The sequence below is a fragment of the Marinobacter sp. MBR-105 genome (assembly GCF_053628895.1).
The window spans coordinates 115,344-229,737 of record NZ_JBRJHG010000005.1 but is presented as its reverse complement, the minus strand read 5'-3'; the positions used below and the strand labels follow the sequence as shown (position 1 = coordinate 229,737).

Annotated in this window: 120 protein-coding genes and 2 pseudogenes (1 of these 122 running past the window's edge); 101 read left to right on the top strand and 21 right to left on the bottom strand. The window is 54.2% G+C overall.

All coding sequences use genetic code 11. The features are described 5' to 3' along the window. Together ACSSVV_RS08375 and ACSSVV_RS08370 are read left to right on the top strand one after the other, a co-directional pair. Positions 1-1,400, top strand: the end of a protein-coding gene (locus ACSSVV_RS08375) for a DEAD/DEAH box helicase (protein WP_454106063.1). 2,080 nt of this gene lie to the left of the window's left edge; the window shows 1,400 of its 3,480 coding nt (coding positions 2,081-3,480); the start codon falls outside the window, past its left edge; it ends in the stop codon at positions 1,398-1,400. 93 nt (positions 1,401-1,493) lie between these two features. Continuing rightward, entirely contained in the window at positions 1,494-2,180 is a 687-nt protein-coding gene (locus tag ACSSVV_RS08370; RefSeq protein WP_454106062.1) for a hypothetical protein, read from the top strand. Here ACSSVV_RS08370 and dnaG read toward each other — a convergent pair whose 3' ends face one another. Beyond that, positions 2,181-3,941 carry a DNA primase gene (gene dnaG / locus ACSSVV_RS08365; protein ID WP_454106061.1) on the bottom strand — a complete coding sequence of 587 codons (1,761 nt, stop codon included), beginning with the start codon at positions 3,939-3,941 and terminating at the stop codon, positions 2,181-2,183. Positions 3,942-4,020: 79 nt separating this feature from the next. Here dnaG and ACSSVV_RS08360 point away from each other — a divergent pair, with 79 nt between their 5' ends. The 7 genes from ACSSVV_RS08360 to ACSSVV_RS08330 all read left to right on the top strand — a co-directional run bounded on the left by ACSSVV_RS08360 (position 4,021) and on the right by ACSSVV_RS08330 (position 13,057). Next, a complete protein-coding gene (locus tag ACSSVV_RS08360) occupies positions 4,021-6,141 on the top strand; it encodes an ATP-dependent helicase (RefSeq protein WP_454106060.1) in 2,121 nt (706 codons plus the stop codon). Positions 6,142-6,197: 56 nt separating this feature from the next. Beyond that, positions 6,198-7,112, top strand: coding sequence for a recombination-associated protein RdgC (rdgC, locus tag ACSSVV_RS08355; protein ID WP_454106059.1), 915 nt, complete (start codon positions 6,198-6,200; stop codon positions 7,110-7,112). A 23-nt stretch (positions 7,113-7,135) separates the two neighbouring features. Continuing rightward, positions 7,136-10,222 (top strand): type IV secretion protein IcmB, encoded by a 3,087-nt coding sequence (locus ACSSVV_RS08350; protein WP_454106058.1) that lies wholly within the window; start codon positions 7,136-7,138, stop codon positions 10,220-10,222. A gap of 240 nt (positions 10,223-10,462) precedes the next feature. Further along, the gene (locus tag ACSSVV_RS08345) at positions 10,463-10,855 is read left to right on the top strand and encodes a hypothetical protein (RefSeq protein WP_454106057.1); all 393 of its coding nucleotides are present in this window, start codon (positions 10,463-10,465) and stop codon (positions 10,853-10,855) included. Between the two features lie 33 nt (positions 10,856-10,888). Further along, positions 10,889-11,230 carry a hypothetical protein gene (locus ACSSVV_RS08340; RefSeq protein WP_454106056.1) on the top strand — a complete coding sequence of 114 codons (342 nt, stop codon included), beginning with the start codon at positions 10,889-10,891 and terminating at the stop codon, positions 11,228-11,230. A 432-nt stretch (positions 11,231-11,662) separates the two neighbouring features. Continuing rightward, positions 11,663-12,352 carry a hypothetical protein gene (locus ACSSVV_RS08335; RefSeq protein ID WP_454106055.1) on the top strand — a complete coding sequence of 230 codons (690 nt, stop codon included), beginning with the start codon at positions 11,663-11,665 and terminating at the stop codon, positions 12,350-12,352. Between the two features lie 132 nt (positions 12,353-12,484). Beyond that, positions 12,485-13,057, top strand: coding sequence for a hypothetical protein (locus ACSSVV_RS08330; RefSeq protein WP_454106054.1), 573 nt, complete (start codon positions 12,485-12,487; stop codon positions 13,055-13,057). A 15-nt stretch (positions 13,058-13,072) separates the two neighbouring features. Here ACSSVV_RS08330 and ACSSVV_RS08325 read toward each other — a convergent pair whose 3' ends face one another. Next, on the bottom strand, positions 13,073-13,543 hold the full coding sequence (locus ACSSVV_RS08325) for a hypothetical protein (protein WP_454106053.1): 471 nt from the start codon (positions 13,541-13,543) through the stop codon (positions 13,073-13,075). Positions 13,544-13,804: 261 nt separating this feature from the next. On the opposite strand from ACSSVV_RS08325, the gene ACSSVV_RS08320 reads away from it, so the two are divergent. The 8 genes from ACSSVV_RS08320 (at position 13,805) to ACSSVV_RS08285 (ending at position 30,722) form a co-directional block, all read left to right on the top strand. After that, complete coding sequence (locus ACSSVV_RS08320) at positions 13,805-15,160, top strand: hypothetical protein (RefSeq protein WP_454106052.1); 1,356 nt, start codon at positions 13,805-13,807, stop codon at positions 15,158-15,160. Positions 15,161-15,237: 77 nt separating this feature from the next. After that, positions 15,238-23,355 carry a helicase-related protein gene (locus ACSSVV_RS08315; protein WP_454106051.1) on the top strand — a complete coding sequence of 2,706 codons (8,118 nt, stop codon included), beginning with the start codon at positions 15,238-15,240 and terminating at the stop codon, positions 23,353-23,355. 71 nt (positions 23,356-23,426) lie between these two features. After that, positions 23,427-24,122 (top strand): hypothetical protein, encoded by a 696-nt coding sequence (locus ACSSVV_RS08310; protein ID WP_454106050.1) that lies wholly within the window; start codon positions 23,427-23,429, stop codon positions 24,120-24,122. 5 nt (positions 24,123-24,127) lie between these two features. Further along, positions 24,128-25,123: a hypothetical protein gene (locus ACSSVV_RS08305; RefSeq protein WP_454106049.1), complete on the top strand. Its 996-nt coding sequence runs from the start codon at positions 24,128-24,130 to the stop codon at positions 25,121-25,123. A gap of 110 nt (positions 25,124-25,233) precedes the next feature. Continuing rightward, positions 25,234-25,716 carry a lytic transglycosylase domain-containing protein gene (locus ACSSVV_RS08300; protein ID WP_454106048.1) on the top strand — a complete coding sequence of 161 codons (483 nt, stop codon included), beginning with the start codon at positions 25,234-25,236 and terminating at the stop codon, positions 25,714-25,716. Between the two features lie 2 nt (positions 25,717-25,718). Beyond that, positions 25,719-27,089, top strand: a complete 1,371-nt coding sequence (locus ACSSVV_RS08295; RefSeq protein WP_454106047.1) for a secretion/conjugation apparatus DotM-related subunit — start codon at positions 25,719-25,721, stop codon at positions 27,087-27,089. Next, entirely contained in the window at positions 27,086-28,045 is a 960-nt protein-coding gene (locus ACSSVV_RS08290; protein ID WP_454106046.1) for a hypothetical protein, read from the top strand. Before ACSSVV_RS08295 ends, ACSSVV_RS08290 begins: the two co-directional genes overlap by 4 nt. Positions 28,046-28,049: 4 nt before the next feature. Next, positions 28,050-30,722 (top strand): hypothetical protein, encoded by a 2,673-nt coding sequence (locus ACSSVV_RS08285; RefSeq protein WP_454106045.1) that lies wholly within the window; start codon positions 28,050-28,052, stop codon positions 30,720-30,722. Between the two features lie 48 nt (positions 30,723-30,770). On the opposite strand, the gene ACSSVV_RS08280 is transcribed toward ACSSVV_RS08285, so the two are convergent. Further along, entirely contained in the window at positions 30,771-31,103 is a 333-nt protein-coding gene (locus ACSSVV_RS08280) for a hypothetical protein (protein ID WP_454106044.1), read from the bottom strand. A 220-nt stretch (positions 31,104-31,323) separates the two neighbouring features. Next, positions 31,324-33,621, bottom strand: coding sequence for an SF1B family DNA helicase RecD2 (gene recD2 / locus ACSSVV_RS08275; protein ID WP_454106042.1), 2,298 nt, complete (start codon positions 33,619-33,621; stop codon positions 31,324-31,326). 138 nt (positions 33,622-33,759) lie between these two features. Here recD2 and ACSSVV_RS08270 point away from each other — a divergent pair, with 138 nt between their 5' ends. The 3 genes from ACSSVV_RS08270 (at position 33,760) to ACSSVV_RS08260 (ending at position 36,292) form a co-directional block, all read left to right on the top strand. Beyond that, on the top strand, positions 33,760-35,205 hold the full coding sequence (locus tag ACSSVV_RS08270; RefSeq protein WP_454106041.1) for a YqaJ viral recombinase family protein: 1,446 nt from the start codon (positions 33,760-33,762) through the stop codon (positions 35,203-35,205). A 115-nt stretch (positions 35,206-35,320) separates the two neighbouring features. After that, positions 35,321-35,668 carry a hypothetical protein gene (locus ACSSVV_RS08265; protein WP_454106039.1) on the top strand — a complete coding sequence of 116 codons (348 nt, stop codon included), beginning with the start codon at positions 35,321-35,323 and terminating at the stop codon, positions 35,666-35,668. Positions 35,669-35,680: 12 nt separating this feature from the next. Then, the gene (locus tag ACSSVV_RS08260) at positions 35,681-36,292 is read left to right on the top strand and encodes a hypothetical protein (protein WP_454106038.1); all 612 of its coding nucleotides are present in this window, start codon (positions 35,681-35,683) and stop codon (positions 36,290-36,292) included. Between the two features lie 66 nt (positions 36,293-36,358). Here the strand turns inward: ACSSVV_RS08260 and ACSSVV_RS08255 are convergent, their stop codons facing one another. The 6 genes from ACSSVV_RS08255 to ACSSVV_RS08230 form a co-directional block, all read right to left on the bottom strand. After that, a complete protein-coding gene (locus tag ACSSVV_RS08255) occupies positions 36,359-37,261 on the bottom strand; it encodes a hypothetical protein (RefSeq protein ID WP_454106036.1) in 903 nt (300 codons plus the stop codon). A gap of 37 nt (positions 37,262-37,298) precedes the next feature. Continuing rightward, complete coding sequence (locus ACSSVV_RS08250; protein WP_454106035.1) at positions 37,299-37,694, bottom strand: hypothetical protein; 396 nt, start codon at positions 37,692-37,694, stop codon at positions 37,299-37,301. Positions 37,695-37,773: 79 nt separating this feature from the next. Further along, positions 37,774-39,090 carry a hypothetical protein gene (locus ACSSVV_RS08245; RefSeq protein ID WP_454106034.1) on the bottom strand — a complete coding sequence of 439 codons (1,317 nt, stop codon included), beginning with the start codon at positions 39,088-39,090 and terminating at the stop codon, positions 37,774-37,776. A 4-nt stretch (positions 39,091-39,094) separates the two neighbouring features. Then, positions 39,095-40,210 carry a hypothetical protein gene (locus ACSSVV_RS08240; RefSeq protein ID WP_454106033.1) on the bottom strand — a complete coding sequence of 372 codons (1,116 nt, stop codon included), beginning with the start codon at positions 40,208-40,210 and terminating at the stop codon, positions 39,095-39,097. Between the two features lie 14 nt (positions 40,211-40,224). Next, entirely contained in the window at positions 40,225-40,839 is a 615-nt protein-coding gene (locus ACSSVV_RS08235) for a hypothetical protein (RefSeq protein WP_454106032.1), read from the bottom strand. A 2-nt stretch (positions 40,840-40,841) separates the two neighbouring features. After that, positions 40,842-41,381 (bottom strand): type IVB secretion system protein IcmW, encoded by a 540-nt coding sequence (locus ACSSVV_RS08230; RefSeq protein ID WP_454106030.1) that lies wholly within the window; start codon positions 41,379-41,381, stop codon positions 40,842-40,844. 110 nt (positions 41,382-41,491) lie between these two features. Between ACSSVV_RS08230 and ACSSVV_RS08225 the strand changes: the two genes are divergently transcribed. The 3 genes from ACSSVV_RS08225 (at position 41,492) to ACSSVV_RS08215 (ending at position 45,483) form a co-directional block, all read left to right on the top strand. Beyond that, positions 41,492-42,022, top strand: a complete 531-nt coding sequence (locus ACSSVV_RS08225; RefSeq protein WP_454106028.1) for a hypothetical protein — start codon at positions 41,492-41,494, stop codon at positions 42,020-42,022. After that, on the top strand, positions 42,019-44,640 hold the full coding sequence (locus tag ACSSVV_RS08220) for a DotA/TraY family protein (RefSeq protein WP_454106026.1): 2,622 nt from the start codon (positions 42,019-42,021) through the stop codon (positions 44,638-44,640). Before ACSSVV_RS08225 ends, ACSSVV_RS08220 begins: the two co-directional genes overlap by 4 nt. Before the next feature lie 75 nt (positions 44,641-44,715). Continuing rightward, entirely contained in the window at positions 44,716-45,483 is a 768-nt protein-coding gene (locus ACSSVV_RS08215; RefSeq protein ID WP_454106024.1) for a hypothetical protein, read from the top strand. A gap of 175 nt (positions 45,484-45,658) precedes the next feature. Here ACSSVV_RS08215 and ACSSVV_RS08210 read toward each other — a convergent pair whose 3' ends face one another. From ACSSVV_RS08210 to ACSSVV_RS08185, 6 genes are read right to left on the bottom strand one after another with little or no spacing between them, the layout of a single operon-like run. Further along, positions 45,659-46,177 (bottom strand): hypothetical protein, encoded by a 519-nt coding sequence (locus ACSSVV_RS08210; protein ID WP_454106022.1) that lies wholly within the window; start codon positions 46,175-46,177, stop codon positions 45,659-45,661. Between the two features lie 33 nt (positions 46,178-46,210). Next, the gene (gene parM / locus ACSSVV_RS08205; protein ID WP_454106021.1) at positions 46,211-47,269 is read right to left on the bottom strand and encodes a plasmid segregation protein ParM domain-containing protein; all 1,059 of its coding nucleotides are present in this window, start codon (positions 47,267-47,269) and stop codon (positions 46,211-46,213) included. A gap of 17 nt (positions 47,270-47,286) precedes the next feature. Continuing rightward, complete coding sequence (locus ACSSVV_RS08200) at positions 47,287-47,616, bottom strand: hypothetical protein (protein ID WP_454106020.1); 330 nt, start codon at positions 47,614-47,616, stop codon at positions 47,287-47,289. Next, positions 47,613-48,758, bottom strand: a complete 1,146-nt coding sequence (locus tag ACSSVV_RS08195) for a type IV pilus twitching motility protein PilT (RefSeq protein WP_454106019.1) — start codon at positions 48,756-48,758, stop codon at positions 47,613-47,615. The genes ACSSVV_RS08200 and ACSSVV_RS08195 overlap by 4 nt, the downstream gene beginning before the upstream one ends. A 9-nt stretch (positions 48,759-48,767) precedes the next feature. Beyond that, the gene (locus ACSSVV_RS08190; protein ID WP_454106017.1) at positions 48,768-49,670 is read right to left on the bottom strand and encodes a type IV secretory system conjugative DNA transfer family protein; all 903 of its coding nucleotides are present in this window, start codon (positions 49,668-49,670) and stop codon (positions 48,768-48,770) included. Positions 49,671-49,690: 20 nt separating this feature from the next. Beyond that, complete coding sequence (locus tag ACSSVV_RS08185; RefSeq protein ID WP_454106016.1) at positions 49,691-50,185, bottom strand: DotD/TraH family lipoprotein; 495 nt, start codon at positions 50,183-50,185, stop codon at positions 49,691-49,693. Between the two features lie 594 nt (positions 50,186-50,779). Here ACSSVV_RS08185 and ACSSVV_RS08180 point away from each other — a divergent pair. Further along, the gene (locus tag ACSSVV_RS08180) at positions 50,780-51,793 is read left to right on the top strand and encodes a hypothetical protein (protein ID WP_454106015.1); all 1,014 of its coding nucleotides are present in this window, start codon (positions 50,780-50,782) and stop codon (positions 51,791-51,793) included. A 373-nt stretch (positions 51,794-52,166) separates the two neighbouring features. Then, a complete protein-coding gene (locus tag ACSSVV_RS08175; protein ID WP_454106014.1) occupies positions 52,167-52,904 on the top strand; it encodes a hypothetical protein in 738 nt (245 codons plus the stop codon). An 11-nt stretch (positions 52,905-52,915) separates the two neighbouring features. Here the strand turns inward: ACSSVV_RS08175 and ACSSVV_RS08170 are convergent, their stop codons facing one another. Further along, a complete protein-coding gene (locus ACSSVV_RS08170) occupies positions 52,916-53,266 on the bottom strand; it encodes a hypothetical protein (protein ID WP_454106012.1) in 351 nt (116 codons plus the stop codon). Then, complete coding sequence (locus ACSSVV_RS08165) at positions 53,266-53,955, bottom strand: helix-hairpin-helix domain-containing protein (RefSeq protein ID WP_454106011.1); 690 nt, start codon at positions 53,953-53,955, stop codon at positions 53,266-53,268. Before ACSSVV_RS08165 ends, ACSSVV_RS08170 begins: the two co-directional genes overlap by 1 nt. Positions 53,956-54,295: 340 nt before the next feature. On the opposite strand from ACSSVV_RS08165, the gene ACSSVV_RS08160 reads away from it, so the two are divergent. The 55 genes and pseudogenes from ACSSVV_RS08160 to ACSSVV_RS07890 all read left to right on the top strand — a co-directional run bounded on the left by ACSSVV_RS08160 (position 54,296) and on the right by ACSSVV_RS07890 (position 96,380). Further along, positions 54,296-56,104, top strand: a complete 1,809-nt coding sequence (locus ACSSVV_RS08160; RefSeq protein ID WP_454106009.1) for a single-stranded-DNA-specific exonuclease RecJ — start codon at positions 54,296-54,298, stop codon at positions 56,102-56,104. Between the two features lie 281 nt (positions 56,105-56,385). After that, positions 56,386-56,685 (top strand): helix-turn-helix domain-containing protein, encoded by a 300-nt coding sequence (locus tag ACSSVV_RS08155; protein WP_454106008.1) that lies wholly within the window; start codon positions 56,386-56,388, stop codon positions 56,683-56,685. After that, positions 56,682-56,999 (top strand): HipA N-terminal domain-containing protein, encoded by a 318-nt coding sequence (locus ACSSVV_RS08150; protein WP_454106006.1) that lies wholly within the window; start codon positions 56,682-56,684, stop codon positions 56,997-56,999. The genes ACSSVV_RS08155 and ACSSVV_RS08150 overlap by 4 nt, the downstream gene beginning before the upstream one ends. Before the next feature lie 115 nt (positions 57,000-57,114). Further along, positions 57,115-57,972 (top strand): type II toxin-antitoxin system HipA family toxin, encoded by an 858-nt coding sequence (locus ACSSVV_RS08145; RefSeq protein ID WP_454106004.1) that lies wholly within the window; start codon positions 57,115-57,117, stop codon positions 57,970-57,972. 156 nt (positions 57,973-58,128) lie between these two features. Then, positions 58,129-58,497 (top strand): hypothetical protein, encoded by a 369-nt coding sequence (locus tag ACSSVV_RS08140; protein ID WP_454106003.1) that lies wholly within the window; start codon positions 58,129-58,131, stop codon positions 58,495-58,497. A 318-nt stretch (positions 58,498-58,815) separates the two neighbouring features. Further along, entirely contained in the window at positions 58,816-59,742 is a 927-nt protein-coding gene (locus ACSSVV_RS08135) for an SPFH domain-containing protein (protein ID WP_454106002.1), read from the top strand. Positions 59,743-59,803: 61 nt separating this feature from the next. Then, on the top strand, positions 59,804-60,214 hold the full coding sequence (locus ACSSVV_RS08130) for a hypothetical protein (RefSeq protein WP_454106000.1): 411 nt from the start codon (positions 59,804-59,806) through the stop codon (positions 60,212-60,214). Between the two features lie 15 nt (positions 60,215-60,229). Next, complete coding sequence (locus ACSSVV_RS08125) at positions 60,230-60,880, top strand: hypothetical protein (RefSeq protein ID WP_454105999.1); 651 nt, start codon at positions 60,230-60,232, stop codon at positions 60,878-60,880. A gap of 117 nt (positions 60,881-60,997) precedes the next feature. Next, positions 60,998-61,498, top strand: coding sequence for an antirestriction protein (locus ACSSVV_RS08120; protein WP_454105998.1), 501 nt, complete (start codon positions 60,998-61,000; stop codon positions 61,496-61,498). A gap of 66 nt (positions 61,499-61,564) precedes the next feature. Then, the gene (locus ACSSVV_RS08115) at positions 61,565-62,572 is read left to right on the top strand and encodes a hypothetical protein (RefSeq protein WP_454105996.1); all 1,008 of its coding nucleotides are present in this window, start codon (positions 61,565-61,567) and stop codon (positions 62,570-62,572) included. Between the two features lie 123 nt (positions 62,573-62,695). Further along, complete coding sequence (locus ACSSVV_RS08110; protein ID WP_454105995.1) at positions 62,696-63,043, top strand: hypothetical protein; 348 nt, start codon at positions 62,696-62,698, stop codon at positions 63,041-63,043. A gap of 72 nt (positions 63,044-63,115) precedes the next feature. Next, positions 63,116-63,319, top strand: a complete 204-nt coding sequence (locus ACSSVV_RS08105) for a hypothetical protein (RefSeq protein WP_454105993.1) — start codon at positions 63,116-63,118, stop codon at positions 63,317-63,319. Positions 63,320-63,503: 184 nt separating this feature from the next. Further along, the gene (locus ACSSVV_RS08100) at positions 63,504-63,743 is read left to right on the top strand and encodes a hypothetical protein (RefSeq protein WP_454105991.1); all 240 of its coding nucleotides are present in this window, start codon (positions 63,504-63,506) and stop codon (positions 63,741-63,743) included. Between the two features lie 69 nt (positions 63,744-63,812). Continuing rightward, complete coding sequence (locus ACSSVV_RS08095) at positions 63,813-64,241, top strand: hypothetical protein (RefSeq protein ID WP_454105990.1); 429 nt, start codon at positions 63,813-63,815, stop codon at positions 64,239-64,241. A 201-nt stretch (positions 64,242-64,442) separates the two neighbouring features. Next, on the top strand, positions 64,443-64,964 hold the full coding sequence (locus ACSSVV_RS08090; protein WP_454105988.1) for a hypothetical protein: 522 nt from the start codon (positions 64,443-64,445) through the stop codon (positions 64,962-64,964). A gap of 92 nt (positions 64,965-65,056) precedes the next feature. After that, positions 65,057-65,527, top strand: a complete 471-nt coding sequence (locus ACSSVV_RS08085) for a hypothetical protein (protein WP_454105987.1) — start codon at positions 65,057-65,059, stop codon at positions 65,525-65,527. 72 nt (positions 65,528-65,599) lie between these two features. Beyond that, complete coding sequence (locus ACSSVV_RS08080; protein ID WP_454105986.1) at positions 65,600-66,322, top strand: hypothetical protein; 723 nt, start codon at positions 65,600-65,602, stop codon at positions 66,320-66,322. A 55-nt stretch (positions 66,323-66,377) separates the two neighbouring features. Continuing rightward, positions 66,378-66,557 (top strand): DUF7167 family protein, encoded by a 180-nt coding sequence (locus tag ACSSVV_RS08075; RefSeq protein WP_454105984.1) that lies wholly within the window; start codon positions 66,378-66,380, stop codon positions 66,555-66,557. Positions 66,558-66,671: 114 nt separating this feature from the next. After that, positions 66,672-66,845, top strand: a complete 174-nt coding sequence (locus ACSSVV_RS08070; RefSeq protein ID WP_454105982.1) for a hypothetical protein — start codon at positions 66,672-66,674, stop codon at positions 66,843-66,845. Between the two features lie 20 nt (positions 66,846-66,865). After that, the gene (locus ACSSVV_RS08065) at positions 66,866-67,216 is read left to right on the top strand and encodes a DUF5983 family protein (RefSeq protein WP_454105981.1); all 351 of its coding nucleotides are present in this window, start codon (positions 66,866-66,868) and stop codon (positions 67,214-67,216) included. Positions 67,217-67,446: 230 nt separating this feature from the next. Beyond that, complete coding sequence (locus ACSSVV_RS08060; protein WP_454105980.1) at positions 67,447-67,680, top strand: hypothetical protein; 234 nt, start codon at positions 67,447-67,449, stop codon at positions 67,678-67,680. 67 nt (positions 67,681-67,747) lie between these two features. Further along, positions 67,748-68,017 carry a hypothetical protein gene (locus ACSSVV_RS08055; protein WP_454105978.1) on the top strand — a complete coding sequence of 90 codons (270 nt, stop codon included), beginning with the start codon at positions 67,748-67,750 and terminating at the stop codon, positions 68,015-68,017. Beyond that, positions 68,014-68,250 (top strand): hypothetical protein, encoded by a 237-nt coding sequence (locus ACSSVV_RS08050; protein ID WP_454105977.1) that lies wholly within the window; start codon positions 68,014-68,016, stop codon positions 68,248-68,250. The genes ACSSVV_RS08055 and ACSSVV_RS08050 overlap by 4 nt, the downstream gene beginning before the upstream one ends. A gap of 10 nt (positions 68,251-68,260) precedes the next feature. Next, positions 68,261-69,121, top strand: coding sequence for a class I SAM-dependent methyltransferase (locus tag ACSSVV_RS08045; RefSeq protein ID WP_454105976.1), 861 nt, complete (start codon positions 68,261-68,263; stop codon positions 69,119-69,121). 23 nt (positions 69,122-69,144) lie between these two features. After that, positions 69,145-69,351 (top strand): hypothetical protein, encoded by a 207-nt coding sequence (locus ACSSVV_RS08040; protein WP_454105975.1) that lies wholly within the window; start codon positions 69,145-69,147, stop codon positions 69,349-69,351. Further along, a complete protein-coding gene (locus tag ACSSVV_RS08035) occupies positions 69,351-70,034 on the top strand; it encodes a hypothetical protein (protein ID WP_454105973.1) in 684 nt (227 codons plus the stop codon). Before ACSSVV_RS08040 ends, ACSSVV_RS08035 begins: the two co-directional genes overlap by 1 nt. A gap of 416 nt (positions 70,035-70,450) precedes the next feature. Next, positions 70,451-70,762 (top strand): type II toxin-antitoxin system TacA family antitoxin, encoded by a 312-nt coding sequence (locus ACSSVV_RS08030; protein ID WP_454105971.1) that lies wholly within the window; start codon positions 70,451-70,453, stop codon positions 70,760-70,762. After that, positions 70,734-71,282, top strand: coding sequence for a GNAT family N-acetyltransferase (locus ACSSVV_RS08025; RefSeq protein ID WP_454105969.1), 549 nt, complete (start codon positions 70,734-70,736; stop codon positions 71,280-71,282). The genes ACSSVV_RS08030 and ACSSVV_RS08025 overlap by 29 nt, the downstream gene beginning before the upstream one ends. Before the next feature lie 299 nt (positions 71,283-71,581). Beyond that, positions 71,582-72,592: a hypothetical protein gene (locus ACSSVV_RS08020; RefSeq protein ID WP_454105968.1), complete on the top strand. Its 1,011-nt coding sequence runs from the start codon at positions 71,582-71,584 to the stop codon at positions 72,590-72,592. Positions 72,593-72,607: 15 nt separating this feature from the next. Further along, on the top strand, positions 72,608-73,180 hold the full coding sequence (locus tag ACSSVV_RS08015) for a LemA family protein (protein WP_454105967.1): 573 nt from the start codon (positions 72,608-72,610) through the stop codon (positions 73,178-73,180). 25 nt (positions 73,181-73,205) lie between these two features. Further along, positions 73,206-73,364, top strand: coding sequence for a hypothetical protein (locus tag ACSSVV_RS08010; protein ID WP_454105965.1), 159 nt, complete (start codon positions 73,206-73,208; stop codon positions 73,362-73,364). 56 nt (positions 73,365-73,420) lie between these two features. Further along, positions 73,421-73,996 (top strand): hypothetical protein, encoded by a 576-nt coding sequence (locus ACSSVV_RS08005; RefSeq protein WP_454105964.1) that lies wholly within the window; start codon positions 73,421-73,423, stop codon positions 73,994-73,996. Then, complete coding sequence (locus ACSSVV_RS08000; RefSeq protein ID WP_454105963.1) at positions 73,977-74,618, top strand: hypothetical protein; 642 nt, start codon at positions 73,977-73,979, stop codon at positions 74,616-74,618. Before ACSSVV_RS08005 ends, ACSSVV_RS08000 begins: the two co-directional genes overlap by 20 nt. Positions 74,619-74,642: 24 nt before the next feature. Then, complete coding sequence (locus ACSSVV_RS07995) at positions 74,643-74,903, top strand: hypothetical protein (protein ID WP_454105962.1); 261 nt, start codon at positions 74,643-74,645, stop codon at positions 74,901-74,903. 77 nt (positions 74,904-74,980) lie between these two features. Beyond that, complete coding sequence (locus ACSSVV_RS07990; protein WP_454105961.1) at positions 74,981-75,250, top strand: hypothetical protein; 270 nt, start codon at positions 74,981-74,983, stop codon at positions 75,248-75,250. A gap of 6 nt (positions 75,251-75,256) precedes the next feature. Continuing rightward, positions 75,257-75,514, top strand: coding sequence for a hypothetical protein (locus tag ACSSVV_RS07985; RefSeq protein WP_454105960.1), 258 nt, complete (start codon positions 75,257-75,259; stop codon positions 75,512-75,514). Between the two features lie 154 nt (positions 75,515-75,668). Then, a complete protein-coding gene (locus tag ACSSVV_RS07980; protein ID WP_454105958.1) occupies positions 75,669-76,073 on the top strand; it encodes an MbcA/ParS/Xre antitoxin family protein in 405 nt (134 codons plus the stop codon). Next, positions 76,073-77,416: a DNA cytosine methyltransferase gene (locus ACSSVV_RS07975; RefSeq protein ID WP_454105956.1), complete on the top strand. Its 1,344-nt coding sequence runs from the start codon at positions 76,073-76,075 to the stop codon at positions 77,414-77,416. Before ACSSVV_RS07980 ends, ACSSVV_RS07975 begins: the two co-directional genes overlap by 1 nt. 106 nt (positions 77,417-77,522) lie before the next feature. Then, positions 77,523-78,221: an RES family NAD+ phosphorylase gene (locus ACSSVV_RS07970; protein WP_454105954.1), complete on the top strand. Its 699-nt coding sequence runs from the start codon at positions 77,523-77,525 to the stop codon at positions 78,219-78,221. A gap of 136 nt (positions 78,222-78,357) precedes the next feature. Next, on the top strand, positions 78,358-79,497 hold the full coding sequence (locus tag ACSSVV_RS07965; protein WP_454105953.1) for a DNA methyltransferase: 1,140 nt from the start codon (positions 78,358-78,360) through the stop codon (positions 79,495-79,497). Positions 79,498-79,530: 33 nt separating this feature from the next. Then, positions 79,531-80,361 (top strand): RNA-guided endonuclease InsQ/TnpB family protein, encoded by an 831-nt coding sequence (locus ACSSVV_RS07960; RefSeq protein ID WP_454105952.1) that lies wholly within the window; start codon positions 79,531-79,533, stop codon positions 80,359-80,361. A gap of 103 nt (positions 80,362-80,464) precedes the next feature. After that, on the top strand, positions 80,465-81,922 hold the full coding sequence (gene gmtY / locus ACSSVV_RS07955) for a gamma-mobile-trio recombinase GmtY (protein ID WP_454105951.1): 1,458 nt from the start codon (positions 80,465-80,467) through the stop codon (positions 81,920-81,922). Positions 81,923-81,924: 2 nt separating this feature from the next. After that, entirely contained in the window at positions 81,925-84,561 is a 2,637-nt protein-coding gene (gene gmtZ / locus ACSSVV_RS07950; RefSeq protein ID WP_454105950.1) for a gamma-mobile-trio integrase GmtZ, read from the top strand. Beyond that, positions 84,561-85,241 (top strand): gamma-mobile-trio protein GmtX, encoded by a 681-nt coding sequence (gene gmtX, locus ACSSVV_RS07945; RefSeq protein WP_454105949.1) that lies wholly within the window; start codon positions 84,561-84,563, stop codon positions 85,239-85,241. Before gmtZ ends, gmtX begins: the two co-directional genes overlap by 1 nt. After that, positions 85,234-85,653 (top strand): hypothetical protein, encoded by a 420-nt coding sequence (locus tag ACSSVV_RS07940; protein WP_454105948.1) that lies wholly within the window; start codon positions 85,234-85,236, stop codon positions 85,651-85,653. Before gmtX ends, ACSSVV_RS07940 begins: the two co-directional genes overlap by 8 nt. Continuing rightward, complete coding sequence (locus ACSSVV_RS07935; protein ID WP_454105947.1) at positions 85,650-87,845, top strand: AAA family ATPase; 2,196 nt, start codon at positions 85,650-85,652, stop codon at positions 87,843-87,845. Before ACSSVV_RS07940 ends, ACSSVV_RS07935 begins: the two co-directional genes overlap by 4 nt. A 301-nt stretch (positions 87,846-88,146) precedes the next feature. Next, positions 88,147-88,566, top strand: a pseudogene (locus tag ACSSVV_RS07930) (RNA-guided endonuclease InsQ/TnpB family protein); the annotation flags it as partial. Positions 88,567-88,788: 222 nt separating this feature from the next. Further along, positions 88,789-90,156 carry a DUF6035 family protein gene (locus tag ACSSVV_RS07925; RefSeq protein ID WP_454105945.1) on the top strand — a complete coding sequence of 456 codons (1,368 nt, stop codon included), beginning with the start codon at positions 88,789-88,791 and terminating at the stop codon, positions 90,154-90,156. A 659-nt stretch (positions 90,157-90,815) separates the two neighbouring features. After that, positions 90,816-91,352 carry a type IV toxin-antitoxin system AbiEi family antitoxin gene (gene abiEi / locus ACSSVV_RS07920; protein WP_454105944.1) on the top strand — a complete coding sequence of 179 codons (537 nt, stop codon included), beginning with the start codon at positions 90,816-90,818 and terminating at the stop codon, positions 91,350-91,352. Then, a complete protein-coding gene (locus ACSSVV_RS07915) occupies positions 91,342-92,265 on the top strand; it encodes a nucleotidyl transferase AbiEii/AbiGii toxin family protein (RefSeq protein ID WP_454105943.1) in 924 nt (307 codons plus the stop codon). The genes abiEi and ACSSVV_RS07915 overlap by 11 nt, the downstream gene beginning before the upstream one ends. Positions 92,266-92,532: 267 nt before the next feature. Next, positions 92,533-92,811: a hypothetical protein gene (locus ACSSVV_RS07910; RefSeq protein WP_454105942.1), complete on the top strand. Its 279-nt coding sequence runs from the start codon at positions 92,533-92,535 to the stop codon at positions 92,809-92,811. Positions 92,812-92,911: 100 nt separating this feature from the next. Beyond that, positions 92,912-94,726, top strand: coding sequence for a phosphoadenosine phosphosulfate reductase domain-containing protein (locus ACSSVV_RS07905; protein WP_454105941.1), 1,815 nt, complete (start codon positions 92,912-92,914; stop codon positions 94,724-94,726). A 98-nt stretch (positions 94,727-94,824) separates the two neighbouring features. Beyond that, positions 94,825-95,097: a hypothetical protein gene (locus ACSSVV_RS07900; protein ID WP_454105940.1), complete on the top strand. Its 273-nt coding sequence runs from the start codon at positions 94,825-94,827 to the stop codon at positions 95,095-95,097. Positions 95,098-95,110: 13 nt separating this feature from the next. Then, positions 95,111-95,827, top strand: coding sequence for a hypothetical protein (locus tag ACSSVV_RS07895; RefSeq protein ID WP_454105939.1), 717 nt, complete (start codon positions 95,111-95,113; stop codon positions 95,825-95,827). A 304-nt stretch (positions 95,828-96,131) separates the two neighbouring features. Continuing rightward, a complete protein-coding gene (locus tag ACSSVV_RS07890) occupies positions 96,132-96,380 on the top strand; it encodes a hypothetical protein (RefSeq protein WP_454105938.1) in 249 nt (82 codons plus the stop codon). A 581-nt stretch (positions 96,381-96,961) separates the two neighbouring features. On the opposite strand, the gene ACSSVV_RS07885 is transcribed toward ACSSVV_RS07890, so the two are convergent. Beyond that, complete coding sequence (locus ACSSVV_RS07885; RefSeq protein ID WP_454105937.1) at positions 96,962-97,282, bottom strand: hypothetical protein; 321 nt, start codon at positions 97,280-97,282, stop codon at positions 96,962-96,964. A gap of 428 nt (positions 97,283-97,710) precedes the next feature. Beyond that, positions 97,711-98,040, bottom strand: coding sequence for a hypothetical protein (locus ACSSVV_RS07880; protein WP_454105936.1), 330 nt, complete (start codon positions 98,038-98,040; stop codon positions 97,711-97,713). A 360-nt stretch (positions 98,041-98,400) separates the two neighbouring features. On the opposite strand from ACSSVV_RS07880, the gene ACSSVV_RS07875 reads away from it, so the two are divergent. The 11 genes and pseudogenes from ACSSVV_RS07875 (at position 98,401) to ACSSVV_RS07825 (ending at position 108,678) form a co-directional block, all read left to right on the top strand. After that, on the top strand, positions 98,401-98,745 hold the full coding sequence (locus ACSSVV_RS07875; protein ID WP_454105935.1) for a helix-turn-helix domain-containing protein: 345 nt from the start codon (positions 98,401-98,403) through the stop codon (positions 98,743-98,745). Beyond that, positions 98,723-99,043: pseudogene (locus tag ACSSVV_RS07870) on the top strand (HipA N-terminal domain-containing protein); the annotation flags it as partial. The gene ACSSVV_RS07875 and the pseudogene ACSSVV_RS07870, both read left to right, overlap by 23 nt. A gap of 87 nt (positions 99,044-99,130) precedes the next feature. After that, positions 99,131-99,955, top strand: coding sequence for a type II toxin-antitoxin system HipA family toxin (locus tag ACSSVV_RS07865; protein ID WP_454106091.1), 825 nt, complete (start codon positions 99,131-99,133; stop codon positions 99,953-99,955). 96 nt (positions 99,956-100,051) lie between these two features. Beyond that, positions 100,052-100,789 (top strand): hypothetical protein, encoded by a 738-nt coding sequence (locus tag ACSSVV_RS07860; RefSeq protein WP_454105934.1) that lies wholly within the window; start codon positions 100,052-100,054, stop codon positions 100,787-100,789. A 9-nt stretch (positions 100,790-100,798) separates the two neighbouring features. Beyond that, on the top strand, positions 100,799-101,509 hold the full coding sequence (locus ACSSVV_RS07855) for a hypothetical protein (protein WP_454105933.1): 711 nt from the start codon (positions 100,799-100,801) through the stop codon (positions 101,507-101,509). Between the two features lie 66 nt (positions 101,510-101,575). Beyond that, a complete protein-coding gene (locus tag ACSSVV_RS07850; protein ID WP_454105932.1) occupies positions 101,576-103,633 on the top strand; it encodes a hypothetical protein in 2,058 nt (685 codons plus the stop codon). A gap of 149 nt (positions 103,634-103,782) precedes the next feature. Further along, positions 103,783-104,331, top strand: a complete 549-nt coding sequence (locus tag ACSSVV_RS07845; protein ID WP_454105931.1) for a hypothetical protein — start codon at positions 103,783-103,785, stop codon at positions 104,329-104,331. 78 nt (positions 104,332-104,409) lie between these two features. Continuing rightward, complete coding sequence (locus ACSSVV_RS07840) at positions 104,410-104,970, top strand: hypothetical protein (protein WP_454105930.1); 561 nt, start codon at positions 104,410-104,412, stop codon at positions 104,968-104,970. 480 nt (positions 104,971-105,450) lie between these two features. Then, entirely contained in the window at positions 105,451-106,818 is a 1,368-nt protein-coding gene (gene ltrA, locus ACSSVV_RS07835; protein WP_454105929.1) for a group II intron reverse transcriptase/maturase, read from the top strand. 183 nt (positions 106,819-107,001) lie between these two features. Further along, on the top strand, positions 107,002-107,799 hold the full coding sequence (locus tag ACSSVV_RS07830) for a hypothetical protein (protein WP_454105928.1): 798 nt from the start codon (positions 107,002-107,004) through the stop codon (positions 107,797-107,799). A gap of 225 nt (positions 107,800-108,024) precedes the next feature. Next, the gene (locus tag ACSSVV_RS07825) at positions 108,025-108,678 is read left to right on the top strand and encodes a hypothetical protein (RefSeq protein ID WP_454105927.1); all 654 of its coding nucleotides are present in this window, start codon (positions 108,025-108,027) and stop codon (positions 108,676-108,678) included. On the opposite strand, the gene ACSSVV_RS07820 is transcribed toward ACSSVV_RS07825, so the two are convergent. Continuing rightward, positions 108,666-109,151 (bottom strand): hypothetical protein, encoded by a 486-nt coding sequence (locus ACSSVV_RS07820; protein ID WP_454105926.1) that lies wholly within the window; start codon positions 109,149-109,151, stop codon positions 108,666-108,668. The genes ACSSVV_RS07825 and ACSSVV_RS07820 overlap by 13 nt on opposite strands. A gap of 118 nt (positions 109,152-109,269) precedes the next feature. Between ACSSVV_RS07820 and ACSSVV_RS07815 the strand changes: the two genes are divergently transcribed. From ACSSVV_RS07815 to ACSSVV_RS07770, 10 genes are all read left to right on the top strand, one after another. Next, positions 109,270-109,479: a hypothetical protein gene (locus tag ACSSVV_RS07815; RefSeq protein WP_454105925.1), complete on the top strand. Its 210-nt coding sequence runs from the start codon at positions 109,270-109,272 to the stop codon at positions 109,477-109,479. A 7-nt stretch (positions 109,480-109,486) separates the two neighbouring features. Beyond that, on the top strand, positions 109,487-109,753 hold the full coding sequence (locus tag ACSSVV_RS07810; protein ID WP_454105924.1) for a hypothetical protein: 267 nt from the start codon (positions 109,487-109,489) through the stop codon (positions 109,751-109,753). After that, positions 109,731-110,294, top strand: coding sequence for a hypothetical protein (locus tag ACSSVV_RS07805; RefSeq protein ID WP_454105923.1), 564 nt, complete (start codon positions 109,731-109,733; stop codon positions 110,292-110,294). Before ACSSVV_RS07810 ends, ACSSVV_RS07805 begins: the two co-directional genes overlap by 23 nt. Before the next feature lie 24 nt (positions 110,295-110,318). Continuing rightward, positions 110,319-110,612 carry a hypothetical protein gene (locus ACSSVV_RS07800; protein WP_454105922.1) on the top strand — a complete coding sequence of 98 codons (294 nt, stop codon included), beginning with the start codon at positions 110,319-110,321 and terminating at the stop codon, positions 110,610-110,612. Positions 110,613-110,702: 90 nt separating this feature from the next. Then, positions 110,703-111,164, top strand: a complete 462-nt coding sequence (locus ACSSVV_RS07795; protein WP_454105921.1) for a hypothetical protein — start codon at positions 110,703-110,705, stop codon at positions 111,162-111,164. Continuing rightward, positions 111,155-111,886 (top strand): DNA-directed RNA polymerase subunit alpha C-terminal domain-containing protein, encoded by a 732-nt coding sequence (locus ACSSVV_RS07790; RefSeq protein ID WP_454105920.1) that lies wholly within the window; start codon positions 111,155-111,157, stop codon positions 111,884-111,886. Before ACSSVV_RS07795 ends, ACSSVV_RS07790 begins: the two co-directional genes overlap by 10 nt. Continuing rightward, complete coding sequence (locus ACSSVV_RS07785) at positions 111,883-112,188, top strand: hypothetical protein (RefSeq protein ID WP_454105919.1); 306 nt, start codon at positions 111,883-111,885, stop codon at positions 112,186-112,188. Before ACSSVV_RS07790 ends, ACSSVV_RS07785 begins: the two co-directional genes overlap by 4 nt. A 103-nt stretch (positions 112,189-112,291) precedes the next feature. After that, positions 112,292-112,621 (top strand): hypothetical protein, encoded by a 330-nt coding sequence (locus tag ACSSVV_RS07780; protein ID WP_454105918.1) that lies wholly within the window; start codon positions 112,292-112,294, stop codon positions 112,619-112,621. A 15-nt stretch (positions 112,622-112,636) separates the two neighbouring features. Beyond that, positions 112,637-113,338 carry a hypothetical protein gene (locus ACSSVV_RS07775; protein WP_454105917.1) on the top strand — a complete coding sequence of 234 codons (702 nt, stop codon included), beginning with the start codon at positions 112,637-112,639 and terminating at the stop codon, positions 113,336-113,338. Between the two features lie 17 nt (positions 113,339-113,355). Continuing rightward, positions 113,356-114,237 (top strand): 3'-5' exonuclease, encoded by an 882-nt coding sequence (locus ACSSVV_RS07770; protein WP_454105916.1) that lies wholly within the window; start codon positions 113,356-113,358, stop codon positions 114,235-114,237. The last annotated feature ends 157 nt before the right edge of the window (positions 114,238-114,394 follow it).

Genomic DNA, 114,394 nt, shown 5'->3' with positions numbered 1-114,394 from the left:
GGCTTATAAACGATGAGGCCGGCCAATGTGCGCCCGAGGTTGCCGGTGCGACGCTCGCATTGGCCAAACGCCTTATTGCGGTAGGCGACTGCTGGCAGATAGAACCAATATGGAACATCGAGCCTCATGTCGATATGGGCAACCTGGTGTCCGCAGAGATCGTTACCGCCGATGAATTGGAACACCAACTGGATGCCTTGGAGTTTACTGGGCGACTTGCCTCGTCAGGCAGCACTATGAAAATGGCACAAGCCGCCACCCGCTTCGGGACGCCGGGGGCTGGCCAGCCCGGGCTGACACTTACCTCTCACAGAAGATGCCTACCCGATATTATCCAGTATTGTAACGAGCTCTGTTATGAGGGTGTATTGAGACCCCTGAGGCAAGACGCGAAGACAACCCCACTCCCGGCAATGGGTTATCTGCACGTTCCTGGCGTAGCGGAGCGTGTTCGTGGTTCACGGAGTAACGCCATTGAAGCGTCCATTATTGCCGGCTGGATCAATGAACATAGTGAAATGCTGCAGGACCACTACGAGAGCCGGGCACTTGGGGATATTGTTGCGATTATCACCCCCTTCAAAGAGCAAGCACGGACGATTCGAGACCGGCTGCAGCTCCGACTCGGTTCGGGTGCGGATGATATAACAGTAGGCACGATTCACGCGTTGCAGGGTGCTGAAAGACCGATTGTAATTTTCTCCCCCACCTATTCAAGTCATCAGTCCGCATCACTGTTTTTTGACGCAAGCCCGATGATGCTGAATGTTGCAGTATCGAGAGCAAAAGACTCGTTCCTGGTAATTGGTGATCTCGACGTTCTTAAAAATGGGCAAAAACCCTCTCGCTTGCTTTACGATCACCTCACCTTCACGGGGCGCCCCGTAGACTGGAACTGGGATCCCACAGATGTAGTTGACGATGCCAGGCATGCATGGGGCGAGGATATTATCAAGAGCCTGAAGGGACACGATGAACATCAACAAGCTCTACAAGCGATTCTGAGTCGCGGGGATGTGCGACAGTTAACACTGGTTTCGCCATTGATCAGCATGGATGGTCTTCGACGGTATGCAGATGACTTAGTGAAAGCTGCCCGCGCCGGCCGAAGGGTTCAAATTGTCGTCAGCAAGCGATCAAATACCCATGGCGACCAGGGAGCTATGTTTGGGAAAGCCTGCGAGCTACTGGAGCAGCAGGGCGTCACGATCGTTACTGCAGAGCACCTCACATGGAGCGCCATGTTCGCCGACGATCAAGCCTTCGCTTATGGGCAGGGCAGCTGGCTCGGAGAAAACGGAGACGTGGAACAGGAATGTCGATCATGGTTGATTTATGGCGACGCTTCAGCTTCCGAATGGAAGCGTTGCTTGGGCGCGTCGGGTATCGATCTGGAGTAAAGTGCGAGTAATCGAACAAGCCGGTCGGGGTTGATAGCACAGGTTGTCGCATTGCATATACTATGCAACAACTATTATGTGAGGATATCCGCCATGACTGTTAGTGTTGTTCGTCAAACTGTAGTTGAAGAGTCTCTGGACATTGACCTTTCTCCCGAGCAGCAAGCTCAGTTCGACAAACTGACCTCGTTGGAGGACAAGGCCGCCTATTTGGATTCATTGCTCGCAGATGATCAGGCGGCGGTTTCGGTTGCCAGTCGGAGCGAAATGAGCGCAGTGACTCAGGTTCAGGACGAGAACAATGTGATGGCACCAGCCGCTCCGGAACATTACACCGAATACCTGAGCCAGAAGCGCAAAGAATCCATGCCGCTCAAGGAGCACAGCGTTCGGTATGTCGGTATCAATGAAGATGGTTCGATGGGCGTCAAATCCCAGAAGATCGAAGCACCGACATACATGGAGGCCATTGTTGAGCTGTTCAAAAACGCGGTTCAGAACGGTGAGATGATCGATCGAGTGATGCCGGCCCCCTCAGGAGAGGTGGTTCCAGCGCTCGTGCAGCTCGATGACCGGGTATTCGATCTGACGCCAATGGCGGACGAACAGGGCGCGACCTTGATGGTGGGTGCGATTGCCATGAACCTGAAGCGGATGGGTAACGATATTTCGCTGTCCGTGGAACACCAACACAGTGGCGAAGAGCTGGATTGCCTGACTATCAGTGACGAAGACTACCTGAAAGGCCTAGAGCCAGAGAGCGGCCCGCGGCTCAGCTGATTAATCCACGCCACCTGTCATAACGATCAACCGGCCATGAACAGCACAGAATTCTGCGATGGCCGGTAATTGATCCAAAATATCCGCAACGTGTGGCACGCTTCGACTCGGCGCCCCTGCAATCCTCCCCCAGACGATCAGAGCTTCAGGAGGGACGCCCTGAGCCAGTAACACCCCACATACACTGTACCAGTCGGATGCCTCGGGGAGTTGAGAAATAACGTGTGCGACCGACACGAATTCATGGATCCCAGGGTAAGGGCTAAATGCTGGATGACAATGTGCGACGTGCGAAAGGCTGTCGCTGATATCCGCCCGCCCCAAGAGTTCACCAGGCGCATTACAGCAAGCCTTAATGGCTAACCAAACCCATGGGTGAACATCACCAGGATTGAGCTTCGGCTCTCCTGCCTGCTCGACAATTCGCCGGAACTCCACTTCAAACAATTCCCGAGTGATGGTAGCTGCACTCCCCAGCAATTCCAGGGTTTCATGCATGGATTGGATGGCTCGCACGCGACCTTCAATGGAGTCCAGATCAACCGTTTGCAGGAGTCCATTTATCCAGTAACTCATTAAAGGCTCAGAAGGTAGATCATGCCAACCCTCTGCTGTGACTCCCGCCCGGATCATTTCGTCGGGATCCCGATCCGCGGGTAATCTTTGAATGAGGAACTGGTCACCATCTTTGTAGTGGGACAGCAGCATGCGGGCTGTCCGCAGCGCTGCAGCTTCGCCAGCGCGGTCGCCATCAAAGCAAAACACGATGCTGCCATCGCTGGTTCGCTGGCGGAGCTGCTGTAAATGCGACTCTGTGAATGAAGTGCCCATGGCGGCCACGGCCCAAATGCCGAGGGTCGAGAGGGCAATGACATCGGTGTAGCCTTCAACCACGATCGCGGTACCGGATCTGGCACGCAGCGCCCACTCCGCAGCATGTTTTTTATCAAGGCCACAGAACGCCTGCATTCCGTAAAGCAGTTGGGATTTGTTGAAATAGGGAGTTTCAGGTGAATTCAGGTACTTTGGCCCGGGATCTTCATCATTCACTTTCCTACCAGCAAAGCCAACGATGTTGCCGGCCCGGTCGGCGACAGGAAACATGATTCGGTTCCGAAAGAAAGGCGCTCCGACGCTTTTCTTCCAGAGCCCTACCCGCTCCAGGCTGTTCAAAAGCTCCGGACTCTCAGGGCGGCATTGGACCGCTTCGGCGAGATACTTGAGAAACGCGGCTGAATCGTTTGGAGCGTATCCGAGAAGAAATGCCGACTGAGAAGTAGTTGTGATATGGCGTGACGCGACAAACTGAGCAAATTCCTTGCTGCATCTCCCCTGCTCGATGAAAAAGCTGGCCGCATGGACGAGCAGGGATTTCTCGTGGTCCGCATTCAGCGTTTTCTGCTGGCGGCTCTTGGGGCCCTGCGCTCTTTGAGCAGCAGTCCTGGGCGCTGAGGGCAAGTCGACGCCTACGTGTCTTGCCAGCCATTTGATCGCGTCACCGTCCGATGTTCCTTGCATCCTGGCGACGAAGCGAATGATGTCGCCCCCTGGCGTGCATCCGGCCCGGCACAGGTAGACCCCCTTGACGGGGTTGATATAGAACGACGGACTTTTTTCATCGTGGAAAGGGCATAGGCAAACATATTCGGTGCCAGCCTTCCGCAAGGTTAGCCCGAATACATCGCGAGCGATGTGCAGGAAGTTTGCTCGCTCTTTAATGGACTCAATAGCGCGTTTCCGGTCACCTGAATGTTCGGACAATCGAACTTTCCTCTGCTTACTTTAATTACCACATAGACTATCATTATTTGAACGTCATTATGGCCATTGAACGAGCGTTATGAGCGAGAAGAAACCCGTAGTCCTTACCCCAGATCAATACAAGGTTGCCACTCATATCGACGGGCCGCTTATCGTTCTGGCTGGCGCCGGAAGTGGTAAGACAGCCACAATGGTTGAGAGAACCGACCACCTGATACAACAGAACATCCCTCCTACAACGATTCTTCTCGTTACATTCTCCCGGAAGGCAGCTACGGAACTTGGTAACCGTATTTCTGCACGCTCGGGGTGGGAAGGCGAAGGCGTAGTTGTCGATACCTTCCACAGCTTTGGTTATCGGTTTCTGCGGAACAATAAGGAGCTATTCGGACTCAGTGAGGACCAGCATTGGGCAATCCTGGGAGAGAATGATCAGCGCCGCATGCTCAATGAACTGGCGAAACCGTTACTGGATGAGCAGAACATTGACGCGCGGAAGTTCCGGAAATACCTGTTACAGAAGTTCAGCGACTGGTCACTATTGAAACAGGATGGGAAGCGCCCCGGTAATCGGCATGACACCATGAAGGCGCTGGCGGAGGTTCACCAAAAGAAGACCGGTGATCATCAAATTAAGCTTCAACCGTGGGATCACATCGTCGCGGAGGTGCTTCAGGCGTACGAACAGGAGAAGCACAAAGGCGCCTACCTCGATTACGACGATCTGCTATTGCATACACTGCAAGCATTGGTGAAGTATCCGGCCGTTGCCGAATCCTTGGCCCAGCAATTCCGATACATCATGGTCGATGAGTCGCAGGATACCAACCTTGTGCAGTACATGATTATTCGGCAAATCGGTAAGCACCATAAAAACGTTGTGATGGTCGGTGATGATGACCAATCTATCTATCGTTGGCGGGGTGCCCGGGTTGCCAATTTGCGGCGATTCATAAAGGACTTCGGTGCGAGGACAACCCGCCTCGAAGAGAACTTCCGATCCTATTCCGGGATTGTTGAGGGGGCGAAGCGCCTGATCGCGCATAATCAGGCGCGACTCCCGAAGAATCCCTATTCAAAAATCGCAACCGGAGACCGCCCGGAATTGCGTGCGTTCTACACTGATCGAGAAATGGCCAATGACATTGTGGAACAGGTCAAGCGAAAGCATGACGCGGGTGTGCCACTGAAGGACATGGCAGTTCTCTATCGCACAAACCGAATGACGCAAATCCTGGAGCCCGCGCTCAAGCGTGCTGGTATCCCCTACTCTGTTGTTGGTGGCATGAGCTTCTACGAGCGGGCCGAGATTCAGGCAGTCCAAGCGTGCGCCAGAATTGCCTGGAAGCATGATGACTGGCAAGCATTGAAAAATCTTGAACCCTACATCGATGGAGTTGGCAAGAAGGGGCTGAGCGATGCTATTGAAAAACTGAAAGACGATGGGATGAATCTCCTGGAATTCATGCTTCATGAATCCCCGCAACAATATGGTAAAGCCGGCATCCGCCTGAGAGAGTTTGTCGAAGGCGTGATCTTGAACAGCCTCGCAAAATACGGGCTTGAGGGATTCACCCAGGCGGATATTGCTGAGCATCTGATCCAGTGGATGAAGGATGGTCCGATGAAGATTCTGGATCGGGAGAAAGATGACGTGCTTCGGGAGCGAAGGGAGCAGAATCTGGAGCAGTTACTGCATGAGATCGCTCAAGCCAAGCCGGAGAATTTCTTTCTCTACATGATGGAAGCCCCACTCTCTGATTACGTCGCATCAAAGGATGATCAGGACCACCTGACACTCTCAACCATTCATCGAAGCAAAGGTCTTGAGTGGCCGCATGTCCTGATTGCAGGGTTTTCGGACGGACTCATGCCGTTTGAGCCTGAAAAACTGCGCTCCGGCGTACCAGGGTCATCCACACAGGCCGAGGATGACTCGGAAGATGGTGGGCGCCCGGAAGAAGAGCGGAGCCTGTGCTACGTGGCGATGACCAGGGCAATGGAGAACGTCTCTTTTTATCACGCAAACTACTACAGCTTTCCTGGCTCCGAGCCCGCAGCGCTGGAACTCTCTCGCTACAGTGATGAAATAGGCCTGGATATTTCACCGCAGGCCGCAGAAGTATTGAGTGCGTACGATGAACCAGCGGACGACGCGAGTGTGTCAACGTCCCTTTTTGGCAGACTGGGTATGGCATAATTTGGGCATCTTTGTTTCATATCGTATAACCGATGTGATCATTAGAGGATGCATGAATGCTTTTCAAAAATGTCCGCGTCTACAAGCTTAAACCCGAGTTTTCGCTCTCGCTTAGCGATCTTGAAGAAGCGGTGGCCAAGAAGCCGGCCCGGGAGTGCCAGAATCTTGAGATGGAGTATCTCGGGTTTGACTACGTTTTCACCGGATCTCGTCTGCGAGTGTTACCGGTTGAAAACGAGCGGGTATTCTATCTTCGGCTGTGCCTTTCTCAGCGGATATGTCCCAATTCGGTGATCAACAAGGAGCTTGGTAAGCGAGTCCGGAAGATTGAGAAAGATCGTGGAGAGCCGGTAAGAAAGAAGGAAAAGAAGGAGCTCAAAGAACAGGTAAAAGCGGAATTGATCGTCAAAGCCTACCAGAAGGAGTCATTCCTGCAGGTGATCATCGATTTTGATCGACACCAGGTATGGGTTGACCAAGCATCCAATAAGAAAGCCGAGGCGCCGCTATCCCTACTGCGTAAGGTTCTGGGCTCCTTCCCGGTAACGCCACTATCGGCCGACGGCTCACTTGCCCCCTTTATGAAATCCTGGGTGCTTGATGAAGGCACGCTCCCTGACAATTGGGCCCTTGGCACTGATGCGAAGTTGGTAGACGAAGCTGAAGAGAAGGCTTCCGTTACGGTTAAGTTTGAAGACCTCACCGATCAGGACATACTCGCACTCCTGGCGCATCGCTCCGTTGTCGAGCTGGCCCTGTGCAACAACGATACAGTGAACTTCAAGCTTCACGAAGACGGCACAATCAAGAGTATCAAGCCGCTCGTTAAGCCTGAACCGACTGACTCGAATAACCGAGCAGATCTGTTTGATGCGGAGCTCTACTACACATTAGCCGAGCTCAGACAAATCATAGGAAAGATCGCCCCCCTATTAAGCGCTGACGACGATACACAATCGTCCGGCGCCTGACATTTTGAAGAAAAGGAATCCCTGTGAGCACTACGCGATTTGTTGACAGAATCGTTGATAATCTGGACGCGATTCTCGCCTATGCCCATGGCGCAGTATTCAAAACTAACCCCAAAGAAATGCTGGACCTGTTTACGACGGATGACGATCATACGTTCGTCACAAAGGATGGTTCGTTGATTTCTGTGATCCGCGTGCGGGGCATTACATCGACTATGTATGCCGAAGAATTGCAATCTGCGATCACAGAGATTTCTGAAGTTATGGGCAAAGGCATGCTGACCGGGGGGGAACACTCGATCAATATCTCTTTCGAGTTTGACCCCGATGCTGCCTACGACTACGCCAAGAGAGCGCTGGGCCCAACCCGAAAAACCGCCCACCGGTTACGCCTTGGCAGCCTCATGGACGCTGTGTTTGAAGAAAAAGCACAGAAAATGGCGGAATACTGTCAGGTTGAGAATTGCTACCTGGCGCTGATTACTACCCCGGCCGGCATTCACAAAAGCGACCGCAAGAGTGAGGTTAAGGCCCGATCAGAAGCCATGCGAACCTGGCCTGAAACCGCAGAAGCGATGCTGAATGATTTTGCCTATCCCATGTTGCGGACGAAGCACCGAACCATGGTGCATACCTTCATTAGCTCCATGAAACGGCTCACCTCCCTGAAGGATGTGGGACTGTTGATGGAGCTGATTTCGGTCAAAGCATACCTGAGAGAAGTTAAGCGGGCAGTTGAACCGGAAACCCATCCTCAGTGGGAGCCCAGAATTGCAGCAGACGTATTCCAGGACATTCGGGTACCCGTAAGTCCTAAGGAACAAAAGCCTCACCTGTTTGATTCAGTAATGCCGCCGGCTCTCGGAGATCAGATCTTCAGTCGGACCCCTCAAACCGTGGGCCTGCGGTATGCCATCCTGGGTAATCGGGTTTACTACCCGGTAGCCCTTTCAATTGGTCCAAAGGATCCGGAAACGTTTGATCGTTTGATTCAGCAGGCATCGGACCTTCGATTACCCTTCAGGATAAGTTTTGGCTTGAAGGCTGGCGGTACTGCCTTTGGATTTCTCAACAGTATGTTGGCCAAAGTATTCTTCTGGACCAGTAACGCCAACAACCAGATCAAGAATGCGTATAACGGACTGAAAGACTACGAGGATAAGGCGGAAGGGTGTGTGCCAGCGATGTACGTTACGGCATGCACCTGGGCCCCGCTGCGAAGTGCCTACAATCAGAAGAAGAACGAAGTCATCTATGATCTTAATGAGATCAATGACCGGGCCTCAAAGCTTAATCGTTCTCTCCAGGCATGGGGCGGGTGCCAAACGACCGACACCTTTAACGCGCCTCTTGAGGGTGTAATGGCCACGCAAGCAGCCATGTTTGATCGGCCGCTGGGTGGCGTGATGGCTCCGCCGATGGCGCATGCTGTCGGCATGTCCCCCCTCTTCCGTCCAACCACTTCGTGGACACAGTCCGATGGAAATGTACTTCTGCGCTCTGATGACGGCCGGTATATTCACTATCAGCAGACCAGCTCAAAACAGAATGCCTGGGTAACCTTGGTGGTCGGCCCTATGGGCTTTTCTAAATCCACCACGCTGAACACGCTTAACTTGATGTATCTGCTGAATCCCAGTCCGGAGCCCGAAATTCCCTACCTGCGCTGCATGGACATTGGCCCGTCGTCGCGCTCAATCGTCGATCTCGTTCAGGCTTCGTTGCGCCCGGGTGAAGAGTATATTGCGCAGTACATCCGTATCCAGAATGCGAAGGATTACCAAGTCAACGTATTCGATACGCAGCTTGGGTGTGAGTTCCCCTTACCGAACCACGCAAACTTTCTGGTGAATTTCATTTCCACCATTTGCTATTCCATGGAAGCAGACGCCAGCACCGCGGCGCGCCTGCCCGGGCTCGTCTCCGTGTTGGTCAAAAAGCTTTACAAGGATTATGCATCCAGAGCGAACGGTGGTGACCGTGCCCGCCTTTACTACGTGGGGGGAAACAGTCTCGTCGACCAGAAAATCGATCAACACGGTATCGAATTTGACGAGCTGACAAGCTGGCATGAAATCCGAGACGCATTATTTGATGCCGGCGAAGTGCGCGCGGCACTTATCGCTCACCGTAAGGCGATGCCTGTGCTTGGCGATTTGATCGGTGTAGCAGCGACAGATGAGATCCGTAGTGACTACCCGGATATGGTTAACGGGGTGTCGTTGATCGACCTATTTATCCGATCCATTCGGGAGGCTATGGAGCTTTATCCCATTATGCAGGGTGAAACTCGCTTTGAGCTTGGCGAAGCCCGGGTGATTGCCCTGGACATGGAAGATCTTGTGCCCCGGGAACAAACCGATCGCGCTTTTTGGCAAGCATCAATCGCCTTTTTCATCGGCTACGATATGCTTACCAAAGATTTCTTCTTCCATCGCGATTATCTGAAGTACATCCCGAAGCGCTTCTACAAGTATCACGCTCGACGGGTCAAGAACCTGGAGACAGCTCGTAAGCGGTTCTCGATGGATGAGCGACAGCGATTCGCAAATATTCGGGCTGCACAGCAGCAGGTAGACTCGCTGATCGCTGAAGGCCGGAAGAACTTCATTGACATCCAGGTGGCCAGCCAGCTGTTTGAACACCACACTGAACAAAGCATCAAACTGGCGACGACCATCGTGATGCTCGGTGCTGGCAACATGGACGAAGCCGAGATCAAAATGGTGAAGACCCGGTTTTCTCTGACGGATACCCAGATGGGTGTTCTGAACAAGATCCGGCCGCCAACACAGAAAGGCGCCGAAGCCTTGTTTGTGTTCCGGACGCGGGAAGGTAACCAGGTGCATCACGTTCTTCTGACGGAAGGCCCTATTTACCTCTGGCTGATTGCAACCGAAGCGGTAGACCGTTCGATTCGGGCAATCATGTACGAGCGTTTCCCCAAAGGGGAAGCCTTGATGCGCCTGGCCAAACGCTTTCCAGGAGGCAGCATAAAGAAGGAGTTGGAAGCTGTGCAGGCTGATGAGTTGGATCGGGATGATGATGTCAACGAAGACCTCATCAAAGCCTTCGCGGATGAATGCAGTGAACAGGCGTTCACTCCTTAATTTAAAATCGCCAGGTTTTACAAGTTGTAATTTGCAAACGATTGCAAAATATTGCGGCTTGTGTCGCAAGATCAACAAAAAATTGGCGGCTAATGGAGTATATTGGCGCCATTAAAAATACGGCATACACGAATCATCCTGATGGGCGTATAGAGCAAAGGAAGTTGACTGGAGCGTTCGGCACGCTTTACCCAAAAAATAGCAGCATGAAGACTGCGCTGTTCTGGAGTATAAAACCGCATGTTGATTGTGGATTGTGTAATAGGAACCAAACTCGCTGCGAACCGAGACAGTAATCGCATTGAGGACATTATTTTTAACGTTCAGCCTCTAACTGAGCCTGACGAACAGCTGGCGGAAGCGTGCTTTGTGGGAAGTCAGCTGAAGAAGGGAACCGTTGAGATCGTTCTGGCGTCTGAATCGGGTGAAGAGTTCGCACTGACGCTGAAGCTTGCGACCCCAGAGGAAGAGCAAATGCTCCGTGACTATCTGGCCACCTGTAATAACGTCAAGGTTTGCTACCTTGAGGGTGACAAGCTTGCCAGCGGCTATCCTGAGCGGTTTGATGTCCCGCTCACTTTCTTTGAGACAGAGAAGGATATGATGGCCGCCGCGATGGAAATGCGGGCGTGATTCAGGTCGAGACTATTAGAAAGAGAGCCATCTATGACCCCCATTGATTCCTCCCGAGAGGGATATTTTGAGAAGCTGGCTGCAGAAGGTTATGTGCTCAGCATTCATGGCCCAAAGTCCGGTGCGGTATCCATTACCAATGATGGGACCGCTAACCTGGTCGAGCAGTATGGGCTCTCACAAAGCGCGATTGATTCGGCACTGAATAATGGCGCCGCCGATCGCCGGCTCTCGCTGGCGGAGGTTCTGCGCAACTATCAGAGCGCATCGGGCGGCCCGCGAGAGCTGCTGAGCCAGGCACGGGATCACCTTGCGGTGATTGATGGTCAGCTGCAGGCGACTGAGGATGACAAGCCTATCGGCCCGACCAACTGACTGAGCAAGCCAACAGCCTGATTTAAAAGAGAGCCCTGCTCTCTTTTTTTTTCGGCTGTAGTTTCACTTTCTGCACTTCCTGACAATCCGCCAGCTCCGGTTCTGCCCATGGCAGAGCTGGAGCACTGAACGGTCAGGCTTTGCCTGGCCGTGAAGAAAGGCCGCAGGCCGCGGCAAGGGCCAAAGGCCCGCATGAGGCTGTCGCCGAACTCGGCTGAGCATTACCGTGGAATGACCTACACCAGTACACGATTTCCCCTCTCGCTACAGAGCAGGGCCGCGCGTTCCTAACACCCACAGTGTACGTTCCCCCATAAAAGAGATATGGGCTCTAGCCCGCAACCCCTCTGCCTTACCAAAACAAGTTGACAGTTTTATGACTATGGTTAAGCATATACGATGCGATAACGCGTTATTTCAAGGAGCTGTAATATGAAATTTGGTAATCCTTTCAACAAGGTAGCCCTTACAACGGGCACCTTTGTGGTTGCCTTGATGACTGGTTTGGGCACCGTAAATGCGGGAGACCAGTTCACCACAGAGGTAGAACAGCAGGCTGTGCGAACCAAGGATGTCCTGTTTAACCAGGTTGGAGCTGACACCCCAGAAAGCGTAAGGCCAACGGGGAACCAGGCTATGAATACCGTGAATTCAGTGACGGATGCTGCAGGCGGAGCGACAGACGTGGTTAGCATCACCGCCCAGCAAGTGAAGGCTCAAGCTGATGCTAAAATTGCTGACTTAGAGAGAAAGCTCGCAAACGCGGGCGCCGGGGAGATCACGGTCAAAACCGAGAATCGCAAGATTCGTTCGGAAAACATGTATACGAACAAACAATTCGTAATTGTGGACTGGGTCCAAACGTATAGTTGTGGCGGTAAGAACGGCGGCCCATGTGGTTATGTGAACCTTTATCCCAAGAAAAGTTACGTATGCACCGGGGATTTGATGGGTGTCTATAAGGTTACATATCAAGGTTCGAAAGAGATTACCTCGGATCTCCAGCGTACCTATTACACAAAGACCAATTTGCGTACCTACTATAAGGACGATTCAAAATGGCTGTATCAGAAAAAAGGATTTAAGCATACGACAACAGGTCTCGGAGCTGTATGCAAATAGAAATGGTGAAGAGCAGCCGCCACCCTCAATTTCGTGTTTGAGGTACATGCAAAGTAAAATTCACCAGACTGAAACATTCCAGAAGTTATACAATGCGATAATCAAGGCATCTTAACTACCCGGAGACCCAAGATGCCCAAAAGAACGATCGCCCTGGCCACCCTGCTCGTCAGCGTGGCCATCCTCCCCTCCGCATTCGCGGATAGCCGCTTTACCACAGAAGCTGACACGAAAGCCCGAATAGAGCAGGCGTTGTTCAATTCTGTGGGTCAGACTGCTCCAAAGAGCGTTAAGCCGTCCGTAAATGGTACGGTATCGGTGACCAACTCAACGATGGATGTTGGCGCCTCGGCAGCTAATGCTGTCAACATTAGCGCTCAGCAGGCAATGCAAGCCACCCAGCTTAATCAGGGAAAGATTGCTTCGTTGGAGCAAAAGTTGGCGGTATCGTCCACTGGGGGGAATGTAACCTCGAAATCTGTAAAGAAAGAACTCTATTTCTGGATTGATGAGAGCGGAACAGACGACGATCGTTGGATTCATAAGATTGCAATGATTCTTCAGATCTATGTGGATGGACGAAAGACCTCAGAATCACTAGCAAGCTGCAATCGTACAACGGGCTATCGGAATCCTCCACATGGCGCGCATTACGTAAAGATTCGGGATGAACGTGGCGAATATGCCCTTTATCCCGGCTGTTAAGAGCTTTCAGGTCATTTAGGCATCGCTCAACAATAGAGCAAGCATTTGAATGCGATCCTTGTTGTCTGAATGAGATTCAAGGAAGACCAGAAACTGATCAGAAAGCCTGATCAAATCACTTCGGTTGTCCGGAATAACGTGTTGTCGCAAAAGACGTTTGACATCCCGGACAGCCGTTTCCTTTTTGCTCAGCCGTCCTGTCATATCCACCATCATTCCGCGTCCGGTTTTGAGCCATTGTAGGTTCACTCCGGTGATTTCAGCTGCCTCATGAACAAATCGGGGTTGCTCTACCCTACCGTTAACGGCATCGTAAACGGAGGTTCGCGAAACCTTTATTGGGTATTCCTTGTTGAGTCGGCGATATAAACCTGCTGGGGACAACCTGGCATGAATAAGGGCGCCACTTAGTCGTGCACCGAATGCCAGCGCTTTGGTTGAAGGTTGCTTTGTCTTGTCCTGGGAATCCAGTGTTATATTGCTCATGCTTGCCTCGAAAGTACGGAAAACTGAACACCTATACAGGTTGCCCGAGTCTCATATTTTGGTCTTCCTGAATACCGTTTCAGTCCGCCAGCCCTTGATATAAGCGTACCACGCGATAACCCACGGTTTACTTGCTGTTCACGGTTGTTCGATACCTCGAACATGGGGGCATTCCCTTCAGTTTGCACAGGCTTCCCCTTAGTTATCACATTGTCTATTGTGTTCACACATGGTCAACGTTAACACGAAAGAGGAAATCCCATGAGCCTGTTCGAGCAAGTCAAAAAAGATATGGCAGCGCTGCGCAAACCGCAGACCACCGTTGTGAAAGTCAAGGGGTATGAGCTGAATTCCGACGTTCCGGGTAAATCCTTCATTGTTGCCGAGGATCTGCTCAACAAAGATGACGCCGGCAATCCCAAGCAGGTTCGGGTCTTCATTAATGATCCGAGCGGCAAACTTCGAGGCGTGAACCACTTTGCCAACAAGAGCAATACCGTTCACACCGAAGTGGGTGGACTGATTCGCCTGGACCGCTTCATTAAGAAAGGTGATGACTACGTGTGTCGTCACATGCAGCGAATCGCGCAGGATGCATCCATGACACGTATGGATGATCGGAACGTGACGTACAAGATTGGATTCGATGAAGCCTGGGTCAAGGTCGTTCCCCATATGAGCAATGGCGAACCCATTACCTATAAGGTGCGGAATAACGGGCAGATTCAACGAGGTTCTGTAAACGTGATTCCGAAAGCGGCTCAGGCAGTTGAGGTGATTCCAGGAGACGGTAAATTGCTGGACCAGCTGACCGCGGTTGCCAGCAAAGCGATCGATGCTGCGCCCGAAAAGACAGCAGCTTTGTTGCTGTTGCGTGCACCAGATTCGGCTGAGGTTATCGAAATCACCATCCCGAGTGTGATCGAAGAAGCGGAAAACAAGTACCGGCCGCGAACCAAAGAAGAACAAATGGCCGTCCTTCCAGAACTTGATGGCATTCAAATGCTGTTGAAGAACGAAGAGGCGATGAAAGGCAGCGTTATTGAGGCTCTGCCGGGTTACCGCATGAAAGTATTTGGTAGCGTGCTGGATGAGGCTGGTAATCCGGTGGAAGGTCGCGTTCGTGAGATGGCGAGAGAGACCTGCCGAATGTTCTCGAAGCCCGTTGAAGGTAAAGCGGAACCTGACCTGATTCCCGGTGGCCAAGAGTATGCGTTGGCATTGATTTCCTATGAGATTCCACAGAAGGAAAACTCCAATAACGCAAACCTGGTGACTCTGGGTCGCGTGCCGGGTGTGACTGCATCCCCGAACGCCGGCCGTGATATTACTCCGAACCCGTTCTACGCCAACAACCAGACACAAACGGTAACCACCCAAGCCGCACCGGCTGCTGCCGCGGCGGCGAAAGCTCCGGCTCAGGAAGCCTCAGCAGCTTCTCCAGCGGCTGCCCCGGCAGCCAAGCCGGCCCCAGCTGCCGCCTCGGGTCAGCCGGAAGAACCTCCCATGCCAACCGACGCAGAGCTGGATATGCTGCTCGACCAAAGCGAAGGTATGGATGACCTGGACTTTGATATGGACGACATCGAGCGTCAGCTGGGCGCAACACCGGCATAACCGGCAACCAGGCCCGGGGGTGAACCCCGGGCTTTTCTGCGTCAGAAGTACCCTGCCCGATTTACAGAGAGAATTACATGGCTGCCTCAAACGATTCCGTAGTAACCCGCCCCTGGATTGACCTGTCCCAGCACGGTTTTCGTGTGCTGCATACCAAAGATGGCAAGAACCGTCATATGGTGATGCTGGCGCCCCTGATACCGGATGAGGAACTCCAAACTACTCGGAATCGCCTGGCTGAATATGCCGGCAGCCTCAAGTCCATGACCGGAACGCCAGAACATCCGGTTAAGGGTACCCTTTATAAAGACAAATATTGGATTCTGACCGGTTCCGGGTTGTCCACCTTCAAAGGGATCTGGTCAACCATTAAAAAAGGCTTTCCGGAAGCTCGCTTGCAGCAAGCAGTACCGGTCCACTTCATTAACCTGCCTCGATACCTTCAGTATACGGCTGCTCAAGCTGCTTTGAAGGACAGTCAGAACACTAAACAACAGGTGTCCGATACGGTACGTCCGGTTGACCTGGATGATGCTGAACGAGCCCTCATCAGTCTTCGGGAAGACATCAACCAGGTACAGGCCGCCCTTGATCAACAAGGGATGGTGACCGATGCACGCCTGGAAAATCGCCTGATTGAATTGAAAGAGAAAGCCAGTGATTTGCGTGAGCAGGCCTTATTTGATTTTGAGGCATCCCTCAAAGGGCTTTCAAAAGGTGAGCTCAGAGAGATTGTCGCCACCCTCGATCGGCGGGATCAGGAAACCTTGGATATTCGAGGACCGCTGAACAGTGACAAATTGGCTATCGCTGTATTTGCGATGAACACGGTGGATGCGGATCTGGGCCAAGGGGACACTGGCCGGGGGAACGTACAAGAGGGCGATTCGTCAAGACAAGAGCGGGCGGCAATGGGGATTCGTTCCGCCTTTTCCCGCCTTGATGGTTATCAGATGAAGACGTGGCGCGGGCTGACCGTGGAGCTGGACGGCGTTGAACGGCCGGTGCTGGCCTGCAAGAAGCAGATGAACCGTAATGGCGGCCACTCTCCGCTTCATCTCATTGCGTTGGATACCGGTCGTTTGACAGCCGGCGCACCAGAAAGCTTGCTGGCGCGTCACTTTAAGCTGAATGTCGACAATAGCTTGACTGAAGAAGCGGTTTACGAGCCTGATGAGACGCTGATGCGTTATTGGAAGGAACAACGACTGCCGGTACCGGCGATTCCCTCTCAGGAAGCCCTCGAAGACGAGGGTGAAGATCCCGAATTACTGGCCGATCATCTGGTTGAACTGAACCAGGGCCTGCCCCCAGGCTATGAGATTCGTCAGGACTCACCCGAAACCCTTGGACTGTACCGATACGGCCGCCTGATTCCGTCCTCACTGGAGCAACGGGCACGCACGCTTGAAGCTGCCGATCGGCTGTTCGAGGTCGCCTTCGACCAGTATCTGGGCTACTTGAAGGATATGCCGGTGGAAGTCCTGCAGTCTCGCAAACGCTCCCTGCTTCAAAGTCTCCGGGATCCTGACACTAACAAGGCCGCGGTTCGCCTCGAGATGAAGCACATCAACGATGTTCTCAACGGTGAACAAACGAAGCCGGGAGTTGTTACGGCCGACAATGCAGAGGCGGACGCTTCAGCTTCTGTCCGCCGTGTCCGTGTCGTCTCCAATGATCTCATTGCCTATGCGTTGAAAGAGATCGATGACGAACTTGCCGAACTGGCGGCGAGGATCAATGACGCCGGAGCCTTGAGCGGTGACTCCGACACGCTCCAGTACCAGACCGACTACGATCAGCTGACATTGACGAAGCAGGACATTCAGGCCGGCCAGTACCTGTCTCTGATAGAGAATGGATTTAACGAGCTGGATGCGGACACGCGGAGCCAAATTTCACAAATGGCACTGACGTATCCGGAGCTGGCAACCGCCATTAGTCAGGTTACCGGTGAACGAAACTATCCTGCCGCACTCCAGTTGCTGAACATCCAGCGCACCACCTACGCGGACAATGCGCCGGCCTTACAGAAACTGAGTAATCGAGTCCGCGAACTGGCCGCTGCCACGCCCGTTAACCATGCGACGACGACATTAGCTCTGGATACCGTAGCCACACGTCTCGATATTGACCTGGAATACGCGCCGGCCGACCCCGCATTCTTTATCCGCCAGCAAGAGGTCGTACAAGATGGAAGTGTGTTCAACCAGGAAAATGAGGGTGGAAACCGTGGTACGCTGACATCGGACAATGATCAGCACGCCGGAGGGCCAAGCCATGGCGACAATGCCTCAGACTTCATCCCATCAAACGATGACGATGATCGAACACTTCTGGAATCAGGAGATGGACAGCCCGGATTGGATGGCCGCCAACATGCCGATCCTGCCGGATCGGAAAGCGCTGGCGAAGGCAATGGCCGAACCGGACAATACACCGGCCCGGCAACGACTGCTGGCGTCGCTGGCGGAGTTCGCGGATCTGATGGATCGGACCGAAGAGCCGACAACCCCCGAGAACAATTCACCGGTACCGGTAACGAAGCTGGATCGGTCAACTCAGGATCTGCTGCTGCAGATGACCAGGCAGGCGTTCGCATCGGTGGGACTGGGTCAGTTCGCGATGGCGATGTTGGAGGGTCTGCTGGAGGATCATCCGAAGTCCGTGATCAAGCTGATCCAGCATCCGGAGCATCCCCACAAGATCCAGTTCAATCGACTGCTGAAGAAGCTGGAACGGCTGAATCAGGAGATCGAACTGCGGTACGAGCGGGAGCTGACACTACTCAATCAGAAGTGGGTGGATCCGGTGCGCCAGGAGAACAACCCGATGCTGGCGATCCAGAGGGCAACCCAGGCGCAAGCGACGGCGATGGAACGAATGATGGGCGAACTTCAGTCCCGACTGGAGAGCAGCAACCCCCTGCCCTGAACCGCTTTACCTATCCCCAGGGGCATGACCATCAAGGCAAGTCCCGTGCCCGCCGTGTAGAAGACAACCTCGATGCCATGCGCCTCCTGTTCGAGTTGAACGAGCAGGAGCGCGATGCTACTGATGAAGAAAAAGCGGTGCTGGCGGAGTATTCCGGCTGGGGCAGCATTCATCCAAACCTCTTTGCGGGCTATTGGGGTGGCCAGCAACAACCGGACTATGTGATTCGGGCGCGCGACCAAATCAATGACTGGTTGAGCAAGGGCAAACTCACCACAACGGAACATCGGCTGCTGACGGGTACCATCCTGAATGCACACTTCACTCACTCCGGGGTAATTCGCCCTATGTGGGAAGGTATCGCTCAGCTTGGCGTGCCAAGACGGCGAGTTCTGGAGCCCTCTTGTGGCATCCTGAACTTCAAGGGCCATGCTCCCGAGGCCCTGACTCATGAATCTGTGTTTACCGGTGTAGAGCTGGATCCTATCACCGCTCGCATCGCTCAGGCTGTGCACTCGGACGCCAAGGTGCATACCGTGGGCTTTGAAGAAGCCCCAATCGCCGACAACTTCTTTGATGTGGCTATCTCCAATGTGCCGTTTGGCGAATACCCGGTCTTTGACCGTGAAAATCCGTCCTGGAACTATCGAATTCACAATTACTTCTTCCTGAAGAGCCTTCAGAAACTGAAGCCGGGTGGCGTTTCGGCGTTCGTGACTTCCGCCTACACCATGGATGCACAGGACACTGATGTTCGCCAGGCAATCATGGACGAAGCGCATGTTATTGGCGCTTTCCGCCTACCAACGGGCACCTTCTCCGCAAACACGCAGACCGAAGTGATGACCGACATCATCTTCCTGCAGAAAAAAGGCAACTTCACGCCAAACTACAGCCCCATCGATATCCGGGAAACAGGCGATATTGAGGCACCTCTGGTGACTGCATCCGCAGTTGAAATCAATGGACGTATCATCCAGCCAGGTGAAACTGTCTCCGCCCTATCCATGAATCAATATTTCATTGATCACCCAGAGCATGTTCTCGGCAACCTCGGTGTCGTGACCACGCAACACGGACCCGCCCTGCGAGTGCTGGGCAACGACAGCATCCCGGAGCTGGAAGCAAAACTCAGTCGAGTGATCAAAGAGGCCCTTCCCAAAAACATTAACCTACCGGTCGCTGAAATAAACCTGGACGCAGATCTTGATCGCATTCGAGAAACGCAGAAGGCCGCTAAAACCGGGGGCTCACTGGACGACCTGATTCCCGGGGCAATTTACTTTGACGAAGACAAGCAGGCGTTCCATACGCTGGTTGTGAACGCCTATGGCGACAAGCTGGCCTCTGATAAGCCGGTCAAGGTAGCAAAGAAGAACATTGACCGAATGCACAAGCTCTTGTCGCTGATGGATGTCAGCCGTGAGCTCCTAATTCTCCAGTCGGAGCCCGAAAGCCCAACGGTGGAGAACCGAATTGTCACACTGCGCGAAGAACTGAATCAGCAGTATGATCAGTTTGTTGCGCAATATGGCCCGGTTTCTTCAGAGCAGAACGAAAAACTCTACCGCAAGGATACCCGGGCGCCCTTCCTTTATGGTCTTGAATCGCTCGACGAAAAGACCGGAGAAGCGACCAAAACAGCGATCTTTGAGAGACGAGTTGTCTCCCCAACGATCGAGCCTCCGAAACAGGCTGCAACCGCCAGCGATGCTCTGGCGATCAGTCTTGCGTATACCGGTACCATTTCCCTGCCCTATATGCGGCAGCTGCTGCAGACAGAGGTATTCCAGCCAACAGAACAGGATGTCCTGGACGCATTACTTGACCAGGAGCTGGTGTTCGTCAACCCGGAAACCGACAAGCCTGAAACCCGGGACGAATACCTCTCCGGCAACCTCGGCCCCAAGATCATTGCCGCCGAAAAAGCTGCAGCCAGCGATCCGGCGTTTCAGCGGAACCTGGATGAGCTGAAGGCGCACCTGCCAGAGCCGTTGAAGCCAAGCCAGATCAAAGTCGGCATGGACGCATTCTGGCTGCCAAAGGATGTGATTGAGAGCTTCCTGAGTGAAGCGCTTGAGCTGGACACCAGTGGTACCTCAGGTGTCGAAGTAGTCTTCGATGAGGTAAACCGGTACTGGCGGATTCAGCCGCTGAAATCCAAGTCTCTGAATCAAATCGCCCGCGAGCAAGATCATCGAGCTCATTCCAGGTGGGGTACCGAGCGCGCCCATGTATTCCGGTTACTGGATAACGCATTCACCAACACGGTACCGGTCATCCGGGACAAGGTTGAAGACAATCCGCCCAGGTATGAGATCAATCATGCTGAAACGCTCAAGGCGCAAGGCAAGTATGAAGAGCTGATCGATGCGTTCAACCGGTGGATCTATAAAGATCCGCAGCGGGCTCGACGCCTGGCCGACATATACAACGAACGCTTCAATACGTGGCGGCTCGTGGAGCCTGACGGAAGCCACATGGTTTATCCGGGCATGGCCCCAAACTGGACGCCACGGGAACACCAGAACAACTTCATCTGGCGGGCCATCTCTGGAAAAAACTCATTGACCGCCCATGTGGTTGGCGCCGGCAAAACCATGCAGCTTATCGGTACCGCGGTTCGTGGCAAGCAGCTAAATCGTTGGCAAAAACCCATGTTGGTGGTACCCAACCACATGTTGCGTCAGTTTGCCGGAGATGCTCAGACGATTTACCCCTCAGCCCGCATCTTGGTACTGGATAAAGAGGATATTACGCCGTCTCGACGCGCTGAATTTGTCGCCCGGGCTGCGATGGGCGATTGGGATCTGGTCGTGTGTACTCACTCGTCGTTTTCCCGTATTGGTGTGCCTACTCATTTCGAGGCCCAGATGCTTGAGAATGAGCTGGTCAGCCTCAGGGACGCCCTGATGGTTGAGCAAAAGGCCAACGGGAAAGGTGCACGCTCGCCCAGCCAACGAGACATTGAGCGCAAGATCAAGGCCATGGAGGCCAAGCTCAAAAAAATGAATCACGCTATTTCTGAGAACAAAGACGACGTTCTGAACCTCGAAGAAATGGGCGTGGACTTTATCGGGGTGGATGAAGCGCACTATTACAAGAACCTTGCAGTAGACTCCGCCCGCTCTATTCCAGGTGTGTCCAACAGCGAGTCTGTTCGGGCCTGGGATATGTTTGTCAAATGCCGCTACCTTCAAGATCTCCACAATGGTCCTTATGGCGTCATGATGGCCACCGGCACCCCCATCAGCAACTCAGTTGTGGAGTGCTACACATTTACCCGCATGATGCGCCCCGACCTGCTTAAAGGCGCCGGCATTCATAACTTCAATGACTGGATGAGTTTGTTCGGGGAAATCCGCCACAACATGGAGATCAAACCCGAGGGTGGCGGTTACCAGGTGAAATCTCGACTGAGCCGGTTCAAGAATTTGCCTGAGCTGGTGAAGATGATTCGCGAGTTCATTGACTTTAAGACCAGGGAAGACCTAAATCTCCCCACGCCGAAGATTCATACCGAAACCGTTGTTGCTCCGCAGACTGAGCTGATGAGCAACTTTATGAAGTACATCGAAGCCCGGGCTCGCGTTGTCCGCAATGGCAAGAATGGAAGTAGTTCGTTGGCGGAGGACATTGCCAAGGTACTTCGTGAAGGTCTGTACGGAGAGAATGACAAAACCCGCCTCGATGAACATGGGAACGTCGACCCAGATAAGGTTGAGAAGCAACTCTCCCAGGACATTCTGCTGTCTATTGCCACGGATGGACGCAAAGCCAGTCTGGACCCACGGTTAATTCACCCGCAATTCCCGGATGACCCAAACAGCAAGGTGAACCTTTGCATTGCAAAGGCCCTGGAGCTGTACCGGAAATACGACGATGACAAAGCAGCTCAGCTCATTTTCTGCGATTTTTCCTCGCCGACAGGGAAAGGCATCTTCAATGTTTACGATGACATTAAGCAAAAGCTGATCAAGCAAGGCGTTCCGGAAAACGAAATCGCCTTTATCCACGATGCGGTGACCGATGACGACAAGGAAGAATTGTTCGCAAAAGTACGCTCGGGAGAAGTCCGGTTCCTGCTGGGCTCCACGAACAAAATGGGCGTGGGCACCAACGTACAAGAGCGCCTGATTGCGTTGCACCAACTGGACCCCCCATGGAAACCAGCTGATATCGAACAACGCCTCGGTCGCGTTGATCGTCAGGGCAACATGTTTGAGGAAGCTTTCAACTTCATCTACACGACGGAAGATTCTTTCGACCTGTTTATGTGGGAAACCCTCAACCGGAAGCTCGCCATGATCAAACAAGCTATGCGGAACCCGGAAGATTGCGAGCGAGAAATGGACGAAGACGTGAGCATGGGTTACGAGGATATCCTTGCGGTCACCACGGGTAACCCCAAGATCAAAGAGTTCATTGATAGCCGCTTGCAGCTAGACAAGCTCAAGCGCCTGGAAAGCTCGCACCTGGATGAGCAATCCGATCTTGCGGCCAAGATTGCTCATTACGAGAGCCGCATCAAATCGTACGATGCTCGCCTGGAGCTGATGAAAGAGGAAGCCGCCCTTGTTGAAGCCAATCGCCCGTTACACCTGATGATTCAGGGGCCGCAGCCTGGAATGCAGGACGGAGACACCTGCCACATTGGTGGACTGAAAGGACTGGCTGCAGCCCTCGGTGGTCAACTGGATCTCGTACGCCCCTATACAACGAGAACAATTGGGACGTTTGGCGGACTGAATGTCGTTATCAGCCGCATGAAGAACGTGCCACAGCTTGGGATCATGCGTCACGATGGCCAAACAGATTGGCTCTGTCCTCTGACCAAAGAGACGGACATCGAGGATATGCTCGTTGATGCGGAGAAGGAGGTTGACCCTCTCTACAAAGCTGCCCGGAAACTAGCAAACACGGTTCACAAAATCGGCACCGACAACGGTATTGCCGGCACCGAGCTTAACCGAACCAACCTCGAACGAAGCCTTTTTGCTGCCAGGGAAGATTTGAACAAACCCTTTGACCGCGCAGAAGAATTGGAAGCAGTCCGCCAGCGGTACCAGGAGTTGTCGGAAGAGCTTGGCGATGTCATGGCTGAAGGGGCAGCAATGAACCCATCTCCGTTGATTGATTTTACAAAATTGATCCTGAACGAAACCAACGCGCCCGTGAATCGGGAGAAGATTCGGGAGCTACTTGGGATCGAAGTCGACAGCGAAGATGAAGAATTAGCTGACGGCCCACAAATGGCGTAAGCCCCGAATTTGGGCCCTAAAAGCCGGTATCATGGAAGGATGCCGGCAACCCGCACAGAGGACACAAATCGATGCACGCAACCGCGTTTGTAAATGGATTCCCCATGAGCCTAAAAGGGTATCAGAACCCTATGGAAATCATTGAGAACACGCTGTTCATGCGGGCTTGCCAGCACGGAATACTCCAGGTGGAGCTGTTTGACGTTGGGTTGACCTGTCAACGAGCACTCAAAGCTGACGCATTGCTTCCCGTGCTGACGGATTACATCACGCACAGCTTCAGCCGCACGCTGCAATGGAACTTCCAGACCGGACTCGAGGACAAGATTATGCTTGAGTTCCTGGAAAACCATACCGGTGAACAATCAATCGCAGACTTGTTGCAAGAGGTCGCCAAAAAGGTGAACCGGCCGGCAATTTACAATCAGGCCTATGCGAAGGGTTTGTTGGATGCGCGAACCGAGCTTCGAGAAACGGCCGGCATACCGCTCTCGGTAACCTTGCTCATGCTGGATCTGGGGTTGGAGGCCTCAATTGAAATGAGCAGAGCCTATCAACTCGAAATGACAGGTGACACCATGCCGGAAACGCTCGACCTTACACCTGTTGTTCGTTTGCTCCAACACATGGAAGTCCAGCCACGGGTTGAGGTGCCCCAGGACCTGGCCCAGCGCATTGATGATGCTCCAACAATCTCGCTGAACCTTGCTGATGAGATTATGAATGCAACCCACAACGCCCAAAGCCAGATCCAAGATAAAGGGTAAAGCGCATGGACTACGTATTTAACGCACGCCGCGAAACACCACGAAAGCCAGATGCCAATCCGGAATTGCCGCCCACACCATCTAAGCCGCAGGCAATGACCTCTCAGGACAATACGAAAGCCAGCACTGGGGGATTCTTCTCGGCGATCAACAATCAGATTCAAGAGAAGAAGATTGCAGACAAGGCGGCTTACAGTTCGCTTTCTGCCTTGAAAATCATTGGTCACGTCCTTGGCGGTTTACTACATCATTCGGCCAACATGACAGAAGACCAGATTGAGCAGCAAAGCCAACGGATGCTGAAGCACTACGCCAACCAATCGAAGGCGCTGCTGGAAAAGCTGAAACTGCCCGACGAGCGGTTTGTCTATGAATCCATTACCGGGTCGATGTCCAAGATTATCAGCCAGCATTACCGAATCGCAGGCGATAAAGCCCTTGAAACCGACTGGGCCAAACTTCTGAATGATGCTGCCGAACTGGACGGTGTCTGGGCCGAACCCAAGCAGTCGGACTCTTATGGATCTCCCGAGGTCCGACGCTCCATGATGATGATGAATGCGCTGGCGCCCCTGGTATCAGCCTACCAGAAATGGAATTATCTCCATAATGATCCAAAGCCGGTATTGGAGCGCATGGGCGACCTCCTGTGGAGTAGCGTTGATGAAGCTATCAGTTCCAGCGACATCATCCAAAAAATGTCTGCCGCCGAGCAAGAAATGCTCCGAAAGAACCTCCTGTTGCGGGCCGGCGACCTCTTGGCCGATAGCTGGAACAGCCTAACGCGAGAGACATTGATTGAATTGCGCGAAATGGCGACCGATGAGCGGCGCTATATCTCCGCCAATGGCTACCCACTGGATAAGATCGAGAACACCTTCCTGAGTCAGTTCCATTTACTGAGGCAAACCCTCAGCATCAGCTTGGCGGTCCACAGTGGCATGAAGGATTCGGGCTTGAGTCCAGATGAACCCTCCGCTTCCTCCCCCGCACTTGGATAGCATCACCAAATGCCACCTCGCAAGACTGTGAACGCGGCTTTTAGCCGCGTTTTTTCCGATATAATCATGACACCTACATTTAGAACAGTGTATATGATTCGATACTTGTGATGGACGCACTTCCTCCCCCACCCACTGTAAGCCCTGCCGCGCCTATCGAGCTGGTTCAAAGACTTGAGCGCGAAACGCCGCTTACGGATGTATGCCTCCAACGCGTCATTGATCGCTACCAGGTACACCCACTGGTGCTTACGCTCATCGCGACTGTTGAGGGTGGCTGGGCCGGCGCCAAAATTAAGAACTCCGATGGCTCTTACGATCTCGGGCTAATGCAGATCAACACCATCCACCTTCCCGAGCTGGCCCAGTTCGGATTGACCGAAAAGATGCTTCAGAACAATGAGTGCATCAATCTGGGCGTTGCAGCATGGTACGTTCGCCGGGTTACTCATCAGATCACACTCGAAGAACCTCGTGATTACTTTCGGGCAATCGCGCGCTATCACAACAAGCAAGAACCGCACATCTCGGTCTACACAGGAAAGCTGATGAAGGCCTATGAAAACCTGATTGCTGAACATGGGAGTCTTTGAAGATGGCCGCACAACCCAGACCCGGTGACAGCTCCGGGAGCATGGATGGATTGATCTTCATCGTTGCGTGCATTGGAACGATCGCTCTGATGGTCTGGATGATCTGGTCCATGAACAAAGTTGCAATCATAAAAGGCCTGTTTTTCCTGGTTGGCTGGATCTCGAAAGCAGCCCAACATGCACCCTTTCTGTATCCATCGGAGTGGGCGCAAAACTTTACCGCCTGGTCTCACCAGCTTTTCCATACCGATCCGACTCGTTATGGATGGCCTGCCGCCAAAATGATGATTGGCGTTATCACTCATACGATGGCCCTAGTCTTCGTCCCAATGGTCATTTTGCGTATCTGGACAATCCGGAAGGCCCATATCGTCAACCGCTTTGTTCGACGTTTTAACCTCGACATGCTGGTGAAGTTAAACGCGAAGCACTATGCGGCCGTTGCATCTGTGGCTCACGAAAACCTGCTTGCCATGCCACTCCACGAGGGTCCATGGGCCATGCCCCGATCTCCCATTGACTGGGCACTGGAACACGAACTGATCTACGCGGAAAAGAAGTCCACTGGCGGCGCCACTCTGAAGAAACTGCTTGGGCTGTCGGCCACCGAAGGCAAGAACACCAAGCGTGCCTATATCAAAGGGTGGAATGAAAAAAAGATGACCTGGTCTGTTCCGGAACGTCGAAAGGTGCTTCCCGAGCCTCGCCTGTGCCGCCTGGATATCCAGAAGACCGATGCAGCCCTTGTCAAGCAGCTGGGGGATCGCTGGTCAGGTCACGACGATCTGACCATTTTCGAGCAGTGTGTCCTGGCCATTTTGTTGGTAGCAATCTGCAAGGGCCTTCCTGATGCCCGAAAGCTGGCCCTTAGGCTGGCTAACTCTTTCCGGCGCTGCGATAAGAAAGGACGGCATAAGCCCATGATCGATGGAAAAGGGATCGCCGCTATAAATGCTCGCTACATCCGCAACCCCAAAGTCAAAGAAATCATCAAACGGCACGCTTTCAAAACCACTGTATTCATGGCGTTGCTTGAAGCGACTTGGGACCGGGGCGTTTTTATTTCCGCTGAGTTTCTATGGCTGCGTCCAGTCCATCCAATCCTGTTCAACAGTCTTAATCAGATGGGCGGAGATCGCCCATTTACCCAAGGCACTGCAGCTTGGGCGCATTATATGGTCGAAAAAGAGTGTGGGTACGCGGTGAACGTTCCTTGCATTGAAGGCGGCACCGAATCCATTCGTTCCATGCTCTTTGATGAAGAATGGATAGGCTCCGACGAGGGCCTGGCCAGTGACATAGAAGAGCGGCGATCTAAAGAAGGTGCGCTTAGCACTGATGATGCCTCACCAACCGCGAGGGCTGAAGCATGAAGTACAGCTATTTCATTCAGAAAACCCGAGGGCCAGGCGGCAAGACAACTCATACCTTCATGATGCTGCCGAGCGGCAATGAACAGCGTGCTGGCGAGCAATCCAAACTGCAGCGTCTCATCACCTCCCACAATATGCATACGTGCGTAAACATCCCCCTGGAAGGTACACGCCTGAAATTCAAAGGTAGCTACGCAAAACTGGAAAAGGACTATCATCCAGCGCTTGTGATCATCTCATCAAGAGATGGATCTTTCCGCTTACCCTTCGCTGCCGGCGACGAAGGCTTGGCCGAACTACAAAAGGTTTACGCCGGAATCGTAATCGCCTTCCGTCAGTTCGAGAACGCATCTCTCGCACGCGTCGGAAGCCAGAACTACGGCAACCGCATTGCCTATAACGGCGCTCACCCGGAACCCACAAATGATCGTCCGGTAAGTCCGCAAGCCCGTCAAACTCGTTCGGGCGCAGCGCAGGCGCAACGTCAAAATGTCGTGTACCTGAGAGGGGTAGCCCCAGCGAACGATATGCGCAGGGAACCTGCGCCTTCCCAAACGCCCCCAGGGCCACAAAAGCCCCAAAGTGGTAAGAAGCCCAGCAAACCTTCCGTGGGGGCACGTAAAACCGGAACATCGGCAGGTACTGTCCGGTTCATGAAATGGGTCGCCGTGGGTGCAACCATTTCTGTTCTCGTGACAGGCCTGTTGGCTGCCAGCCACGCACGAGCTGGAGAATCCGATAGCACCACCATTCAGGTTAAGCTCGAAAATGAGTTACTTGGGGCCGCTTCAAGTGATGATGGGTTTGCCGGCTTCCCTGTCCCCCTGCTTCACGACAACCAGCCCGTAGTTGCCGCGCCTGCAACAGCGTGTGGAATACCAGGCATCGACACATCAGAGAACTTTGATCTGGGTCTGACAACAACTACCCCTACGATTCACGAGACAGGGGAGTAATAGAGTGGCAGCGCGACAGCACGGCTTCCGCGGTCTGAGCCAGGACCAGGAACTAAATAGCAAGGATCTCTATAGGGACATCCGAACCCCGACACAAAAAGTTGCCGACTTTTTCTCGGACAACCCGGGGGTCGCACAGTTTGTCGCAGCGTTGCTGGTGCTCCCAGTGTTCGCATCCCCTACTTTCTTTATCTTGGTATGCCTGCCAATCATCTATTGGGTCACCAGTCACCCTTACTCTCATCGTCAAACACTTCCGATGCTGCTTCCGGAAGAAGCAGGGATTACTGACCTCAACGACCCGAAACCCGGACGGTTTGGCTATTTTAAGTCTCGTGGCCAGTTTCTTCTGGGAAACGTTCGATTTGCGCGGCGTCCCTATGAGCTCTGGTTAAGCTTTGTCCACCTGCTAACGCATACCCTGGTCATCGGCTCAACGGGTGCAGGTAAGACCGAAACACTCGTCTCCATGGCCGCCAACTACCTCGCCGTAGGATCCGGCGTGATGTACTCCGATGCTAAAGCCGCGCCGAAGCTTGGCTGGCAGATCTTCACTCTGGCCCGCTATTTCGGACGGGAACATGATTTCCGGGCGCTGAACTACATAAAGGGCAACACCTCTGCGAAGAAAGATCCAGCCGTTCGCCGTGGCAACAACGTCAACCTGTTTACCTATGGCTCATCGGAATCGATAACCCAGATTATTGTTTCGATCATGCCGCCCGGTGGTAACGAGAATAAGCTGTTCTCTGAGCGGGCCATCGGCCTGATCAGCGCGGTAATGCCTGCACTGATTGACCTTCGCGACTGTGCCGGGCTTTTGATTACGCCGGCCGTCATCCGGAAGTCTCTCGAACTCACAGAAGTAGAGAAACTGCGGGATCACCCCAGGATTACTGCAGAAAGCCGGGAAGCCATTCGGGCATATCTGGCATCCTTGCCCGGATACAACCCTGATCCCGGCAGAGACGCTCGCGGAAACAAGAAAAAGCAGCCGGAAGAAGTCGGGCGCCAGTTTGGTTTCGCTCAGGCGTATTTCACCCGGGCACTGTCCTCACTGTCTGATACCTACGGCGACATTTACATGGTAGGCCGCGGTGAAATTAACTTCTTGGATATGATCCTCCGCCGTCGAATCGGCGTTGTCATGATTCCTGCGCTTGAGAAAGCTCCGGATGAAATGAAAAACCTCGCCAAGATTGTACTGGCAGCGCAAAAGAATGCGATTTCCACAGGCATTCCGCCTGAGATTGAGGGCCGAAAGGCCGACATTCTCGAATCACTACCCATTACCGCCCCGGTTCCCTACGGCATCATTAACGACGAATTTGCGTTCATGATGACGCCTGGCTACGGCGTTACGCTGGCTCAAGCCCGGGGCCTGTATGTCGCTATTACGATCGCCGGCCAGGATTACGCCGGTATGAAACGCGAAGATCCGGACGAAGCTGAGCAGATTGCAGAAAACACCAAAGTGAAAATCGTCATGGCATCTGAGGGCTTGGGGGCCACGGCAGAGTTGATTAAACAGATTGCCGGCGAAGGCCTGGCGATGGCCGCCAGCAATTATGCTCGAGACGAGCAATCGCTGACCGGCATGTATCGGGACAGCCAATCCGCCAGCGTTGAACGACGATCCCGCATCGACACAATGGACACCCGGGCCCAGGTAGAGGGTGAAGGTATCGTGTTCTGGCGCGATAAGATCGTGCCGGTGAGCATGTTCTACCATGGCTTTGACGATAAGACGATCTCAGACCATTTCGCGATCAACCGCATGCTGGATGTGAACCTTCCGACGCGCGGATATGGTGCCACGCTACTTAAACCCAAATCGGATTATCAGCAAGCGATGGAAGGTGCGCTTCAGAAGGGTTTGTATTTGAGCAAGTCTGACCTCGAACTCCCACCGGCATTGGAGTTCATCGGTAAGGCGTGCTCCGACTGGCAGAGCATCCTCAAAAAACAACCAACCATCACCGGCCGTGAGCGTGAAGGACTTTTGTTTGGCGCCCTGATCTACAGCAACGATGAGATTACAGATCTTATTGACGCCGGCACCCCGGCTGACCAACTACAACCCATCGAGCCGGCGCCAGCTCCGTCCACAACAGCTGCGGAGAATCCACAAAAATCGGTCAGAAAAGCCACCGAAACAACCGTAGTCTCTGAACCTATCAGCACACCTGCGGAACCCGAGCCGGTTCTTGACGAAGGCCTGATGGAAGACGATTGGGATGAAGAAGATGCGTTCGATGCAGTGCCCGATCCGAAGGCGCGTGAACTTGAGATCTCAGCCCGACTTGATGAAATCGAACACAGCCACGCCAAATCCATGCTGGAAAAGGCTCCATGGGCCATCGACCCCACATTGCTCAAGGCAGTGACACCGCGAGCAATGACAGAAGGTGAGAGTCGTTTGGCGCAACAAGCTGCAGAAACCACGTCCCGAATCGAAATGGCGACCGGCACAGCCGCCGAGGAAGCTCAGAAAATCGGTCTGGCCACGGCGACTGCCGTAATGGCCAGCATTGAATACCCCTCGAATGTCAGTCATGCCCCAACACCGCCACAATCGGATGAGGAAAAGCGGGAATTGATTGAGCGTACTACGTCAGCCCTGGAAAACTGGCTCAATGCTGGCGACGATCACGACGATCACATAAGCGAACAGTAGCGGTACTTTATTAAGTCCCCACCCTGGTGGAGCCCCAATGGATGAAATCTATGCCGAAGGTGCTCCCCAGGGCTTTATAAGTGGCGTCTTGCCGTCCGTGACAGCCATAACCCCCTCATCAATCAAGCAGCCCACTATAGCCGTGTTCTCGGCCAACCACTGCACAGGGTCCAACAATCCAAGCTGAAAGGCTGCAAAGTCCAGCATCACTTCCGTGGCGCCAGGGATAGTCCTGGCTGCTCGCCGGTCGATAACTCCCAGCCATTTCACCATTCCGCCATTGTCGTGCCCAGCACCACGGCCCAGCACCCCAACCAAGTCACCCGTTCTGTAGGGAGGGTAGTCACGGTACACGCAATTCACGCGGCGTCTCAGGTTCATGTTGCACTGCTCCAACTGTACGGATATACAGGCATTCTACCGTGAGGATTCACAAATCGAAATTCCAGCAGGCGAAGCCTATGGCTGAGCCGTTACTGAGCGGTCAGGCTCTGCCTGGCCGTGAAGAAAGGCCGAAGGCCGCCGCAAGGGCCAAAGGCCCGCACGACGCCCCGGAGGAAGATGGCACTAACGCCTGCAATGCAGGCCCGAGAGAGAACGTTTATCTCCCCCCGTCCAAAGAATCATTTTTTGAATTGAATTGCTGAGCAATGCGGTATGGCAGTGCAGTATTGCGCTGACTCTCATTCACCTTGCGCACTGCGATACCCATGGCTTTTGTCGTGCCTACCACGATTAATGTGTTTTTTGCCCGGGTGACACCGGTATAGAAGTTTTCCCGGCTCAGCATGACATAGTGGGAGGTAGAGACGGGCATTATGACGATCGGGTACTCGCTTCCCTGTGATTTATGGACAGTTTGGGCATAGGCCAGCTCAAGAAAAGCCAAATCCGAATGCACGTTGAGTCGGACGACCTTATCCTCAAACTCAATATCGACCCAGCCTTCTTCTTTGTCGATACTTTGGATAATCCCTCTATCACCGTTGAAAATCATATTGGTATAGTCATTTCGGGTTTGCTGCACCCGGTCACCGACCGCAGCCTTGTAGGAACCTAGTTGCAGCAAATCATCATCAGAGGCCTGACGAAACTGAGGGTTCAGGATGCCCTGGATACTTTTATTGATAGCTTCTACTCCGATCGGACCTTTCCGCATTGGGGTAAGCACTTGAATATGGTCAACAGGGTGAGCCTCAGCAAGACTGGTAACGATCCCAGTAATGATGGAGTGAATTGTGTCAGCGTCTTCTGCTGGCACAAAGGTCGCGTCTCTGTTCGCCCAGTCGTACGCAACGGGAAGTTTCTGGAAGTGCTCGGAAGGCATCTGGGGAACCTGGCCGGCATTAATTGTGTGAGCAACCCTTATGATATTGCTTCCCTCGGCCTGTCGATGAACCTCACGCAACCGCGCCACGTAGACTTGCCCAGATTGCTCGAGGTCGCGCAGAACCTTACCGGGGCCAACGGAAGGCAACTGATCTACATCTCCAATGAGTAACAGCCTTGTTTCCGGAGCAATACCATCAAGGATCACAGACAGAATATAGGTGTCCAGCATTGATGCTTCGTCTATGACTACCAGATCGGCGGGCAATGGATTGCCTTTGTGATGGAGCCAACCTCGACCACTTTCAGCTCCCTCACGCTGCCCAAACCCAAAGAGTCGGTGAACCGTCTTTGCGGGAACTCCTGTTGCCTCTTCGGCTTTTTTTGCTGCCTTGCCGGTGGTAGCCGCCAGCTCAATCCGCCAGCTGCTCCCATCCGACTTTTGTGCGGAACGAAAGATCTTCAATAGCGTGCGAGTTGTCGTCGTCTTTCCTGTTCCCGGGCCACCCGTCAGAATTGCGGTGGAAGTCGAAACGATGCCTTTGGCTGCTTCCACTTGTGAAGGCGACAACCCTTCCAGTACGGTGGAATCCACGGGAACATGCGTTGCCTGGCCTGAATGGATAGCTCGCTCGTATAGGCTTTTTGCAATGGCCTCTTCGTATCGTCGTAGTCTCCGGGGGGCTACGTATTGCTGGCCCTCCCATGACTCGATTTCAACGGTTTTACTGATTTCAGGATCTGCAAGAAGTTTCTCTTCGATCACAGCAGGATTGAGCGACGGCTGATAGTCATCCCGGTTTGACAGAAGCTTATGCGTGGCGGAGACCCATTCGGCCAACACCAACCAGGTATGCCCTTGTATTTGGCACTGCTCATCCAACACATACACGGCAGCGGCACGGATTCGGTCATCCGAATCAAAGGCTTGTCCAACCGCTTTCGCCAGAAGATCGGCCGTTCGGAAGCCAATTCCGGGAATGGTAGTGGCTCGGTAGGGGGTTGTCTTTGCAATGTGTGAAGCGTTGTGTCCAAATTCCTTAAAGAGCTTCATGGCGACCGCATTCCCAACACCGAGAGGTTTCAGGTGGGCCAGAAGCCTCATATAGCTACGCTGCTCCGTAACGGTTCGGACAATCTTTTCAGCGCGCTTTTTACCAATGCCCTTTACACCTTCCAGACGATGGGGCTCACGCTCGATCACGCGCAGAGTTTCATCACCAAAGGCTTCAACGATAAGGCCGGCGTACTTCTTCCCAACACCCTTCACTAGCCCAGAACTCAAAAATGCCAGAATACCCTCAGCCTTGTTGGGCACGTAATGGACAAGTGTTTGTCCCTTGAATTGCTGTCCATACGTTGGGTGTCGAATTACAGACCCATCAACAACGACTTCCTGCCCTTCAATCACTTTTGCCGGTGCGGTCACATCCATAAGAAACGAGCCGCCATTGCGTGTGCGGACGCGAGCGGAGAAGACGCTGTAATCATCCTTTGAGAACTTCACGCGAACGACGGTTGCCTTTACGCGGCGAAGCTTGGTCTTACTACCCTCAGCGGTGGATGTCATGAGTACACCATTTGAAAAATACGTTATCAGATAGTATCCATGATACGACAATAATTGGTTGAAAAATGGCCGTGAACAACAGGAAAGCGCGTGTTAATATGGTTATAGCATAGTATCCACTGTTTCAAAGGCGGAACCATGGACCTTGACCTAATTCGGAAACAAGTCACTGCAGTAGTTGACAGCCTCCCTCAGCGCTCACAGATCCCTGATAGCGTCGCTAAGCGGTGGATTGAAGGCGTGCTGCAGATCGACCCTGAACGAGCGGTTTGGCATGCAGAACGCGCTCGGGGGATTGGTGGTTCAGAAATTGGCGAAATACTTCTCGCGCATTTCAACGAACCTTCGTATCTGAATGATCCGGAAGAAATTTGGCGATCCAAAATGCTGCTGGATCTACCCAGCCAAGAGAATATCCACATGGCCAGAGGGAGCAGGCTTGAAGTTCTCGTGGATTACCTTTATGAGCAGTGCACGGGCAATCGAAGCATTCTGAATACTAATGAGGTTCAAGCCGCCCTGCGGAAACAGCATCCAGCTGGCGCTTTCATTGTTGGAAACCCAGACCAGGTGACTCTTAACGCCAAAGGTCAGATTGTCATTCCCGATTTCAAAGTTCGCTCATCTCTGGACTGGAATGCGCCACTGGAATTGGTAAATATCTGCCAAGTGCACTGGTACGGAGCCATCCTTCGCAATCACCTGGACACCCCTATTGATCACTATGCCCTGGCAGAATTGGATATCCCCAATCCGCTGGGAAACAGCATTATGCGCAAACTGGAATCCCCTGATATCAGCGATGCTGACAAAATGCAGTTTGTAAAGGATATGTCCTTGCAGATTCAAAACCTGAATGTCCCTGGTTTTGGTATTCGCATTACATCGTTTGATCGCAACGAACAGCTGGAAGCAGATCTCATTCGTGTAGGAAAAGCCTTTTGGGAAGATCATGTGCTTGCCGGAAAACCTTACGTGCGCCCGGGCACCACATTAATCACCGATATTCCTGATGGGATAATTGGGCGAATCCAATCACTCTTTAACGATGTTCTGCGTTATAAACTCGCTGAACGGGTTGCCAAGGAAAAGGCGTCGGAGACCAACAAGCAGATCACCGGGTTGATGAAGGAATACGACCTATCCTCCCTGCCGATCAAAGCGAACGGCATCTCCCATTCTCAGTCAAAAAACCTCGACCTCAATTTAGCAGCTAAAGCTCTGATGGCGAAAGGCGTTGAGCCAGAAGCGATCCGGAAATCTGCTACGGGTAAGCTGGATGTTGAACGCGCTGAACAAACACTTAACGCCCACGGTCTATTGGGTGATGCTGTTTACACCTATGAGTGGGATCGCACTGCCATCAAGAAAGCCTTGAAAGAGCATCCGGACCTCAACATGAGCGATTATGAAAAGCTCGCAGTTCGAGCTGGCCTGAGCACCAGAAAGGACGACAAACCTATTATCGAAAACCTTACAGAAAACATGGAAGTGCACCTGAAACGCTTCCATAACGGAGTTGACGAAGGCGACAGTCCGGAGGATGACGATTCGATCATCGAATCAGCACTGCGGATGGCGTAATTCCGTCCTAAGCGGAAAAGCCTGTAGAAACCGATCACTAGATTGTTTATCCACAAAGTTACCAACAGAATTTGTGGACAACTAACGAAATGAACGCAATAACAGAGGGTTAACAATGACGGCAAATGCAGAGCCCCAGAAATACTCGCAGCCCATCGCGGAACTCAATGTGTTCAATGCGGGCGACCGTTTCTACGCGGCACGACGGCAACTTGAATACATTGGAACGCACCTGGAAGAATTGCATTCCACCCAGGATCCAGGCGTTTTGGATCTATGCGTGCAGTTCTCAATGTTGCGCGCTTTGGCCAATAAAGTGGCCGGCCGGTTCGAATCGTATGATGATCACGCGAAAAGGCAACTAAAAGAGCGAGACCTAAAACTGATCAAGAACCTGGAACACCTGATTTATGACTTCCAGAACAACCTAAAAGACGCTCGTAAAGAGCTTCTGGCGGCATAAGGAGAGATATCAATGAGCACTTCAAATTGGCGTGAAAAAGCGCGTGAAGGCATGGAAGCGACGGTGAAGCTTGTTGCGGAACATGGCAACAAAGTAGGATTAGCCTCTGCCAGCGTTCTCGGTTGCGTTGCTGCCGGAAGCATGTTCATGGCCATGGGAGCCGACACGGAAGCCGCCAGTACCCTATATCGTGAGGGATCAGCTACATTTCTTCTTGCCGGCTTACTGAAGGCTGGCTTCTGGGTGGGTGCGGAGCAAGTTGCTCGCTCCTACCTTGCCGTCAAAGGCGACGACATCTTTGATGATAGCTGGCGAGCCCAAGCGATTGAAGTTAGCAGTGCGCGTCGCGGAGCGGTCCCCGTGACCGATGATCCAACCAGGGGCCCTGAATTCCAGAAAGCTGTTCAGGCAGTTATGAGTGGGCTGGAGAAGAATCCAGATGCCAAGGCTTTCATGATAAACGTCCTCAAGTCTTCCCCGGAGGCAAGAGAACTACTGATCAATAGTTCGTTCAACACACAATCGTCTGGAAGCACGAACCTGATTCATGCTGCTGAATCCTTGATGAAAGGAGCCGGGCCGGAATCAGCGGGACCAGGTGATGAAAGCCCCAAACTGGGGTAGCGAACCTGAGATCAACAAAAAAGCCAGCAGCTGCTGGCTTTTTTATTGCTCACCTAGACGCGATCGTTAACTGATCCGTGGCTCCATGCTTCTCAACTTTTCGCTCAGCAGGTTCTTTTCTCCGGAAGCCTGAGAAAGCACGCTTGCTGCCCCTTTCTCTTGAATGGAGGCCAATCCATCCAGGAAGTTACCAGACTGCTCTCGAATTTCAGCCAGAATATTCTGAGGCATTGCAGAAATTGGTAATCCTGAAGCAAAGCCAGAAATTCCAGCTTCGAGCAGTTCCGGGTAGTTCAAGCGCTCCATTAAGTTCGTGGAAGTAACTGTTTCATTGATCGAAGCAAACTCCCGGGCTTCTTCCATGGAGTTCGGCTTTATGTACTCCTCCCACAACTTCGCAGCAACCAAGTAGCGACCATTTTTACCTGACGAGCGAGTAAGGTCGTCCATTAAAGAAACGGTGTCTTCATTGTCCGGCCCGCTTGGCTGATTCGCTTTTCGCGCTGTCTCAAACGCATCCTTCCAAGTGTCCTGGCCGACGGAAAAGGTTGGACGATTTCGGAGATTATTCAGAGCATCAGTTAACCCGTGGTTAGCCAGGTTGCTGATCAAGTCAGCTCGCTCCTTCTCTCCCGGCAACGCCAATGCAAGCTTCGACGATGGCGTTGTGGCGAGAATTCTATTGATTCCCAGCTCATCACCTGTGGCTGCCGCCATCTGGACTCTTGCCCGGAGCATCTGAGTGTCGTCCTTTCTGAAGGCACCTGAATCCGCGTCTGCTGGATCGCTTGCGCCTCCCAGTGAGCGGGGAAGAATCCCCTTGTGCTCCAACTCATGACGGATACGTGAGGGCGTTTTTTCGCTGATATTCTTTACCGTTTCCATCACGGATTTTCTGAAGTTCTCATCCGTCACGCACTTGGTCGCCAGGTATTTCCCAGCGGCCATTACTACAGCAGGTATCGCCATTGATTCCTCCTTCGGAGCCCCGGCCGCACTTCTGAGTTCAACTCATACCCATTGAGGCACCGCGAGTCGCCTCAAGCTCGTCCCGACTAACAATGTCAATGTCGCCATTCTCTGCGGCTTCCAGGAGCAGGTTTTGTTCGTTGAGAATGACGGTTGCGAGACTGTCCATTTGCCCAAGCAGATGAGCAATTGTAGGTTGGCTTAGATAGCCTGCGGGATCCTCGGCCGTGGAAGCCCTTTGTTGAATGGTTGTGAACTGAGCTGCGTATTGGGTTAAAGCCTGCTTAGCTTCAATCGCTTGCTCCAATGCAGTGGGAGGAACTTGAATGTCCTGGTCAACAATGTCATTAAGAAACAACATCGCGTGACCCATTTTAATATCAAGTACGCTCAGGCGCTCCAGGCTTTCCATCGAAAGATCGGCAGTGGTCATATTACATCCTTCATGATAGGTATTATGCGACAACTATAAATGATGCTCTGTCGGACAAGCAGCTTTTAGATGTCAAGTATTACGGTTTCTCGTACTCTAATTTTGTTGCCAAAGCCTGAGCTAAGGCGAGGTTAAAATCCTTCTTAGCGAGGTACGTCTGGTATTTGGTGTAAAGACGCTCAGCAGCAGTCTGAACGATCTGACAGGTGGCATAGTCCTGGCAAAGATCAAAAGGTGAATTTACTGCTACCCGGGCAGCCCAATCGGAACTTCGGACTCGATGATTGGCCATCAGATACATAAATCCCTCATCACTCTCGGGGTTTATGTTCAGGGCGTTCGGGTCCATTTCACCCATGGCTTGCTTCATGTAATCCTCGGCACCCAACTTCGCATCATGCGCATTTCGGAGCCGTAAAAATCGCTCAGTGATTGCCGCTGGAACAGATAGCCGCATATCATTGATTTCGGCAACAGAGGCACTCTGGAGATCCGCTGTTGTTGTAGCGGCTGCTCGCTGCGCCTCAGCGGTACTTGGACGTGAAGCTGTGAGTAGCTGGAGCACCAATGCCGATAATTGGTCACTTGAGAGCGGATCGGATGGGTTGCGAGGAATAGTGCGGTAATTATCATCAATCCAATAGGCAGCAGATAGGTAGTCGGTAACACTCTTCCCTTCGTTCCTCGCCTTATCTCGAATCGGGCCAATAGCTGCATTCAAGACATTTGCCAGCCTTTCATTACTGGCCGAGCCAATTAGCCGGGCTTGAACTGCTTGCGGGTTGATGTTTCCATCCTCATCGCGAACACTGGGGAACACTCGGATTGGATTAGCAACGCCCCCAAGTTTTGCGCCGTCCTCAATCCAACCTCGAACACTCTCTGTTCGGCGGATTCCACCAATATCAAATGTTGAACCCAAATCCAGAGCAGAGCATGTTTCTCTGGCTCGTGACGGGACAACAGCCCCCTGCCTTGTGGCGGACTCATAAAGTTCTCTATTGACAGGCGCACGCCGGATTTCGGTTGCGATCGTCGTAGCTGCTGCCTCAATTGCAGTAACCAAGGAACCCGTTTGATTAGCCTCGGATGCCGAGATTGTGCTGACGACTGAAGGAAACCCAACCATACCTGTAGCCCCCAGGGCGCCGTACCCTGTTGACTCAAAGATGATCTGTTCTGAAAGGGCTATTGCTGCCTGGACAACACCGAACGCTGATGTTTGAGCTGTGCCGGTAATCGTACACGATACGGCGCAACCACTTGCAAAACACGCAGCGCAGACTTCTGCGCCCGTTGCCTGTGCTGGCCGAGGCTGCGCTATCCCCAATAACAAGATGAAAACGACTGCAAGTGTTAGACAACTGGACGAGTGGCTGAGGCGAAGAGTACGCATTGATCTATTCCCCCGAAGCCTGGCGAAGCTGGGCCGCTTGGAATTGTGCCATCATCAATGCGGCGTTGCGTTCCTGTTTCCAGATTTCAAAGTCCAGAAGACTCGCATCGGCTTCAATATATGCCAGGTCTTTCAAAAGCCCTTGCGTATCCTTGGACGCCAAGGCGGTTTGCCACATAGGATCTTTAAGCCTGTGTGTCGCCATCAACTCCAGCAGGTCATTGAAGCTTACTGTCGTGGGCCCGGCCTGTGCATCCGCGCCGGCTTCGGCTGACGCGCGCATTGCCATTTCTTCAAGCCAACTACCCTCCGGCAATGTCATAACAGGAGACTCATAGGCCAATAATTGGTTCTGGACGGATTGAGGGAGGGACATTCGCATGTTGTAGATGTCCACCTGCGCATTTCTGGCAAGATCAGCACTGGTTGTCGGCTCCGCAACACGAGCTGGCGGCGATGGATTCGTCGTCAAATTGATGAATGTTGATGCCTCCTGGACCTCTTCTGCAGACAAAGCACCCAGCGTCTTCTCGGGGGCTACCAGCTTATACCCGGCATCCTTTACATCAGGTCTCGTACGGAGCAGCTTTGCTGTTTGGGCATAGAAGCGACCATCGGTATCTGAAGTAACCGGGTAAGCCGAAGTCATATCATTGTAGGACGATGAAGCCGAGTTCAACTGAGCTTGCTGAAGCGACGCCAAGGTGGTGGAAGCACTCATATCTGCCGCCCGATCGGAATACGTGCAAGGCGTAGTGGCTTGCCGAGCAGGGGAATACTGATTCAGCTTATTTTCTATCTGTTGCTCCTGAACCGGCATAGCACGAAGTTCCGTGGCAACCACAGTCGTGAATTGCTCAAGAGCGTTGACCAGCTGCGCAGTTTGCTGTGCAGTGCTTCCGTTCAGCGTGGAGTTAACCTCTAAAAAACCACGGGTCATTGCCTGAGCTATTGTAATCGCCCCCTGTCCCACCATGCCCGCAATCTGGGCAGAAGTTGCAGCTGCCTGACCTGCAATGATGGCACCGCATGAACATGCCGATGCCTTGGGGGCCATCGAAAGTCCGACTGCCATTGAGGCAGCCAATATGGCGGAATTGAGTGCATTCTTCTTAAACATGACGCCTCCAGACATTATCGGCGAGACTCGTAGTTCTCGTAACCAGTGCGCGCTCGATTGATAAAGTCTCCGGTTGACTGGGAGTTACGTACAGCAGATTGTGCGTCGTAAATGCCATTGCGCACCTGTTCCAGACGCCGTTTCTGAGCGTTCCAGACCTCCATGGACCGTTTCTTGTATTCCTCCGGATCCAACTCTGAATTCACACCCCAGCCTTGGCCAGTGGTGACCTCGCCCGTAATGGTTCCAAGATCAAAGGGCGCATCAAAACTACCCTGCAGACCACTCGCCTGATCAGTGAGGTAGTCCTTGATTTCACTGCACTTACTTCGGGCCGCATCTTCAACCCGGTCTATGATCGCGTCTGCAAGGTTAGCCAAGCTCCCAAAGTTCAAGCCATAGGATCCGATACATTGGGTCACCAGCTCGCCAAAATTGAGCTCCTCAAGAGGGGAGCTTTCATTGATATTCTTGTGGACCTGTTTGACGATCTCGTTGTGAGCTTTGGCGTACTGCTGTTTTGCCTGTGTAACTCTGCACGTCGCATCTTCCTGGGCGGCAGCATTGGAAGCCGATAGCAGCAATCCGAAACAGGCTGAAGCTGTAAGTATCTTCATGGAAATAGACATGCTCACTCCTTGTTGGAGGAAGGAATTTTTGCAAGGGAAATCGCTGTCTGAAGGGCGCTCTCCAGCGCTTGCGCCCGCTCTGGAGAGAATAGGCGGCTAAAAACAGCCAACTTTTCAAACACGAGAAACCGTTCCAGAGCCAGGGTAGCTGACCGATACAGCTCATCATTATCTGGCTGAGTTTGGAGAATCGAGGCGCAGGCCGAAAGAAACTGATTAATGACCTGCTTTCTGTCTTCATCTGCATAATGCAACAGCATCATGGCGGAACTGGACTTCATCCAGGCCATCAATCCGATCGCTTTGTCGGGGTGAGCAAGGCAATACCCAGATACCACAGGCGAACTCTTCATTCTCGCAATGACACGATCGAGCAACGTTCTTATTGCCGCTTCATCCTCAATGCTCCAGTAATCTCGCTCATCCATAAGGCTAAGAACATCCCCAACGACGGGATCTATGGCGCTCCAATACTGCAAAGCACCTCCCGCACCAGGCTTGGGTGGTGCATCATCCCCTACTTTTTGAAACGCATTTTCCACGCAGAACTCCTGTTGATCTGGAAGGCTCGCACGTCGCCCAATCTAGTAATAATATACACTATAATGTTCTAAACATTTTGCCCCCGACACGGTCACGAGCAGGCACACCAATGTCCGAATCTGTCATCGATACAACGAACACACATAGTCAGGTAGCTAGCGAGCCAACATTGCCTCAGAAACCTACAGCTGATGCCAGTGACTCTAGAGTTTTCCGGGCCCTGAAAACAACAGGTAAAGTAGCAGGCAAGCTTTCGGCACTGGACGTACTTTGGAAGGACGGGCGCCGAGTCCGTCCGCGCAATCCGGAGCTATGGAGAGACATTTTCTCTCGCAAGGGATGGAATGCCGCTATAGCACGCGCCCAGGCGACCCCTGCACACCCGCTGACTCCTGCAACCGTTATCGTCCCTCTTGTTTACTCGGGATTTGGTTTCGCTATTGCCCTCTACTCTCTGCTTATGATAGTGGCACACCCTCTTCCATCTGCGATTCCGGTCATCAACAAAGTCGTTATTGTGCTGATGCTTCTTGTAAGCAGCGCCTATGCATTTATCTATCTGACCATATTCGGGATGCAGTTTGCGCGGTACCGGCGCCTTAAACGCCCTGCCGCAACAAGAGGGAGCTGTTCAAAATGACAAGTGTAAACCGTGGTATCTGGACCCTACTGCTGCTTTCGGTATCAACGGCAGCATTTGGTGCAGAAGGCGAAGGCTTCGGCGCATGGATTATAGATTCCCTATTTGAAGCTGGAACGATGACCAATCAACCAGCAACACCGGGCCTGATAGGAACCGTGATCACGCCTCTAAATCTGATCTGCATGATCGTGGCGACCGTCGTTATTCTATTCAAAGCAACACAGCATCTGTTGATCGTTGCTCAGGCCAAGGATATGGAGGCATCACCTATTTCCATGACTTGGGCCCCCCTTCATCTTGTAATTGCTGTCGTACTCATAATGCCTTGGCCGAGCGGTTACAGTGCAGGGCAATATTTCGCGATCTACCTGGGTGAACAGAGCAACACTCTGGGAAATCTTACAGCTGCTCGCGGGACAGGCTATTTCCGCAACGAAGGCGTTATCACTCCGCCACCACTTCCCTCAGTGCAGGATTTGGTAAAGGGAGTAGTTGCAAGCCAAATGTGTATGGAACTGCAGAATAAGCAAGCTGCATACATAGGATCCGAGGGTGGCGCCAGAATTACAGTTTCTCCCAGGGTTTTGCGTCCAGCAGAGATCCAGCAGCTCTCTCTTCGTAGCGGCGATGATATTTCCTCGGCAGGCGTTACGTTTGCGCGCCAGCGAGAAGGCGGGTTTGTAGCAGACGGAACAGGGGTCAATACATACTGTGGCGCCCTCGTGATGCAGTTTGCGAACGATGTTGCACTACCCACCGATGAGTCTGGCATGCCAACAACCGTCGGCGAGAATGCCGAATGCACCGATGACCTATGGGGGATGGACTGCTGGTTCACAAAAGCACTCGGGCATGCAGATGCAAAACGCAATCTCGTAAATGCATTTGCTACGGCCCATCAGTCATCAATAAATCGCATCCTCAATGTGGCTACAGATGAAATTGGTGCCGGGGCAAGTATCGCCCGCAATCTTCTTTTCGATGTCGACACGCACTTCCAGGGCTTGCAAGATATCGACATGGCAGAGGCGGAAATGGCCATCCAGTCCCAGGAGAACCAATACATTGATCAGGCCGTTGCAAACACCGTCGCCCTCATCGACGATCTGCAGCGAGGAATCTACAGCTCCTACGCCCAGGCACTAAACACCCATCTAAACTCCCGAAACAGCGAAGGTGAAGACTGGCTGGACGCTATTGACCGCGTGGGTTGGCCCGTATTTGGCCTCTATTGGTTCCAGATGACCAATACCAGCCAGCGGATCATGGAAGCTGTGAGCATGAATGCGAGCTACATTGGCGACGCATCGTCGTTCATTAATACGTACCACCAACTTTCAGGCGACGAAGCGCTTAGCTACAGACTGGCAAACAGATATGCCGAGTATGAAAAGAGGCTTTCGGCGGCCTTACGGAATTCCCGCCTTGATGGGAACCCTTTGATTGGGCCTCAAGGGCAAGCCGCAGCTGAAGAGGCCATTAGAGAAGCAGACAATGCAAAAGTTCTGCGCGAAATCTTCCCAATGATGAAAAATGACATCATGGAACTGGCCGGCACCGGTTCAACTAGCCCTACAGATACAGGGAGCGCCCTGATGTCGCAAATAAACAGCATGATGCGAGGAAACGTATTCCCTTGGATTGTGGGATCTTTGAGAGAAGACAACCTGGTGAACAGCTTGGTTAATGCTGGTCACAAAATAATTGTCGCTTCAGAAGTGATCTACCTCACCAAACTATGGATGGAGTCTGGTGAGGACGTGGCCACCTTCAAGGCGAATGAAGAAAATCGATACGGATGGGCGACCCGGGCGGTATCAAACACAAGTTCATTCTTCAGAAATGCGGCCCAATTTCTGGCAAATCCGCCAGCCTACTTAACCCAGAAAGCTGGCACTGAACTAATGGCCATGGGATCCGATGTGGCCGAGCACCAAATGCGAAGCACGCGCATCGGTAACATGCTACTCCAGATCGGCCTTGATGCTCTCTCCTACTGGAAGTATGTGTTTTTCGTAGGCCTCTTTCTCGCATTCTATCTGCCGGCAATGATCATGATTCAATGGCTGATCGGGCTCGTCACTTGGATCATCTACATTGTGGAGGCGACCGTGGTCATACCTCTGTGGGGATTGCTCTTTGTAGGTGACATGGGAGAGAAGGCTTTTGCACCTTCTACCGCGAGGCAAGGCTTTGTCCATATGCTGAGCATTCTGGTCTATCCGGCCCTTATGGTAATTGGATTCACGATCGGGTTGAAGGTAATTGATCTCAGCTCTATCTTCTTCATAGATTTCCTGCTTATCGGCTTTATGAATAGCACCGATGGCTATCTGTTTGGCTTGCTATCTCTGGTGTTTGGCCTGCTTATTGTTGGATTTGCGTGTTATCAAATTATTATGCGCGTATTCTCGATAGTGCTTGAGCTGAACGACCGTGCTATTGGCTGGATTGGACAGCGCATGAACTACGGCGAAGGCAACATTGAAGGCCAGGTCCGAGGCGGCTTCATGGCCGTTCTCTCAAAAGCAGAGATGCATTCTCGCTACCATGGGCAGGACAACCCATCAAAACCTGGCAAGATCCCTGGCATGCAGCAGAACCCAAAGCAATAACATAAATAAAGCCCTTGAATTATCAAATGGTGTATTATATTATTAACCAAGGATGGTTAATTTGAGGGCTTCACCATGAATGGAAATATAGACAACACAGCAGCATTCCTCGGCACCATAGCCGTTGGTGAGGCCGTGAGCGATCCTCTCGCTAATACCGGCCACGGACTAAGAACCAACCAGGCAGCACAGGATCTCATCAACGTCTTCGCCCACATACGTGACTTCTGGGTTGCACTGGTGGTTTGGGGGCTTGGGGTTAAGGGATCCTATGAACTAATGTCCTGGGCACACACTAACGACTCCGGCTGGTTTATGGCGCTGGGCGTATTCCTCGCCTTTGTGTTCTGGGTTGGAATGACATTTTATGTCACGCAACAATATTGCTGGTTCGTGCGGGCCAAAATGCTGACGCGCATATTCCCAGTGTTCAGCACTCCATGGAAGATGCTCACCCAATGTCACGGCTATAGCGGCAAAACTGCCTTCTATTTTTCTACCGTGCTGATGCTAATATACCCGATCACCTTTGGACCCGCCCTACTGCTATGGGATGGACTTCGGTTGATACGGTTCGCATTAACCTATGTTCTGACTGGCGGCAATGTTCGGTTCGGTGGCACGCAGTTCATCTGGTACAAGAAACAGGCGCAGCTATATAACGCCGCCCTGCAGGCACAAGGCAAGGACGCTGCAGAGTTCTATCTGCGGCAATCTGCGTACGGGGTTGATATCCCGGTGCTAAAAGCCTATGCCGTTAACGAGGAAACATGGGACCAAACGTACCGTAACGCCATAATGGGTCCTAAGATCGCTAAATATGGCAACCTCTTCCAAAAGTAGACAGGGAAATTAATACCCCCTCAAGCCCGGCAAGTTCCGGGCTTTTTCTTTGGCGAAGAAGTCACTCTGAGCCAATAGCTGAACGCGAAACGTTCTGTTGATGCGTGAAGAGAGGTCGCAAGACCGAGGCTGCCGAAGGCACAGCAGTTGGCCGTTAGGCGCCTAGAAGCAGGTTTTACATTAGTGACGCCAGCCGACTACGCAACGGGGAATCGGCTGGTTGACTTTCTTCCTGTTCAATACCGTCGTTTTCATCTTCCAACCCATCGATTCCCGCGGATGTCGCGGAAGCCGAGTCTGCGCTGGCCACAGTTGCGGCCTCCCGAACTGCAGTAACAGGCTCTCTCTGACCAACCTCAGCTATAGGGTGATCGCTTGACCCAGCCGGCGAGGATGGAGCGCTATGAGTGGGCATGGATTGAGGTGAAGGTATCAAATCATCAACCGAGACAGTTCGCCCTTTTAGAAAATGCGCCATCATTTGATGACGCAGTTCAGAAAGGGAGTCTGCTTTATACCCAGGGGTGGTCAGCTTGGCCTGGTAATCCCGAAGCGCATTCACGAACCACTGATTGCGATCAAATGTGCTCAACTCTTCCATAGCTTCAAAATGCTGGAGAATGAGCGCCTGATCGGGATCCGCACTATCAAGATAGATGCGGACCCGCTTCATGGTTCTGGATTGCCTGGCCATTCCTAATACTTCCTATTTCGCCGCGGTGTGAACTCAGTTAGTGGGCTTTACCCAAGTCATGTATTTCAACATGCCTCGGGCATTAGCAAACTCATCACGAACAATGAGCCCATACTTGTCTTCCCAGTCCTTAAACAGCTCCCGACAAAGCAGAGCGCCACCACCGACAAGCAAAATGAATTGATAGCCCGTCAAATCCTTCAGCTTAGAAGATACGAATTTCTTGATTTCGCCAACAACAGGCTCGGCAGCCTTCTTCAGAATATCTTTCACTTCGATATTCTTCATCCCGCCTTTAACTTGCATACGCACGTAGCCTTTATTAAAACCCGCCTCGACCATCCAAGGAGCAACCTTAGAGATGGCCACACCTTCGCTACGAAGGCGATCCGCCAGCAAATCTTTGAAGCTTTCCTTAATATCCAGGGTTCCACGTTGCAGAGTGCCGGAGCTGTCCTGAATAATGTTCAGCTCTGGGGTCATTGTGACAACATCGAATGTGCTGCCACCAAAGTCCAGTGCCGCCATCGGGGCATGAATGTCACTGAGCGGTAAAGCCTCCTGTCCGTCATCCGCAATCAGGAAGTCGATCATAGCCGCAACACCTTCTGAAAGAACGCGACTTTCGATGATTTCTGCAACCAATTCTGGCTCTTTATCATCGCTAATGATCATGTTGACGGTTTTTTTCATGTTTTCGGACTGAGCACGAATGAGATCATCATTCTTGCGGCCATCCCGGAGATAGTAATCCCGCATCGGAAGTGCCGTTGCCAAGCGGATACGCTTACCTTGAAGCCCTGCTTTAACCAAGCCATGGTTGACCAGAACGCGATTCTCGGCGGACAGTCCGTAATCTTGGTCTCGAATGGCGATGGGGTTCTGGACAGACTCGTTACAGACGTAATGATTGGAATCCGATTCATACATATCGACGCGTCCGCCATCGAGGCTGGTCTGAACCTCCTGGCCGGTACCGATGATGCTTGCGTACTTATGGGTTTTGATTTTGCCCTGCTCGCTGAACCAGGCCAGCTTGTGAGAGTAATAGCCGTTGTCATCGGCAACATTCAGAACATTCTTTGCGCTCATACTGGCGTCCTCTTTCATTAATGATACTGGCCCTTGAAGTTATCCCAGGCTCTCATGGTTTGGCGGAGACGATGGCGACTTTGAGTCCGCCAGTAGCCTGCCGTGATGGTGTACCGATATCGACGTAAGAGGTCGCCCCAACGGGATGCGCGCTTACGAGTTCGGTAGATATCTAGCGCCAGGTTCAGCAGCACAAGCTTGAACACAGGCGCATAAGGAAAAATTAAGAGCAGCGCAAAGGGCAGCACCCCGGTAAGGCCTGCAAACCCCATGACGGTTGCACGCTGCGTTTTATGGGCCCAAATAATCGGGGCTCCCTCGGCGGACACTAATGGCGGAAGCTTCATTGCCCAAACTCCGCCTGATACCGGCGATAAATCTGTTCGGAAATTCGCCCAGCATCAAAATGCATCTGTATGTCGGCAAAGAGCGGACGGCCTTTCTCTCGAACAAGTTGAGTCAGAACACGGGCAACCTGATCGCCTTCTGCTTGATAGAGTTCGCTGCGGATTGCGTCATCCATCAACAGGTATTCCCGTGCTGCACAGCGTCGACCATCCACTGTTGGCACCAACTCCTGGTAGAGCAGAACACGCGAGGAACCTATCAGGCCTGAGAGTGCCCGCCCACGCTCCTGAGGGCCGAAGTTCCCGGCCATACGAGTCAGCATTTCACCTACTGAGTTAACGTGCACAGTGGTGTATACCGTATGCCCCGTTTCTGCGTTCTGAACAGCGCCTCTAATGGTCTCAGCATCTCGAGCCTCACCGAGAAGAATGATGTCCGGATTCCGACGAAGTGCATTAGCCGTAGCATGTGCATAATCCTTGAGATTGACATACACATCCGACTGAGCGATTCGCCCCGTTCGACCCGGTATCGCGCGGAAATCGAACTCGATTGGACTCTCGTAGGACAGAATTCGTTTGCCCATAGGATCTGTGAGCGCTTTCCGAACGGTGGCGCCGAGCAATGTGGTTTTACCCGAGCCCGTTTCACCACCAATGATGACAATGCCATTGCGCACAAACAGAGCTTCTGCAAGATCCTGGGGAACCTGAAGATCTTCAAGCGTCGGAGGAATCTGACTAATAGAACGCATAGTCAGATCAATACCCAGGGGAGCACCATGCATCCCCATTGTCGCAGTTCCATTGACACGAAAACGGTAGGTAGTCTTCCGGTCCTTTTTCACTGGGTAAGTGAAATTATGATCAATACCTTGCTGCAATGTGGAGCTTGCACTGATCTTGAACATTTCATTCAAGATATTCTGAACCGTATCCAGTTCTAAGGGTCGTCGACCTACTGAGATCAATCGCCCATTTCGCTTAACAGCAAGGGTTTCTGCATCCTGGAGAATGACATCATCCACGCCCCACTCATACAGGGCTATCAGCGCCTGATCGAACTTCGTCAGAGTGAACGGATGGTCATCATCTATTTCCGGGATCCCATCAATTACCTGAGATTCTGACAAATCTGACACTACAATCTCCTATTCACCTTGATGACTGCTAAGCACCTTGAAGCTCGGCTCCCCAACAGGTCTACCGCGATCTAAAAGCTGAAACCTTGGCCCATTCGTATCGACCTGACGCCACAAAGGCTTCCAATTGGTATCAGGTGTAAACTCCATCGGCACAGTTATCGAATAAACTTGGTCCCCTGCATTGAGGGTGCGACCGTCAGCAGAAACAGTAATCGTAGGTGTGCTTCCAACCATGACCGGGCGCTGAACAATCTTTCGCGACTCCAAGACCCGATAAGTGACCCGGCCCCGAATATCTCGAACCAATCGATTGAGGTTGTTCTCCCACGAAAGCTGGGCCTGCTCCAATCCTGATTGCCACCCTTCTTCCACAGCAGCTTCCCACACAGCTTCTTCTTCCGGATTTTTAGGAAGAAGCGCTGGGTGCGGGGGTTCCGGATAGGGATATTCGCGCCAAAGATAATCGCGCCATGTTGGCGGTTGGGTGACTGCCCTCGGCGGCTGATCCATGATGTATTGAACGCGCATTGTGCGAATCTCTTTCTGGTCTGCTGAAAGATCAAATCGATCACGCGTTTCGGTTATAGAGGGCAGCAGAAGGTACTCATCGACAACAAAAGGGGCAAAACTTGCAATTCGATCAAGGGTGCCCTCTTGCGACTTGGTAAACTCCAGCAGCTGCTCGTAGCGCCAGGCAAGTGCTGTTTGGGCCCCCATAGCAATACCGGCGTCCTTAATGGCACGTAGGCGGAATTTGCCACTGGCAAGATCTTCAGCGACTGACTCGCCTCCCTCCGAGGCAGCGCGTGCGGGCAAAGACTCGAAATTATCTGACCGAAGCTCCACAACCTGAACCAGTGCCGGAGGGTTCTGAGCCTCAATCCAAGTAGAAATGTCTGGTGCGTCCATCAAACCGCTCCAATCCGCGCTTAGTTGGGATAGATGATTTTGAGTTTGTTCTTGCTATCCAGAACGACCTTGGCTCTTGCGCCAGCTTGATACGAAGCATCCACCAGGAATTCCGCCAAGGGTTTGCTGGCTCGGTTAATGGATATGGCAATCGGAAGTATCGGACGAGGGCCCACAACTTGCGGCTCGCCAGTGCCTACGAGCTTAGCTAGGCCTCGAATAAAAGGCTCAAGCTCGCCGTAGTAGTCATCCTCCAATGCATACTGAGCATGCCAGGCCTTTGGAAAATTGCTCAGCTCATACTTCAATGGATTGGCCGCCCCATTGTCGGACAGCCTGGCCGACTCAGAGTAAGAGAGAATTCGGTACGCGTGAGAGATCTCATTCGCGGCCTCAGACAGCTTGACTACCGCTGGATCGACCTCAACACGAGCTGTTTTCGTTGAGCAGCCAGCCATCAACACTCCAGTCACGAGCACCACTGAGCCAGCCTTCGCAAGTTTCGGGAAATTCATTCGTCCATTCGTCCTCTGCAGTGAAACAAGACATTCAACACAATGGATACCATTCTACCACTTAGATTGCAGAGCAAACTGTAGTGGACACACTTCCACGCCCCGCCAAAACCTCAGCCGCAAACTCCACATACCACTGATATACAAGGAGATCCACACATTATCCACAAGCTGGGCCAGAAAGGGCCATAGCGGGCCCTTCTGGCCCACTATGGCCACATATGGCCTAGCTGGCCAAGCTGGCCAAGCTGGCCTCTAGGGGCCAGCAAGACCCACTGCGGCCCAATATCACCTTTACGCCTGGTGATGCCGGAAGAAGTCATGGATTGCGATAGCAGGGTGAACATCATCAGGCGATGATTCCAGCGCCCATCATGGCGCCAGAAAGGCGAAATAAAAAGCGGAGAACAGGATGGCGCAGCATGGAGTACAATATGAGATAATCGTTAATTATTTCTCACGAGTTTCAATAAGACAAAGTCATATAGAAAATAAGGATTAAGCTATTAACTTTTCGTGGTAATACTTACGTGTATCGATGAGAATACATAACCGCTATCGTATAGGCGTTGATCGAATCAAAGTGGAGACAAAATGAAAATCCAAGTTCCCCTGAATCCCCCATTGTCTGAGATAAATCTGGACCAAGAAGAGGCAAGATGCCGGCAGCTCATGCAAAGTTTTGTCTCCGAGCGTTACACCGAGGCCCTCATGGAAGTGCCTGAAGTCCAGAAGGCGTTTGTCGGGTGGCTAGAAAACAAAAACAGAGAGGCCAGCAGAAAGACTCGGCGCTGGGAATTCCGAAGACTAAAATCGATGGCCTCCAAGCATCCCGAGTTGAGCACGCTTGAAAGGGAGGCCGAGCGGTTCCTCCTTGAGACGAGAAACACGGTTGCCAACAAGTCAGAGAAGGCTGCTGTATCGCGCCTGATCACGGAACACTTCCTGAAGAAGATGCAGTCAGCGCTATCCAGGGCAAATGGGATTACCCCGACAATGCGTAAGGCGATTGTGATCTTTAACGCAACGCTCATGACCGGACTTCGCCCCGATGAATGGAAGTCTGCCCGCTTGGTTCGAGAGGCCTCCACCATGCCGGGTGCCAGAGGTCCGCATATGATTGTCCAGACAGCCAAAGGCAAGAGTGATGAATCCCGTGAGCGGATGCTTTTGTTAAGCGGATTCAGCGCACCTCAGCTGGATATGATCGAGTCGGCCATTACTTTGGCTGGCGGGCTAACTAATCCTCAGCTGGGCCATCTTTCTACGGGGTTGCGTCGGCTCGGACGTTACGCTGTTGAAACGCCGCAGGACGAAGACGCCCTTGCCTCACTGGAGCTATCCTCTGCACGAAAGATGTACGCCGTTGAGGCTCTGCGTGAAGGCCGGAGCGAGAAGGAGGTAGCTGCCGCGATGGGTCACACGACCACTGTGAATTTGCGCTGGTATGCCCAGGGTGACGTTTATCGGGATCGCGCAATGAGATACCCGTTGGCCCGAGCAAGTGAAGAAGCTGCCATGGCAGTGCGGGATACCCTGCAAGAGTTTAAGGATAGCGGTCGTGGTCTGGAGAAAGCTCTGAATGGTGGAGAGACCACCCTTGAATGAGCAAGGCCAACAATTGGGTCTATTTGGCGATCTGCATGAGACTGTGCCTGACGGCTTGGCGAATTCGGCGTTGTCCTCGGATCCCCTGATGCCGGATAGCTCACACCATAGAGTTCGTCAGCCGATAAGTCAGGAATCCGGCCGCCCAGTTTGGATCCGGGAAATCTTGATCAATGGTCAATGGTGCGCGCATGGGGGTTATTGGGTGCCTGAAACGCATTCGTAATGAAAGCTTGTTCAGCGCGCAAAAACGGGGTTTCCAGAAGGTAAGATAAGAGGCCTGATCCAACCTCATTTGAGCCGCCCTAACGCAATGATATTTCTGCCTGTATCAAAGAATCGAGCTGCCCATCTTCGTCATAGCTATCCATCCTTGGTGAAGGAAGCCGCTGCCCCAGATGGGCGCCGGTATACAAGCATTGCCATTGAGGTAGACAACATTGATCAGGCGCGCTCCATTGCGGAGGTGAATGGCGCCCTTCCCTGGCGATACCGGGCAAAGCCGATATCGATCAAGATGACACCCACGCCGGCCCGGGCCAGCACGAACTTGCTACAGGACTGCCTGAGCAATCAAACGTACTCCTTTATCCTTGGTCGAATTCACAGCTTGTATGGAGGCCGCTGCCAGGTCTGCGGGGCGGACCACCGCAATCGCAATGGTCGTCGAATCGCGCCACGACTGATGGCCACCTGGAACTACCTCCCGCACGCCAACCCGGCCGTCAAGAAAGGCATTCGGGAACTGATTGGGCTTACGGCCGTCTGCAATGATTGCCTGAGCCTGTTCAGTCTGAGTGATGCGCACCCATGCAGCCACCTGCCCCGGGAAGCACGTAAATCCGAGTTTCACAAAGGGATTGCCAGGTTGGCGGAGCACAATGGCTGGACAGCCCAACAGGTTCAGTCGGCCATCACAAAGAACCGAGGCATGCGAAAGCGCTGGGATGATGTTGTCTGGGCCAGCGACATTGGCTGGCTGCTTGAAAAGAGAATAGTGACAGCCGACAAACTGCAGTTAGGGCTTCGCGCAATTCACAAAGACTACCGGCTATGGAAAGGCAAGGTAATTCTTGAGCCGGACTTCAAAGACGCCCGCGATGTGGCATGAGAATGCCTCGGTCAGCTGCGCACAAGAAATATGGGCACAGAGGGCGAGAGCGCGCTGTCCATTTCAGATTGGGATAGGTTGTACTGAAGAGACTTCCTGGTTCGCCCGCCAACCAAGGTGAGCCGACAGCCCAGAAGCTCGGCTTGAGCTTCGCCAGCTTTTGACAGAATCCAGCCTGATTCTGCTTCTGACCAGTGAATCAGCTCTTTATCGAGCAGCGCGCGCACGGTTGCCCCGCGACAAGCAAGACCAGCCTCTCCTGAAAAGTAGAAGTCGGACTCATCGTGTTTCTTGAGGGCGCCCATCCGAGCGATCGCAATGATGGCTCGGCGCTGGGCTTGGGAAAGTTTGATCGTGCACATTAGCGAATCATCTGGAGATAGGGGTCGGTAGACTCAATGGAGTGGTCTTCGATCTGGTACGAGCGCAACTTCGAGGAAATGGACGGTCCCACACCTGGAATTGACAGCAATTCTGCATCGGATGTTCTGGCAAGCTCGTTCTGGGAGCAAATCCCCACCTCCCGGAGAGCAGAGATCACCTTGGGTGATATTCCCTGGTCCTGGATATAGAGAAGGAAACTTGGGAAGACGCGATCAAGGAAGCCAGCAATGCCGCCCCAGCACACCAGAATGTCATTCCAGACTTCACGCTCCAGCCAGGCCTTGAGCGCCTCGCGCTTGTGGGAGGGCGCACCAATACTTTCAATGATGCCCCGGAACCTAACAAGGAAGGTGTAATACCGCTCTGGAAGGCATGCCCCTTCCGGAACGTCCATTGCCAGGTCATGACTGCCCCATATATAGGGTTGCTGGAGGCCAATTTCATGGGAGGCGATTTCGGTGATTTCCCAGGCGGCGTAATCCATTTCGGAGTCTGTCAGCACGGGAATCTGGTGCTCGCTCTGAGCAGAAGGGAACAATCGTTCTCCGTGACGCTTGAGAACCGCCAGCGGTGTACTCAACGTCAGAAAGGCCCGGTATTCCCAGCACCAGAACACGGGCCCATTAAAGGGGTTGGTATTGGGGCGCGCTACAAAGGATTTTCTCATCGGTGCTGCAATCATCTTGGAGAAGTAGAAATCAGTAAGAGTGGTTAAACCATGAAATAATTTTACCACTGGTGATTGGCAATAATTGGCCACGTTCCGTCTCGCACCTCCGCGAGAAGATCCGAAATAATCAAAATATGGAGACCAAAAATATAGGATGGCTTCTGACAACTGTGAAGCACTACCACGTTCGAGTCACAACGCTTGATACCAAAGATCGGCAAGGCAATTTCGGTCTACTGGGCAGATCAAAAACGACACGGATGAATCTGTGCTTGTGCTCTTGATTCGTGCTATATTGTATACTATGTGATAATTGTATAGCTGCGGAGGAACCGGTATGCCAAGCTCCCTGAAAGAAATCCAGCGGCGGATCATCGAGAATCGGGGCGCACCCTTTCCCGAGATCTACCATCCAGCCAACCTGATCAAACCCGAACTGCTTGCCGATGGCGAGAAAGCAGCCAACCGGCTTGCAAAGGGGCTTCTGCACCGCCAGCGCATGGTGATTGTTTCCGACTTTGACGCTGACGGCGCAACCGGTGGAGCTCTGTTCATTCGAGGACTCCGAATGCTTGCCACGGCACTTGGCGAGCCCTCGGATTTGCATTATGTCATTCCGGATAGATTCAAATACGGCTATGGATTAAAACCGGAGCTGGCGGAAGATGCGATCCGTCCACTGGATCCGGCCATTGTCATCACCATTGACAACGGCATCAGCTCCCAGTCCGCGGTTCATCAAATGAAGAGCTGGCCAAGCGCTCCGACAACCATCATTACAGATCATCATCAACCTGGCGAAACGCTGCCTGCAGCCTTTGCGGTCGTGAACCCCAACCGAGAGGACTGCAGCTTTCCATCCAAGGCATTGTGCGGGTGCGGCGTAGCCTTCTATCTTTTGCTCCTGGTGCGCCGTGCACTGATTGAGCTTGCCCCCACCCAGGAACGGAAATCTGCCGTTTCCAAAGTGAAGCTGATTCAGTTGGCGGATCTGGTTGCCGTGGCGACCATTGGAGACGTGGTACCCATGGACGCGAACAACCGGCTATTGGTGAAGATTGGACTGGATCGCATCAACAAGGGGATGACTATGTCTCCCCGGGAGGCGCACAAAGCAGGACTGCTCTCCATGGGTGTGCGAGCCTTACTCGAAAAAGCGGGGGCCGAACTCCCCATTACCAGCACCGACCTGGCATTCAAGGTTGTCCCGAGGATCAATGCTATTGGTCGCCTTGAAGAACCCACGGCCGGCATTGAGTGCTTGCTGGCGGAGAGCTGGACGATCGCGCAACTTGAAGCCGAGAAATGCGACAAGGCCAACAATGAGAGGAAGAGCATTCAACGCACTATGAGTGACCAGGCGGAGCGCATGCTGATGGAGAAGCTGGGGGCTATGGCGGGAAAGCTCAAGGATATGCCTGCCGTCGTCTTGCACAATGACAAGTGGCATCCCGGCGTAGTGGGATTGACGGCATCCAAAATCAAAGAGCAGACCCGAGGCGCTGTCATTTGTTTTTCCCCAGACGGCGACCCGACAGCCGAAGCAGTAGATTCCGCCACCGAAACGCTGAAAGGTTCAGGTCGCTCAGACAATGTTCATCTCCGGGATGCCCTGGCACTGGTTGCCACCTGGAATCCGGAATTGCGCATGCAGTTTGGCGGTCATGCCCGGGCAGCCGGACTCTCCCTCCATAGGGATGACCTTGACATCTTTCGAGCCTCCTTTGCGAAAGCCGTAGCTCACCTACTAACTTTGAGCCCTCTTGAAAATCGGTCATGGATTGACGGTGAGTTGCCGGCAGACAGCTGGAGCATGGAGCTGGCGGAATGGATTGAGCAGCAGCCTTGGGGTCAAATGTTTCCCGAACCAACGTTTCGGCAAGCCTTTCTCGTAGCTGGCATTCGCCAGATGAAGGGGCCACACCTCAAGCTGACACTGCAAGACGCACGCATTGGTGGTCAGGGCATTGAAATGGTCTGGTTTAACTCAATGACGAACAGGGACAGCCTCCCCTTCGAGGCGGGGGACATCATTGCGGCTGACTACCGGTTGACGGTGAACCGCTGGAACGGACAGCGAACTCTCCAAGGCATCATTCAGCAAGCCAAGCGATTCCGGACGAAGGCTGCCTCAAGAGCCGCATAATGATCTGAATGGGCACATGGCCACGGAAGGCCTTGCCGCATTCAGAGCACCATCACAACCACTCCCCGCCAGGGAACACCCCACACCACGAACCCGTCAGCAGCCAGCATTTGACGACTTCGCGGGCTTAAAATGCCGAAAGAGGCAATATAGTGCCGGAAACGTCATTTTGAGATTGCGTCCGTACATTTATTGACGCAATGACCAATAGCGAGCATTATACTGAGCATCACCACGTTCCACTCTGAGACAGTTCAGTATATTGCCGAACAGGATATTCCATGAAAACGAAGCAAGGCGTACTGTCCGCGATACAGAAAGAAATCGCCGCACTACAACAACTGGCTGCACAAGTCGAAGCTTCCGATGAACCGGATCTACGGCCAATTTCCGACTTGCAGGAAGTTCTGACGACTCGGCGAGAGAGCCTCGGGCTGAGCGTACCTGATATATCAGATCTTGCGGGGCTTGCACCGAATACCTACCGAGGGTTGGAAAACGGTACCGGGAATCCGACGATCACAACCCTCACAGGGATTGGCAAAGTCTTGAACTTCCGGCTGTGGATTGAGCTGAAATGAAAGCCATAGTCAAGATGAACGGACAACCGGCCGGCATACTGGAGCGACAAGGATCCACGGTGACCTTCCAGTACGACTGCCACTATCTGACGCTGGGCCAGCCTGCCCTGAGCAAAAGTTTACCGTTGCGGCAAGAGCCATACGAATCCGAAGGCTTGCCGGCATACTTCAGCGGCCTGGTCAGCGAGGGCTGGCTCAAGCGGGTTCAATCCCGGGAGCAACGAATCGACCCTGACGACGATTTTGCTTTGCTGGTTCACAACGGAGACGATTTACCTGGAGCCATCACCATTGAATTGCTTGATTTGCCTTAAAGGTTTGCCAGAGAAAGATCACACTGGCTACCACAAAAAATGCCTCGAACGACTTTTTGGCGACCGGGATATTGATCTGAATCTTCCGGAGAGCCGGAAAGATCTTGTATCTGCAATGCCCAGACAAACTCAGGGCTTTTCCATCAGTGGCGTACAGATGAAATGCCAGATGGCCATTGAGGATCACAAGCTCAAGCTGGTGGACAGCAATGGCCAATTCATCATGAAGCCCTCGCCCGAGGAATATGAACATGTGGCGGAGAATGAGCATGCCACACTCACACTCATGGATCGCATTGGGTTTGCGGTACCGCCGTGCGGACTCCTGAAACTGAAAGACGATCACCTGGTATTCATCATCCGGAGATACGATCGAGATTTTGAAACCGGAGCCAAGATTCACCAGGAAGACGCAATGCAAGCCCTGGGAATCTCAAATGCGGAATCCGCCAGCAAATATACAGCGGCAAGCTACGAGAAAGTCCTGCACCTTGTCAGCGAAGAAGCCGGCATGGCAGTGGCCATGGAATTGCTGCTACGCCTCGTGTTCAGCTACGTCGTCGGCAACGATGACCACCATCTGAAAAACATCAGCTTCTATCACGAACCAATGTTTCGCCTGACCCCCTGCTACGATGTCCTGGCATCAAGTCTTTACAGCTCTCCCTCGGAGAATCCGATGGCGCTTCCGTTCTTTGAAGACCGGGACGCGATGCCGAGCTATTACAGAGACATGGGGAACGGGTTTTATTCGGGCTCTGACTTCATCGAACTCGGTGTCCGTGCCGGGCTTTTGGAACCGGCAGTAAAGAAACGCATTACTCAGCTGCTCCGGAAGGTGGCCAAGCTTGCCCCAGCCGCGATTCACGACTCCTACATGCCTGATGAAATGAAGGACCGGTATCGGGAACTCGTCCGACAAAGGCTCAAGTTCCTCGATGAACTCGAGTACAAGCCAACGACATCCAGCTGATTCGGAGGTCGCCGAATAGACTCGGCCTCCCTGCCCGGAAAAGCTAGCCGTCCATGTTGTCCGATTAACCGAACTCTAATCACGGTCTACCCCATTCCCTTTATAAGCCGTCCCTATATCCTGGTCATATTCAGTCCCATTGATCAGGAGATCACCATGAGTCGCGAACAAGAGCGCAAAGTAATCGAAGAAGTCACCCTCTTTTTGCAGGAGAAGGGATACACCATCAGCTATGCCCACGACAGCGAAGAACGCATGGAGAAAGCCGACCTGGATGAAGCACTATCCAGCAAGGACTTGAACCCGGTGCTGAACTGGGTTATGGCCGCCGACGGAGGAAGCATCGGCTTCAAGACGCCCGACGGCGGCCGGTTTGCTATCCACATGATGTACGGGAATAGTCCGGAAGAGGTCATCTACAACACGTCCGGCAACAACGAAGAAGAACTGCTCAAGGGTGATGCCTTGGTAAATGCACGCCTTGAAGATTTGATCGAAGAAATGAGCTCCGCTCCCACGCTGTAACTACCCGTGTGACGTAGGAAGACAGCTGGCGGATCATCAATCCGCCAGCACAAACCCTCACACTAGCTACCCAAAACATAGAAAAAGCGGTTGACTAAATAGGTCTCTGAGACCTACACTAGATATATGAAATCAAGCTGGCCACCGCCAGCAATACCGGCAACAGCCACACCGAGGAACGACAAATGACAGAAGCCAGTAGAGCACCACCAGCTCCGAACCAGCCCCTGTAAACCCAGCGCAACCGAATTGAACAGACAAACGTTCGCCTCGCGATCATTAAAGCCCCTGCAAATCCCACAAAAGGAAACCAAAGCCATGACAGTAGAAGCAATCGTCTACGGCGTACTGACAGTCATCGCACTTATCTTCGTCCTACCCATTTTGTTCTCGTGCATCTTTCTCGTTTCTCCGCGAGAAGCCCGACTCGTGCAATCCTGGACCGGCGCATCGGTGACACGAACCATCACCGAAGCTGGCCTGTACTTCAAATTTCCATGGCCATTCCAGAGCGTGTCGAAGCCAATCGACCTGTCTCAGCGAATGCTAACCGTAGACAATCGAGCACGCTCGTCTGAAGAAGCTTTCTTCAATCTGGAAGTGAAAGCCGTGATGGAGATTTCACCCAAAAAGGTTAAAGAGGCCATCTTCAACATGAACAGCCCGACCGAGCAAATCAGGGCTTCCATGAGCGAAGCGGTAAAACGCGTTGTGCCGTCCATGACGCTCGATGAGGTTTACACAGATCGTGAGCGGATCGAAAGAGAAGTCAAAACCTCCCTGAATGACGTGTATGCCGAGCATGGCTGGACGTGCCTTAAAGTAATTGTTGAGGATCCCCGGCTCGAAACCAGCATGGAGGAAGCCTCCAACAAACGCATCGAGAACCGGCGCCGGGCGGAAGCGGCCGAAGATCTCAGCAAAGCTATCTTCCTGGAAGAAACCGCGCTGGCAAAAGCCGCGTCAGAATCCCTGCGACTGCGCACCCGGGCTGCCGGTGAGGCGAAGAAGGCATTTACCGAAGAAATGGTCAGCGCGATCACCCAATTCCGGAAGGCGCTCCCCGATCTTTCCCCAGAGCTGCTGCTGCAAGCCATGAGCGACCTTGATCGTCGAGATTCCATCATCACTGCCTCCGGCAACCCGGGTAGCACCATTGTGATTGATACAGCCTCCGATCGCGGACAAAGCTATGCAGACATGGCGGCATTCATGAAGAATGTTGGAAGCCACGAATCGGCGTAATCAGTGGTATCGTTGGCTGGCGGGTAACACCGCCAGCCACACAGCAAGGAAAATATCCGTCATGAGTAAAAAAACCAGCCTGACCCACGAGCGGCGAAAAGCCAACGTCGAACGCATCATTCGCGAGGACTTTGGCGGCAACCAGGCACACTTCGGCCGCGCCGTTGGCAAATCGCCGTCACAGGTTAACCAGTGGATTCACGACCACCGAGGGTTGGGTGAAAAGATCACACGGGAAATCGAGACTGCTCTCAACCTAACGCCAGGCGAGCTCGATAAAGCCCAAATCCCAGGCGACACAGCATCCTCTGACGCGGAGCGACTGGAAAGCATGCTCTGGGAGTTGACATCCATAGAGCAGCGCCGACTCGACGCCCGGGACTTCAATGGAGCCGGGGACGCCAACAACGCCAAGGCCAGCATTGCCCGATTACTTGCGCGCCTTCAGCAAGAATCTGACGAACAAACGTGACTACAGGGAGAGCCCATGAAATCCGATCGTTTCTATCTCGCTTGTTTGCGGGACACGGTGGGTACCAACGTTAGCTTTCACGGGCTTTCGGGGTACACCTCCGATATTGACAAGGCTCGCAGCTATTCTCGCGAGGAAGCCCAATCTGAATGGAACAGTGGGCGTTCTTTTGACCTCCCCCTGTGCGCTGACAAGGTTGATGCTCTGGGCATCTACCATGTGGATTGCCAATACATTCCTTGCGACACCGAGATTGCGACCGGATGCTCCCGGTACGTCGCCTTCCAGAGACAGCGATGGGACGGAAACGATGTGTACTGGCTCACCGATACTGGTGCGTTTACCACGAACTTCCTGCTGGCGGCTATCTCCGAACACCCGGACAACCAGGACAACCTGGTATGGCTACCCTACTCCGTCGCCAACGCAGCCAAACGGAGAACGTTCGCCGTCAACAAGATTGATCGTCGCCGGATGATTCAAGCGGCAGGCCTGATTACGCCCGAACACATCAAGCGGTACCGGAGGCGCAAGCCGTCCAGCAAAACTCGAATGAACTGTCCGAGCTGCGGGCGGATTCACTGGCAATACAATCCGCACGAGTTTGAGGGTTGCACCAATATTGGCTGTGACCAATGGCGCTCGTCCCTGGAGCAATGCGCCTGAACTGCCATTCGCATCCTCGCGCTTGACAGAATAGGGCGTTACGCCCTATTATTGCCTTATAAACTGAGCTGGCCCCGGCCGGCGACCACAAGGCAGACGCCAACGCGAGGAACTACCATGCAAACACTGGATAAAACCCCACAGATCTCAGACTTTATTCGCGTGATCCCGGGCGACGAACGAATGGGCTTTCTTCCAAAATATCTGGGCCCGCTACTCCTGCGCTTTGAAAGCCGCCTCTACGACAACGCAGAACGTACGATCACCGGCATGGGAGGCCGCGAAGGCACCTACAAGCAGCTGGGCTCGGGATACTGGGAGTATGCCACTACCCAGACCGGCCAGCCGTTTGCCTACCCCAAGGTGCCAGGTAATGACCAAACGGTTTCTATGACCACCTATGACGGCTACGGCAACGAAACGCTCTCTGCCGAACTGGCAGGCATTGTCGTTACCGCATTGACCCTGATGATCATCATCCAGCAGATCGCGGAATCCCCTCGATTCCAGGACTTGGCCGAAACACTTGTTGATCGGTACCACGATCTGTTGAGAGACGGCAAGCAAATCGCCGACGCCACAGGCTATTCACAAGCCTTCTATCAGTTGACCAACTGAAATCACACGATCGCGCTGCGGGCCAGGCCCGCAGCTTTCCGGTACCCACCGACTGAGGACACAGAAATGACCGAGCTCACATTGCACCTGCACGCCATCGAAACCAACAACCAGGGGGATGCCTCATTCTCCACTATTGCCATCGCACTCAATCGCGATCACATGGCGCATCTGGCACATCTATACCAGGCGGCCCGGATCCTGAAGGCAGACGTAGCCGTGCATCACCTGAATTGCGAAACCGAACATGGCGACCTGAAAGAGAACACCATTACCATCACGCCTTGCGGGGAGATCGAATGCGAGTTTGCCGACCCGGTACCGAGTGACTGGCCTATCCTGCTGACAAGTTCTGGCTACCTCACCATGGACGCGCTGGTGAAGGCGTACGCATGGGCCCAGCAACAGGACATGCCTTGCAGTGCCTTTATCCCGCGTGATTCTCGCACCATCTACCTGGTGGCGAACGAAGCCCTGATTGCCGATCCAGCTCTGGAGGCTGGCGCCATCGAATACCTGGGCGGCGAGGCTCCCGCGAGCTTCTATGTCGAGCTCGCCCACCATCAGATTGAACAGACATTCGTTTCCCATGCCGCCCGGGACGCCAGCTATAACAACGCAGGTCCACTGTGGCCCAATGCCAATGATGCCCGCGTTCTTGACGAAATGATCGAACGGGTTAGCGGGGCCAGTGCTAACGCCATGGAGCCCGTCACTACGAAGAATGAGGAATCCACTCTGCGGAACTACCGTGTTGGCATCACCCGCACGGCCTACAGCTCAGAGAAATTTGTGGAGGTTGTGGCCACCTGTGCGGAAGAAGCTGAAGAACAAGCCTTGAGGCTGGCGGAGGATATGGAGTTCAGCACAACGACATCCGAACTTGACGCCGAATGCGTGGAGGTGGGCACCGTCGAGCAAGGCAAAAATCTGATCTGGCGCGACCCGGACACCGAGCAAGAATCTATCGTGACCTTCGAGGCTGTATCGGGTGACGTTGTGCGCTGCTCGAAAGCACCAGGCGATGCCCTGGAGGTCTACAGTCGTGAACTATCACCCTGTTATGGCGCATAATTGCCCATGAACTACAGAACTTGGATTGACAGGTACTTTCGCATGAAACACGCGCTAACTGCCCTACTCCTGATCTGTCTACCGCACGCAACATTAGCGGATACGAATGGAGCCAATGGACTTGTGAATCTGGACATGAAACCGGTTGCCGCCGATCAGATGTGCGGCAGCATTCACATTAAGCAGATCGTCAAAATGGTTCTATCCCGGAACAAACAAGAGCGCGACGAGGCGGCCAACCAGGTTAAAGATTGCGAGGTCTTGCCACGCCATATGGCATGGGACGTCGTAGCGTTGCGTAAAGGGTGGGCGGAGCTGGAGCCCCAGCTGGAGAAACTATCCCAACCTCAACAAGCGAATGAAAGCGACAACGAGGCGGCCGCCAGGCAACGCTACAGAACCACACTGGAGAACCTGTACTTGCAGAGGGCCAAGGACAAAATACTAAGCTGGCAGGAAAAAAGCGAATAGAGAGCTCGCTGGCGGATAGCAGATTCCTTCTTCCGGACTATCCGCCAGCCCCTAGACTGAATGGAGGCTTCCATGAAAACCCGCGTCAGACAAACCTACCAGGTGGGCGAGCGCGTCATTACCCCGCTGGGTACCGGCGAAATCCTCTCCTGCAAAACACTGGACAAGCCAGAAGGACAAATCCGCTGCCGTGTCCGGCATGAGGATTACCACGATCATGAAGGGGACACCTTCGAGATTGATGTTGAGCAGCTTCGACACGCCCCAGGCATCTAACCCGGGGCTATCCAATTAATCAGTTGCACATCGTCATGGTACCGATCGTGTTGCAGTACCGATAATCCCGGGGCAGGACGGGAGACCATCTTTACAGATAGGGCTTTATGACCTATACTGGCATTGTGAATTGAGCTGGCCACCGCCAGCGATACCGGCAACCGCCACCAGTGGAGCAACAACCATGACGAATTTCACTCCAAAGTACCCCAAGAGCAAATTGGCCCTGCGCAGAATCCGCGCCAAGATCTTTGACTACCCGGAACACCTCGAAGCCAAAGCCAGCCGTGTACTGCATTATCTGAAAGCCCGTCACCTGCGTGACCGGCGCGCCGAACGCCTGGCACAACCAACCGGCCGTTTCAGTGGCCTAACCCGGGCGGAACTGGCCGCCACCGGCACCTGCGAAACAGACTGGTTCTGACGCACACAGTTATTGAACGGCTGGCAACCGCCAGCCCTATAAGGCAACCGCCACCCGAGGACAACTCACATGAAAAAAGCACAGCCCACACCACTGTCCACCGATAAGTGCCTTGGCCGCCGCCTTCTTGCCAGCACTGAAGGGCACGCGATTGACCCTTGGTATTTCATTTCCGGCAAGGACGACGCTTCCTTCAAGGCTTTCATTGCACCTCACTTTACCCACACCTGGCGCGTCCCACTGCAATTTCCCAGCCCCGACGCAGCCCTAACGGCCTTCCGTAACCCATCTTTCGTCGCTGCCATCCTCTGGCGCATGACCGAAGAATGGCTGGGGGATGACGCTGCCTTTGAACTGGTGGAGCACATCAAACTGCCAGAGGACGTTCAGGCCCAGATCGACGACGCCGATCTGACCACAAGCCAGTTTGCGGCTCTAATGATGGCCACCTTCCAGTGTGAGTTCATGCCCATCGAGCGCAGCTGGACAACCCACTGAGACGAAGCCTGTGGCTGAGTCGATGCTGAACGGTCAGGCTCTGCCTGGCCGTGAAGAAAGGCCGGAGGCCGCTGCAAGGGCCAAAGGCCCGCACGACTCCCCTCGAGGCGCTGGCCGGTACCGCCAGCCCAGTTCGCACCACCAATACCAATACACCCTCCCCCTTCCAAGCAAAAAGGGGTTTACGCTGGAGCTTGAATCATGAACACAGCACAGAATCTTCCCACTGAGGTTGAACTGACCATGGCGTTTTGTCGGGACAAGTACGGTACAGAGTTCTTTACCTCCGGAGGATGCGGTGTCTTTGCCGCACTGCTGGCGGATGTAGCACTGGCCATCGGACACGGCCCGGGCACCTTTTGGCTCATCATGCGGGAATCCGAGGATGGCCGCGAACAATGGCTGAGTCACATTTGCTATGAGCACCCCGCCGATGGTGGCCTGTACGACATTCACGGTGGGCCCAGAGCCGATGAACACTGGATGGACAAGGTTAGCGAGGAAGCCCGTGCCGAGGACGAACCAACCCCCGAGTTCTTTGACCTGTGCCATGAGTCCGCCAGCACATCCGAAGGCATCTATCAGCAACTGATTGAGCTGACCAAGGAATACTGCCTGAATACCAAAGTTTCCTGGGTAGCCGCGCATTACCCGGCCCTGCGTGATGCCCTGTTATCAGCGGTGCGACAAGTGCCTTCCGACAGCAATACAAAGGCCGCTTGACCAAGTAGGGCGCATAGCCCTATCATAGGCCCCTAAATTGAGCTGGCCACCGCCAGCGATACCAAGGCAACCGCCAACGCGAGGAAACCGAAATGAGCAAGACGATCACGCTATCCCTCTCTGAAAACCAGCTGGCTGCACTAATGAGTATGGCCGAACACGGCATTGACGATCGGAGCACCTACATCGGTGAGTGCCGGGAGGCAGATGGATTCAGCACCGAGGACATTGAGGCGATCAACAACGAGATTAAGCTCGCCCAGGCAACACTTGCAGAGGCAAAGGAACGATTGCTCGCTGCGAGCAACGAGGCCGGCCAATCGTCACCTGAGCGAATGTCCATTGGATTCCTGATCACACTGGACGTAGAGCCCAACGATTACAGCTTTAATCAGCATGACCCGAGGGAAATGACGGCAGCCGAGGTCGAGGAAGCCCTGAGCCAAAGTCTGCACCATATCATTGGGGAGTACGGTATTAACGAGGGTTGCCTTGCTGACACATCCCCGATGGCTATTGAAGCCTATGAAATCCGGCACACGCTGCTGGTAAATCCGGCGTAATCGCAAACAACACCGAGAACTGCGGGCCAGGCCCGCAGCCACCTGGTACGCACCACCCGAGGACAACACGACATGAGCCACTATTACACCAAAGCTCACCTGACCATCGAATGTGACACCGAGCGGGCCCGATATGCAGCTGCTGCACTGGATTTCATTGAAACCGAATGCCCGAACTGGCTCATCGCGCCCACACTGACTGGCACCAAAGCCCACGAAAGTACGCGAGATTGGCCGGAGTTTCAGCAAGCACTGATGGTCGCGGCTGCTGCTGACATTTTTGAGGAAGAGAGGGACGGCTTTTCTTTCGAGTGGAAAGTTAAGGACACAGGCATTGCCCTCTGGGGTGATGATGTTGAAGACGACCTGTTTACGACTGCACACCTTATTCTGAAGGCGCTGGACAGTGACCAGGTGATCACGTGTGGTGTCGCATACACCTGCGATGAACCGCACGACAATGCCTATGGCGGCAATTACATGATGATTGGCAAGCACGGCTGGAAGCCCATGATTGACGGTCACGACCAAACCGCTACTGAAGTCGAAGTTGGCAATAACCACTGGTATTGGCTCATCACCTATCAGCCCGAGGCAGCCGAACACCCCAACAGTTTCATCATGATTGCTCATGACAAGCTGACCAAGGACGAGGCGCTCAACAAGACCATCGCGCAGCTGTCCGGTAAATCGCTGCCCGAGGGCATGGTACCGGGAGACTTCCAGGCACAGAACATTAGCGGCCAGGCTTACTGGCAGATTTCTGCTCAGATTCCTCAGCATCATCTTCAATAGCCAGCACCGGCCTTCGGGCCGGATTACTTCCGGATAGATCAAAGGAGACCATCTCATGAGCGATGTTGTACGCATTGAATACTTCATTGAAACATCCAAGATCAATTCGACCTGCAAGGACGTGGTGGAGATTGATCGCGCCACCTGGGAAGCCATGACGCCCGACCAGCGGGACGAGGAAATCAAAGAGTACGCATTCAACGACCTGTCCTGGGGGTACAAAGAAATCGAATAACAATCTGATCTGGCGGTTGCCAAGCAGGTCTATATGCCCTACTATTGACGCATTAATTGAGCTGGCCACCGCCAGCGATACCGGCAACCGCCAAACCGAAGATAGGGCTTTCTCATGCATCTCTTTTTGCTGCTTTTGAACCTGACCACTGTTATCTCAATTACCCTTTGCGGCTTTTTGATTCCAGACGAACCCGAGATTGCCCAAGCCCTCGCCCTGGTTGCCCTGTTCTCTTTCATCACCCACCGACTGGCGATCTCCCTGATTGTCAGACACCTCAAAGGCTAATCCAGCAGGAGACTCACCCCATGAACAAGATCACCACACCCGGCACTCTGAACGAACTGATCCAGACGGACGACCAGTACAAGGCCATTGGCGTATCCACCGCTCACATCATGCAGGAAGACGCCGAACGACTCAGTGCGCTGGCTGAAACGGGGCACTCTCTGATTGCGGCGCGGCCAAGCGGCGCCTTCGTCAAGCTGCACGCGGACGACCCAAAGATTTCGGAACCCCGGCCTTTGGAGCACACCTATCAGGGCTTTTCTGATGCGTTCTACAGTGTCCTGCGCATGGCCAAAGCAGCCGGGTATCGGCTGATTGAGTTCGATGAAGATGCGACGATCTATGACGGCATTGTGACATTCGACTGGTAGAAACACGGGGCCGGGTATCCGGCCTTATTGCACCCCCATTGAACACCAGAGGACGGCCACATCATGTCTAAGCCCGCCATGAGCAAGAAAAGGCCCTACCTGCGGCCTTTTGTCATTTCCACCCGATGATTATCCTTGCATTATAGGGCGATACGCCCTATACTTGCCTTATGAACTGAGCTGGCAACCGCCAGCGATAACAAGGCAACCGCCAACGCGAGGAAACCATTATGACCATGAACACCGACATTCAAGCCGCATCCATTGGCGTCAACATGGACACACTTGAAGCCATCCAGAGCGAATTCGACGTGTATACCCGCTTGTGCGGCGATCAGGAAGTCATTGTTGATGCGACGACCATGGACATCGACAGCCCGGAAATGGGCCGCCTGTCGGAGCTGCTGGGCGAACCGGCGACCAGTCTGGCCGATCACTACCTGATCATCTATCTGGGCCACTAACACCCACTGGGAAGCCTGCGTGCTGGCTCTGACCAGCGCGCGGCAACCACGACTCGAGGGAATTATTGTGAGCCCAAATCTGAACCCCTTTATCAAGCACCGCATCGAGACCTCCGACGAAGCCATGAGCTACATCGACAATCTCGCGGCGTTCAATCTGCTCTACCACTTTGAAGACCCGGCCGCCGATTGCCTAAGCGGCGCCAATCTCACAACAGAGCAGCTGGAGACCATTCAGCACAACGCAGACCAGATCATGGCAGTGGACTGGACAGATAGCGCCTACATCGGGCCGTTTGACTACATGATTTCGACGTACAAGGAGCTCTCCCAATGAGCAACAAGCAAACCATCACCCTCACGCTGGATGCTGAGCTCGTGGCAGGCCTTAACGCCATGGTCGAGCTGGGCTGCGCTGATCGCCGTGACTTCCTCAACCGGTACGCGGCAGAGAACGAGTACACCGACGAGCAGATCGCTCAGGGCCACTACGAGGCAGATTGCGCCGAGCAGGCCATCATCCAGATTAACGACGCCTTAGCGGCGGCTGACAACGAGCTGGCGGACTAAGGGGAAGGCCATGAAACGCGACACATCACTGAACCAATACTTCACTCCAACCTGGGCCGCCGAGCTTCTGGTACAGAAGTTCTTTCCAGAGCTTGACCGCCACAGCCGGGTAATTGAACCCTCCTGCGGAGATGGCCGCTTTCTGATGGCCCTGCCCCGGGAAGTAGAGGCCATTGGCGTAGACATCGACCCCACGCTGGCTGACGAAGCCCGCCGCAATTCCGGTCGCGACATTCTGACCGGCGACTTCTGCACCATCGACCTTCCGTTCCGGCCCACCGCGATCATTGGCAATCCTCCCTTTGAATCCAAGGTTATTCACGGATTCCTGGAGCGCGGGTACGAAGAAATGGATTACGGCGGAAAGATCGGCTTCATCCTGCCGGTGTACTTCTTCCAGACCGCCAGCAGCGTAGTAAGCCTGTCCGAGCGATTCTCGCTGAACCAGGTATTGCTGCCTCGCAACATGTTCGAGCAGATGCAGAAGCCCCTGATGTTCGCGACCTTCACCAAAGAACGCACTCGCAGCATGGTAGGATTCTTTCTGTACGAAGAAACCCACGCCGTCAACCAACTGGCCAAGCGGTACCGACTTCTGTTCATCGGCAATCAGAGCCGGGCCAGCCTGTGGGGCGAAGTGGTGGAACAGGCGTTGCTTGACCTCGGCGGCGAAGCAGATTTGAAAGACATTTACCGGGTAATTGAGGGCAACCGACCCTACACCGGTAACGAATTCTGGAAGCACCAGATTCGGAAGATTGTCCAGAAGACCTGCATCCGAACCGGCCCCGGGCGCTGGCGGTTAATGACCTATGATGACCTGGCTGGCACTGGCCACCAGAATGACTTGTTTGCTCGGGCTGCGGCCTGAGCACTCCAGGTGGAGCAACGTAGATGCGCAAACTGAAAGCGAACCAGAAACACTCATGCGATTTCTGCCGGGCGGCCGGGGTTAAAGCCCCGGCCATCTGGCGATCGGAAGGCTTTTACGAACACGCCTGTGAAGCCCACAAGCCTGAAATTGAGGCAATCGAGAATAAGCGAGCGCAACGGGAAGGGCGAATGACGGAGGCCGACCATCAGACCTGGGGGCGACTGTAATGGCCTGCCCCTGCGGGAGTCATACGCTCAAGCACCGCAATTCTGTCTATACGGATGCCGGTACCCGTTATGAGCTCACCTACCGCGAGTGCGACCGATGTGGGCGCCAGGGTTACGAAAGACTCATCCAGAACACAACGCCCATCTGCGAAGGCCCGACTGCCCGCCAGCGATACGCACTCATTCAGGAGGGGCCCATCGGGCCCTGGCTGGACAAGGTACCGCAGTCTATTTACCGCCCTTACAAACTGTGGCGATCACCGGATGGGCGAGCAATTCATGTTTGCCTGATCAAGCTCGACGGAGAATCGGCTGCTATTTGCCCCGAGTTCAAGCTTCTGATCACGGCCGAGGATTACCTGGAGGCCTCCCTTTCGCTGGCGGGCAAGCTGCTGGATGTCCTTGGCCTGCCGCCGCAGAGCCGGTTCACAGCGACCGACAGCCTACCGTTTGAGCTGACCTGGGGCAGCGCGCCTGTCTTTTCACTGAAGCGCCCCGCTCGTCCGGCCACCAGAAACCCCATCTCCACCCCCCCTGTACCGGAACCGGCACCGACCGTTTCGGACTCCACCGTCTCACTTGGCCAGGCGCCCGTGCAGTCCGTCGAGGTTCCAGCACCCCCAATTCAACCAGCCGCCAGCGAAGATACCCCGGAGCCCGGACAGCTCGACCTATTTGGCTAACTACGGAGACGAAGCCTTTGGCTGAGTCGATGCTGAACGGTCAGGCTCCGCCTGGCCGTGAAGGAAGGCCGAAGGCCGCCGCAAGGGCCAAAGGCCCGCACGACTCCCCGTGGAACGTTGGCTGTGCCACCCAATCACCACCCTCCCCCACTCGCTCGTCATCCACCCTTTCCTAAGCAGCTTTTTTGTATGAACTTCCATAATGGTGCCAATTTGGCACCAAATATTGACACAAAATGGATGTGGTGCCAAAATGGCACTATGGATAGGGTGTGTTTTAAGTCCAATGTTTTAGATCGAAGAATCAAGATGAGGTCAGCGCCGTACTGCGGAAAATTCTGACCATCCAATGTTTCCTCACAAACGGAGAGGGTGTCTGGATTCCTATCCATATCAATCCAGCCCCACAGGAGATTATGAAGACGAACTCAATCAAAACCGCGAAAGACCCTCGACTGGTCGTCAGACCCGACGAGGAAACTCAACAACTTATTGCGCGCGCCGCAGAGTTGTCAGGGCGCAGCGTGAACCAGTTTATGGTGTACGCTGCCACGAAGGAGGCCCTTGAGGTAGAGCAGCAAGCAACGCGGATTGCGGTCAGCCATAAGGCTGCCGACCGTATGTTGGACTTGCTGGATAACCCAAAGCCCCTGAGCCCTGCACTCCGTGAAGCTGCGCTTCAACACAGGACTCTAGCTAATGGCTTTACGAATCGAAGAACTGGATAAATCTCACAATCGTCGCACGTTTGATTGCGGCGATGCTGATCTAAACTTTTTTCTGAAGAACGTTGCTCGTCAGAAGAACGATAAGCAGGTCGCCCGCACATACGTTCTCATCAACGATGAGAACGACCCTACCGAAATTCTGGGCTTTTTTACCGTCATTCCCAGCACCATAGAGTTTCCGGATGATCACCGTATCAGGAAACGTGTTGGGGATAGTCCGCCCGCCCCCCGATTAGCGAGACTCGGCGTTCAGAAGGCTGAACAAGGCCGAGGGCTCGGAAAATTCCTTGTCATAGAAGCGTTCCGGAAAGTCGTCGATGCGTGCCTCGCCATTGGAGGCATTGGATGTGCAGTTGACGCAAAGAATACGGACGTTAAGCGCTTCTATGAGAAGCTTGGCTTTGAAGTGATTAACCAGAGATCAAGCGGCGAACTGTCGCTCTGGCTGCCACTGGCGCAGTGCGTTGACGTGGTCAACCTGGTCGATCAAGCACAGATTGACGACGAAGCCGCCGAATAGTGATCCGTGAGGGGGCCTTGCCAGACAGCAGGGCCTACCTTTCATACCTGCCGCCCTCACCCAAAATCTGCCCGCCCCAATTCAATATCACCAATCCAGCCCTAGTGAAAAAATCATGGACAATGCCTCGTTATGTGAATTACAGTGTATACCATGTGATAACCTGAAATAGTGGCAACAATTGCCGCCAAGCAAAGACAAGCAAGGGTGCCGAGCGCATGAGTTACAACTCGGATTTGAAAAAACGTATTGAAATTTGGACGGCGGCAGCATCAGCAGCAACGACCAAGGATGAGGTTTTGGAAGTCACACAATCCATGGTGGATTATGGGAAACCCATCAAATTCAAGCTTTGGTGGGCTTACACGCTCATGTGGGCTTTTGCGGGAATGGGCGCTCTAACGATGTACCAATGGCTGAGCGGGAATACCCGGTACGCCAGCCGAGCGTATGAGTGGGCTGAAATGCTGGGAGTAAGCCCTCGCCTGATCATTGAGGCGCAACCTTTTTTCCTGATTGCGCTGGCCATCATGTACCTGGCGATCATCCTCTTTCATAACAAGCGTATCCGGGTGCTCTGCAATACGCTCATGGACCGGGCCACGCTGGCCGAATACGGTCTGGAGCGCACAGACAAAGCCGAAGTGGATAACCTACGACCATCCTTTGGTGAAATGAAACGGGGCAACTACGAAAGGGGCATTTACGACTGCCTGCATGGCAAGTACCAGGGCAAGAATACTTCATTCGAGTACCGCCCCTACCGCCTTCACTATGTCGACCGAATTGAGAAGCAGGAATACGACAGCTCCCGCAAGGAATGGGTCACCAAGGTTGAATACAAGCACTATGACCGCAGCGGCATCGTGCTCGACTTCCCCTATGCGAAGGGCGTTCACATTTGTCGAAGCTTCGAGAAAACGCTCTATGGGGCGCCATACAAACCCGCCTTCATCGAGTTCAATAAGCTTTTCCATTGTCGCGGCGAAGACGCCATGGTTCTGTCCCGGTTCCTGAAGCCGGCCGTTGAGGAAACTCTGGTTCAAGCCGCCAGCAAAATTCCTGGACTGGCACTGGAGATTAACAAAGATGGAAAGCTATGCCTGGCCGCCAGCAAACATCACGTAGTGAACTCATACGTCGATGTTTTGGATGACAAAGAAGTGTCCCCTATGGTCAACCCCAAGGGGTTCCATGAACTGATCAAGAAAGGCCACCGCATGGTCACCCTTGACCGAATGCTGGAATTGGTTGACACCTTGGTGCGTTACAGCGACTCAAATTTCTCTCGTAAAACGGTAAACAGCTAAATCAGGAGCCCTACCATGGAAGTTTCCACCATCATTGCCATTGCTGTGGTTGCGATCATCGTGTTCACGATCATCAGTATCTACAACGGCATCATCAACCGTAAGAATGCCGTCAAGCGCGCCTGGGCTACCGTTCTGACACAGGAACGCCAGAAGAACAAAATCATCCCGGAACTGGAAAAAGCCGTTGAGAAGTACACGACCTTCGAGGAAGGCCTGCAGTCCAAGATCACGGAGCTTAGGTCTGCCGTTAACGAGCTATCCATGGACCAGCCAAACCCCGGGGAGCTTAAAAAGATCGAAGCCTTGTCCGAGAAAGTCATGCACGGCATCAAAGTCACCATGGAAGCCTACCCTGACCTGAAAGCCTCTGAGCTGTTCAGCAACCTCATGCAAGAGGTGACTGAGCAGCAGGAGCACATTGGCGCCGCCATTCGGATCTTCAATTACAACGTGGAAGCGTTCAATAACGGGATTCAGAACTTCCCGAATAACATGGTGAATAGCGTTCTGAACAAAGAAAAAGAGATCGATACCTTCACCGACTCAGAGGCCAGCAAAGGCTTTGAGTACACCCCCAACCTGTAACCGGCCGCCGGCCCGGAGGATTGTGATGGACGACTTTGAACAGTGGTATGACATGCTGCTCGATCTGGCGAGCATGCACGGGGAGAGCGTTAGCGACGTAGATGCCTGGCGGGAGGATTTTGACGCGGGCAAGTCACCGGAAGCCGCGTTTTACGATGAGTATCCGGAGCACGAAGACGCCTGAGCGATAGAAATAAGCCCCGACACCGGTAATAGAGCCAACGGAATTGGAGAGAGACAATGACTGACCTCAAGCCGATCACCCATAGAGACTTCTCTCATCCCTGGGCAGGCTTTGATATGGGCAACCTGCTTGCCGTTTTTGGCGTCAATGTAATGGTCGCCCTTGTGATGGCGGTAACTCACTATCTGGGCTCTCCTAAGGAATTTTCTTCGTTTGTGATTGCCCATATTGTGACAACCATCCTCACATTTACGTGGCTGGCTGGACTGACCGCCCGGGATGCCCGGAGAGCAAGTTACCGCAAGTATTTGCAGAAACAGACGATCTCTGCTCTGGAAACCGCACAAGAATGGCCCGAGCTTTTGACCGGCGAAAGCCTGCAACTGATCGGGGAAGCGATTGAGGAAAAGAAAGCAGCCAAGACTTTAGAACGAAAGATCGCCTCTGCCCGGAGAGCGGCACGTCGTCAGCGCTCACGGCCGTCCCACTCTCAGCAGGAATCTTCGGACTATGGAATGAGCTCCGCCGCTTTTTTGGCATCGTCCGTTGGTGAAGGATCAAGCTCAAGCTCCTATTGTGACGGCGGTAGCTCAAGCTCCTGCGGAGGGGGTGATGGTGGTGGCGGATTCTGAACCGGAGGCAACCATGAACACTGGATATTCGCTATCCGAAGATTACGATCGTTTGTATCAGTTGGTCTGCGACGGCCACCGAATTGCCGGCTGGGTCGATAACCAGAACATGAGGGACGAGAACGACCAACCCTTGCGCGATATCTGCGAAGTCCGGCGCTACGAGGAATACTATATCCAGCTCAGCGTCCGGGGCATGAGCTATGGTGGCGTATGGCCGTACATGATGAACAGTGGGTCAGAACGGGAGATATTTCGGAAAGCTTGCCAATTTTGTCGACTTCAATTCATCGACATACCTTGCACGAAAGAAGGTGTCACCAGCCCCGGGCTTGAAGACGCCAACCCGTGGCCGGCATATGAAACCGCCGCCCGTGTGCAACTTGCTTTGAGTGAGGAATGGCAACTGATCTCCGTAGCGCCAGGCATCCCTGTTGGATATGACACTGTGGTTGAGCATTTGGATGACAGCAACCTCACCGATGAATCGCGATGGCAACAAATTCGCCACTTTGAACCGACGATCGCCTGGTTGCCGGCCGGCACGTTCATGGTGACCATGCGCAAAGAATCCGAAGATTCCTCTGAACTGAAAACAGGATTCATCCAAACCCAGTCGTAATGGATACCCTCACAAGGTTACTCTATGCCCAGACTACTTGCGGAAACCCCGGATGAAATTGGCGGGGAACAAGCGATCAGCTCGTTGCCCCCGGGGTACCAAGGACACTGTGCGATTGTCATGAACGCCAACGGTAAGGTAATTGCTGTATTGCCCAACGCCGAAGAGGCAGCCCGAGTTGCCCGGTATGCCATTCGGCCCGAGGGCGGCTATGGCTCGGTCGAAATCATCGCAGCACCTGAGCAATCGTTAACGCACGAAAGCTTCCAGGACTGGTTCAGTTAAGTTCAAAGCCTGAATTTAGCCCGGAGCAATCCGTCGGAAGCCACCCACCCTTCTACGAACGAACGGAGAAACCAAAAATGACCCGACCTGTAGACAGCACCACAAGCCATGGCTGGAAGGATAATAGCCAGCCTGATCAAGCACGAATCGCAGCAGCTGAGAAGCGTGTTCACGGTTTTCTGAACTATGGCGGAATTCATCTTGAACACACGCCGGCACCAGGTATTTTGACGCTTGAGTATCAGCAAGGCGACCTGAAGGACGAAATCGGCAATATGCGAGGCATGGCTGACGCATTGAATGAACTGGCCGATGCGCTGGAAGGTGTGCCCCGGAAAGGAAATTAAGCAGTAATGCCCACCATCATGCAGCCCAGTGATCACTTGGTTCAGGAACTCACGTCCATTACTGATGCTAAGGCGACAGCGATAGAGCAGCGGTTTTCCGACTATTGTTCGGTTAAGGCGGAGTTCGACAGTTTGCCTGGTGGCATCTGGGCTGCTCGCATTGAGTATCACTGCCACCAGAGGACCTGGTTTGAAGTTTACGAGCACCGCAGGCCAAGTGGTGAGCCGGCCCGCTGGGTGTGCACTCGACACATGGACGACTGAACCTGACATCGAAACGCCAGGCAATCCTAGAGCCCTAACCCTCCCGGGCAAAGTCTCCCAAAAGACTACTGTATTCTATATGTCTCCCCGTAGACAGCGCGAGCATAAAGGTCTAAAATGAGACCAATGATACAGCTTTGTCTATGGAGAGCCTATGTCCACACTTGCGAATAACCAGGAAAAACCCAGCGCCCAGAAAATGGCCGAGGTCGGTCTGCGCACGGTATTCAACATTCTGGATAAGTGGGGCTGCACGCCAGACCAGGCCCAAGCCATCCTTCGTATCCCAAAGGCCACGTTCTATAAATACCGGAAGGAACCGGCAAAGGCGCGCCTGGACGACGATCAGCTGGCACGATTGAGCTACCTGCTGCACATCCACCAGGCTCTCAGAATCGTGTTCAGCAACCCGGATAACGTCTACGGCTTCATGACAAAGGCAAACCACAATCCGTTCTTCAATGGTCGTTCGCCTTTGGAAGTGATTTCCAGTGGACAATTTTCCGACCTGTACGAAACGTACAAACGGATCGATGTACTGCGTGGAGGACAATGGTAATGGGTGCAGCACTGAGTACCGCAGCGTTCCACGCCCCGGAAACCGTCACCAAGCAGCTCAAACTCAATGTGGTGGGCGAAAGACGGAAGGTTCGAGTGTCTTCCAACTTCCTGCCCTTGATGGCGTTCGAGCCGGGCACCCGGGTCACCCCAGTGCCCATGCTTGATGGTGGCTTCCGAGTTATTCCGGATCCGGCCGGTACCCTGCAGGTATATCAGCGCCGGTACCAGAGAGGCCGGAACAACAACCCTCTGGAAGCCGTGATGGAGTTCTCAAACCAAGCCCTGATTCGGGCAACCATGCCAGCCGGCATCGAGCGCTTCCATGTTCGCATGAGGCATGGCGAGCTCAGGGTATGTCCGGTACCCAACCGGGTTTTCAATATCCGCCAGCGCATGATTGGCAAAGACCCGCTGCGAACCCTCATCGCCATGACCGGTGGCGTTGATATGCATTGCCTCAATCAACTCGGGTTCCACACCGACGTAATTCTTGAATATCGTCCTGAGGAAGCCAGAGATCGCTGTAAGGGTCGCAATCTGTCTGAGGTCCACGCATTGAATACCCTCAGAAACGGAGCCCCGCGGATCCTCGTCAACGAAAGCATCTACGACGTTGACCCGCAAACCCTGAAAGGTCTGCTGGCGGATGGAGACCCTGTGTTTGTGGGGCACTTCAGTATCCAATGCGATGATTTCAGCTCAGCCAAGAGCGCTTCCCTCAGAGAGAAATCGCTGGAGGATATGACAACCTCTATGGATATGGTTTACCCGGTCCTTCGACAGATCGAACTCCTGGAACTTGGCGTTGTGGTGATTGAGAACGTCAGAGGATTTAAGGATTCCGGGCCCGGTCAAGTGATGCGGTCGATGCTGCGTCGCTGGGGGTACCATGTGACCGATATGGTGCTCGATGCCCGGGACTACGGAGGAATCACCGGACGTACCCGCTACTACTGTGTGGCCAGCCTCTTTCCAGGATTCCAGCCTCCGGTACCGAAGCCCCGCCGCCAGGATACTATTTGGCCGGTTGTTGAAAAGCACCTGAAGGACTGCCGGGATGTGACCGATACCAGAGCCATTCAGGCCCGAGAGACCAGTGCCCGGGTTGCGGCAGTCATCACTCCCGAGAGTACCCATGCTCCTACGATTCTGAAAAGCCAGGATCGAGGCATTAAGGACGCCGTTTACATTCAGCACCAAGGACGCTACCTGAAGCCCTCGGAAGGGCTGATTCGAGACCTACTCAGCATCCCGGAAGCGTTTGATACCTCCTGGATGGCGAAGGAACAGTCCATCGAAACCAGGGCCAGAGTATTGATTACCGGCTTCACCATGCCGTGATGGCCAGCGTGAAGCAGCACATTGAAGAAAACGTCGGCCCGGGTCCGGTGTTGACGCATTCAAAGCAAGTGGCCATGAGCCTCGCCTGATAGCCGGAGAGAACACCATGGGGACCGCTCTACCCGATTTGCCCGCGTTACGCCTCGTCGACCAAAAGGGGTACCGCCTGATCAACTCCAAACTCCCGACGATCGACATTTTCGATGATGTGGCCGGGCCGGAGGATTTTGATGCCCTTTATGCGCTGCAAGCCTTGACGAACCCCAGGCTGGCGCAGGAAGTTGGGCAGTTGAGCTATCTGTCGCAGGGTGAGATCCCCTGGGGCATACCCGGGTGCTCACTGGCCGTGGCTCCCTTTACCCACGTTAATCCGGGCGGCAGCCGGTTCAGCCCGGGTGACTATGGGATGTTGTACCTGGCTGAAGATATGGACACCGCCATCGCAGAGGTGACCCACCATCATCAAAATTACCTGGCCAACATTGAAGGCCTGGAGTTTGACTGCCTGGTGTTTCGCGGGCTCACATGCACCTTTAGTGCTGACCCTATCCATGATGCGAGCCAGTTGGGGCAACAGCACCCTGTTCATTCGCCCGATGACTACTCGCCGGCCCGGGCCATAGGACCGGGTCTCAGGGCCAACGGCAGCCACGGTGTTCAGTATCTATCGGCACGTCGGCCCGGGTCGATCTGCTGGGGACTATTCACGCCGGCCGGGGTGTCCGCCATGATGCAGTCATCGCACTACGAATTCATCTGGAGTGGTACCGATATTATTCACGTCCGTAAGCTGCTCGCTCCGTAGTAGTCACCGACCCGGTACCCAACTAACTTGAATAGCCGGCCATGCCGGCACCAGGCAACCGCCACCTGAGGACTTTTCAATGCAGCTTTCATTATTCGAGCATGTTGAAGCAGCTTTCCGGGAATCACCCGGGCCAATGACAACTACGGAATTGTATTCCCCGGTTTCCCGGTTGGCAGGTATCCCGGGTACCCGGGTCAATGAGACAACCGCTATTGGGAAATCCGGGCAGCGTCATAGCTTGATCAAACGCCAGATTCGCTGGCATCAGCAAACGCTGAAGAGCAAGGGCATTATCGAGCGATCCGGTGATGGCCGCTGGGATCTGACGAAAACCGGCAAGATTCAGCTTCGAAGAATCCAGCCACAGTGCAGCATGGTTGCATTCTCCACCGAGCTGGGAGCTGCTCTGTGGTCATTGTCCGACGACGTTTTCTCAGAACTGGATACTCCCATCAAGTTATGCCTGACCTCTCCGCCCTACCCTCTGCGCAGAGCCCGGGCCTATGGCAACCCTGATCTCAATGAATACATTGAATTCGTGGTGGAGAGCCTGCGCGGAATCGCTCGAAACCTGGAGCCCGGTGGATCCATCTGCCTCAACGTTTCCAATGACATTTTTGAACCGGGGTCGCCCGCACGATCTTTATACCGGGAACGCCTGATCATCGCTCTCGCCGAAGAGCTCAATCTTTGGAAAATGGACGAACTTTGCTGGCACAACCCTTGTAAACCGCCAGGCCCCGTACAGTGGGCCAGTAAGGCTCGGAATCAGCTCAACGTGGCCTGGGAGCCCGTGTACTGGCTCACCAATGATCCCAGTTGTGTAAAAGCCGACAATCGGCGCGTACTGCAACCCCATAGTGAAGCACAACGGAAACTCATCGCGTCTGGAGGTATTGCTCAGCAACGCGATCACAGTGATGGGGCTTACCGAACCCGCCAGGGTGCGTACAGCAACCCCACACCGGAAGCGATTCCCAAGAACGTGCTTCGGATCCCTCACAATTGCCCATCCCAGAGCGCCTACAAACGCCATGCCCGGGAACTGGGCCTCCCGCCGCACGGGGCTCCATTCCCGTTGGCCCTGGCAACCTTCCTCATCCGGTTTCTATCCGAGCCGGGTGATCTGGTCGTGGATCCTTTTGCCGGGAGCCTGACAGTGGGGGTCGGAGCACAAAATGAGGGCCGGCGATGGTTGCTGACCAAAACGCGCGACAAGCCTCGGCGCTTCAGGCCGGGGAAGGATAGCGTGGCCACGGAACGTGGCCTATAATACTGTATACATGAACAGTGATGGATGAGCTGAATGAAACGCCTGCAAGCCTTCAAATACGAACTCCGGCCCGATGGCCAGCAACAGCGCCTTATGCGCCGTTTCGCTGGCTCCTGTCGGTTCGTGTTCAACAAGGCGCTGGCGCTGCAAAAGCAGCGCTATGAGCAAGGCGAGAAGAAGCTGAACTACGCCGGGCTCTGCAAGCAGATCACCCAGTGGCGAAACACCCCGAAAACCGTCTGGCTTGCGGAGGCTCCGGTTCATCCACTGCAACAAACACTGAAAGACTTGGAGCGGGCCTACACCAACTTCTTCTCCAAACGAGCCGATTTCCCTCGGTTCAAAAAGAAAGGCATCTCCGACAGCTTTCGCTACCCCGACCCCAAACAAATCAAGCTCGACCAGGCGAACAGTCGCCTGTTCCTGCCCAAGCTGGGCTGGGTGCGATACCGCAACAGCCGTGAGGTTCTGGGCACGGTGAAAAACGTCACCGTCAGCCAGTCGGCCGGCAAGTGGTACATCAGCATCCAGACCGAACGCGAGGTGGAAACGCCCATCCCCAAAGGCGATGCCATCGGCATTGACCTGGGAGTGGCTCGCTTTGCCGCCTTTGACCGCCCTTTGCCGACGTTTGAGGGCGAGGATCACCTGAAACCCCTTAACAGCTTTAAGAAGCACCAGGCTCGACTGCGCAAGGCGCAGCGGGCTTTGAGTCGCAAAACCAAATTCAGCAACAACTGGAAGAAAGCGAAAGCCAGAGTCCAGCGGATTCACGCCCAGATCGGCAACGCCCGCCGCGACTACCTCCACAAAGCCACGACCGCCATAAGCCAAAACCACGCGATGGTTACATATAGCACATGAAAGTGTGTAATTTTGATAAGAAGCCACCTCCGGGTGGCTTCTTATTGATCTTTGTTAAGAAGAGGTTTATAGTGTAATTTATGTAATTTGTGTAGGGGTGGCCATGGCTACAGTCAGCGTCGTCGCAAAAATTGTGGAGGACAACACGGGGATCGCAAGCGAGATCCCTCTGTTGATGACGGAAGAGGGGGAACTTTCGCCTCTAACCGACTACCTCCTCTACCTCCAAGCCAATGGGCGCTCCAAGTCGACGCTTGAGAAAGCCGTCCGAGCAGTGGCGATGCTTCTGGACTACATGGAAGCAAACGCTGAAGCGTTCACAGACCCCGAGAAGCTGTTTCAGGCGTTCGTCAGGCGCCTGTACAGCGGGACAGCCTCTGAATCAGGCCTAGACCCTTCCGGCCTGTACTGGGTGCCCGCCTCCGAAGCGACCGTGAGAGAGCGCATCATTGCACTCACGGGCTTCACGGACTGGCTTGCTGATAAGCAGGGCACAAAGCCGCTGAACCCTTTGCGCAAAGCCACACCGCATGAAGAGCGCCTCAACTACGCGGCATGGTTTCGGCGGAACCAGAACGATTTCCTGGGCCACATTAAAGACAAGTCCATCAGCACCACCGTCAAGCGTGCGCGGAGTATCAAGGGCCGCACCCCGCTTGCGAAGACGGAGGATGACGCGATCTCCTTTCCGAATTCCAAGTTCGAAGCCTTCTTCACCCAAGGCATCGGCGGCGCCAAAGATCCCCGCGTCGCTCTGCGGGACAAGCTGATTCTCCTTTTGATGCACGGCGCGGGGCTTAGGGTCAGCGAAGCCATGCTGCTGTGGGTCACCGATGTCTTCGAAAATCCCGCCGACCCAAGCCAGGCGCTTGTACGCATCTACAGCGAGCGCGAGGGTGTTGCTCCCGAGGGCTGGAAAAGCCGCAAGGGCGAGCGCACTCGCAAGGTGTATCTGAAAGAGAAGTACGGGCGCATACCGCGTTGCGAGATGAAGGGGACGCAATATCTGGGCTGGAAATCAAAGCTTGTCGATGACAGGGAAGGCTACTTGATTGCGCAGTGGTTCCCAGTCGAATTTGCTAGGGTTTTCATGGTCCTATGGAAGACCTACCTGAAATACCGCGCAACAGCGGACGCACATCACCCTTACGCCTTCATCAGCTTCGATAGCAAGGCGTTCGGCAACCCGTACACGATCAACGCCTTCAACCATAACTACGCTGCCGGGTTGCGCCGAATCGGCCTGGAGCCGAACAAGGCAGAGGGGTTCGACCCGCACGGGCATCGGCACAACTACGGGCGGCGTCTGACCCAGGCGGGCATCGACCCGCTGATCCGAAAAAAATGCCTTCACCACAAGTCCCTTGAGTCGCAAACGGTCTATACCCTGCCAGGCAACCAAGACGTTTCGAACATGCTCAGCGCGGCTTCCGAGCAACTGGCTCGGCCCGACGCCAAGGCGATGAGCACCGACTGGAAGGCACTGGTTGAACACGGTTTTGAAGACATTGATCCGAAGGGGCTTTACACCGGCCAGCGGCCGCGACTAGGAGGGGTATGATAATGGCACAGAAAATACTCGGGCGATCGTCTGATCTAACGCTCTCCTGGCTTACCCGCAAGTATGGCGAGGACTGGCTGCAGTGGCAGCAGTATGCGGCGGAATGGGTCGCAACTCAGGACGCTGGTGTCAACCATAAACTGGACGCTCTTCATCATTTCTTCGTCACTTACCTGATGCGCCATGCCTCCTACGCCAGGGATGTCACTGCGTTTTTCAAGGGACACGCGGGACACAGGGCGTCTTCCCAAGAATTTGTCGAAGTCCTGCGGGCTGCGGGCGTTGACAGTCAACGCACGCAGGCGAAGCACGTGAACTGCGTGGCCATTTTCATCAACCACGTCATCGAGCGGCATTACAGCGTCGAGGACGACCACGGCGTGGCTCGACCCATCGTCTCGAATCCTTTCGAGCGGATCGTGAAACAGAGCTCGACCCAGGAGACCGTCAGGAACCCGCTGCCGTACCGCTACATTCAGCAGCTACGACAGATCCTCTGCCCTTACGCTCACGACAGCGAGCAAGAGGAGCCCAAAGAAGGCGCTGTGCGTAGCGCCCCGTGGGCTAATCGCCATTTCCGCGACTGGTCGTGGGCGCATGACAATGTGCTCTATGCGTGGTTCGAGGTGGAGCCAGAGTCCATCGACTACGACGACCCCGACTGTGTATGGCGCACCAAGGTCGTCTGGCGCCGCCCAGGTCCCAAACAGGTAACCATCCACCAGATGTGGTCGCCGGTGACGGCCATGCTGATCTTCGTCAAACTCCACCTGCCGCTACGCACCTATCAGGTTCGCCTTCTCGACTCCGGTGAGGCCGATACTTGGCGCTATGAGGGCGGGCGCTGGGTGCCGAATACCCACCCTTTCGCCTACGGGAGCAAGAAGCGCCCTTACGCCAAGGGCGTGTTCCGCCGCACCTACGATGCGATGACCGAGACCTACGCCACCGCGCTCTACGTCTCCACCAACAAGACCGCCGATCAGAACAAGAATGAGGTGGATCGCGGCTACAAGATCCCCTGGCAGCACGAGGAGCTGCTGTACTGGCTTGAGAAGCTGCGCAACTGGCAGGAGAAGTACAACCCGATCACCACCCCCGTCAGTGCGAGCACACTGGAGACCAAACACACCATTCACGTTAAGAGCCCAGCCGTGCTAAAGGCCATGGGCGAATATTGCTTCCTGTTCCGGGAAGCCAGCGCGAAAAGCGCGGAAAGCCGCGCCAAGCCGATTTCCGGAACAGCCTACTCACTGTCCTGGTATCAACTGCTCCTGCGGTTGGAGCAGAATCTGGCAGCGACGGGCCATGCGCTGAGCGACGGCACCGCGCTGAAACTGGTGGAAGACTACCCGGACGACACGCCTGACACAGCGAAAGTGAAGACCCTGTTCCCGCTGCACAGCCTGCGGGTGTCCCTGATTACCGCCTACACCATGGATACGGCCCTGCCCCTGCCGGTCGTCTCTAAGCTCCTGGCGGGCCACACGCGCCTGCTGATGACGATCTACTACAACAAGATCACTCCCTCCGTCATGGCGGAAAAAATGGAAGAGGCGCACGCGGCGCTAGATGCCAAGGCACAAGCCTCGCTCCGCACCTTTCTCAAGGATGCGGAGCTGTCCCAGATCCAGGCTCGCACCGCCTGCAACAGCGAGGAATCGGTCGAGGCCGCCATCGCCAACCGCAATCCCATCGGTTGGGAGCACCGTTCGGCGGGGCTGTGCCTGGTCGGCGGCAACACCGTTCGTTCGGATGAGATGAGCACGCTGGGCGGCTGCTGGAACGGCGGCGAATTGGTTGCCACTAGGGGGACTCATCCCATCTATGCTCCAGTACCCCATGGACCCGAGAATTGCATTCGCTGCCGCTGGTTCATCACCGAGGCCAGCTACCTGCCCGCGCTGAACAGCCAGTTCAACCAGATCAGCTATAAGGCCCACCAGGCAGCGAGTCTGGCGGTGGAGATCGAGGGCGAGCTGGAAGCGCTGAAGGATGAGCTGTTCTTCGCGGAGGAGCAAGGCACTCCATTCACCAAGCACGGTGAGCTTCAAGTGCTGGAGCGGCGCTATGAGAAGCAGCAAGTGGAAGCCGATGAGTACGCCAAGGACTTCGTCGCCTGCTTCAACGTGATCCAGCGCTTGATGGATATCGAGAACCAGCGCGGCGAGGGCGACGAGGGGCAGAAGCTTGTTGCTGTAGGCTCGCAGGAAGATCTGGCGGTGAGCATGCGCTTTATCGAGACAAACTCGGAGCTTCTGCACCTGTCGCTGCTCTGCGAGGACGCGGAGTTCTATCCCGACCTACAGGATGACCTTCGCAAGACCCCGGCCATCTCCAAGCGCACGCTCGCACTCAGCCGCATGATGATGCAGAAGGGCTATCAACCGGTGTTGATGGAAATGGACGAGCGGGCGCAGTTGATCGCTGCCAACGCCCTGCTTCGCAAAATGGCCAAGATCGCGCATCCGAGCGACAAGCTGGAGGGGTATCGGATTGCGGCGAACTACATCGAAGCCCAGGAGTATTTAGTAGACGACCGGCTTCTTGAGGCGGGTATCGAGCAGATGAGCCAGGCCGCGCCGCTTGCCTTGCCGAGCATCAAGCAACGGCTGATCCAACATGAGGAGGTCATCTGATGGAGATCGATATCGACGTAATTCTTGAGGATCTAAAAGAAGGCAAGACGGCGAAGACGCAGCAGTCGCTTGACAAGCTCAATGAAACCTTGAGCGACTATTATGATCGCGGCGAACGCGACTTCTCGATCACCACCATCGGTCGACTTTCGGCAGAATACGGGGGTGTCGGCTACGAGTCCATTCGAGCAACGGCTAACAAGCACTACCGCGATCTGATCGAGGCGTGGGCGGCGAAGGCCAAGACCACTACAAAAAAGCCCCTCAGCATCCAGAGTCGATCCCGCCGAGTGCCTCAGGACAATCAACTGCTGGAGCGCATTCCCGATCCCGCTCTGCGCGTGCTGTTCGGCCAGATTATAGCCGAGCGCAACCGCTATCGTACCCAGCTCAACATTCTCAAGAACCAGGCCGAGGTCGTGATCGATAAGCGCCCTGTCAGGCAGTTGGAAGCCAGCGCCGAACCCTCCGTCGAGCTTCTCCCTTCGCTCAAGGGCATCGTCTCGGATAACGAGATCAAGGCGCTGCGGTTCGCTGCCTCTGACGAATGTATCGAGCGCCAGGGGTGGTTGGTCACGCAAGCCGGACAAGTGAAAAACGACCTTGGGGTGGAGGTGTTTCCCCGTGGATTCATGACGGGCCTGCGCAAGATCGTCGGGGAGGTTGATTCCGATGAGTAGTCGCCGGGAGCTTGCACAGGAGTATGCCGAGCGCGTCGACTGGTGGATCGCAGAGCGCGATCTGTGTGGCGATTACCTTGAGTACGAGCGCGGCGGTAAGATCAACCGAGGCGCGCTGTGTGCCGAGCTGGATTTCAGCCGCTCCGTGATCAATCAGAACCCGGCTGTGAGGGCGGCTCTGGCCAGCGCTGAGCAGAGGTGGTTTGGAGGTAGTCAGGAAGACACGCAGGCACATGAGGCAGCTCGGGAGCGCTCTGAGAAACGCGCTGCACAGCGCGCCTCGGACGTCAGTAGACTCGAAGATGAAGTCGCCAAGCTAAAGGCTGAGAACGCGCTGCTTCGCAAACAACTGGAGCGGTATGCGGCGATAGACGCCGTCATCCAGCAAACGGGGCTGGCACCTCGGCCATGATGGTTCAGATCGCTAAAGTCCGGCCCTCGGGCATTCGCACGGCCTGGGAGGTGCGCGAAGACGGCTCACACGCGCAACGCGATGCCACCTTGGCCATCCAATTTCCCACGCAATGGCGGGAGGCGGCGAGCGTGGGCAGCATCTGGTCGGTTGAGGGAAAGATCGAGCGGCGCAACTACAAAGCCCGAGGCTTTACGGTCAACGACGACCTGCTAACCGTCGAGAGCGCACGGTATGTGCGCCCCTCGGGCGAGCTTTTGGCTCGGTGGATCGCTAAAAACATCGACGGCCTGGGTGACGTAATCGCTCGCCGCCTGGTTAGGGCGCTTCCGGATATCGATGCGGTTGTGCGGCGCGGCGACGTACAGGCGCTTATGGTCGTTTCGGGCATCAACGAGGGCCGAGCCAAGACCCTCATCGAGAAATGGCCGCCCGAGGACCTGTATGGCGTTCTGAACTGGCTACAGGAGTCCGGCCTGCCCCTTGGCATTGCAGACCGTCTTGCACGCGTATACGGCGAAAGCGCATTGGATCGACTCAAAGACGACCCCTTTCTGCTCGCCGCTTTCGGTGTGTCTTTCAAGAAAATCCTTGAGCTGATAACCACCCTCAAAATCGAACTACCGAGAGCGCGGTTACTTGCGGCCATCGCCGAGCATGTCGCCAGCTCCCTATGCGCCCGCACCGGCTCCACCGTCGTCTCCGATGACGAACTGGTAGCGGGTGCCGAGCGCGCTGCGACAGACCTTGGCATCGCCAGCAACGGCCTGATCGACGCAGCCATAGCTCACGGCGTCCTGATCCGAACCGAGCGCGGACTTCAGGGGCTCGGTGCAGCGATTCAGGAACATGCTGTTGCGCGGTTCCTTGATCGGTCAGCGGCCCGCCCAGCCGGTGCAGGCGCCATGCTGGCCGCTTGGGAGAAAGGTCTGACGGACGAGCTTATCGAGAGCGCACTTCGCTCTTTCGAAGCAACGCTGCCCTTTGCGATGACCGCAGAGCAGCGGGCAGCAGTCAAGGGCGCAGTGAAATCCCCGGTCAGCATCATCTCAGGCGGCGCCGGAACGGGAAAGACCACTATATTGCTGGCGATTTGGGCGGTGTACGACCAGATCGCGGAGGGGGTGGCGCAATTCCAGGTGGCGCTCTCCGGTCGCGCCGCCCAACGCATGGCTGAAAGTACGGGCCGTCCCGCCGCCACGATCGCAAAGCTTCTATCAGGCCATCGTGGGGAGAATCAGCCGGACTTTCCTGAGCATGCCCTGCTTGTGGTTGATGAGGCGTCCATGGTCGATTTGCTGACCGCTTACCGCCTGGTCGGCATCCTTCCCTATGCGACGCGGATTCTGCTGGTAGGGGATGTGGCGCAACTTCCGCCCATAGGCGGGGGCCTAGTCTTCCACGCCGCCATGCGCAGCAATCTGCCAGCCTTTGAGCTTTCGCAGGTAAAGCGCCAAGGACAGGACTCCGGGATTCACCGCCTTGCTACCGCAGTGCGGACGAACACCTACGATCACGGCCTGCTCAACAGCGCGTCCGGTGACTGCCACTACGATCCCGACTGCTCTCCAGAAACCCTTATCCGTGTCTGGGAAGAAAGCGGCGGTGCAGAGGGCTGCATACTCTTGACCCCGACGCGAAAAGGGCCACTGGGGGTCGATGCGCTCAACGCCCTCATCCAATCGCACCGTGACGCAGCCGAGCGGCGCCCCGAACTGCACTACAGCGACGATCTGCGCGGTTGGATACCCTGGGTCACCCGTCGAGGCGCGAGGTTGCGCCTGGGTGACCAAGTGATGGTCACCGCGAATGACTACGACGCCGATATCCGCAACGGTGACCTTGGCACGATCTCGGACGTGTACGCTGAGGCGAGAGACGAAGTGCTCGGTTTGATGGAGCTGAACGGGCGCGTTGTCGAGATCACGGCAGGCTTGCTTGAAACCTTGGATCTCGGCTACGCCATTACGATCCATAAGTCGCAGGGCTCGCAGTGGCCGACCTGCATCCTGCTTCTGCCGGGCTATGTCCCTCACATGCTTGACCAGACGCTGCTCTACACAGCGATCACCCGACCGGCTGAGCGGCTTCGTGTGCTCGGTGATCGGTCGCTGATAACGCGTGCGTTGGGCAGAGGCTCTGTTGCCGCACAACGGAATACTAATCTTGAAAGCCTGCTGAGCCATGCTTGAAGCATTGCCCGCCTTCTGCGGCAGCGTAGCGGCTGTCAATGCTGCGCGCAGCGCACCCGATAGGGCTTGGCGTTTACAGCCGTGGAGATGCCACAGCCTATGACGAGGAGTGCTGCCCGTTGGACAGCACTCCCGAGCACTCGGCGGCCCGAGCGGGGTTTGGGGCGGAGCCCCAAGGTCTTAGTTTTTTACACACATGATTACACACTGTGTAATTTGGCCCATAAAGACGAAAGCCCCACTGTTGCAGAGCTTGCGTTCATTCATTCACTCATTTACACAGTATCTGCTATAAAGAACGATGGTGTGTATCGAGGACTTAAAGGTGCGGAATATGTCGGCGTCAGCGGCCGGCACGCTCGATCAACCCGGGCGCAACGTCCGGGCCAAATCCGGTCTGAACCGGAGCATTCTGGATCAGGGCTGGTTCGAGTTCCGGCGCCAACTGGACTACAAGCTCCAATGGAGCGGCGGGTGGTTGGTGGCGGTACCGCCACACAATACCAGCCGAACCTGTCCGGCCTGCGGCCATGTGTCAGCAGAGAACCGCCGAACGCAAGCGCAATTCCACTGCGTGGAGTGCGACTTCAAAGAGAATGCCGACATCGTTGGCGCGATCAACATTTTAAGGGCGGGACACGCCCGGTTCGCCTGTGAAGTGAGCGATGCACCAAGGTCGCCAGCAGCAGGAACCCACCGAAGCGACTCAGCAGCGGCTTAATGCCGCCACTGAGCGCCGTAGGAATCCTTGGCATTTCATGCCGGGGAGGATGTCAAAGAGTGCATGTGGGAATATCTGCGGGCGGGTGGCTACCGGTTCCGGAGCAGCCCGGATGTTATTTGGAATCCGGACTTTCTTCAGGTGGCATAGACGCCGGTAGAGTCCGGTACCGCGACTGAGCCGGTATACTGGTACCGGATTCCGCACGCTTCGGAGGTCATCTTGTCATCACCAGGTACCACAGTTGATCGAGACAGCAGCCATTCCCCGGCTTCAAAGGTTCTGGACTATATCTGGAGCGATGCCGAACACAGGATGCTGCCAATTGATCAACTCATACCGGAAGATCCGGCCAAAGCCCAGGCGCTGCGTCGACACCTCGCAGAGACTTATTTGGCACACAGGAAAGCCCCGGATCAGGTAGAGGCTCTATGGCGTTGCCCGGTTTGCTGGGAACCCTTGTTGCTGGCCGGCCGGCCGAGGGGCGGATTTTATGTGCGTCACCGACAGAATCCGGCCTACGCCTGCCCATACAAGAACGGAGCGGATTTATCGCTCTCAGAATGGGACGCCCTGCGGTTCAACGGCCAGAAGGAGTCGGTTCAACACATTCAACTCAAAGAGCAGATTCGCTCAATGCTTGAAGAGTGGCCAGGCGCTCACTCTATTCAAGTTGAACCGACTATCCGGGGATCTGACAAACTGAGCTGGAAACGGCCGGATGTGATGGCCACCATTGACGGCCAGGAAATTGCTTTCGAGATCCAGTTATCCTCCACCTATCTGGACGTTATCGTGGACCGGGAAAGGTTCTACCGCGATCGGGGCGTAATCGTATGCTGGGTATTCGGTGCTTTTACCCATGAGGGCCACCGGCTTTACGAACGAGATATCTACTATCACCACAATGGCAATGCCTTTGAGCTCAACGCGGCCGCCATCTCAGCCGCCAGAACCACGGGAATCCCCCATTTTACCTGCCATTACCTGGAACCGAACGCCGACAACGGGAATATCCGATCGACCTGGCGGACCGCCATCGTACCAATCACTGAAATCACTCTCTGCCCGGAGACCTTCCGGGTTTACTGGTTCGATCATGACACCAGGCGCAAACAACTGGAGGCTCAGCAGGGTGCTGGTGCCCACATTGAGGAACTACGGTGGTTGATCACAGAGAACGAGGATGCAGATGATCTTCGTACGGTTCTTCGGAACTTCCTCGATGACCTTCGCAGTGTGACGAACCTCCCCCTACCCACCTTGGAGATTGATATCGGGGCGATCCGCATCATGGAAGTGATTCTGTCAGCCCAGGAAGGATGCTTCGTTGGCGAACTCGGTGGCAGCAACAATGCAAACTGGCCGTTCTGGGCAAACACGATATTCGAGCACCACAGTGGCTACGCCAAGGCATTTCTGCGGGTCACACATCACTATGGGATCACAGAGTTGTTTTCCGGAAGACCGTCCTGGCAAAAGAAAAAAGCAAATGTTGCGGAAAAACGTCGCCAAGGAAAGGAATCGGAAAGAACAGAATGGTGGCCGCTATTTGAATTGCTCGCCCCAGAATGCGATTGGTCTGCTTGATTCCGGCGTAACGAACGGAAAAACCCTCGCCCGAAGGCGAGGGCTGTTCTTTTACTTGTTCTTGTAGAGCAAGTGCACCTGGATAACCAACTGCACAAGCGCCAGAACAAGGGTGAAGGTTCCAATAGGATCCATAAGGCACCTCGTTAGCTGAGGGCCGCCCAAGCAATGTTCACTGGCCTACCAAGACTTGGCACGCAATCTATGTGGCTCAGTGAGCACGGCCGTTGAAGAACCCTCTTTGCCAGCCGGGTTACCAATCCGGGTGAGGGAAGGAATTTGTGTCCTCTCCTCCTGTTTTCTTAACGGCCGCACCATACTGAAAGATCGCGCCCGACTATGATATCGCTGCACCACCGAGTTTTAAAGTAAAGTTGAAACAAGTAAACCATTGGTTTACCCTAAAGGTGCAATCTATGTGGCTCTGTGAGCCGTCGGGCAACACCAACGCCTGACAACCAAAACCGCCCTTACCAGGCGGTTTTGTCGTTTCTGGGCCCGATCTTTTTAATCCGCCAGCCCCACCCCACTATTTTCTCGCTCAAATCATCATGTGGACACTAACCACACTTATTGGTGTACTTTTTGTACCCCATGGTTTATTATGTGGACATTAACCACACTTATTGGCGCGGTTATCGTATTCTTGGAGTGAGCACATGAAGCAAAGTGAAGCCATCAAACGTCTAGCCGAGTTCGACCAACGCGGGCGCTATGTCTTTGCTGCTCGAGATATGGCAAAGGTTTTTCCGGAAGACTCCCCCAGGGGCCGCGATGCCACCCTGAAGAGGCTGGTTACAGACGGCATCCTGGAGCGTCCATCCAAAGGCGTCTATCTGTACGCCCTATCCAAGAATAAGGGCAAAGACACCCTGGAACTGATTGCCAAGACCCTGCGCCGCGGTGAATACAACTACGTGAGCCTGGAATCCGCACTATCGGAGTACGGGGTGATCTCGCAGATCCCGGTCGGCCGGCTCACGGTTGTAACAACCGGCCGAAAAGGCGAATACCAGACGCCCTACGGAGTTATCGAGTTCACACACACCAAACGTCCGGTACCGGAAATTCTCGGATCTATGAAGGATCGGGGGCGCCCACTGCGGGTTGCCGCCAAACTTGCCGCCGTCCGGGATCTCAAACGAGTCGGAAGGAACACTCACCTGATTGATGAAGAGGCAGTACATGAAGATTGAGCCTGTTGATTTCAGGGCCTTGGTTGACCAGGCCTTACTAAACCCTTCCCTCGGGCACATGCGTCCGGTCATTGAGAAAGAGCTGATTCATTATGACCTGCTCTACGCATTGGACCGGGAAGGTTTGTTGAACGATCTGGTTTTCCAGGGCGGCACATCACTACGCTTGTGTTACGGCGGAAATCGTTTCAGCGAGGATTTGGATTTTGCTGGCGGTGTCGACTTCACGTCCCGCCAGCTGGCGGAAATGAAGACCTGCATTCAGGATTACCTTTCTACCCGCTACGGGCTGGAGGTAACGGTTAAAGAACCGTCCTCACTCAAACAGGATCCGAAATATGCAGAACTGAAAATCGACAAGTGGCAAATCGGCATCGTAACCTCACCGGATCGCCCGGATTTGCCCAAGCAGAAGATCAAACTTGAAGTCGCCAATATTCCGGCCCACACCAAGACAGCCCAACCACTGGTGCGAAACTATGATTTTCTGCCTGACGGCTACGAAGACCTTCTGATCATGGTGGAGACCAGGGACGAGATCATGGCTGACAAGCTGATTTCCCTTCCGGCCACCGAGCGGTACGTCCGCAACCGTGACATCTGGGATCTGGCCTGGTTGTCCCAACGCGGAGCAGAAGTCGACGCCGACCTCGTCGAACACAAGATGGTTGACTATCGACTCGACGACTACCTGGACAAGCTGGACAACATGATTCCCCGGTTACCCGACATTGTTGCCGGGAAGCAGTTCCAGGATGAAATGCAGCGCTTTTTGCCGGCCGATGTGTATCAGCGCACTCTGGCACAAGACAAGTTTCAGTCCTATCTGATCAACACCGTCACTGAGCTTTTGACTGATGTGCAGAAGAAGCTGGACCCAGATCAATCCTCAGGGCCGGAGTTTCAAATGTGATGAACTGATCCGGGGAGTTTCGGGTCACACCCGCATACTCCCCCGTGATCACGCGCAGGCCGCGTTAAGAGCCTGGCGGGATGTTATCCTTAATGAGAGATTTTTCGTGGTGGCGGCAAGCGTCGTGCAGCGTTAGGAACAGCCAAGACCGGCAAACGCAGCGCCCTTTACGCGGAGGGCGCTGCGACCTATACTGAAGTCCTGAATTGAGCTGGCCACCGCCAGCGATACCGGCAACCGCCACCTGAAGACGAAGAGGAACGATTCATGGAAAGCCAATACTCCGCCATCGCCGCAAAAAAACGTCTCGACTTTGTACGTGCTCTTCGCACTGAGCCTCCCGTTCCTTGCGAATTTGCCATTGGGGATACGGTCACCTACACCAACGAATACGATGTTGTGTTCCCCGGGATGAAAGTTATTGGCTTTGCCGCTGACGATTCATTCTATGGCCGCTTCATCCACCTGGACTCCGACGCTTACTGGTTCCCAGTTACACCGGAAAGCCTGACTTTGGAGCAGACAAGAAGCTCTCCACTCCAGTGAAATAATGGTTTACATATAGGTCTATAAGCCCTATTATATGGGTATGAATTGAGCTGGCCACCGCCAGCGATATAGGCAACCGCCACCCGAGGATTTCAGGATGACCATGCAAGCCACCTTGTTCGCAGAGCACATCGAAGCCGCCAAACCCGTGACAGTGCGCCTGCCACTGGGTCAATTGGTTTCTGACGCTATCAGGGCTATTGAGAACGCCATGATCTCTACGAAGGTGACCTGTGCCGGCGTAAGCTACGGGAAGGACAGTAGCGTTGTCCTGGCCCTCACCCTGCAGGCAGCACGCAACCTCCTGAACCGCGGCATCCGTCGACGGGTGGTGGTACTCACTTCAAACACGCTGGTTGAGAACCCCTCCGTGATCAAGCTGGCCTACCGTATGTCACGCGCCATGCTGGAGTGGAGTAAGAACGCCGGCATTGAGGTCGAGCAAAGATGGGTTACCCCTGCGCCTGCAGATCATTATCTGGTCTCCATGATTGGCGGCAGGGCCGTGGCCTCAGCAGCCGGGGGGAAATCTACCTGCACCATCGACCTGAAGATTCGCCCGATGGACAAGGTTCGCAAGGAGCTAGCCAAGGAGTATGGCGCTGAGAACATCCTCACTCTGATTGGCACGCGATTTGACGAGAGCAACACTCGCGGCAACCGTATGCGTGCTCGGGGAGAGAGCTCCACTCGCCCCCAACAAACCGATTCTGGCAGCTGGCTCCTATCTCCGATCGCTGATTGGATTGAAGGCGATGTGTGGGCCTTCCTGAACGCTGACCAGAAGCGTCTCGGTTTCGCCACACTGGACTTTACTCCGACACTGGCGCTGTACGAGACCATCGGTGAGTCTACCTGCTCGATTGGCGCCATTGATCCTGAGTTTGGCAAGTCCGCCAGCAGCTGCGGCGGCGGACGTACTGGTTGCTGGGCGTGCCAGAAGGTTACCCGCGATCACAGCCTTGAGGGCATGACTGAACGGTTCCCCGCCTACGAACCACTTACCCGCCTGTCGCGGATCATTCGGGCCGGGCACTATGTTCCGGAGAACCGGAGCTATCTGAGCAAGAGCATCACCCCGGAAGGCACTATCAAAGTCTTCTCTAACGGATACTCTGCCCGCTGGACCGAAAAGCTGTTGGCCTGGACCATGACTGTCGACGCCAATGAAGACGACTATGCGAGGAAGACTGGAAAGCCCCGCCGCTTCCCGAGGCTACTAGAACCTGAGCATCTTGTTCTGATCTCATTCCACTGGGCTCGCTATGGCCAGCATGCACCTGGAGCGTTCATCCGGATCTACGAGCGAATTGAGTCGGGCTACCGCTACCAGCTGCCATCCGACGAAGACATCCAGGCCATCGAGAGCCGCTCGGACAAAGGTATGATTGGCAAAGAGCTCGGAGAGATTCACCTGACCCAACGACCAGAAACCCGGGAATATCGCGACGACTGGCGCACCACTCTCGGTACCCTGGCAAGCTTTGACTCCGATCGGGCTTCCTGCACCGTAGCAGCCATGGATGAGGACACTTACACCAGCGGCAAGGGCCAGCGTCACGACGCTCTGGTATCCGGGGAGCAACTGGAGGCCGACTTGAGCGACCTCCTGGATGCCCAGAGAGAGCCTACCGCGGCGTTCTACGATTTCATGTGGTGGTGGTCGATGGAGTTTGCCGAGGGAAATCGTAGCAACGTTGATGAAATGAACTGGCTGCTCCGAGAAGGTATCGTCCGGGCCCGCAACGGATACCAGGCGCAGATCGTCCGGTACCAGGATTACTGCAGAGCTCTGCAGATGGCCGGGCTGGAAGGCAAAGGCGGTTCACTGAACGAATTGATGCTACACCCGGGCTTTGTTCCCGCGACGAGCAAAAACACACAATCCCAGCAGTTTGACCTGGGAGCGTAAAGAATCCGTAACGCGTTGGCGGATCCCCTGCCCCGGGGCAACCCGGGGATTTTTTTACCGCCCGGGCGCTACACAGAATCCACGTAGGAGAATCACCCATGCTTTACCACGCGCCAACCCGCAGATTCACTGTTGCCCAGAACGATATTGAACGAACAACCATCTGTCTGCTACTCGCGCTCAAGCACATCCGGGAAATCTCAGGGTTACCGCTCACCGCGTACAGTCGGGATGGCGTAGCACTCGACGATTCCGATCATGCACAGAAGAACGTCATCGATGCTGCCAAGGCAATCGGGATCGATCTGGGCGCCGAGTGGGGTAACGAGCTGGACCTCAGCGACAATGGCCAACTGATGAAACGAGTCTAAGGACACACACGCCATGACCAAACACACCGCCGTATTTGCGATCTTTGATCGCGCTCAGTACGAGGCCTATGCCGACACCAACTGTTCGAGCGCCCACCTCGACCACACAACCTTGGGCGCCGGAGACCGTATCAAATGTCTTGCCCGAATCGAACTCCGGACTAAGATCCACGCTGGCCGCTGGCAGTTTGAAGTGGTCCGAGAGGACAGCACGAACCGGTCTTCAGTGGATCTGTCGGAGCCACTGATCAACCCATCCCCGATCCTCTTCGTTGAGCAGGATTCATCCCATTCAAACCTTGCTCGCGTGGTTGACTTCACCAATTCAGGAGACCTGGAAGGCACAGGCCTTAACAGCTGGCTCATTGAGCAGGCCAGACAGCGATTCCTGCAGGTAGCAGGACCAGACCCCTGGCTTAGCGGCTTCCTGAGCCCAGTCGACAAAGACAATTCGCGAAGACTTCCATTTTGGCAAAGACAAATCGGTATCGAATTGAAGGTTGATGACTCCGGCACCGGCCAGGCAGCCGGACCTTGGCTAAGTTCATACAACCGGTACCGAAGCTCTGTAGTAGCTCTCCAGGTATGCGAAGAGGGTTCCGTGCCATTTCGTGAATGTCGCAAAGGGGGCAAGCTGTACTGGGCTGGCAACCTCCTGGCTTTCAAGGTACCCAGTGACTTCGATTCGATTTCGGAAGGGAGGTCATGGAAGTCAGTTTTTGCCGAGTAGGCTCAGCCTACGGCTGTGCCGGTGCTGAACGGTCAGGCTTTGCCTGGCCGTGAAGGAAGGCCGGAGGCCGCTGCAAGGGCCAAAGGCCCGCACGACTCCCCTCGAGGCGCTGGCCGGTACCGCCAGCCCCGACCACCCCACCAAGCTCCACACTCTCTCCCCGTTAAATGCAAAAAATCGTTCAAATTTGAACAATAGGGCCGTTCCGATCTTGACGCACAAGGTCGTAAAGACCTACACTGACCTTATGAATTGAGCTGGCACCCGCCAGCAGAACAGGCTCAGGCCAAACAGGAGAAACATCATGTCTGACACGCTCACCCCCGTACCCTTTTTCACCGACAGTATTACGCTGGTACCGCACAGCGTTTCATCTGAAATTGCAGATCACATCGAGAAACCGCTCACGATTGGGGAGTTTGTAAAGCGCACCGGTGCGCGTCGGGTAAGTCTTTACACCACAGGCGATAACGAATTACTCATTCAGACCAGCCTGCCAGACGGCCGGCAGATTTTCGCCCGGGGCCCCGAAAGGTTTCCCGTTTACCACTGAAGCAAGAATCCCGAGATAGCGGCGGCACAGCGGCCGCATAATTCAATGGAGAAGAGAAGATGGATTACATTGTGGTAGTTGTGGATCGTCGAACTCAAAAATGCGTCGGTGTGGACTTCTGCGAATCAGAGGATCAGCTGCTCGAATCGGCCCGTAGGTACCAAGAGGACTTCGGCGAACGGGCTGTTGTGATCACCAGTCCCAGCCTTGAAGCAATCGCCAGCAACGTTGGCACTGAATTGGCCAGACTGGAACGTGACCACCGGTCGAACGAGAGGGACGCCACGGAGGACATGACCTGGACATCCTGCAGGGAATGTCTTCCTACGCCGGACGATGGAGACCCTTGGGGGCATATTTTTATCCGGGATAAAGACGATGTCCACCGGGTTAGAGTGGGGTTTGTTCTTGAATGCGCAGAGCGCTCACCAACGAACGATATCTACAACACGGAATGGGCGCCAACGGGATTCAGATTGCCACATTGTGGAAGCGGCAACTAGGAAGCGCCCATCGGCACTTGAAAGAAACGGGAGACACGCGCCTGGCGCGTGCCCTTAACCCTTGAGCGTAGCTTTCGCTCAGTTAGTCTCGTTCTGACAACCAAAGGTATACTGCTCCACGTCACCAACAATGATCTTTGTATTTGGACCCGGAGCGACAAAACGAGCCCCCTTACCCAGCCGCTGTTCGCACGCCCGATCGAAGAAAGCCACTGATGCATCAATAGGTCTGACCTCAACAATTTTAACCTTGTTGTCACCAGCTTTTTGATAAACAACCTCGGCTTTTACGTTGTTTCCTTCGGAATCTGTAAATGTCTTCTCTATTCTCTGATTTTCTCCAGCGATAGCACCACTGGACAAAGCTAGAATGGCGAGCACAGCTATTACATTACCCATAGAATCACCTTTACCGAATTGCAGCGGCCTCCCTGACAAATAATCAGGAAGGCCGGCAGTTGTACCCAATAATTAAGAGATTAATGTCGGGCTCGAACTTCACCTACAGCAGTTGCACACAAACCCGGAATACAACCATTCAGGTATACCGGCCAAGTTCCAGCGTTGTGCGATACACAGACAACACGAATATTCAAACGACCATTATAAACATTGCTACCCACGATTCCGCCATTAGAAATCGAGCATTTATCCGCCACCATTGCCAAGCTATACTCTCCCCCCGCATTGGTCGAGTAGTACATGTATCCATCCAGCGTATAGTTGGAGTTTACAGGGGCATTTCTGTTGGGCGGCACCAGATTTATAGAGGGTGTGTAATATGGCGTTATGGTTGCAGTCCCAACCTCTGACGCGGGGGTATCGCTTTACTCCTGCTGGCAAACGATCACATCAACCACATCCTCGCCAATGATATTGATTGTTTCATCATAGGCATCCCGACCACCGGAAGACTTGCAATACTCTTCGTGTCTGGCCTTTAACTCAGCAGACCGCATTCCCTGCAGAACGGCTAATTTCCCGTTACCCATTCTAATCCCGTGCGTTACAAACTGCTTCGCCTCGGAGCTGTCGGAAGACACGGAAAACGACCTGGATTCGACTTCATTACTATTTGTTGCATGCGCAACACCAGCTAAACCGGTTGCTACAACTATAAGTGACGCTTTTATCCCTTGACCGATTATATCCTTCATCGTTACATATCCCTTTAATCATCACTGCACTCGTGACAAGTGCTCATGTTGGTTTAGCATCGCATTAAATAAGTGTCAAAACATCACCGCAATAATTAATGATGTAATCGTCATATATGTGGCATGCAAATAAATGGCAGTATCAGTCATGTGTAATGGCATCATATAAGCCTGATGTCGAAATCTCATTCCAGGTATAGCTCACGCAGCTATGTTGGCGCCCCATGAAGCTAACAAGCACTGTGTCGCGGTCGATCCAAATAGCGAGACCACAAGATCCTGAACAACAGAAGCCCTGAATGCATGAAATTTGATGGCCAAGAGTCTATAATCAATCAGATCTGATATGTTGAGGCAGCCATGGGAACGCCATCGAGTCACCGTGAGTTTTTAACCCCAGCCGCACTGGAGGGTATTCGCACCCTGGGCAAGCACATTCGGATTGCTCGAAAGCGACGAAGTCTAACTCAACAAGATCTTGCCGACCGGGCTTCAGTGGGCGTGGCCACGGTTCAGCGCCTTGAGCGAGGCGAGTCAGTCAGCCTGGATATTTTGGCCAATATTCTGGTGGCCATGGACCTGGAAGATACCCTGAGCAGCGTCGCCAACCCGGACGAGGACGAGACGGGTAAAGCGCTGGAATATCGACGATTGCCAAAACGTGTAAGAGAGCAGCGTAAACATGGCTTGGACACCGATTTCTAAAGCGTATGTGTTCTCCACCCTGAAGGACGAGCCGAGACCAGTGGGCGTTGTGAGCCTTGAGGGTGGTATTTATACCTTTGGATACGCAAATTCATGGCTCGAGCGACCAGACGCTTACCCGCTGGATCCACTTCACTTACCGCTTACATCCCGCAGATTTCAGTCCACGCGACTATTTGGCGCGCTGACCGATTCACTGCCCGACAATTGGGGGCAACGCGTTATTCTGGCTACCCACACACAAACCCCAGGAAACCCGATTGAATGGCTGCTCGCTACACGAGGACGCGGGGTAGGCGCACTCGCCTTTTCGGCAGCCCGAACGAAGGTGCTCGAGCCCAACACGCCACCAACTCTCCGAGACCTCGATCGACTTCTGACGGCTATGGACAAAATTGAAGCATCCCAGAGCATTCAGGACCAGGAGCTTATTCACCTTGTTGAATATGGCTCAAGCTTTGGTGGTGCGCGCCCAAAAACCATCGTTGTAGACAACGATCGAGAATGGCTGGCCAAATTATCCCGGAACGACGATACCTTTGATCAGATTGGTGCCGAGGCAGCATCACTGGCCATGGCCCGAGACCTTGGCATCCAGGTACCGGACTTCCGCATTCACATGACTAACGACAGGCCGGTACTCCTGGTTGAGCGTTTCGACAGGGAATGTCGTCAGCCCTGCATCCACTACCTGAGCGGCGAATCTGCACTGAATATTCGGAAGATCCGGGAGACCGACTTTGCTGGGGAGTACAGTTACCAGGGACTGGCCAGCGTCATCCGCAAGATCAGCCAGGCCCCGAAAGAGGATCTGCAAGAGCTTTACCGGCGCATGGCATTCAATGTGGCCATTGGGAATACCGACGACCACCTGAAGAACCATGGATTCATGTATTCGGAGGCAGATGGCTGGCGACTGGCGCCGGCATTTGACTTGCTCCCCCATCCCGGCCAGCTGACATTGCACGCCATTGGTATTGGTGCGCAAGGTAGGCAATCGGATATCGAGAACCTCCTGTCCCGGGCCGGCGTCTTTGGCTTGAAGCGAAATGAGGCCGAACAGACCGTTGCGCACACCTTAGACCTGATGGAGTCTGCGAACGACTACTTCCGGGATTATGGGGTGCCAGATGTTGATGCGGGCATGCTGACCCGCATCTGTCAGCGTTTTGCTGAGCCCAGCCCCACGCACCCACGAGTAATGCAATAGGAAAGTGCGAAGAATCGAACCAGAGGTATCATTTGGCAAGATATGGTTATCGCATAATATATGCTATACCCTTCACAGAAACGAGCGAGAGTAGCAATGGACGACACACGCGAACAGGAACGCCCAATGTATGTGGTTTTTGAGTCTGCCGGCAATTCCTGCATTACAGAAATCACCAATAACACCGCAAAGGCTCAGAAATGGCGGGACAATGGCTATGAGGTCATTTCCACCAGTTCAACCGTGGCCGCAACGCAGTTATTCCTGACCCCAAGCCTGTATTCGAGACTCGACGATGCAACCTGGGCCGACCTAGCTCAAGGCATGGAAGAGCTGCATGCGAATCACATCATCTACTTGTCAGAGAAAACCCAGAGCGGCTTCTTTGACCACACCCCGTTAGATCTACCGGCTGAGCTTGCCATCAAACGCCTTGAACGTCTGCGGCAGTTTCCCTCTCCGGCAAACATTCCCGTACAGCGCGAGTTGACGGAAATTGTGATGGCCCATGCAAACGATCGCAAGGTTGACCAGACCCTGTTCACGGAGAAAAGCCTCAAAACCGATTCCTGGAATGACAGCATCGACGGCATGGATGAAGAAGATTTCCAGCAGTGGGAATCCGACCGCAACGGTGAACTCGCCTTGATCGCAAACGCGAACAAAGAGCGCGAAACCCGCGGCCAACCGGTCCCGCCTGAAGATCTTGTCAAGGAGGCCCAGCTGCTCCATGAGTTGATGGAAATAGGCTCCACACGCCATCAGCGATTGTTCATATCCACACTCCAGGCATCGCCTGACGAAACGGTTAGTTTATCACCGACTATCAATTGAGAGGGCGCTATGACGACAATTCAGGCACACATGATTCATGACAGCGACGGTCAACTTTCACGCGTGACCGTCAATGATGATGATGCTCAGATGGCGCAAGCGGAAGGCAAATGCGTCACGACAAACGCAACTGCTGAGGAAATCTTTGATGCATTCATGCCCACACTCCCTCTCCGTTTAATGGACGACGCCGCATGGCAGCACCTGGCCCCTTGGCTAAAGTCTGAAGCAGACCAAATCGCAAAAAATACAGGGAACCCCAAAGACGACGGATTCCCGTACCAGCCAGGAACCATGCTTTTCAACCCGCCAGCTCCCGACCTGCCAGAGCCCCTGTTTGATCTGTATGCGGATACTCTCGAACAAGTGTTCAGTGTTCGTCACGACCTACACGCCTTTATAGCCCTTGCTGAAATTGGATTTGCTCGCCAGGCCGGGCGTAAGGTAAACGAATCACTGTTTACGGCAGAAACCCTGCAGATGAGCTGGGAAGCTTTCTTCGACGATCCGTTTGATGAAGTTGAAGAACAGGCTACGCGTGCGGAGATATTTGCCGAAGAAGTGGCCACCCAGAATGCCTCTGAACGATCGGCCTATGGCGATTCTGCCCCGGGCAGCCTGCGGACAGAGCTTATTGCCAGGCTCATGGCCAAAGAGCTCGCCTACGTCCTCGAGCAATATCCGGAAGAGAAAAAGACTACCTCGCTATCTCTGAGTTAACCCCTTGATCAATAAAGCCCCTGCCCCACCCGGGGCATTCAACAAAACCACAAAGAAGGAAACCCTATGAAGCTGAAACCTTCAGTAGCGCTGTTAGGGCTCGCCCTTACGACCACCCTCTATGGCTGTGGTGGTGGCGGCAGCGGGAGTGACTCCAGCCCCTCTGGCACCAGCACTCCGCCAGCTGCAGAACAACCAGGCTCAACAGATAACGATACCTCAACACCGACAGGCCCAACCTACTCGGTTACCGGAATGGCGGCGGACGGCTACCTGGTGAATGCCGAAGTCTGCGCGGATCTGAATGGTGATGGTCTCTGCGGTACCGATGAACCAAGCGCATACTCAGATGGTACCGGTGCTTTTGAACTGGCGATTCCTGAAAATGAAATCGCCTCCCAGATCGTCGTCCAGGCCATTCCGGGTGTGACCGTGGATCTTGACACCAACCAACCGGTTACAGGCCCCTTTACCCTCAAGGCCCCGGTCACCGAAGATCAGTTGGATGTATTTGTTTCTCCGCTAACCACGCTGGTTGCTAATCGCATGGATGAGACCGGCGAGAAAGCGAACGAAGCATTGAGAGCTGTCGCTGACACGCTGGGCGTGAGCATCAACCCACTGGAGGACTTCATTACGGCTGGGCAGAAGGCAACAGATCCCCGTGCTATTGAAGAATATGCGAAAGCCCACCGGGTAGCACAAGTCCTTGCTCGTCTCGAAGGTGAAATACGCAATAAACTCGACGGCAACGCGGCGACTAACACCGATTCTCTGGCTGCCATTCAAGACGACCTTGCATCCCGTGTTGCATCGATCGCACGCGACATTGAAGAAACCCTTGCTGCGTCTTTTGATCCTGATGCAGTGGCCGCTCAGTATCCGGTTGACTACGTCGTGCGTGACATTGCCAATGGCACTACAGAAGTTGATCGCCGGATGGCCGGCGCGGATATGACGATTAATCCCTTCTTCGAGTCCACGGGAGGGCGAGCATCCCGTGGCGGCGTAAACGAACTGTTCCTGACTTATAACCAGGACACCGGGAAGGTTCACTATCAGCGTTTGACCACCGAATGGCTGCCCGAAACCTCCGAGAGCACGGTTTACCTGAACAGTGTTCCAGCGAACGTCCTGCTTAATTCCGATGGTTTCCCAGAATCCACGCCCGCACCCGATGAGTCCGCGAAGAAGCTGGTCTGGAGCTCCCAAGATGGGGAGTTCAAAGTCGTGGATGTTGGCTTTGGTGTTGGCGAACGCAGCTATGAACCTGCTGCAAACGGTTCAGATAAGATGCTGGACAGTACCGCTTTTTCCGGTGCGGTTCGGGTCGCGTCCGTATTTGAGGGCTTCTCGCTTCGATACATCAACGACCACCTGGCAGTGAATGAGCTGTTCGGGAAAACCCTACCCAATGACCTCTTCACCGACCCGTATCCCGGGATCTTGCCCGACGGTACTTGGGCCTACAAAACGAACGAACTGTTTCTGGACCATGTGATGGTTGCTCCGTGGGACGATGCCGCGCAGGGCGAGCGTTGCGAGAACGGCACCACATACACTCTCGATATGAGCAGCTGTAACGTGATGGTGTCCGGGTACATGTTGGATGCCAACAAGACATTCGCAACCTCCATGGCGGACCTCGCCTACCCGGCAGATTACGAACAGACCTCTCATTTCGTCACGGCAACCCACCTGGCGTCGGATTCAGATCGCGCCATGATCTTCACGACGGATGGCGAAATCCACATTTACCCGGCTCCGCGTTATGTTCGGGATGAATTTGGACAAATCCTGTCCGCAGAGCCGTTTGCGCGCTCTGAAATGATCGCGAAGGGTACCTGGCGCTCGGTTGCTAACCCGTATCCATATATCTGGCTGCAGCTGCCAGCTGGTTACGAATACAATGTAGCTCGGGGCGACTTCCACACTGGAAACCCGATCCTGTTTGAGTACCAGGGCTATCTGCGAAACGGCTGGAAACTACCGCTGGGAGCCAATGTTGCAAGCGTCCTGGGCTTCGATCATCCACGTATTCTGGTGAACAATCTGACCGCCACGCGCATCGGTCATATTCTGAAGGATGCGGGAGTGCTGGCGGATACACCGCTGGAGGATTAACAGAGCAATCCCAGCTCACCGAAAGGCACCTCCGGGTGCCTTTTTTTGATTAAATGATTGACTAAATAGGGCGCAACGACCTATGATAAAGCTATGAACTGAGCTGGCAACCGCCAGAACAGCAAGGCAAACGCCAACACGAGGAAACCATGATGAATACAGCCGTTAGTTCCACCATCGAGACTGATGCGAGCATTTATTCGGTCACCGTAACGACAGATGCCACGGTGAGCACACAGATCAACATTGCCGCCCAAAGCCCTGAGCAGGCAAACCAGAAAGCGCTTGAGTTGGTCAAAACCTGTGGCGCCATCTGGGCACTTGATGAAGGCTCGATTCACCCAAAAGACGCCTATCTGCCGGATCCCGAGAGCACGGAACCTCTAAACGTAAGCTCCCAGCAACCAGAGCAGTCCGCAACAAGGCTCGAAAAGACAGTTTCTGTCATCCTTAACACTTTCGATACCGAAGGCAATCAAGTTGACACCGACCAAATGGATCTGAGCGAGGCCGCAGTGTCTGACATCATTGATCACGCAGCTCAGCTTGCCATTGTAATGCGTGACATGGGAGCCAAGCGCTGCGGAATTGAAGCCTTTGACCAGGTGTTTAGCGAACTGGAAAGCGCCCTGCAATCTGCAGGCGTTATCGCTGAAGATAGCCATCCACTGCCAGCATTAGTGCTCGCAAAAAACTAAAGTCGCTACAACCGACAGCACAATATTTTGCGGGCCACGCCGGCCCGATTAGGCCAACGCCAACCAGAGGATTACCTTATGAGCAATCGAAAGCATTCAGGCAAGCTTGTTTACCTAACCAATCCGGTTTGCGACTCTGTTGAGGATCGCTCCGAATTGTTCGAGAAAATCGGGCTGGCTTACACCACCATTCATGGCGAATTCTATCCACTCACACCAAGCGAAGATCGCTTCATTTGCGAAAATGCTTTGCCGATCGGCCCCCATTGGGCCCTGATTGGTTGCTCAGCGTTACGCAATGGCACCAAGTACCTGGCACCTACCATTGAATTCGGGTACTACAATGATGGCGACAACGAGCTAGACTGGACAAAGCAGGAAGCCGAAGCCGCGTACCGGGCCTTTGAGCCACTTCTTCAAGTCCTCGCAGAACAAACAAATGGATACTACACATTGAGGGACGAGCCTGCCGCCGAATATGGTCCTGGCGACGGCTACTTTGCTGCCGAATTGCTGATCCCCTTCGAGTATGCGAGGAAGGCCAGCGGTGACCTCGCAACCTGGTGCGACCACCTCGAAAAAATTGCAAGAGAACACGCGATCAAGCTCGGCTTGGTGACTGAAAAAAAGGTTGCGTAGACCTTGCAAAATTGATTTTAGTGTATACCATGTGATAAGGCTGTTTTGTTTTTCTTGTGTATCTTCTCGCCCTTGCAGGCCCTACCAGGCCTGCTTTTTTTGTGCGCCCGGCACGGGCGCACTCCTGGAGGTGCAAGTCCTCCCGTAAGCTGGCCACAGCGAGCGAAGTGAAGCGCAACTGCGGAAGGGCGACCGACCGTGGGGAGGAAGCGTGGATCGTAAACCGTGAGCCGATGAACAAGAATCGGATACGAGGCACTGCCGAGCAGGGCGAGCGGGCAAGAAGCCGCGAAGCTCCTGTGGCCAAAGCGAGGCGGTGTATATCCGGCGGTTGTGCGGTGAAGGAGTGTGTTCTTACCCGGGGAGATCTCGCCTTATGCCTGAAAGGGCGACGTGGCAACACGGAGCGAGAAGTCAGCAGAGGCCATAGTAGCCGCTAACACAGGGCGAAGGGCCGAACGAGAAGGAGCGTCAAACGCCTTGTCGATGAGCACTGTAACGCATCAGATGCCCGCGTCAGCGGGGCGGGTCGCCACAAGGGAAGGTGAAGCCTTGCCGAGTGTGACCAGTGATGAAGCAGGACTCCCGCGACGAGAACCGGAGGGCGCAGGGCGAAACCTGCTTGCGCAGGCGTTCGCACGAGAGAATATGCAGCGGGCATGGAAGCGCGTGAAGGCCAACAAAGGATCGGCAGGTGTGGACGGGCTGGATATTGCCCAAACCGCAGAACACCTGCGATGGGTGTGGCCGGAGCTTCGCCAGCAACTGCTGGAGGGCTCCTACCAACCACAACCCGTTCGTCGGGTAGGCATCCCGAAACCGGACGGCAGTGAACGGGAACTGGGTATCCCCACCGTCACCGACCGTCTGATTCAGCAGGCACTGCTGCAAGTGCTGCAACCTCTGATTGATCCCACCTTCAGCGAACACAGCTACGGCTTCCGCCCGGGTCGCCGGGCCCACGACGCCGTGTTGGCTGCGCAACGCTACGCCCAACAAGGTCGCCACATCGTGGTCGATGTCGACCTGTCGAAGTTCTTCGACCGGGTCAACCACGACATCCTGATCGACCGCTTGAAGAAACGGATCAACGATCCCGGAGTCATCCGGCTGGTTCGTGCGTATCTAAACGCGGGCATCATGGATGGCGGCGTGGTCATGGATCGGCATGAGGGCACGCCGCAAGGCGGGCCGTTGTCACCGTTACTGGCCAACGTTCTGCTGGACGAGGTAGATCAAGAGCTGGAACGTCGGGGGCACTGCTTCGCCCGTTACGCCGATGACTGCAACGTTTACGTTTGCAGTTACAAGGCGGGAGAGCGGGTGATGCGCCTGCTACGCCGGTGTTACGAGAAACTGCGTTTGGTGATCAACGAATCCAAAAGTGCAGTTGCCAGCGTGTTCGATCGCAAGTTCCTCGGCTATGTTCTGTGGCAAGGGAGGGATGGAGACGTTCGACGCGCGGTATCCACCAAGGCGTTACAGGCGTTCAAGCTCAGGATCAGGCAGCTGACCCGGGGATCAGGTGGTCGCAGTATGGCACAGGTGGTGGAGAAGCTCCGCCGTTATCTGCTTGGCTGGAAAGGGTACTTCCGGCTGGCGCAAACGCCACGCATCTGGCGATCACTGGATGAGTGGATACGTCGCCGCCTGAGAATGCTCCACCTCCGGCACTGGCGACGGGGCACGACGATCTACCGGGAACTGGTCCGCTTAGGTGCGAGTTCCTGGGTTGCGGAATCTGTGGCGGCCCTGAGCCGTCGCTGGTGGCACAACAGTCGCTCTGCCATTCATAATGTGCTGACCGTTGCCTACTTTGATCGGTTAGGTGTACCGCGGCTCTCTTGATACCTCAACTTCTCGAACCGCCCGGTGCGGACCCGCATGCCGGGTGGTGTGGGAGGGGCGGAACCTGTTGGTTCCCCCCTATCCCGATTGGGCGGTCGATTAAAGTGTGATGCAAGCAGTCCACCCAGAACCCTTTTGCTCAATCAATTCGATTCGGGCAGCAGTAAAGGCATAGGAGCTCCCATGACCTCCCCTCGTGAAACCGCAAAGAACACCGCTGTAACTGGTGCTGTCGCCTCCGGCGCCATCACAAGCATTACATCCGCCGTATCAAAGAATGTGCCCAACCAGGCTGCAAAACTTGGCCAAAAACTCATGGAGGGCTCTGGCTTCGATCAACTTCGCAGTTATCACTCCCTGATCATCTCGGCCATCCTGTTCTTTGCAGGCGGCGGCTACCTCATTACTCTTCTGCCCCGAGATTGGGCTGGGCTGATCATGCTACTGTTCGTGATCGTTGGCTGTGCAGTTGGTTTTGGAGTTGCCCTGTCATTAGCCTTTCAGTTCCACAGATATAGCGCCATAAAGCTTCGATGCCGCATCTACCCGGTTGATAAACCCGACATCAATGCGGGTCAGTCATTAACTGGCAATGTGCTTACTGATGCCATCTTCGTTGCTCCTGTAAAGCTTGCACTGTTTGCCCTGATATTCCCCTTCTGGGTGCTCACAACGATGGGTGAGGTTATCCGGGTAATCGGAATGATCGCCTCAGGAAAACCTTACGCATCGTTCCGAGGCGACCAGGGGAAATACTATGATCGTGTACGGGAAGAGTATGCCAAGCGTTTCAGCACAGCTGGGGAGTTCGCTGCCATTGACTACCTGAGGATTGCGTATTCGGGGCTACTCTCCCCTGTTGGACAAGAAATCCCAAGAAAGCCTTGGCATAACGGCGCCTACAAAGAATGGCTGTCACCTATGATCGAACGACACGGGCCAATTGATTTATATTGCAAGCCGTTTGGCGCACGCGCCTGATGATGACCAGGGAGCAACAATGTTCAGTACAGACCCGGTTTTAAGGGAAGCGAGATTACGTGTACTGAAATCACATGACCAACAAGGTGTAATCGACACGGAAATCGGTCCAGTGTGTGCGCGCTGCTCGCGACAGCAGCAGAAGCTGGTGCTTTTGGTATGGAACAGCCAGACCGGCATACGATGCTGCCCAACTCAAAACTGTAGTGTTTCCGAGACAACACAATGATCAGCCAAACACCGGAAACAATTGATCTGCGGAAACGCCACGAACGAATCTGCATTAACGGCACATGGATCAGGTTTAAGCAGACTGAAACGGTTGAAGGCACCTTCTATGTACCTTCGTTCATTTCGCTACCCTCCACTAGCCGCAAAGGTTGGCGATTACGACTGGCTCGCGCAACGCCCAGAATTGATCGCTATATCCCGGGTGATACATTGGAGGCCGCTCTCTACCAAGCTTGGCACACCCTGGTTCATATACTTCAGCGAGATCCGCTCGGTGACCACCCGGCAAGAGGCATCCAAAAGTCTATTGCCACTGGAGAAACCGGTGTAACGCTGTCCATGGCCAAACCGAATCAGCCCCAGACGTTCTATCTTCGGGTGTACCAATCTATAGAATCAGATCGAGCACACAATGAAATCTTCTGGGGACTGGCATCACACGGGTTAAACCGAGAATTGTTCAACGCCTGCTATCGCCGGGCGGTAGCCGCACGCCGTTACTATGCCCACCTCCGACACCAACACTACCGGCTCAAAGATCCAATCAAGGCCGACGCAACAATACCCGACGAATTTTTGCCAGAAACACTACCGGCTCCAAACCTCTTTGATTCGTTATTGAACGCCCTCGGCAACTACAAAGAATAAGGGTTTCGGTACCCATGCGCATTCAAGTATCGCTCAAAGTCCTCCCGGGACGCCTGCGGGGCTTTTTCAACGACGATCCGCAGAAACTGCCCCGCCCCTCCGGGCACCGAATAATTATAGAAAGCGAACACAGGCCGCCCGTTAATATTGCACACATCGAACGGATATAACCCTTCCCGGAGCTTCGGTCTGCGTGCGTGAACCGCCAGCTCACCGCCTTTCCTTGCACAATAGGCGTTCATTACGTGGTACAAATCACCAACAACATGCTGTGCGCTGACTGCCCTTACCGGCTTGAACACCAAGGCTTCCGACTCGTCTCCCCAGAACTCAAAGCGACCAGCATCATTGTATGACTCATAAGCATGCACGATCGCACTAGATTGCGCTGATGCACGTTCCAGGCTAACCGGAAGCTTTGCGGCACACCCCACCATGAGAACTAACAGAAACAGCAACACCGACTGGCGCATCCTCAAACTCCTTTTCTCTCAGGTCTTGCAATATAGGTCTTTAAGCCCTATTATAGCATTGTAAATTGAGCTGGCCACCGCCAGCGATACCGGCAACCGCCACCGCGAGGAAACCACCATGGATATTCATCAGATTCGCGTAGGTCAGACATACCACTGGAATGACACTACCGCCTGGTCATCCGACGGACAATCTTTCGAACGCTCAGGAATTGTCACCATCACGCGGAAAGGATCAACCTTTGCTTACGGGGTATCCCGCCAGGGCCACCAGATTGCAGTGATTGAAATCCGCCCGGAAACACTCTCTCCAATTCAAGCTCGGTGAAAAGCGCATGAAAGCACACAATCCAATCCACATGATCAATGAGAATGAGTTTGAACTCGTTGCCCGCGGCCAACACATGACACTATTCCGGAAAGGCGATGACTGGGAAATGTGGACTACAAATGCCACAACCCGGGCATGGGGCGGACCAAGCATCAAGGTGTTCCCTTCGCTGGAGGCAGTTGAAGCCAAATACAAAACGTGGAAAGGCATCACAAAGCTGGTCGCGCTGAGTTCCATGGGAGGCAACGGTGAGCAAGCCCAAAACCACTGAGCCCAAATACGCCCTCCAGGTAGTGAAGGGGGGCTTTGTTCCAGCTGACGACGAGACCCTCGCTGCACTGAAGCGAACACCTCTCAAAATCGGTTCCCTAGTGCTGGCGGATCTGCAGATTCCTCGAAATCCAATGTTTTATCGGCGGGCACACAAGTTTGCCCAGGTTTGCCGCGACAACATAGAGGCCTTTCATGGGCTAACCGAGCACAGCATTCTCAAGCGGCTGCAGTTGGAGACCGGTTTCGCCTGCGAGCCGGTTACTGTTCCTGCGGAGTTGTTCTGGGGAGAAATATCCGGACTGATTCGGGCCGCCGTGGGCGCGGAAGCAGATTGCGCCCTCGAACAGATCGGTGCACTACTGAAGGACGAACGCGTGACGGCATTCAAACCCGCCAGCCTGGCCTTTGGCAACATGGACGAATCTGAGTTCAAAGCCATGTTTGAGGGCTTCTGCAACTACATCGCTGAGAAATACTGGCCGGATCTGACCGCAGCGGAAATTGATGCACTTTCGGCATTTATGCCGGAACACACTTAGCACCTACCCAAGAGAGAACTCCCTATGAGCAAGAAACACCAATCATTACCCATTCGCGCGATCTCCGAAACAACTTCTCGGTTGCTCGAACGCCTACCCGACTGGCTGGAGCCTGAAAAGCTGAAGCTTGGCAAGTTTGGCGTAGCCAACGACTCTTGCATTGCGATCGAAATCTTTCGTAGCACTGAGGCCTTCAAGCTGGGCGCCGAGATCGGCAACGATTATGGCCACATCACCATGTCATCCGTTGGCACCACAAAGTACCTGGTATTCACCGAAGCTCGCGCAAGCTTGTGTGGTGAATGCTGGTACAGCTGAATCAGGCCTTTTTTAGAAGCCGGTACAGCCGGCTTTCACCCCATCTCGCTCTGGTAATATGAGGCAGATCACAATTAAAGCTGATAGGCCATGACCAGACACATTTCGCAACCCACTCCAGCTGCACTGGCTGACCCGGAGTCCGAATCAGGTCACCCAATCACCCCCGGCATGAAACTACGACAGTGCCGGCGGTTCTCTGCTGACCCGGTGTATGCCGCTATCAGCCTCCCAGAGCAGGCTAAAAGCATTACGGGGGAACCCGTGGTATTGATCGATGTTTCCTCAACCGGCCTAAGTTTTCTCGCTGCCCCGGAAATATCTATTGGCACCAAATTGCTGGTAGTTCTGGCCGGCTATGGCGTGATTACGGGAAACCTCGATATCGAAATCCTGCGCAAGCAAACAGTCAAAAGGGATCTGCACCGCTATGGCGCAACGATCGATTTTGGCGTCCGCGGTAGTGACGAAGCCTGGGTTAAGCGTCGCTCGTTTGAAATCATTCTTCGGCATTGCCAAAAACACGGGGAGTCGTTAGCACCATGGCGTTAAAAAGCAAAGGCAATCAGCCCCAAACTCCTGAGCCATTGCTTCATGTGTACTATCCGGATGAAAGCTGGCGCCCAAAACGAGAGAAGGTTATCGCCCTTGGTGATCTCAACCAGTCTGTCATCAACGGGCTCATCTCACCTGATCGAAAGCCGTTGCTGATCGTTAACTATCTCGACAAGCCCGGTTGCCCATGGTCCGAATTAACGCCTGTCCTGGGCCGGAGTCTCGTCGTCTGCAGTGCGACTCGCTTCATTCTGCTGGACCGCGCCAAGCTCGACATCCCGGAACTGCGCAACATGGTGAACATTGCGGGTGGCCGCTTCTACATTGAATCGAATACCAAAGAATCCGTTTATGCAGAGTTTGCACACCTGCTAAACCTTGAGACATCGGAAACCATGGCTCCCGCCCTGTACCGGATGAAACTTTGTGAGGGCGTGCGGAAACTGGCAACTGCAATGGAACCAGAGTACCGAAATACCATGCCCGACTTCAGCAATCTGCGCGTCAGCAACGCATTCACTCAGAACAACGTGCGGACACTTAGAGACCTAAGCAACAAGCTTCCTCATCAGATTCTGAGAATGCGAAATTTTGGGATGAAGAGCTTGTTGGCCGTATTTGTTGGTCTGATGAAACTCGCAAAACCTACTATCCTCCAGGAAGAGGCAGCCTGCAGCATCGCATCCAATGAGAATCATCGGGAGAAGCGCACAGCATGACCAATCCACGCAATAACCATACCTGGCACCTGACACCAGAACGTAAACGACAACTGGATACATGCGCAGATAACGGACTGACACTGACGGCGGCCTGCAAGACTCTCGGTTTCGACCGCAAGACCCTGGCCCGGGCCGCTGAACGACAGAATCTCACGGACTGGCTGCAGGAGCGTTTTCCACCATCCCGGATAAGATCGACACTCAAGCGTCGAATTCCGCAGGCCAAAGCGCAATCCATGCAGTTACGGTACGCCACGATGGCCTGGAAGAAGCCGGCCCCAGACGGTCGCCGGGCATAGGATTAAACTTTACAGATAGGGCGTAGTGCCCTATAATGAATTTATGAGTTGAGCTGGCACACGCCAGTGACCACCAGGCACACGCCATTATGAGGAAGCCAAAATGCGTCACCCCGCACCTACACCTATTGATGAAGTCACCCGCACCGCAGGGCTTGTGGCCAACACCCCGGACTGGTTTGAAGACCCCGAATTCAAGACATGGCTCAATGACCGGAAGAACCCCATCTTCACCTGGCACACGAAAGGCACAGAGCCAGACGAGTGGTCAGACATTGTCATTCTGGTTGACCCTAGCCTGAATGGTGAAGGCGTCGGCTCCGATATGCCAGAGCGCTTCTGGAATGCCCTGATTGAACTGTGCAAAGCACACTACAAGCCGAGCACCATGGGAACCCACATTTTCGTCCGTCTGACCAATCATGCAGCTTAAAAGGGAACGGAACCAATGACTTCACTTCGTCGATACATCGAACAGAACGGCGCCACCAGCGACCAACTGGACACACTCGTAGAGGCCACTGCCCGGGTTGCCGCAAAACGCAGTTTCTGGGAAGGCGACCAGGCTGCTGAGGAATTTCTGGAGCGCGCCGGCTGCAAGCGCGATGCTCATACCGATCTTCAAGAGCAGCTGCGTGAAGCCGCCGAACGCCTTGCAAATCGCACAAACGCTGAGGGCCTATCCGAGCAGCTTCAGTTCCTAGAGGCCGAATCCGTGGAAGAGACGGACATTCTGGAGCATCTTGAATTGTCAGTACCCTTCCAGATTTTCCACGCCCGCCAGCCGGCATACCGATACATTTATGTCTTTCGTTGTCTGGCCAAAAACGAAGCTGAAGCCGAAGCTCAATTCGTAGCGATGGGTGGAAGGCCAGAGGATGTATCCGATATTTTGACCTGGGAGCTGGAACCGTACTTCAGCCAGCCGGACGAAGCAGATCAGCGGTTCATTCTTTTCTCCGACCTTGAGGAACGAACCATGAATGGAAAAGGATTCTGGAACATCCGTAAGGGCTGGGTAACCCGCAAAGATGCCTCCGTATTCTCTCGTGAAGAGGCCCTGGCGTATGCGCTTCCACAGTCGCTTGGCCAGGACCGAGTCTGGCTAGACGTTACTCGCGACATTGCCGCCACCTCCGCTGCAGCCTAACTGAAGGAGCCCTACCTATGACATTCCCTCTTGATCGCCTGGCAGACATCCAGGCATCACCGGATGACTACCGCCTGCTGGAGCGCATCAAACTAACGCGTATCCAACCTGATCAGTTTCCAGTGATTCTGGCTCCGGCCATTGGCGATGAAATTGTGATGGTCATCGTCGACGTGGAAACCACGGGGCTCCGCCTGGACAGTTCCGACGTAATCGAACTTGGTCTGGCAGAGATCGAGGTGTCATATTCAACTGGCCAGGTCCACAAGGTGAATCGTGTCGCAAACCATTACAACGACCCGGGCTATCCGATTCCGGAAGAAATCACCAGAATCACAGGCATCACCGATGCGATGGTAGCGGGCCAGAGTATTGGCACGGACGTTTTCGATGACTGGTTTGCCTACGACCCTATGACCCTGGCACACAACGCAAAGTTCGATCGCCCCTTCTTTGAGAAGATTGCACCATCTCGGTATCACAGCTTGCGCTGGTGTTGTTCACTTGAGGAAGCGTCCTGGCAAGAGCTGGGCTATGAAGGCACCAAACTTGAGTACCTGGCACTGAAGCTGGGAGGCTTCTATGAAGGACACCGAGCATCCATCGATTGTTTGGCAACCGCGTGGGTGTTACACCAGAGCCCGCAAGCAATGGGGAACATTCTAACGGCCGAAGGAAAGCGCGAAACCAAGATCAAAGCCATCGGTTCGCCGTTCGATGTTAAAGACACCCTCAAAGATCGCAACTACCGTTGGGACGCTGATGAGAAAGTCTGGCACACCACTGTGGCTCCGGAACAGGAGCCAGAAGAGCGAACCTTCCTCTCGATGACCTACGCTCGTGGCGGCGATCGCGCCTCCATCACCCACCTAACCAGCCGCAACCGCTTCAAAGGCTGACCCCCCAAAGGCGAAGCTCTTGGCTGAGCCGTTTCTGAGTGGCCAGGCTATGCCTGGCCATGAAGGAAGGCCGCCAGGCCGCTGCAAGGGCCAAAGGCCCGCCCAAGGCCGAAGGCCGCCCTCCCGGCAACGCCGGGGCCTAAAAGCAATTCTTTCG

Coding starts and splice junctions, on each gene's coding strand:
- ACSSVV_RS07995 (WP_454105962.1), top strand. CDS start 74,643: ATGCCCAGACTACTTGCGGAAACCCCGGATGAAATTGGCGGGGAACAA.
- ACSSVV_RS08290 (WP_454106046.1), top strand. CDS start 27,086: ATGAAGTACAGCTATTTCATTCAGAAAACCCGAGGGCCAGGCGGCAAG.
- ACSSVV_RS08040 (WP_454105975.1), top strand. CDS start 69,145: ATGCGCAAACTGAAAGCGAACCAGAAACACTCATGCGATTTCTGCCGG.
- ACSSVV_RS08280 (WP_454106044.1), bottom strand. CDS start 31,103: ATGAACCTGAGACGCCGCGTGAATTGCGTGTACCGTGACTACCCTCCC.
- ACSSVV_RS07895 (WP_454105939.1), top strand. CDS start 95,111: ATGACCAAACACACCGCCGTATTTGCGATCTTTGATCGCGCTCAGTAC.
- gmtX (WP_454105949.1), top strand. CDS start 84,561: ATGGAGATCGATATCGACGTAATTCTTGAGGATCTAAAAGAAGGCAAG.
- ACSSVV_RS07980 (WP_454105958.1), top strand. CDS start 75,669: ATGTCCACACTTGCGAATAACCAGGAAAAACCCAGCGCCCAGAAAATG.
- ACSSVV_RS07900 (WP_454105940.1), top strand. CDS start 94,825: ATGCTTTACCACGCGCCAACCCGCAGATTCACTGTTGCCCAGAACGAT.
- ACSSVV_RS08075 (WP_454105984.1), top strand. CDS start 66,378: ATGAGCGATGTTGTACGCATTGAATACTTCATTGAAACATCCAAGATC.
- ACSSVV_RS07820 (WP_454105926.1), bottom strand. CDS start 109,151: ATGCGCCAGTCGGTGTTGCTGTTTCTGTTAGTTCTCATGGTGGGGTGT.
- ACSSVV_RS08305 (WP_454106049.1), top strand. CDS start 24,128: ATGGACTACGTATTTAACGCACGCCGCGAAACACCACGAAAGCCAGAT.
- ACSSVV_RS08060 (WP_454105980.1), top strand. CDS start 67,447: ATGACCATGAACACCGACATTCAAGCCGCATCCATTGGCGTCAACATG.
- ACSSVV_RS07880 (WP_454105936.1), bottom strand. CDS start 98,040: ATGAAGGATATAATCGGTCAAGGGATAAAAGCGTCACTTATAGTTGTA.
- ACSSVV_RS08015 (WP_454105967.1), top strand. CDS start 72,608: ATGGAAGTTTCCACCATCATTGCCATTGCTGTGGTTGCGATCATCGTG.
- ACSSVV_RS07965 (WP_454105953.1), top strand. CDS start 78,358: ATGACAACTACGGAATTGTATTCCCCGGTTTCCCGGTTGGCAGGTATC.
- ACSSVV_RS07785 (WP_454105919.1), top strand. CDS start 111,883: ATGACCAATCCACGCAATAACCATACCTGGCACCTGACACCAGAACGT.
- ACSSVV_RS08180 (WP_454106015.1), top strand. CDS start 50,780: ATGAAAATCCAAGTTCCCCTGAATCCCCCATTGTCTGAGATAAATCTG.
- ACSSVV_RS07975 (WP_454105956.1), top strand. CDS start 76,073: ATGGGTGCAGCACTGAGTACCGCAGCGTTCCACGCCCCGGAAACCGTC.
- ACSSVV_RS08045 (WP_454105976.1), top strand. CDS start 68,261: ATGAAACGCGACACATCACTGAACCAATACTTCACTCCAACCTGGGCC.
- ACSSVV_RS07905 (WP_454105941.1), top strand. CDS start 92,912: ATGACCATGCAAGCCACCTTGTTCGCAGAGCACATCGAAGCCGCCAAA.
- ACSSVV_RS08155 (WP_454106008.1), top strand. CDS start 56,386: ATGAAAACGAAGCAAGGCGTACTGTCCGCGATACAGAAAGAAATCGCC.
- ACSSVV_RS08315 (WP_454106051.1), top strand. CDS start 15,238: ATGGCTGCCTCAAACGATTCCGTAGTAACCCGCCCCTGGATTGACCTG.
- ACSSVV_RS07840 (WP_454105930.1), top strand. CDS start 104,410: ATGAGCAATCGAAAGCATTCAGGCAAGCTTGTTTACCTAACCAATCCG.
- abiEi (WP_454105944.1), top strand. CDS start 90,816: ATGAAGCAAAGTGAAGCCATCAAACGTCTAGCCGAGTTCGACCAACGC.
- ACSSVV_RS08100 (WP_454105991.1), top strand. CDS start 63,504: ATGACGAATTTCACTCCAAAGTACCCCAAGAGCAAATTGGCCCTGCGC.
- ACSSVV_RS08210 (WP_454106022.1), bottom strand. CDS start 46,177: ATGGCCAGGCAATCCAGAACCATGAAGCGGGTCCGCATCTATCTTGAT.
- ACSSVV_RS08090 (WP_454105988.1), top strand. CDS start 64,443: ATGAACACAGCACAGAATCTTCCCACTGAGGTTGAACTGACCATGGCG.
- ACSSVV_RS07770 (WP_454105916.1), top strand. CDS start 113,356: ATGACATTCCCTCTTGATCGCCTGGCAGACATCCAGGCATCACCGGAT.
- ACSSVV_RS08300 (WP_454106048.1), top strand. CDS start 25,234: ATGGACGCACTTCCTCCCCCACCCACTGTAAGCCCTGCCGCGCCTATC.
- gmtY (WP_454105951.1), top strand. CDS start 80,465: ATGGCTACAGTCAGCGTCGTCGCAAAAATTGTGGAGGACAACACGGGG.
- ACSSVV_RS08030 (WP_454105971.1), top strand. CDS start 70,451: ATGAAGACGAACTCAATCAAAACCGCGAAAGACCCTCGACTGGTCGTC.
- ACSSVV_RS08255 (WP_454106036.1), bottom strand. CDS start 37,261: ATGGCGATACCTGCTGTAGTAATGGCCGCTGGGAAATACCTGGCGACC.
- ACSSVV_RS08225 (WP_454106028.1), top strand. CDS start 41,492: ATGTCCGAATCTGTCATCGATACAACGAACACACATAGTCAGGTAGCT.
- ACSSVV_RS08185 (WP_454106016.1), bottom strand. CDS start 50,185: ATGAATTTCCCGAAACTTGCGAAGGCTGGCTCAGTGGTGCTCGTGACT.
- ACSSVV_RS08240 (WP_454106033.1), bottom strand. CDS start 40,210: ATGTTTAAGAAGAATGCACTCAATTCCGCCATATTGGCTGCCTCAATG.
- ACSSVV_RS07910 (WP_454105942.1), top strand. CDS start 92,533: ATGGAAAGCCAATACTCCGCCATCGCCGCAAAAAAACGTCTCGACTTT.
- ACSSVV_RS08325 (WP_454106053.1), bottom strand. CDS start 13,543: ATGAGCAATATAACACTGGATTCCCAGGACAAGACAAAGCAACCTTCA.
- recD2 (WP_454106042.1), bottom strand. CDS start 33,621: ATGACATCCACCGCTGAGGGTAGTAAGACCAAGCTTCGCCGCGTAAAG.
- ACSSVV_RS08160 (WP_454106009.1), top strand. CDS start 54,296: ATGCCAAGCTCCCTGAAAGAAATCCAGCGGCGGATCATCGAGAATCGG.
- ACSSVV_RS07985 (WP_454105960.1), top strand. CDS start 75,257: ATGCCCACCATCATGCAGCCCAGTGATCACTTGGTTCAGGAACTCACG.
- ACSSVV_RS08310 (WP_454106050.1), top strand. CDS start 23,427: ATGCACGCAACCGCGTTTGTAAATGGATTCCCCATGAGCCTAAAAGGG.
- ACSSVV_RS08115 (WP_454105996.1), top strand. CDS start 61,565: ATGACCGAGCTCACATTGCACCTGCACGCCATCGAAACCAACAACCAG.
- ACSSVV_RS07935 (WP_454105947.1), top strand. CDS start 85,650: ATGATGGTTCAGATCGCTAAAGTCCGGCCCTCGGGCATTCGCACGGCC.
- ACSSVV_RS07825 (WP_454105927.1), top strand. CDS start 108,025: ATGATCAGCCAAACACCGGAAACAATTGATCTGCGGAAACGCCACGAA.
- ACSSVV_RS07855 (WP_454105933.1), top strand. CDS start 100,799: ATGACGACAATTCAGGCACACATGATTCATGACAGCGACGGTCAACTT.
- parM (WP_454106021.1), bottom strand. CDS start 47,269: ATGAGCGCAAAGAATGTTCTGAATGTTGCCGATGACAACGGCTATTAC.
- ACSSVV_RS07780 (WP_454105918.1), top strand. CDS start 112,292: ATGCGTCACCCCGCACCTACACCTATTGATGAAGTCACCCGCACCGCA.
- ACSSVV_RS08005 (WP_454105964.1), top strand. CDS start 73,421: ATGACTGACCTCAAGCCGATCACCCATAGAGACTTCTCTCATCCCTGG.
- ACSSVV_RS08105 (WP_454105993.1), top strand. CDS start 63,116: ATGAAAACCCGCGTCAGACAAACCTACCAGGTGGGCGAGCGCGTCATT.
- ACSSVV_RS08215 (WP_454106024.1), top strand. CDS start 44,716: ATGAATGGAAATATAGACAACACAGCAGCATTCCTCGGCACCATAGCC.
- ACSSVV_RS08235 (WP_454106032.1), bottom strand. CDS start 40,839: ATGTCTATTTCCATGAAGATACTTACAGCTTCAGCCTGTTTCGGATTG.
- ACSSVV_RS08200 (WP_454106020.1), bottom strand. CDS start 47,616: ATGAAGCTTCCGCCATTAGTGTCCGCCGAGGGAGCCCCGATTATTTGG.
- ACSSVV_RS08295 (WP_454106047.1), top strand. CDS start 25,719: ATGGCCGCACAACCCAGACCCGGTGACAGCTCCGGGAGCATGGATGGA.
- ACSSVV_RS07890 (WP_454105938.1), top strand. CDS start 96,132: ATGTCTGACACGCTCACCCCCGTACCCTTTTTCACCGACAGTATTACG.
- ACSSVV_RS08070 (WP_454105982.1), top strand. CDS start 66,672: ATGCATCTCTTTTTGCTGCTTTTGAACCTGACCACTGTTATCTCAATT.
- ACSSVV_RS08250 (WP_454106035.1), bottom strand. CDS start 37,694: ATGACCACTGCCGATCTTTCGATGGAAAGCCTGGAGCGCCTGAGCGTA.
- ACSSVV_RS07795 (WP_454105921.1), top strand. CDS start 110,703: ATGACCAGACACATTTCGCAACCCACTCCAGCTGCACTGGCTGACCCG.
- ACSSVV_RS08245 (WP_454106034.1), bottom strand. CDS start 39,090: ATGCGTACTCTTCGCCTCAGCCACTCGTCCAGTTGTCTAACACTTGCA.
- ACSSVV_RS07970 (WP_454105954.1), top strand. CDS start 77,523: ATGGGGACCGCTCTACCCGATTTGCCCGCGTTACGCCTCGTCGACCAA.
- ACSSVV_RS07865 (WP_454106091.1), top strand. CDS start 99,131: ATGGACAAAATTGAAGCATCCCAGAGCATTCAGGACCAGGAGCTTATT.
- ACSSVV_RS08025 (WP_454105969.1), top strand. CDS start 70,734: ATGGCTTTACGAATCGAAGAACTGGATAAATCTCACAATCGTCGCACG.
- ACSSVV_RS08150 (WP_454106006.1), top strand. CDS start 56,682: ATGAAAGCCATAGTCAAGATGAACGGACAACCGGCCGGCATACTGGAG.
- ACSSVV_RS07845 (WP_454105931.1), top strand. CDS start 103,783: ATGATGAATACAGCCGTTAGTTCCACCATCGAGACTGATGCGAGCATT.
- ACSSVV_RS08340 (WP_454106056.1), top strand. CDS start 10,889: ATGACCCCCATTGATTCCTCCCGAGAGGGATATTTTGAGAAGCTGGCT.
- ACSSVV_RS08370 (WP_454106062.1), top strand. CDS start 1,494: ATGACTGTTAGTGTTGTTCGTCAAACTGTAGTTGAAGAGTCTCTGGAC.
- ACSSVV_RS07990 (WP_454105961.1), top strand. CDS start 74,981: ATGACCCGACCTGTAGACAGCACCACAAGCCATGGCTGGAAGGATAAT.
- rdgC (WP_454106059.1), top strand. CDS start 6,198: ATGCTTTTCAAAAATGTCCGCGTCTACAAGCTTAAACCCGAGTTTTCG.
- ACSSVV_RS08330 (WP_454106054.1), top strand. CDS start 12,485: ATGCCCAAAAGAACGATCGCCCTGGCCACCCTGCTCGTCAGCGTGGCC.
- ACSSVV_RS07875 (WP_454105935.1), top strand. CDS start 98,401: ATGGGAACGCCATCGAGTCACCGTGAGTTTTTAACCCCAGCCGCACTG.
- ACSSVV_RS07810 (WP_454105924.1), top strand. CDS start 109,487: ATGAAAGCACACAATCCAATCCACATGATCAATGAGAATGAGTTTGAA.
- ACSSVV_RS07885 (WP_454105937.1), bottom strand. CDS start 97,282: ATGGGTAATGTAATAGCTGTGCTCGCCATTCTAGCTTTGTCCAGTGGT.
- ACSSVV_RS07815 (WP_454105925.1), top strand. CDS start 109,270: ATGGATATTCATCAGATTCGCGTAGGTCAGACATACCACTGGAATGAC.
- ACSSVV_RS07940 (WP_454105948.1), top strand. CDS start 85,234: ATGAGTAGTCGCCGGGAGCTTGCACAGGAGTATGCCGAGCGCGTCGAC.
- ACSSVV_RS08360 (WP_454106060.1), top strand. CDS start 4,021: ATGAGCGAGAAGAAACCCGTAGTCCTTACCCCAGATCAATACAAGGTT.
- ACSSVV_RS08345 (WP_454106057.1), top strand. CDS start 10,463: ATGTTGATTGTGGATTGTGTAATAGGAACCAAACTCGCTGCGAACCGA.
- ACSSVV_RS08130 (WP_454106000.1), top strand. CDS start 59,804: ATGAGTAAAAAAACCAGCCTGACCCACGAGCGGCGAAAAGCCAACGTC.
- ACSSVV_RS08165 (WP_454106011.1), bottom strand. CDS start 53,955: ATGAGAAAATCCTTTGTAGCGCGCCCCAATACCAACCCCTTTAATGGG.
- ACSSVV_RS07915 (WP_454105943.1), top strand. CDS start 91,342: ATGAAGATTGAGCCTGTTGATTTCAGGGCCTTGGTTGACCAGGCCTTA.
- ACSSVV_RS08085 (WP_454105987.1), top strand. CDS start 65,057: ATGAGCAAGACGATCACGCTATCCCTCTCTGAAAACCAGCTGGCTGCA.
- ACSSVV_RS07830 (WP_454105928.1), top strand. CDS start 107,002: ATGACCTCCCCTCGTGAAACCGCAAAGAACACCGCTGTAACTGGTGCT.
- ACSSVV_RS08335 (WP_454106055.1), top strand. CDS start 11,663: ATGAAATTTGGTAATCCTTTCAACAAGGTAGCCCTTACAACGGGCACC.
- ACSSVV_RS08320 (WP_454106052.1), top strand. CDS start 13,805: ATGAGCCTGTTCGAGCAAGTCAAAAAAGATATGGCAGCGCTGCGCAAA.
- ACSSVV_RS08260 (WP_454106038.1), top strand. CDS start 35,681: ATGAGCACTTCAAATTGGCGTGAAAAAGCGCGTGAAGGCATGGAAGCG.
- ACSSVV_RS08120 (WP_454105998.1), top strand. CDS start 60,998: ATGCAAACACTGGATAAAACCCCACAGATCTCAGACTTTATTCGCGTG.
- ACSSVV_RS07790 (WP_454105920.1), top strand. CDS start 111,155: ATGGCGTTAAAAAGCAAAGGCAATCAGCCCCAAACTCCTGAGCCATTG.
- gmtZ (WP_454105950.1), top strand. CDS start 81,925: ATGGCACAGAAAATACTCGGGCGATCGTCTGATCTAACGCTCTCCTGG.
- ACSSVV_RS08095 (WP_454105990.1), top strand. CDS start 63,813: ATGAAAAAAGCACAGCCCACACCACTGTCCACCGATAAGTGCCTTGGC.
- ACSSVV_RS07775 (WP_454105917.1), top strand. CDS start 112,637: ATGACTTCACTTCGTCGATACATCGAACAGAACGGCGCCACCAGCGAC.
- ACSSVV_RS07850 (WP_454105932.1), top strand. CDS start 101,576: ATGAAGCTGAAACCTTCAGTAGCGCTGTTAGGGCTCGCCCTTACGACC.
- ACSSVV_RS07960 (WP_454105952.1), top strand. CDS start 79,531: ATGAAACGCCTGCAAGCCTTCAAATACGAACTCCGGCCCGATGGCCAG.
- ACSSVV_RS08135 (WP_454106002.1), top strand. CDS start 58,816: ATGACAGTAGAAGCAATCGTCTACGGCGTACTGACAGTCATCGCACTT.
- ACSSVV_RS08010 (WP_454105965.1), top strand. CDS start 73,206: ATGGACGACTTTGAACAGTGGTATGACATGCTGCTCGATCTGGCGAGC.
- ACSSVV_RS08050 (WP_454105977.1), top strand. CDS start 68,014: ATGAGCAACAAGCAAACCATCACCCTCACGCTGGATGCTGAGCTCGTG.
- ACSSVV_RS08065 (WP_454105981.1), top strand. CDS start 66,866: ATGAACAAGATCACCACACCCGGCACTCTGAACGAACTGATCCAGACG.
- ACSSVV_RS08080 (WP_454105986.1), top strand. CDS start 65,600: ATGAGCCACTATTACACCAAAGCTCACCTGACCATCGAATGTGACACC.
- ACSSVV_RS08145 (WP_454106004.1), top strand. CDS start 57,115: ATGCCCAGACAAACTCAGGGCTTTTCCATCAGTGGCGTACAGATGAAA.
- ACSSVV_RS08035 (WP_454105973.1), top strand. CDS start 69,351: ATGGCCTGCCCCTGCGGGAGTCATACGCTCAAGCACCGCAATTCTGTC.
- ACSSVV_RS07860 (WP_454105934.1), top strand. CDS start 100,052: ATGGACGACACACGCGAACAGGAACGCCCAATGTATGTGGTTTTTGAG.
- ACSSVV_RS08000 (WP_454105963.1), top strand. CDS start 73,977: ATGGTGGTGGCGGATTCTGAACCGGAGGCAACCATGAACACTGGATAT.
- ACSSVV_RS08190 (WP_454106017.1), bottom strand. CDS start 49,670: ATGGACGCACCAGACATTTCTACTTGGATTGAGGCTCAGAACCCTCCG.
- ACSSVV_RS07800 (WP_454105922.1), top strand. CDS start 110,319: ATGAGCAAGAAACACCAATCATTACCCATTCGCGCGATCTCCGAAACA.
- ACSSVV_RS08140 (WP_454106003.1), top strand. CDS start 58,129: ATGAGTCGCGAACAAGAGCGCAAAGTAATCGAAGAAGTCACCCTCTTT.
- ACSSVV_RS08265 (WP_454106039.1), top strand. CDS start 35,321: ATGACGGCAAATGCAGAGCCCCAGAAATACTCGCAGCCCATCGCGGAA.
- ACSSVV_RS08270 (WP_454106041.1), top strand. CDS start 33,760: ATGGACCTTGACCTAATTCGGAAACAAGTCACTGCAGTAGTTGACAGC.
- ACSSVV_RS08220 (WP_454106026.1), top strand. CDS start 42,019: ATGACAAGTGTAAACCGTGGTATCTGGACCCTACTGCTGCTTTCGGTA.
- ACSSVV_RS08125 (WP_454105999.1), top strand. CDS start 60,230: ATGAAATCCGATCGTTTCTATCTCGCTTGTTTGCGGGACACGGTGGGT.
- ACSSVV_RS08170 (WP_454106012.1), bottom strand. CDS start 53,266: ATGTGCACGATCAAACTTTCCCAAGCCCAGCGCCGAGCCATCATTGCG.